Annotated in this window: 101 protein-coding genes and 1 riboswitch (2 of these 102 running past the window's edge); of the genes, 44 read left to right on the forward strand and 57 right to left on the reverse strand. The window is 72.4% G+C overall.

Features of this window, described 5'->3' with window-relative positions:
• The 3 genes from AB0B55_RS14820 to AB0B55_RS14830 all read left to right on the forward strand — a co-directional run.
• Positions 1–1,530, forward strand: the 3' portion of a protein-coding gene (locus AB0B55_RS14820; protein ID WP_357171933.1) for a hypothetical protein. 372 nt of this gene lie to the left of the window's left edge; the window shows 1,530 of its 1,902 coding nt (coding positions 373–1,902); the start codon falls outside the window, past its left edge; it ends in the stop codon at positions 1,528–1,530.
• A gap of 32 nt (positions 1,531–1,562) precedes the next feature.
• Positions 1,563–1,832 (forward strand): hypothetical protein, encoded by a 270-nt coding sequence (locus tag AB0B55_RS14825; RefSeq protein WP_357124207.1) that lies wholly within the window; start codon positions 1,563–1,565, stop codon positions 1,830–1,832.
• A 112-nt stretch (positions 1,833–1,944) separates the two neighbouring features.
• Complete coding sequence (locus AB0B55_RS14830) at positions 1,945–3,237, forward strand: GAF domain-containing protein (protein ID WP_357171934.1); 1,293 nt, start codon at positions 1,945–1,947, stop codon at positions 3,235–3,237.
• A gap of 21 nt (positions 3,238–3,258) precedes the next feature.
• Here AB0B55_RS14830 and murQ read toward each other — a convergent pair whose 3' ends face one another.
• Positions 3,259–4,152 (reverse strand): N-acetylmuramic acid 6-phosphate etherase, encoded by an 894-nt coding sequence (gene murQ, locus AB0B55_RS14835; protein WP_357124201.1) that lies wholly within the window; start codon positions 4,150–4,152, stop codon positions 3,259–3,261.
• A 243-nt stretch (positions 4,153–4,395) separates the two neighbouring features.
• Here murQ and AB0B55_RS14840 point away from each other — a divergent pair, with 243 nt between their 5' ends.
• From AB0B55_RS14840 to AB0B55_RS14850, 3 genes are read left to right on the forward strand one after another with little or no spacing between them, the layout of a single operon-like run.
• Positions 4,396–5,955, forward strand: a complete 1,560-nt coding sequence (locus AB0B55_RS14840) for a sodium:solute symporter (protein ID WP_357171935.1) — start codon at positions 4,396–4,398, stop codon at positions 5,953–5,955.
• Between the two features lie 11 nt (positions 5,956–5,966).
• On the forward strand, positions 5,967–7,142 hold the full coding sequence (locus AB0B55_RS14845) for an anhydro-N-acetylmuramic acid kinase (protein ID WP_357171936.1): 1,176 nt from the start codon (positions 5,967–5,969) through the stop codon (positions 7,140–7,142).
• Positions 7,143–7,168: 26 nt separating this feature from the next.
• Positions 7,169–10,036: an FAD-binding and (Fe-S)-binding domain-containing protein gene (locus AB0B55_RS14850; RefSeq protein WP_357171937.1), complete on the forward strand. Its 2,868-nt coding sequence runs from the start codon at positions 7,169–7,171 to the stop codon at positions 10,034–10,036.
• On the opposite strand, the gene AB0B55_RS14855 is transcribed toward AB0B55_RS14850, so the two are convergent.
• Genes AB0B55_RS14855 through AB0B55_RS14865 form a run of 3 tightly spaced genes read right to left on the reverse strand, consistent with a single transcriptional unit; the run spans position 10,033 to position 13,504 of the window.
• The gene (locus AB0B55_RS14855) at positions 10,033–11,544 is read right to left on the reverse strand and encodes an MFS transporter (RefSeq protein ID WP_357171938.1); all 1,512 of its coding nucleotides are present in this window, start codon (positions 11,542–11,544) and stop codon (positions 10,033–10,035) included. The two genes, AB0B55_RS14850 and AB0B55_RS14855, sit on opposite strands and share 4 nt — an antisense overlap.
• Positions 11,541–12,797 carry an MFS transporter gene (locus tag AB0B55_RS14860; protein ID WP_357171939.1) on the reverse strand — a complete coding sequence of 419 codons (1,257 nt, stop codon included), beginning with the start codon at positions 12,795–12,797 and terminating at the stop codon, positions 11,541–11,543. The genes AB0B55_RS14855 and AB0B55_RS14860 overlap by 4 nt, the downstream gene beginning before the upstream one ends.
• Complete coding sequence (locus tag AB0B55_RS14865; protein ID WP_357124183.1) at positions 12,794–13,504, reverse strand: siderophore-interacting protein; 711 nt, start codon at positions 13,502–13,504, stop codon at positions 12,794–12,796. The genes AB0B55_RS14860 and AB0B55_RS14865 overlap by 4 nt, the downstream gene beginning before the upstream one ends.
• A 114-nt stretch (positions 13,505–13,618) precedes the next feature.
• Here AB0B55_RS14865 and AB0B55_RS14870 point away from each other — a divergent pair, with 114 nt between their 5' ends.
• Positions 13,619–14,176: a GNAT family N-acetyltransferase gene (locus AB0B55_RS14870; protein ID WP_357171940.1), complete on the forward strand. Its 558-nt coding sequence runs from the start codon at positions 13,619–13,621 to the stop codon at positions 14,174–14,176.
• Between the two features lie 8 nt (positions 14,177–14,184).
• Here AB0B55_RS14870 and AB0B55_RS14875 read toward each other — a convergent pair whose 3' ends face one another.
• The 3 genes from AB0B55_RS14875 to AB0B55_RS14885 are packed head-to-tail and all read right to left on the reverse strand — an operon-like array spanning position 14,185 to position 17,331.
• Positions 14,185–14,880 (reverse strand): hypothetical protein, encoded by a 696-nt coding sequence (locus AB0B55_RS14875; protein WP_357171941.1) that lies wholly within the window; start codon positions 14,878–14,880, stop codon positions 14,185–14,187.
• Positions 14,867–15,499: a DUF305 domain-containing protein gene (locus AB0B55_RS14880; protein ID WP_357171942.1), complete on the reverse strand. Its 633-nt coding sequence runs from the start codon at positions 15,497–15,499 to the stop codon at positions 14,867–14,869. The genes AB0B55_RS14875 and AB0B55_RS14880 overlap by 14 nt, the downstream gene beginning before the upstream one ends.
• On the reverse strand, positions 15,499–17,331 hold the full coding sequence (locus AB0B55_RS14885) for a sigma-70 family RNA polymerase sigma factor (protein ID WP_357171943.1): 1,833 nt from the start codon (positions 17,329–17,331) through the stop codon (positions 15,499–15,501). Before AB0B55_RS14885 ends, AB0B55_RS14880 begins: the two co-directional genes overlap by 1 nt.
• Positions 17,332–17,556: 225 nt before the next feature.
• Here AB0B55_RS14885 and AB0B55_RS14890 point away from each other — a divergent pair, with 225 nt between their 5' ends.
• Entirely contained in the window at positions 17,557–18,357 is an 801-nt protein-coding gene (locus tag AB0B55_RS14890; protein WP_357171944.1) for an SDR family oxidoreductase, read from the forward strand.
• 5 nt (positions 18,358–18,362) lie between these two features.
• Here AB0B55_RS14890 and AB0B55_RS14895 read toward each other — a convergent pair whose 3' ends face one another.
• Together AB0B55_RS14895 and AB0B55_RS14900 are read right to left on the reverse strand one after the other, a co-directional pair.
• A complete protein-coding gene (locus tag AB0B55_RS14895; RefSeq protein ID WP_357171945.1) occupies positions 18,363–19,430 on the reverse strand; it encodes a DUF2855 family protein in 1,068 nt (355 codons plus the stop codon).
• 67 nt (positions 19,431–19,497) lie between these two features.
• The gene (locus tag AB0B55_RS14900) at positions 19,498–20,712 is read right to left on the reverse strand and encodes a PP2C family protein-serine/threonine phosphatase (protein WP_357171946.1); all 1,215 of its coding nucleotides are present in this window, start codon (positions 20,710–20,712) and stop codon (positions 19,498–19,500) included.
• Positions 20,713–20,997: 285 nt separating this feature from the next.
• Here AB0B55_RS14900 and AB0B55_RS14905 point away from each other — a divergent pair, with 285 nt between their 5' ends.
• Positions 20,998–21,798, forward strand: a complete 801-nt coding sequence (locus AB0B55_RS14905; RefSeq protein WP_357124158.1) for an RNA polymerase sigma factor SigF — start codon at positions 20,998–21,000, stop codon at positions 21,796–21,798.
• Between the two features lie 6 nt (positions 21,799–21,804).
• Here the strand turns inward: AB0B55_RS14905 and AB0B55_RS14910 are convergent, their stop codons facing one another.
• Positions 21,805–22,836, reverse strand: a complete 1,032-nt coding sequence (locus tag AB0B55_RS14910) for a medium chain dehydrogenase/reductase family protein (protein ID WP_357171947.1) — start codon at positions 22,834–22,836, stop codon at positions 21,805–21,807.
• A gap of 92 nt (positions 22,837–22,928) precedes the next feature.
• Positions 22,929–23,471: a TetR/AcrR family transcriptional regulator gene (locus AB0B55_RS14915; protein WP_357124152.1), complete on the reverse strand. Its 543-nt coding sequence runs from the start codon at positions 23,469–23,471 to the stop codon at positions 22,929–22,931.
• A gap of 149 nt (positions 23,472–23,620) precedes the next feature.
• Here AB0B55_RS14915 and AB0B55_RS14920 point away from each other — a divergent pair, with 149 nt between their 5' ends.
• Complete coding sequence (locus AB0B55_RS14920) at positions 23,621–24,487, forward strand: oxidoreductase (RefSeq protein WP_357124149.1); 867 nt, start codon at positions 23,621–23,623, stop codon at positions 24,485–24,487.
• 75 nt (positions 24,488–24,562) lie between these two features.
• On the opposite strand, the gene AB0B55_RS14925 is transcribed toward AB0B55_RS14920, so the two are convergent.
• A complete protein-coding gene (locus tag AB0B55_RS14925; RefSeq protein ID WP_357171948.1) occupies positions 24,563–26,104 on the reverse strand; it encodes an MFS transporter in 1,542 nt (513 codons plus the stop codon).
• A 107-nt stretch (positions 26,105–26,211) separates the two neighbouring features.
• Between AB0B55_RS14925 and AB0B55_RS14930 the strand changes: the two genes are divergently transcribed.
• From AB0B55_RS14930 to AB0B55_RS14955, 6 genes are all read left to right on the forward strand, one after another.
• Complete coding sequence (locus AB0B55_RS14930) at positions 26,212–26,691, forward strand: helix-turn-helix domain-containing protein (protein WP_357124143.1); 480 nt, start codon at positions 26,212–26,214, stop codon at positions 26,689–26,691.
• 380 nt (positions 26,692–27,071) lie between these two features.
• A complete protein-coding gene (locus AB0B55_RS14935) occupies positions 27,072–28,322 on the forward strand; it encodes a DUF222 domain-containing protein (protein WP_357172033.1) in 1,251 nt (416 codons plus the stop codon).
• Between the two features lie 518 nt (positions 28,323–28,840).
• A complete protein-coding gene (locus AB0B55_RS14940; RefSeq protein ID WP_357171949.1) occupies positions 28,841–31,918 on the forward strand; it encodes a S8 family serine peptidase in 3,078 nt (1,025 codons plus the stop codon).
• A 95-nt stretch (positions 31,919–32,013) separates the two neighbouring features.
• The gene (locus tag AB0B55_RS14945; protein WP_357171950.1) at positions 32,014–34,446 is read left to right on the forward strand and encodes an AAA family ATPase; all 2,433 of its coding nucleotides are present in this window, start codon (positions 32,014–32,016) and stop codon (positions 34,444–34,446) included.
• A 94-nt stretch (positions 34,447–34,540) separates the two neighbouring features.
• Positions 34,541–35,416 (forward strand): SMP-30/gluconolactonase/LRE family protein, encoded by an 876-nt coding sequence (locus tag AB0B55_RS14950; RefSeq protein WP_357171951.1) that lies wholly within the window; start codon positions 34,541–34,543, stop codon positions 35,414–35,416.
• 191 nt (positions 35,417–35,607) lie between these two features.
• Entirely contained in the window at positions 35,608–36,711 is a 1,104-nt protein-coding gene (locus AB0B55_RS14955) for an L-dopachrome tautomerase-related protein (RefSeq protein ID WP_357171952.1), read from the forward strand.
• Positions 36,712–36,846: 135 nt separating this feature from the next.
• Here the strand turns inward: AB0B55_RS14955 and AB0B55_RS14960 are convergent, their stop codons facing one another.
• Entirely contained in the window at positions 36,847–37,602 is a 756-nt protein-coding gene (locus AB0B55_RS14960) for a dienelactone hydrolase family protein (protein WP_357124127.1), read from the reverse strand.
• Between the two features lie 174 nt (positions 37,603–37,776).
• Here AB0B55_RS14960 and AB0B55_RS14965 point away from each other — a divergent pair, with 174 nt between their 5' ends.
• The gene (locus tag AB0B55_RS14965; protein WP_357171953.1) at positions 37,777–38,700 is read left to right on the forward strand and encodes an SDR family oxidoreductase; all 924 of its coding nucleotides are present in this window, start codon (positions 37,777–37,779) and stop codon (positions 38,698–38,700) included.
• A 16-nt stretch (positions 38,701–38,716) separates the two neighbouring features.
• Here the strand turns inward: AB0B55_RS14965 and AB0B55_RS14970 are convergent, their stop codons facing one another.
• From AB0B55_RS14970 to AB0B55_RS15005, 8 genes are all read right to left on the reverse strand, one after another.
• Positions 38,717–40,726, reverse strand: coding sequence for an FAD-dependent oxidoreductase (locus AB0B55_RS14970; protein WP_357171954.1), 2,010 nt, complete (start codon positions 40,724–40,726; stop codon positions 38,717–38,719).
• 97 nt (positions 40,727–40,823) lie between these two features.
• The gene (locus AB0B55_RS14975; RefSeq protein ID WP_234586659.1) at positions 40,824–41,504 is read right to left on the reverse strand and encodes a response regulator; all 681 of its coding nucleotides are present in this window, start codon (positions 41,502–41,504) and stop codon (positions 40,824–40,826) included.
• Entirely contained in the window at positions 41,501–44,053 is a 2,553-nt protein-coding gene (locus tag AB0B55_RS14980) for a DUF4118 domain-containing protein (protein ID WP_357171955.1), read from the reverse strand. Before AB0B55_RS14980 ends, AB0B55_RS14975 begins: the two co-directional genes overlap by 4 nt.
• A 77-nt stretch (positions 44,054–44,130) precedes the next feature.
• Positions 44,131–45,012 carry a potassium-transporting ATPase subunit C gene (locus tag AB0B55_RS14985; RefSeq protein WP_357171956.1) on the reverse strand — a complete coding sequence of 294 codons (882 nt, stop codon included), beginning with the start codon at positions 45,010–45,012 and terminating at the stop codon, positions 44,131–44,133.
• The gene (gene kdpB, locus AB0B55_RS14990; protein WP_357171957.1) at positions 45,012–47,207 is read right to left on the reverse strand and encodes a potassium-transporting ATPase subunit KdpB; all 2,196 of its coding nucleotides are present in this window, start codon (positions 47,205–47,207) and stop codon (positions 45,012–45,014) included. The genes AB0B55_RS14985 and kdpB overlap by 1 nt, the downstream gene beginning before the upstream one ends.
• Positions 47,208–47,227: 20 nt before the next feature.
• Positions 47,228–48,883 (reverse strand): potassium-transporting ATPase subunit KdpA, encoded by a 1,656-nt coding sequence (gene kdpA, locus AB0B55_RS14995; protein WP_357171958.1) that lies wholly within the window; start codon positions 48,881–48,883, stop codon positions 47,228–47,230.
• The gene (kdpF, locus tag AB0B55_RS15000) at positions 48,883–48,972 is read right to left on the reverse strand and encodes a K(+)-transporting ATPase subunit F (protein ID WP_355049123.1); all 90 of its coding nucleotides are present in this window, start codon (positions 48,970–48,972) and stop codon (positions 48,883–48,885) included. Before kdpF ends, kdpA begins: the two co-directional genes overlap by 1 nt.
• Before the next feature lie 291 nt (positions 48,973–49,263).
• Positions 49,264–50,304 (reverse strand): SAM-dependent methyltransferase, encoded by a 1,041-nt coding sequence (locus tag AB0B55_RS15005; protein WP_357124106.1) that lies wholly within the window; start codon positions 50,302–50,304, stop codon positions 49,264–49,266.
• Between the two features lie 72 nt (positions 50,305–50,376).
• Here AB0B55_RS15005 and AB0B55_RS15010 point away from each other — a divergent pair, with 72 nt between their 5' ends.
• The gene (locus AB0B55_RS15010) at positions 50,377–51,219 is read left to right on the forward strand and encodes a zf-HC2 domain-containing protein (RefSeq protein WP_357172034.1); all 843 of its coding nucleotides are present in this window, start codon (positions 50,377–50,379) and stop codon (positions 51,217–51,219) included.
• Between the two features lie 130 nt (positions 51,220–51,349).
• Here AB0B55_RS15010 and AB0B55_RS15015 read toward each other — a convergent pair whose 3' ends face one another.
• Complete coding sequence (locus tag AB0B55_RS15015) at positions 51,350–52,003, reverse strand: TetR/AcrR family transcriptional regulator (RefSeq protein WP_357124104.1); 654 nt, start codon at positions 52,001–52,003, stop codon at positions 51,350–51,352.
• A 234-nt stretch (positions 52,004–52,237) separates the two neighbouring features.
• Between AB0B55_RS15015 and AB0B55_RS15020 the strand changes: the two genes are divergently transcribed.
• A complete protein-coding gene (locus tag AB0B55_RS15020) occupies positions 52,238–53,392 on the forward strand; it encodes a peptidoglycan recognition family protein (RefSeq protein ID WP_357171959.1) in 1,155 nt (384 codons plus the stop codon).
• A gap of 146 nt (positions 53,393–53,538) precedes the next feature.
• Here AB0B55_RS15020 and AB0B55_RS15025 read toward each other — a convergent pair whose 3' ends face one another.
• A complete protein-coding gene (locus AB0B55_RS15025) occupies positions 53,539–53,793 on the reverse strand; it encodes a hypothetical protein (RefSeq protein ID WP_357124098.1) in 255 nt (84 codons plus the stop codon).
• Positions 53,794–53,927: 134 nt separating this feature from the next.
• On the opposite strand from AB0B55_RS15025, the gene AB0B55_RS15030 reads away from it, so the two are divergent.
• Positions 53,928–54,143: an AlpA family phage regulatory protein gene (locus AB0B55_RS15030; RefSeq protein WP_110564596.1), complete on the forward strand. Its 216-nt coding sequence runs from the start codon at positions 53,928–53,930 to the stop codon at positions 54,141–54,143.
• 125 nt (positions 54,144–54,268) lie between these two features.
• On the opposite strand, the gene AB0B55_RS15035 is transcribed toward AB0B55_RS15030, so the two are convergent.
• Positions 54,269–54,571 carry a hypothetical protein gene (locus AB0B55_RS15035; protein ID WP_357171960.1) on the reverse strand — a complete coding sequence of 101 codons (303 nt, stop codon included), beginning with the start codon at positions 54,569–54,571 and terminating at the stop codon, positions 54,269–54,271.
• Positions 54,572–54,727: 156 nt separating this feature from the next.
• Between AB0B55_RS15035 and AB0B55_RS15040 the strand changes: the two genes are divergently transcribed.
• From AB0B55_RS15040 to AB0B55_RS15065, 6 genes are all read left to right on the forward strand, one after another.
• Complete coding sequence (locus tag AB0B55_RS15040; protein ID WP_357124089.1) at positions 54,728–55,888, forward strand: acyl-CoA dehydrogenase family protein; 1,161 nt, start codon at positions 54,728–54,730, stop codon at positions 55,886–55,888.
• Positions 55,878–57,026 (forward strand): CaiB/BaiF CoA-transferase family protein, encoded by a 1,149-nt coding sequence (locus AB0B55_RS15045; RefSeq protein WP_357171961.1) that lies wholly within the window; start codon positions 55,878–55,880, stop codon positions 57,024–57,026. Before AB0B55_RS15040 ends, AB0B55_RS15045 begins: the two co-directional genes overlap by 11 nt.
• A 69-nt stretch (positions 57,027–57,095) precedes the next feature.
• Entirely contained in the window at positions 57,096–57,374 is a 279-nt protein-coding gene (locus AB0B55_RS15050) for a hypothetical protein (RefSeq protein WP_357171962.1), read from the forward strand.
• A 162-nt stretch (positions 57,375–57,536) separates the two neighbouring features.
• Positions 57,537–58,871: a DUF2786 domain-containing protein gene (locus AB0B55_RS15055; protein WP_357171963.1), complete on the forward strand. Its 1,335-nt coding sequence runs from the start codon at positions 57,537–57,539 to the stop codon at positions 58,869–58,871.
• 147 nt (positions 58,872–59,018) lie between these two features.
• The gene (locus AB0B55_RS15060) at positions 59,019–59,375 is read left to right on the forward strand and encodes a YciI family protein (RefSeq protein WP_357124669.1); all 357 of its coding nucleotides are present in this window, start codon (positions 59,019–59,021) and stop codon (positions 59,373–59,375) included.
• The gene (locus AB0B55_RS15065) at positions 59,372–60,625 is read left to right on the forward strand and encodes a DUF6596 domain-containing protein (protein WP_357124077.1); all 1,254 of its coding nucleotides are present in this window, start codon (positions 59,372–59,374) and stop codon (positions 60,623–60,625) included. The genes AB0B55_RS15060 and AB0B55_RS15065 overlap by 4 nt, the downstream gene beginning before the upstream one ends.
• Before the next feature lie 19 nt (positions 60,626–60,644).
• Here AB0B55_RS15065 and AB0B55_RS15070 read toward each other — a convergent pair whose 3' ends face one another.
• From AB0B55_RS15070 to AB0B55_RS15100, 7 genes are all read right to left on the reverse strand, one after another.
• A complete protein-coding gene (locus tag AB0B55_RS15070; protein ID WP_357124074.1) occupies positions 60,645–62,114 on the reverse strand; it encodes an alpha/beta hydrolase in 1,470 nt (489 codons plus the stop codon).
• Between the two features lie 121 nt (positions 62,115–62,235).
• Positions 62,236–62,505 carry a hypothetical protein gene (locus AB0B55_RS15075; protein ID WP_357124071.1) on the reverse strand — a complete coding sequence of 90 codons (270 nt, stop codon included), beginning with the start codon at positions 62,503–62,505 and terminating at the stop codon, positions 62,236–62,238.
• Positions 62,502–62,849 carry a helix-turn-helix domain-containing protein gene (locus AB0B55_RS15080; protein WP_357171964.1) on the reverse strand — a complete coding sequence of 116 codons (348 nt, stop codon included), beginning with the start codon at positions 62,847–62,849 and terminating at the stop codon, positions 62,502–62,504. Before AB0B55_RS15080 ends, AB0B55_RS15075 begins: the two co-directional genes overlap by 4 nt.
• A gap of 160 nt (positions 62,850–63,009) precedes the next feature.
• Entirely contained in the window at positions 63,010–63,183 is a 174-nt protein-coding gene (locus AB0B55_RS15085; protein WP_278150219.1) for a CsbD family protein, read from the reverse strand.
• A gap of 74 nt (positions 63,184–63,257) precedes the next feature.
• A complete protein-coding gene (locus tag AB0B55_RS15090; protein WP_357171965.1) occupies positions 63,258–65,510 on the reverse strand; it encodes a heavy metal translocating P-type ATPase in 2,253 nt (750 codons plus the stop codon).
• Between the two features lie 12 nt (positions 65,511–65,522).
• A complete protein-coding gene (locus tag AB0B55_RS15095) occupies positions 65,523–66,461 on the reverse strand; it encodes a hypothetical protein (protein WP_357171966.1) in 939 nt (312 codons plus the stop codon).
• A 13-nt stretch (positions 66,462–66,474) separates the two neighbouring features.
• The gene (locus AB0B55_RS15100) at positions 66,475–66,684 is read right to left on the reverse strand and encodes a copper ion binding protein (RefSeq protein ID WP_357124057.1); all 210 of its coding nucleotides are present in this window, start codon (positions 66,682–66,684) and stop codon (positions 66,475–66,477) included.
• A 95-nt stretch (positions 66,685–66,779) separates the two neighbouring features.
• Here AB0B55_RS15100 and AB0B55_RS15105 point away from each other — a divergent pair, with 95 nt between their 5' ends.
• Positions 66,780–67,076 carry a metal-sensitive transcriptional regulator gene (locus AB0B55_RS15105; RefSeq protein WP_355235159.1) on the forward strand — a complete coding sequence of 99 codons (297 nt, stop codon included), beginning with the start codon at positions 66,780–66,782 and terminating at the stop codon, positions 67,074–67,076.
• A gap of 5 nt (positions 67,077–67,081) precedes the next feature.
• Here the strand turns inward: AB0B55_RS15105 and AB0B55_RS15110 are convergent, their stop codons facing one another.
• Positions 67,082–69,139, reverse strand: coding sequence for a copper-translocating P-type ATPase (locus AB0B55_RS15110; RefSeq protein WP_357171967.1), 2,058 nt, complete (start codon positions 69,137–69,139; stop codon positions 67,082–67,084).
• 312 nt (positions 69,140–69,451) lie between these two features.
• On the opposite strand from AB0B55_RS15110, the gene AB0B55_RS15115 reads away from it, so the two are divergent.
• Positions 69,452–70,810, forward strand: a complete 1,359-nt coding sequence (locus tag AB0B55_RS15115; RefSeq protein ID WP_357124050.1) for a YibE/F family protein — start codon at positions 69,452–69,454, stop codon at positions 70,808–70,810.
• Positions 70,811–70,976: 166 nt separating this feature from the next.
• Positions 70,977–71,108: riboswitch (cyclic di-AMP (ydaO/yuaA leader) on the forward strand.
• A 3-nt stretch (positions 71,109–71,111) separates the two neighbouring features.
• Positions 71,112–72,134, forward strand: coding sequence for a hypothetical protein (locus tag AB0B55_RS15120; protein ID WP_357124047.1), 1,023 nt, complete (start codon positions 71,112–71,114; stop codon positions 72,132–72,134).
• 59 nt (positions 72,135–72,193) lie between these two features.
• Here AB0B55_RS15120 and AB0B55_RS15125 read toward each other — a convergent pair whose 3' ends face one another.
• Complete coding sequence (locus AB0B55_RS15125; RefSeq protein WP_357124043.1) at positions 72,194–72,901, reverse strand: carbonic anhydrase; 708 nt, start codon at positions 72,899–72,901, stop codon at positions 72,194–72,196.
• A gap of 160 nt (positions 72,902–73,061) precedes the next feature.
• Between AB0B55_RS15125 and AB0B55_RS15130 the strand changes: the two genes are divergently transcribed.
• The gene (locus AB0B55_RS15130) at positions 73,062–73,379 is read left to right on the forward strand and encodes a MarR family winged helix-turn-helix transcriptional regulator (protein ID WP_357124040.1); all 318 of its coding nucleotides are present in this window, start codon (positions 73,062–73,064) and stop codon (positions 73,377–73,379) included.
• 75 nt (positions 73,380–73,454) lie between these two features.
• Complete coding sequence (mycP, locus tag AB0B55_RS15135) at positions 73,455–74,693, forward strand: type VII secretion-associated serine protease mycosin (RefSeq protein WP_357124037.1); 1,239 nt, start codon at positions 73,455–73,457, stop codon at positions 74,691–74,693.
• A gap of 52 nt (positions 74,694–74,745) precedes the next feature.
• Here the strand turns inward: mycP and AB0B55_RS15140 are convergent, their stop codons facing one another.
• The 6 genes from AB0B55_RS15140 to eccCa form a co-directional block, all read right to left on the reverse strand.
• On the reverse strand, positions 74,746–76,074 hold the full coding sequence (locus tag AB0B55_RS15140) for a hypothetical protein (protein WP_357124034.1): 1,329 nt from the start codon (positions 76,072–76,074) through the stop codon (positions 74,746–74,748).
• 18 nt (positions 76,075–76,092) lie between these two features.
• A complete protein-coding gene (locus AB0B55_RS15145; protein ID WP_234590012.1) occupies positions 76,093–76,656 on the reverse strand; it encodes a hypothetical protein in 564 nt (187 codons plus the stop codon).
• 37 nt (positions 76,657–76,693) lie between these two features.
• Positions 76,694–78,127 (reverse strand): S8 family serine peptidase, encoded by a 1,434-nt coding sequence (locus tag AB0B55_RS15150; RefSeq protein WP_357124031.1) that lies wholly within the window; start codon positions 78,125–78,127, stop codon positions 76,694–76,696.
• Between the two features lie 117 nt (positions 78,128–78,244).
• Positions 78,245–78,523 (reverse strand): WXG100 family type VII secretion target, encoded by a 279-nt coding sequence (locus AB0B55_RS15155; protein WP_007454922.1) that lies wholly within the window; start codon positions 78,521–78,523, stop codon positions 78,245–78,247.
• Positions 78,524–78,548: 25 nt separating this feature from the next.
• Entirely contained in the window at positions 78,549–78,857 is a 309-nt protein-coding gene (locus tag AB0B55_RS15160; protein ID WP_357124028.1) for a WXG100 family type VII secretion target, read from the reverse strand.
• 206 nt (positions 78,858–79,063) lie between these two features.
• A complete protein-coding gene (gene eccCa / locus AB0B55_RS15165) occupies positions 79,064–83,026 on the reverse strand; it encodes a type VII secretion protein EccCa (RefSeq protein ID WP_357171968.1) in 3,963 nt (1,320 codons plus the stop codon).
• A gap of 166 nt (positions 83,027–83,192) precedes the next feature.
• Between eccCa and eccD the strand changes: the two genes are divergently transcribed.
• Entirely contained in the window at positions 83,193–84,593 is a 1,401-nt protein-coding gene (gene eccD, locus AB0B55_RS15170) for a type VII secretion integral membrane protein EccD (protein WP_357171969.1), read from the forward strand.
• Positions 84,594–84,704: 111 nt separating this feature from the next.
• Here the strand turns inward: eccD and AB0B55_RS15175 are convergent, their stop codons facing one another.
• Positions 84,705–85,025: a MerR family transcriptional regulator gene (locus AB0B55_RS15175; protein ID WP_357124019.1), complete on the reverse strand. Its 321-nt coding sequence runs from the start codon at positions 85,023–85,025 to the stop codon at positions 84,705–84,707.
• A 659-nt stretch (positions 85,026–85,684) separates the two neighbouring features.
• Positions 85,685–86,872: a type VII secretion protein EccE gene (locus AB0B55_RS15180; protein ID WP_357124016.1), complete on the reverse strand. Its 1,188-nt coding sequence runs from the start codon at positions 86,870–86,872 to the stop codon at positions 85,685–85,687.
• Between the two features lie 150 nt (positions 86,873–87,022).
• Between AB0B55_RS15180 and eccB the strand changes: the two genes are divergently transcribed.
• From eccB to AB0B55_RS15220, 8 genes are all read left to right on the forward strand, one after another.
• Complete coding sequence (eccB, locus tag AB0B55_RS15185; protein ID WP_357124013.1) at positions 87,023–88,561, forward strand: type VII secretion protein EccB; 1,539 nt, start codon at positions 87,023–87,025, stop codon at positions 88,559–88,561.
• A gap of 87 nt (positions 88,562–88,648) precedes the next feature.
• The gene (locus AB0B55_RS15190) at positions 88,649–89,017 is read left to right on the forward strand and encodes a hypothetical protein (protein WP_357124010.1); all 369 of its coding nucleotides are present in this window, start codon (positions 88,649–88,651) and stop codon (positions 89,015–89,017) included.
• Entirely contained in the window at positions 89,010–90,278 is a 1,269-nt protein-coding gene (locus tag AB0B55_RS15195) for a hypothetical protein (RefSeq protein WP_357124007.1), read from the forward strand. The genes AB0B55_RS15190 and AB0B55_RS15195 overlap by 8 nt, the downstream gene beginning before the upstream one ends.
• 182 nt (positions 90,279–90,460) lie before the next feature.
• Complete coding sequence (locus AB0B55_RS15200) at positions 90,461–90,814, forward strand: hypothetical protein (RefSeq protein ID WP_357124004.1); 354 nt, start codon at positions 90,461–90,463, stop codon at positions 90,812–90,814.
• 234 nt (positions 90,815–91,048) lie between these two features.
• Positions 91,049–91,852, forward strand: a complete 804-nt coding sequence (locus AB0B55_RS15205; protein WP_357124001.1) for a hypothetical protein — start codon at positions 91,049–91,051, stop codon at positions 91,850–91,852.
• A 78-nt stretch (positions 91,853–91,930) separates the two neighbouring features.
• On the forward strand, positions 91,931–92,269 hold the full coding sequence (locus AB0B55_RS15210; protein ID WP_357123998.1) for a YkvA family protein: 339 nt from the start codon (positions 91,931–91,933) through the stop codon (positions 92,267–92,269).
• 31 nt (positions 92,270–92,300) lie between these two features.
• Positions 92,301–92,708 (forward strand): pyridoxamine 5'-phosphate oxidase family protein, encoded by a 408-nt coding sequence (locus tag AB0B55_RS15215; protein WP_357123995.1) that lies wholly within the window; start codon positions 92,301–92,303, stop codon positions 92,706–92,708.
• A 223-nt stretch (positions 92,709–92,931) separates the two neighbouring features.
• Positions 92,932–93,576 (forward strand): C39 family peptidase, encoded by a 645-nt coding sequence (locus tag AB0B55_RS15220; RefSeq protein WP_357123992.1) that lies wholly within the window; start codon positions 92,932–92,934, stop codon positions 93,574–93,576.
• 8 nt (positions 93,577–93,584) lie between these two features.
• On the opposite strand, the gene AB0B55_RS15225 is transcribed toward AB0B55_RS15220, so the two are convergent.
• On the reverse strand, positions 93,585–94,907 hold the full coding sequence (locus tag AB0B55_RS15225; RefSeq protein WP_357123989.1) for an FUSC family protein: 1,323 nt from the start codon (positions 94,905–94,907) through the stop codon (positions 93,585–93,587).
• Positions 94,908–95,087: 180 nt separating this feature from the next.
• Between AB0B55_RS15225 and AB0B55_RS15230 the strand changes: the two genes are divergently transcribed.
• Positions 95,088–95,693, forward strand: coding sequence for a hemerythrin domain-containing protein (locus AB0B55_RS15230; protein ID WP_357123986.1), 606 nt, complete (start codon positions 95,088–95,090; stop codon positions 95,691–95,693).
• Between the two features lie 70 nt (positions 95,694–95,763).
• Here the strand turns inward: AB0B55_RS15230 and AB0B55_RS15235 are convergent, their stop codons facing one another.
• On the reverse strand, positions 95,764–95,946 hold the full coding sequence (locus AB0B55_RS15235) for an antitoxin (RefSeq protein WP_357123983.1): 183 nt from the start codon (positions 95,944–95,946) through the stop codon (positions 95,764–95,766).
• A 189-nt stretch (positions 95,947–96,135) separates the two neighbouring features.
• Here AB0B55_RS15235 and AB0B55_RS15240 point away from each other — a divergent pair, with 189 nt between their 5' ends.
• Complete coding sequence (locus AB0B55_RS15240) at positions 96,136–97,308, forward strand: AI-2E family transporter (RefSeq protein ID WP_357123980.1); 1,173 nt, start codon at positions 96,136–96,138, stop codon at positions 97,306–97,308.
• A 22-nt stretch (positions 97,309–97,330) separates the two neighbouring features.
• Here AB0B55_RS15240 and AB0B55_RS15245 read toward each other — a convergent pair whose 3' ends face one another.
• Positions 97,331–98,008, reverse strand: a complete 678-nt coding sequence (locus tag AB0B55_RS15245) for an alpha/beta fold hydrolase (RefSeq protein ID WP_357171970.1) — start codon at positions 98,006–98,008, stop codon at positions 97,331–97,333.
• A 207-nt stretch (positions 98,009–98,215) separates the two neighbouring features.
• Between AB0B55_RS15245 and AB0B55_RS15250 the strand changes: the two genes are divergently transcribed.
• A complete protein-coding gene (locus AB0B55_RS15250) occupies positions 98,216–98,410 on the forward strand; it encodes a hypothetical protein (protein ID WP_357123974.1) in 195 nt (64 codons plus the stop codon).
• Between the two features lie 45 nt (positions 98,411–98,455).
• On the opposite strand, the gene AB0B55_RS15255 is transcribed toward AB0B55_RS15250, so the two are convergent.
• The 10 genes from AB0B55_RS15255 to AB0B55_RS15300 all read right to left on the reverse strand — a co-directional run bounded on the left by AB0B55_RS15255 (position 98,456) and on the right by AB0B55_RS15300 (position 112,042).
• Positions 98,456–100,831 (reverse strand): glycoside hydrolase family 65 protein, encoded by a 2,376-nt coding sequence (locus tag AB0B55_RS15255; protein ID WP_357123971.1) that lies wholly within the window; start codon positions 100,829–100,831, stop codon positions 98,456–98,458.
• Positions 100,828–101,619 carry a beta-phosphoglucomutase family hydrolase gene (locus tag AB0B55_RS15260; RefSeq protein WP_357171971.1) on the reverse strand — a complete coding sequence of 264 codons (792 nt, stop codon included), beginning with the start codon at positions 101,617–101,619 and terminating at the stop codon, positions 100,828–100,830. Before AB0B55_RS15260 ends, AB0B55_RS15255 begins: the two co-directional genes overlap by 4 nt.
• Positions 101,620–101,679: 60 nt before the next feature.
• A complete protein-coding gene (locus AB0B55_RS15265) occupies positions 101,680–102,144 on the reverse strand; it encodes a DUF4442 domain-containing protein (RefSeq protein ID WP_357123965.1) in 465 nt (154 codons plus the stop codon).
• Between the two features lie 63 nt (positions 102,145–102,207).
• On the reverse strand, positions 102,208–103,230 hold the full coding sequence (locus AB0B55_RS15270) for a hypothetical protein (RefSeq protein WP_357123962.1): 1,023 nt from the start codon (positions 103,228–103,230) through the stop codon (positions 102,208–102,210).
• A 93-nt stretch (positions 103,231–103,323) separates the two neighbouring features.
• Entirely contained in the window at positions 103,324–104,625 is a 1,302-nt protein-coding gene (locus tag AB0B55_RS15275) for an ABC transporter ATP-binding protein (RefSeq protein WP_357123960.1), read from the reverse strand.
• A gap of 132 nt (positions 104,626–104,757) precedes the next feature.
• Complete coding sequence (locus AB0B55_RS15280; RefSeq protein ID WP_357171972.1) at positions 104,758–106,968, reverse strand: bifunctional glycosyltransferase family 2 protein/CDP-glycerol:glycerophosphate glycerophosphotransferase; 2,211 nt, start codon at positions 106,966–106,968, stop codon at positions 104,758–104,760.
• A 16-nt stretch (positions 106,969–106,984) separates the two neighbouring features.
• Positions 106,985–109,012, reverse strand: a complete 2,028-nt coding sequence (locus tag AB0B55_RS15285; protein WP_357172035.1) for a DUF5941 domain-containing protein — start codon at positions 109,010–109,012, stop codon at positions 106,985–106,987.
• Positions 109,013–109,023: 11 nt separating this feature from the next.
• Entirely contained in the window at positions 109,024–109,770 is a 747-nt protein-coding gene (locus AB0B55_RS15290) for an ABC transporter ATP-binding protein (RefSeq protein WP_357171973.1), read from the reverse strand.
• 1 nt (position 109,771) lies between these two features.
• The gene (locus AB0B55_RS15295; RefSeq protein WP_357123952.1) at positions 109,772–110,599 is read right to left on the reverse strand and encodes an ABC transporter permease; all 828 of its coding nucleotides are present in this window, start codon (positions 110,597–110,599) and stop codon (positions 109,772–109,774) included.
• A gap of 72 nt (positions 110,600–110,671) precedes the next feature.
• On the reverse strand, positions 110,672–112,042 hold the full coding sequence (locus AB0B55_RS15300) for an L-serine ammonia-lyase (protein WP_357123949.1): 1,371 nt from the start codon (positions 112,040–112,042) through the stop codon (positions 110,672–110,674).
• Between the two features lie 495 nt (positions 112,043–112,537).
• On the opposite strand from AB0B55_RS15300, the gene AB0B55_RS15305 reads away from it, so the two are divergent.
• On the forward strand, positions 112,538–112,747 hold the full coding sequence (locus AB0B55_RS15305) for a PspC domain-containing protein (RefSeq protein ID WP_234589045.1): 210 nt from the start codon (positions 112,538–112,540) through the stop codon (positions 112,745–112,747).
• Between the two features lie 391 nt (positions 112,748–113,138).
• On the opposite strand, the gene AB0B55_RS15310 is transcribed toward AB0B55_RS15305, so the two are convergent.
• The 3 genes from AB0B55_RS15310 to AB0B55_RS15320 form a co-directional block, all read right to left on the reverse strand.
• Positions 113,139–113,927: a DUF4230 domain-containing protein gene (locus tag AB0B55_RS15310; protein WP_357123945.1), complete on the reverse strand. Its 789-nt coding sequence runs from the start codon at positions 113,925–113,927 to the stop codon at positions 113,139–113,141.
• Positions 113,928–114,026: 99 nt separating this feature from the next.
• The gene (locus AB0B55_RS15315; protein ID WP_357171974.1) at positions 114,027–115,187 is read right to left on the reverse strand and encodes an acyl-CoA dehydrogenase family protein; all 1,161 of its coding nucleotides are present in this window, start codon (positions 115,185–115,187) and stop codon (positions 114,027–114,029) included.
• Positions 115,188–115,207: 20 nt separating this feature from the next.
• On the reverse strand, positions 115,208–115,343 hold the end of the coding sequence (locus AB0B55_RS15320) for a type II toxin-antitoxin system VapB family antitoxin (protein WP_357123939.1). 176 nt of this gene lie beyond the right edge of the window; the window shows 136 of its 312 coding nt (coding positions 177–312); its start codon lies beyond the right edge, outside the window; its stop codon occupies positions 115,208–115,210.

The raw sequence follows: 115,343 nt of genomic DNA on the forward strand, positions 1-115,343 counted from the left end.
GCCACCTGGACGGGCCCCGCGTCCGAGGCGTACCGCCGCTACAGCGACCAGCACCTGCGTCATCTCGCCGGCCTGGCGGACGCCACCGATCTGATCGGCACCGTCGTCGAGGGCGCGGGCCTGCTGGTGGCGCTGGTCCGGGAACTGGTCCGGGACCTCATCGCCGACTTCGTCTCGGTCCTCGCCGTCCGGCTGTGGGTGTGGCTCGCCGAGGCCGGCCTGACCCTGGGCGCGGCCACTCCCCTGGTCGCCGCGCAGGTCTCCTCGCTCGTCGCCAAGTGGGCCGCCAAGGTTTCCGGGCTCCTCACGGCGCTGGCCCGCAGCGTCAGCCGCCTGCGGCCAATCCTCTCCAAGCTCGGCGAACTGCTCGACGCCCTGCGCACGGCGTTGCGGGGCCTGCGGCGTACCCCGGGCGGGTCGCGCTCCACCGACATGCCGGCCCCCGGTCCGGGCGCGCGCGGCTACACCGACCCGGCGGGCGGCGGCCAGCCGCCGCCGTGGGCCCGGCAGGACGACTGGCCACCCGACGTCGACCGCGGACCGGGCGGCGGCGGACCGGGCGGCGGCGGGCCAAGCGGCGGCGGACCGGGCGGCGGCGGACCGGGCGGTGGCGGACCGGGCGGTGGCGGGCCGGGCGGTGGCGGGCCGGGCGGTGGCGGGCCGGGCGGTGGCGGTGGCACGTCGCACGACGGTGGCACGTCGCACGACGGTGGCACGTCGCACGACGGTGGCACGTCGCACGGTGGTGAAGAGCCGACGGACCCCGACGGGAATGCCGCGCCGGACTCCGGCTCCAACGCCGATCCGCTGACGCCTGATCACGCGAGCGAGGCCGAGTTGCGGCTGCTCGGCAGAGAGGTACACAGCATGACCGAACTCGACCCCGGCGGACACGTCAACGACGCGTACGAGGTCACGTTCACCGACGGTACGCACGGCGTCTACAAGCCGAACGTGCCGGAGAACGAGTTCGTCCAGGTTCGTTCGTCCATCCCGGAGAACGAGTTGGCCCCGCGTGAGGTCGCCGCCTCGCGCCTGGACGAGGATCTGGGCTTCGGCCTGGTGCCGACGACGGCGCGCTGGGACGGACCGCACGGGGCCGGGTCGATGCAGGAGTTCGTGGAGAACACGACCCCGGGCCGCCCGACCAACGCCTATTCGGCCGTCGAGGGCGAGCGGATGGCGGTCCTCGACTACATCAGCGGCAACACCGACCGGCACATGCTCAACTACCTGACCGGGCCCGACGGCCGGCTGGTCGCCATCGACCACGGTTACTCGTTCCCCGAGTCGAACGCCGAACCGTTGCGCTCGGACTTCGTGACGCAGCAGATGAACCGGCCGCTGAGCCCGGAGACGATGGCCCGGCTCCAGGACACCGACCCGGCGGCGCTGGCCGAGCGGCTGCGCGGCACCGGCCTGAGTGAGCAGGCGCTGTCCGGTGCGATGGACCGCTTCAACGAGATCCGTGCCCGCGGCACGATCACGGGCGAGGCGTGGAACGCCTTCCGCCCGCCGAGCCCGTGGTGAGTGAGCCGCACGCAGTGAACCAGGAGGCAGGAATGACCGAGCAGGCGGCGACCAGGGTGGCGCTGTACACGTTCGCCAAGCACACCAAACATCGGGTGGCCGAGTTCAATTGGCAGCCCGGCCAACCGGTGTCGCTGACCATTCTCGATCCGGAGTGGGGTGCAGTCGCACAGGACTTCTACGACAACGGCGTGCCGGCCGGCGCGCACCGGGTGTCGCCGGAGGCCGGCCCGGAGTTCATGCGCGCGCTGCTGCAACGATTCCGCGCGAGCTACTACAAGTTCGTGGACGAGAGCGACTGATCCGCGCCCTGCCCGGCGGCTTCGCGGCCCTCTTCGTATCCTGGCCGGGGTGAGTGGACCGCGATCCAGCGGTGCAGCGACGGAAGCCGTACCGGAGAGAGGCGACCACAGCATGACGGCGGTACCGAACCAGCGGGCGACCGCCGTACGGTCTTCGGACGCCGGACAGGCGGCGCAGGAGGATCTGCGGGCGCTGTTCGGGCAGTCCATCGCGGTGTTCGCGTCCCTCGGGGGGCCCACGCACGTGGTGGAGGCGGCGAACCCGGCGTTCTTCGCCGCCATCGGTTCCGAACGCGCCCGCACCGGGATCACGGTCGCCGAGCTGCTGCCCGAGTTGGCCGGTCAGGGCTTCCTCGACCTGCTGGACGAGGTCTACCGCACGGGCGAGCCGTACACCGGTCGGGACGCCCGGATCATGCTCGGCGTCGGCCCGTACGCGCGGGAGGCGTTCTTCGACTTCACCTACGAGCCGCGCCGCGACGCCGACGGCACGGTGACCGGGATCCGGGTGATCGGCGTGGAGATCACCCAGGTCAAGCACGCCCAGCGGTTGATGGTCGAGCACCGCGCCCTGCTGGAGCAGATCGCCCGTCAAGCGCCGCTGACCGAGGTGCTGGACGGGATGGCCCGCTGCATCGAGGATCTGACGCCCGAGCAGGTGCTCGTCTCCGTGCTGCTCGCCGACGAGGACGGCCGGCACCTGCGCCACGGCGCCGCGCCGAGCCTGCCCGAGTTCTACAACCAGGCCATCGACGGGATCGCCACCGGCGAGGGTGTCGGCTCGTGCGGCACCGCCGCCTACCGGCGGGAGCCGGTCATCGTCACCGACATCGCCACCGACCCCTTCTGGGCGGACTTCCGGGAGCTGGCGGAGCGGGCCGGTCTCGCCGCCTGCTGGTCGATGCCGATCCTGGCCCGCGACGGCGGCCTGTTGGGCACCTTCGCCATGTACCACCGCACGCCGCGCGTCCCGCAGGACACCGACCTGGCCCTGGCCCGGGTCTTCGCCGACACGGCGGCCCTGGCCATCGAGCGTCACCACGTCGAGCAGGCGAAGACGGCCGCCGAGGCCCGCGCCAGGGCGGCCCACGAGGAGCTGGCGAAGGCGGTGCGCGCGGAGCGGCAGTTGCGCGCCGAGGCGGAGCAGCGTGCGGCCGCCGCCGCGGAGCTCACCGAGCGGATGCGTAACGCCGCGGCCGCCCAGGCCGCCCGACCGCATCCGGAGCACTGCCAGCTCGGCGGGGTCCAGGGCTGCTCCGCACCCGCCAGGATCAAGATCGCCGATTCGTGGGGCGACTCGGCCTGGGGCTGCGACACGCACGTGGAGGAGGCCATCCTCAACGTGCGGTCGGTGTTCATCGCCAACGAGGAACTCGGCGGCCTCGCCGCGTACGTCAACCGCTGACCGCCCCGGCGCGACGGCCGGTCAGGCCGCGACGGCCGCCCGGACGTCGTCGTCGGCCTCGCGCAGCCGTGCCGCGGCCTCCTCAGCGGTGCAGTGCGCGAGCAGCAGCACGATGGCCGTCTTGGCATGGCCGTGCGCCGCGGCCAGCGCCTCCGCGGCCGTGTCGAGATCGGTGTCGGCGGCCTCGGCGACGATGCGACGCGCCCGGTCGACGAGCTTGGCGTTGGTGGCGTTCATGTCCACCATCAGGTTGCCGTAGACCTTGCCGAGCCGGGCCATCGTGGCGGTCGAGAGCATGTTGCAGACGAGCTTCTCGGCGGTGCCGGCCTTGAGCCGGGTCGAGCCGGTGAGCACCTCGGGGCCGGTGGGCACCTCGATGGCGACGTCGGCGTGCCGGCTGATCACCGCGTCGGTGTTGCAGGCGACGGAGACGGTGCTCGCCCCCCGCGCGCGGGCGTGCGCCAACCCACCCACCACATACGGGGTACGACCGCTGGCCGCGAGCCCCACCACCGTGTCGCGGTCGCTGACCCCGATCGCGTCGAGATCGGCGACGGCACGGTCCGGGTCGTCCTCCGCGCCCTCGACGGCGACGCCGAACGCTCCCGCCCCGCCGGCGAGCAGACCGACGACCCGCTCGGGCGACGTACCGAAGGTCGGTGGGCACTCGACGGCGTCGAGCATGCCGATCCGGCCGCTGGTGCCGGCGCCCAGGTAGATCAACCGACCGCCTCGGCGCAGCGAGGCCACGACGACGTCGACGGCGGCCGCGATGTCCGGCACGGCCCGGCGGACGGCGTCCGCGACCGTGTGGTCCTCGTCGTTCATGGCGAGGAGCATCTCGGTGGGCGACATGCGGTCGAGGTCGGTGGTGTTGTCGTTGCGGGTCTCGGTGCCGAGGGTGCTGAGGTCCACGGGGTGTTCGTTCCTCTCGCTGGTGACTCAGTCGCCGACCGGGCGAGTGCTCCCTGACCAGTTCGGCGACGCGCGCCAGATCGTTGAGAATCCGCCGGCAACGCACCGTTTGGGCCTCGCGTCCGCCCCGTATCGGCAGGCTGAGACCACAGCGTAACCAGACCGGACGGGCACTGGCAAAAAGTTTCGGGTTAGTGTGGGCCAACGTCACTTATTGACAACCCCGCTGGTTGGGAGTGAACCGTGCGTCAACTCGACCTTGTCGTGATCGTGCTGTACCTCGTGGTGATCGCCGCCGTCGGACTACGCCTGTCCGGTAAACAGAAGTCGTCCAAGGACTACTTCGTGGGCGAGGGAAAACTGCCCTGGTGGACCGTCTCGTTCTCCGTGGTCGCCACCGAGACCAGTGTCCTGACGGTGATCAGCGTGCCCGGCGGCGCGTACAGCAGTCAGGGCTTCGGCAACGTCGAACTGGCCCTCGGCTACGTGATCGGCCGCGTGATCGTGGCCGCGGTGCTCATCCCGCTCTACAAGCGGGGTGGCTTCGTCAGCGCCTACCAGTACCTCGGTGAGCGGTTCGGCCTGAAACTCCAGGGCCTGGCGTCGATCACCTTCGTCTTCACCCGCCTGCTCGCCGAGGGCGTACGACTGTTCGCCTCGGCCATCCCGATCAAGCTGCTCCTCGACGAGTTCGGGCTGAACGTCGGCTACCAGGCGATCATCATCGTGCTGACACTGATCACGGTGGTCTACACCTACCTCGGTGGCATCAAGGCGGTCATCTGGACCGACGCCATCCAGATGGGCCTCTACCTCGGCGGGGCGATCCTGGCCGTCGCGGTGCTCAGCCACGCCATCGGGTTCGACGGCTACTCGCAGGCGTTGGACGCCGGCAAGTTCCAGCTCTTCGACACCAACTTCGACCTCGCGCACGTGCTCACCAGCCCGTTCGCGCTGCCGACCGCGATCATCGGTGGCGCCATCTTCGCGATGGCCAGCCACGGGTCGGACCAGCTCATCGTCCAGCGCATCCTGTCGACCCGCACGCTGCGCGAGGGCCAGTTGGCGATGGTCTCCTCGGGCATCTTCGTGGTCATCCAGTTCGCGGCGTTCTCGCTGGTCGGCGCGCTGCTCTGGTCGTACAACAAGGGCCAGACCTTCAAGGAGCTGGGCCTGAACAGCACCGACAACCTGTACCCGAACTTCATCCTGCACGCCCTGCCGGTGGGCATCTCGGGCCTGCTGGTCGCCGGCATCCTCGGCGCGGCGATGGGGTCGCTGTCGTCGGCGCTGAACTCGATGTCGAACTCCACGGTCGCCGACTTCATCCACAGCTTCTTCAAGAAGGTCCCGTCGGACGACGCCATGCTCCGGCTCGCCCGGGTGATGACCCTGGTCTGGGCGGTGCTGATGGCGATCTTCGCCTGCGCGTTCAGCTCCAGCACCGGAAACGTCTACCTGACCGGTCTGACCATCGCCGGCTACACCTACGGAGCGCTGCTCGGCGCGTTCCTGCTCGGCCGCCTCGTGAAGCGGGCCAACCAGGTCGACGCGGTGATCGCGTTCCTCGTCACGATCGCGGTGATGACGTACATCGTCCGCTACGTCAAGATCGATGTGACGACGGCCGGCACCACCACCGCGACCGCCATCGCCGCCCAGTGGCTGGTGCCGATCGGCGTCCTGATCACCCTGGCCGTCGGCGTGGTGTCGAGCTGGTTCCACCCGGCCCCGACGCCGTACGACCACAGCCGCGTCGACGATGACGACGAGACGACGGCGGCACCCGTGGGCCGGGCATGAAGGAGACCGCCATGCGCGTGATCGGCCTGATGTCCGGCACCTCGTACGACGGCATCGAAGCCGCCGCCGCGGAGTTCGAGCTGACCGGCGACACCCTGCGGATGCGCCCGCTGGGCCGGCTCAGCCACCCGTACCCGGACGAGCTGCGGGCCCGGATCGCCGCCGCCCTGCCACCCGCGCCGACCACCACCGAGGCGATCTGCGTGCTGGACACCGGCATCGGCCAGGCGTTCGCCGCAGCCGGCACGCGAGCCCTCGCCGAGCTGTGCGAGGGGCGGGCCGACCTGGTCGTCTCACACGGCCAGACCATGCACCACTGGGTCGAGGACGGCACGGTCCGGGGCACCCTGCAACTGGGTCAGCCGGCCTGGATCGCCGAGGCCACCGGACTTCCGGTCGTGGCCGATCTGCGCAGCCGCGACGTCGCGGCCGGCGGCCAGGGCGCACCGCTCGTCGCCCTCTTCGACACGCTGCTGCTGCGCGGTCTGCCGGGCATCCCGGCCGCCCTCAACCTGGGCGGGATCGCCAACATCACGGTCGTCGCAGCGGACGCCGACCCTCTCGCGTTCGACACCGGACCGGCCAACGCGCTTCTCGACGCCGCCGTACGCCACTTCAGCGGCGGCGTCGAGGAGTACGACCGGGACGGGCGCGGGGCAGCCGCCGGGCAGGTGAGCCCGGCGCTGCTGCGGCGGCTGCTCGACGAGCCGTACTACCGGCTGCCCGGCCCGAAGAGCACCGGCAAGGAGCTGTTCCACCTGCCGTACCTGCTCGCCGCCCTGGCCGACGTGCCCACCCCGGATTCGCGGGACGTGCTGGCCACGCTCACCCGGCTGACGGCGGTCACGGTGGCCGACGCCTGCCGCGCGCACGGCGTCACCCGGCTCGTGGTCTCCGGCGGCGGGGCGCACAACCCCACGCTGATGGGCATGCTCGTCGACGAGCTGCCGGGCGTCGACCTGACGTCCAGCGACGAGGTGGGTGTCCCGTCGGACGCCAAGGAGGCGCTGGCGTTCGCGCTGCTGGGCTACCTGACCGTGCACGGGCTGCCGGGCACCCTGCCTTCGGGCACCGGCGCGCGGCACGCTTCGGTGCTCGGCAGCATCACCCCCGGCCGCGAGCCGCTGCGGCTACCCGCGCCGGGCGGCACCGCCCCGACCAGGCTGCTGATCGTCGCGTCCGACTGACCGCCCCCGCACGGGAGGATCCGCCCATGAGCACCGTCGTACCCGCGCCGACCGCCGCCGGCGTCCGCGCCCGCGAGGTCGCCGACCTGCTGCGCTCCCGCCTCGACGACCCGAGCCGGGCCAGCGCCGAGCTGCCCCGGCGGCTCGCGGCGGCGCACGACGCCTCGCCGTACCTGTTCGAGCCGCAGGCGGTGGTCCGCGCCGCCTCGGCGGCCGAGGTGGGCGCGCTGATGGCCGGCGCCCGCGAGGCCGGGGTGCCGCTGACCCTGCGCGGCGGCGGCACCAGCCTCGCCGGGCAGGCCGGCGGCGCGGGGGTCCTGGTCGACGTGCGCACCGACTGGCGCGACGCGGAGGTCCTCGACGACGGGCGGCGCATCCGGCTCCAGCCAGGGCTGACGATCCGGCAGGCCAACGCCCGGCTGGCCCGCTACGGCCGGCGGCTCGGCCCGGACCCGGCCAGCGAGGCCGCCTGCACGGTGGGCGGCATGGTGGCCAACAACTCCAGCGGGATGACCTGCGGTACCACCGACAACGCGTACCGCACGATGGAGTCGCTACGTTTCGTGCTGCCGTCCGGCACGGTCGTCGACTCCGCCGCCCGCGACGCCGACGAGCGGCTGCGGGCCGCCGAACCCGAGCTGCACGCCGGGCTGCTGCGGCTGCGCGACCGGGTGCGGTCCGACCCCGGCTCGCGGGCCACCGTCGAGCGGCTGTTCGCGATGAAGAACACCATGGGGTACGGACTGAACTCGCTGCTCGACCACAGCAGCCCGGTCGACATGCTCGCCCACCTGATGATCGGCAGCGAGGGCACCCTCGGCTTCGTGGCCGAGGCCGTCTTCCGCACCGTCGAGATCCACCCCCATGCCGCCACCGGGCTGCTCATCCTGCCCGGTCTCACCGACGCCACCGACGCGCTGCCCGCCCTGCTCGCCGCCGGCGCGCGTACCGCCGAGCTGCTGGACGCGGCCGCGCTGCGGGTCAGCCAGCGCGACCCCGGCGCGAGCGCGACCCTGCGCGGGATGACCGTCACCGGTCACGCGGCGCTGCTGGTGGAGTTCGCCGAGGACAGCGCGGAGCACCTGGCCGCGACGCTCGCCGACGCCCGGCGAGTGCTCGACCGGCTGCCGGCCGTCACCGGCACCGAGCTGACCCGTGACCCGCGCGAGCGGGCCAAGCTCTGGCACCTGCGCAAGGGCCTCTACACGGCGGTCGCCGGGGCCCGACCACCCGGCACCACGGCCCTGCTGGAGGACATCGCGGTGCCGATGCCCCGCCTGACCGGCACCTGCGACGGCCTGATCGACCTGTTCGAGCGGCACGGGTACGCCGACGCGGTGATCTTCGGACACGCGCGCGACGGCAACCTGCACTTCATGCTCACCCAGTCCTTCGACACGCCGGCCGAGATCGACCGCTACGCGCGGTTCACCGACGACATGGTCGACCTCGTGCTCGCCGAGGGCGGCACCCTCAAGGCCGAACACGGCACCGGCCGGGCCATGGCGCCCTTCGTCCGCCGGCAGTACGGCGACGAGCTGTACGACGTCATGCGCGAACTGAAGCGGCTGTGCGACCCGAGCGGCCTGCTCAACCCGGGCGTGCTGCTCAACGACGACCCGAGCGTGCACCTGCGGCAGCTCAAAGCCGTCCCGACGGTCGACGAGGAGTTGGACGCCTGCGTGGAGTGCGGCTACTGCGAGCCGGTCTGCCCCACCGCCGACGTCACCACCACGCCCCGGCAGCGCATCGTGCTGCAACGGCAGATCGCCCTCGCCACCGCCGCCGGTGACGAGGAGCGCCGCCGGGAGTTGACCGACGACTACGCGTACGCGGCGGTGGACACCTGCGCCGCCGACAGCCTCTGCGTCACCGCCTGCCCGGTCGGCATCGACACCGGAGCCGCGATGAAGCGGCTGCGCGCCGAGCGGCACAGCCCGCGCGCGCAGCGCACCGCAGCCGGTGTGGCGCGGCACTGGAAGGCCGCCGTGACCGGTGTCCGGGTCGGGCTGAACGCCGCGCACGTCACCCCGACGCCGGTGGTCCGCGCCGCTACCGGGGTGATCCGGTCCCTCGGTGGCACCGAACTCGTACCACAGTGGAGCGACGACATCCCCCGGGCCGGCGCGTCCCGTCCGACGCCGCGCAGCGCGCCGGACGCCCAGGCGGTGTTCTTCGCGGCCTGCATCGGCAGCGTCTTCGCGGCCCAGGACGGTCCGTCCGGCGGCTCGGCGGCGGCGTTCCTGCGCCTGTGTGACCTGGCCGGGGTGCCGGTGGTCGTACCGGCCGGCACGGCGGGTCTGTGCTGCGGGACGCCCTGGCAGTCCAAGGGCTACCCGGCCGGGCACCGCGAGATGGCCGAGCGCACCCTGGCCGTGCTCTGGGCCGCCAGCGACCACGGCCGGCTGCCCGTCGTGTGCGACGCGTCGTCCTGCACCCACGGTCTCGCCCAGTTGACCGCCGCGCTCGCCGAGGAAGACCGGGCGCGGTACGCCGGGCTGCGCTTCGTCGACAGCGTCACCTTCACCGCGCGGCACCTGCTGCCGGCGCTGCCCGAGGCCCGGCGACTCGGTTCGCTCGCGCTGCACCCCACCTGCTCCACAGTGCACCTCGACGGCGTCGACGACCTGCACACGGTGGCTCGGGCCGTCGCCGACACGGTGACCGTGCCGGACAGTTGGGGCTGCTGCGCCTTCGCGGGTGACCGGGGACTGCTGCACCCCGAGGTCACCGCCGGCGCGACCGCGGCCCAGGCCGCCGAGGTCAACGAGCGCCCGCACGACGCGTACGCCTCCTGCAACCGCACCTGCGAGATGGGCATGAGTCGGGCCACCGGACAGCCGTACCGGCACGTGCTGGAGGTGCTCGCCGAGGCGGTCGAGCCGCCGGCCTAGCCGCCGGCCGCCGACGTCCGGGCGGTGTCCGCGCGGCGCAGCAGTGCGGCGGCGAGCAGACCACCGGCCAGCACCGCGGCCGCGCCGACCAGTTGCCCGGTCTCCAGCGCGGAGGCGAAGGCGGTGGTCACGGCCGCCCGCTGCGGTCCCTCCCCCGCGGCGGCGAGCGCCGCCGGGAACGAGTCCGCGCCGGCCAGCGCGGCGGGCAGCAGCGCCGCGAACCGAGCGTTCAGGACCGCGCCGAGTACGGCGATGCCGAGGCTGCTGCCGACCTCGGTCATGGTCCCGTCCACTCCGGCGCCGGCGCCGGCCTTCTCGGCCGGGATCGCGCTCATCACCGCCTCCACGATCGCCGGGTTGGCCAGCGCGCAGCCGACGCCCATGACGAGCAGGCCAGCGAGCAGCACCCCGTACCCGTCGTCCGACCGGAGGGTCACCGCCGCGAGGCCGGCCGCGAGCAGGGTCATGCCGACGGCGATGGCGGCGGCCAGCCCGAGACGACGGATCACGGCGGCCGCCACCCCGCTGACGTTGAGCAGCACGATGGACAGCGCGAAGGGGGCCATGCGCAGGCCCGCCTCCCAGGCCGGATAGCCACGGACGAACTGGAGGTGCTGGGTCAGCAGGAACAGCGCGCCGGTCGCCCCGAAGGTGACCAGGACGACCCCGGACACCGCGCCGACGAACTGCCGGTTCCGGAAGAAGTGCAGGTCCAGCATGGGGTGGGCGATCCGCCGCTCCCAGCGGACGAACCAGCCGAGCAGGAGTACGCCGGCACCCGCCGTACCGACCACCTCGGTCGAGGCCCAACCCCGCTCCGGCCCGGCGATGATCGCGAAGACGACCGCGGTCAGCCCCGCGGTGGAGAGCGTCGCGCCCCACCCGTCGAGCCGGCCCCCGGTCGTGCCACGGGACTCGGGAACGAGCGCCCGCCCGACGAGCAGGCAGACCAGCACGATGGGGACGTTCAGCAGGAAGATGGCACCCCACGGCAGGTGGGCCAGGATGGTGCCACCGATCGGCGGCCCGACCGCGAAGCCGAACGCGCTGGTGGCGGCCCAGATGCCGATGGCGCGGGAGCGTTCGGGCCCGTCGAAGACCTGCATCGCCACCGCGAGCGTCGACGTGACCAGCAGCGCCCCGCCGACGCCCATCCCCGCCCGTGCGGCGATCAACTGACCGCTGCTGCTCGCGAGGCCCGCCGCCAGTGAGCCGAGTCCGAACAGGACGAGCCCGGCGAGCAGCATCCGGCGTCGGCCGTACCGGTCCGCGGCCGCGCCGGCCGTGAGCAGCAGCCCCGACAGGGCCAGGGCGTACGCGTTGATCATCCACTGCGCGTCGGCGGTGCTGGCGCCCAGCTCGCTGGTGAGCACCGGCACCGCCACGGTCAGCACCGTGTTGTCCAGCACCACGACGAGCTGGGCGACGCAGAGCACGGCCAGGACGAGCCAGCGGTGTGGTGGTCGGGCCGACGCCGTGGGAGCGGTGACCGGCTGGGTGAGCGTCACACCGCCGCCCGTACGCCGGTCGACCTGCGCTCGGTAGCCGGTTCGGAGGCGGCGTGGGGTGTGCGCGGGAACCGACGCTGGTGCGCCAGACCGAGGGCGACCCCGGCGGCCACCAGCACGACGGCGGCGACCGCCACCGGCGGGTAGCCGACCCGGTCCGCGGCCGCCAGGCCCAGCGAGGAGGCGACGAACGAGCACACCAGGCCGAACGACGACAGGACGGTGAAATCGGTGCCACCGGTTCCCGGCCGCGAATAGTCCATGTTGACCGTGTAGAGCACGACGTTGGCGATCGTGTAGGCCACCATGAAGCAGCAGAGGGCGATGACGGTCCCGCCCAGCGGGGCACGGCCGTTCAGCAACGGCAGCAGCATCGTCGTCGACACCACGAGGGCCACCCCGCCGGCCACGAGCATGGTGCCGCGACCGAACCGGCCGACGCCGACCCCGGCGACCAGCCCGGCCACGATGGCCGGCGCGCTGGTCACCACACCGGTCACCACCCCGATCCGGCCCAACGACCATCCCGCGTCCACCAGGGCGGGCGTGACCAGCGCGTACGCCATGCCCGCGCCGACGTAGACCAGTGGCACGACGCCGAAGGTCCACCGCCGGCAGCCGGGCTGGCCGAACACCGACAGCAGCGCCCGGTAGGCGGTACCGACGCGGTCGACCCGATCGGTACGGGCCGGCTCGGCGAACCGCCACACCACCAGCAGCCCGACCGCGGTCATCGCGGCCAGCAGGCCGACCGCCGGCACCCAGCCGAACCGGTCGTAGACCAGTACGCAGGCGCCGCCGCCGAGCAGGTTGCCGAGGTAGCTCGCCGCCACCTGGATGCCGTTGCCGGTCCCCCGGTCCGCCTCGTGGAGCATCCGCACGGCGACGGCGTCCACGGCGATGTCCTGGGTGGCGGAGAAGAAGACGTACGCGGCGCAGATCGCGATGACCGGACCGAGCGCGTCGGCCGGACGGGGAAACGGCAGCAGGGCCAGCAGGGCCAACACCAGGGCGCTCTGGAGGACGAGCAGCCAGGATCGGTAGTGGCCGTGCCGACGGGAGCCGTACCGGTCGAGGATCGGCGCCCAGAGGAACTTGACGGGCCAGATCACGCCGACGACCTGGAGCAGCGCGAGGGTGTCCAGCGAGGTGCCGCCGTCGCGCAGGATGGCGGTCAGTCCGACGGTGATGAAGCCGATGCCGAGGTACTGCGTGACGTACAGCGCGGTGAGGGTGCCGAGCCGGCCTCTCACGGGGCTCTCCAGTAGCCGAGCGAGGTCAGCCGGTCCTTGTCCACGCCCAGCGTCCGGCGGATGTGCCGGGTGATGCCCCGGGTGGTGGCCGCCTCGCAGGCGACCCAGTAGTGGGCCGCGTCGTTGGCCGGCAGATCGGAGCGGACGGTGTCGACGAGGTGCTGGCCGTCGGCGTCCCGGGGCACCCAGGTCACGTCGTGGTGCGCCCGGGCGCGCGGCGCGAGGGCCTTCTCGCCCTCGTGGGCGTACTCGAGCCAGATCGTCGCCGGGATGTCGGCGCCGGCGTCGAGCAGGCTGTTGACCGCCGGCAGGGAGGCCGCGTCGCCGACGAGGTAGAGGTGCTCCGGCGCGGGGTCGGGCAGTGCGAAGGCACTGCCCTGCACGGTGGCGACGATGGTGTCGCCCACCCGCGCCGAGGTCGCCCAGCGGGCGGCGCAGCCATCGTGGATGGCGAATTCGAGGCTGAACCGGCCGGTGGCCGGGTCGGGGTCGACGAGCGTGTACGCCCGCTGGTGCGCCCGCCCGTCGTTGTCGAACCACAGTCGGACCCACATCGTGGGGTGGACGCCGCACGCCGCCAGCAGGCCGCCGTCGTCCAGGAGCAGCCGCTGGTAGTGCCCGTCCACCGACTCGGTGGCCCGCACCGTCAACTGAAAGTCCCGGCCTCCCATGGCCTTGAGGACCAGGGCTTCCCAGTTCCGCTTCACGCACCCCTCCAGGTAAGGCGAGCCTTCGTTAGGGCAGGCTAACCTACCTTCGCCGCAGGCGGAACGCGCGTCCCCCTCGCGCCACCCCAGCCCGCAGCAGCAAAGGAGCACGACATGACATACCAGGAGAAGATCACCGGCCTCGGCGAGTTCACGCTGACACCCGTGGCGCCCGACCGGGACGCGGCACTCCTGCACCGCTGGGTCACGCTGCCCCGAAACTCGTTCTGGGGCATGGGGACACACACCCTCGACCAGGTCCGCGAGATCTACACCTTCGTCGACGGCCTGCCCACGCACCACGCGTACCTGATCCGCGTCGACGGGGAGCCGGTCGGCCTGTTCCAGACCTATCAGCCCGAGGCGGACCCGGTCGGCGAGCGGTACGCCGTACAGCCCGGCGACATCGGGATGCACCTGCTGCTCAGCCCGGCCCGGCACCTCGCCCGTGGTCTCACCGACGCGGTCGGTCCGGCCCTGGCGCGGTTCCTGTTCCGCGACCCGGCCGCGCGGCGGATCGTCGTCGAGCCGGACGTCCGCAACCACCTCGCGCTGCGCCGCCTGGAGATCGAGGGGTTCACCTTCGACGCCGAGATCGACATGCCGGACAAGCGCGCCCAGCTCGCGTTCCTCACCCGGTCCCGCTTCGAGGCCGACCACCCGGCCGGCTGACCACCGGATCAGCGATTCGCGCTGAGGAAGCCGATCAGCGTCGCGGCCCACCAGCCGAGCTGGAAGGTGAGGGCGGCGGCGACGCCGGGCAGCAGAGCGGACCAGCGCGGGCCGTCCTGGACCGCGACGAGTCGATCCCGTACCCGGCCGAGGAAGAGGCCGTTGAGGCCGACCACGAGCACCGCGACCAGCTTGACCCACACCAGCGCGGAGGACGTGTCCGGTCCCAACGCCGCGCCGCTGACCAGCAGACCGACGAGGCCCAGCCAGATGAGCGGGTGAGCCGCCCGTGCCGCGTTCAGCACGGCGTCGAGCGGTTCGCGACGCAACAGCCAGCGCAGGCTGAACCAGTCCACCGTCAACACCGCGCCGAAGCCCACCACCAGGCAGGTCAGGTGGCAGAAGAGGGCGAGCATCCGCCCGCCCGGGGAGAGGGTGACGTGCGGCGCGGCGAGAATCGCGAGCAGCCACCCCAGGCCCACCAGCGCGCTCGCCCGGACCAGGGTGGCGTGACCCGTGGCACGGCGGTGCCCACCGCGCCAACCCGCCGTCGGTGTGGTCGCGGCACCCCGGCGGGGTGACCCTGCCCCACCGGTACGACCTCGCCGGACGCTGTCCGCGTACCCGGTCGTCGCGGCACGATGGGCAGCCCGCGACACCCGCGCCGGACCGCCGACGGTGTCGTACAGGTCAGTGGTCCCCATCGCCGGTCGAGCCGGGACGACCCGCCAGAGCGCTCAGCTCGGCGGCCCGCGTCGTCTGGATCCGGCCGGCGAGCGCCCGCACCTCCGGGCTGCCCCCGGCGTTCTGCTCGCCCCGGCACAGCACCACCGTCTGCTCAAGATGCGCCCGGAGCAGACCCACGGCCCGGGACGGCACCTCGGCGTCGGGGGCGGCGCGTAGCTCGGTGAGGCGGTCGTCCGTCACCATGCCGGGCATCTGGTGCCCCTCGTGGATGTTCTGTTCGGGGACGTTGCCGGCGGCCAGCAGACGCCGCAGCTCCGACGCCTCGGCCCGGTGCGCCGTCCGGATGTCACCGAGGATGGCGCGCAACGCGGGGTCGGTCGCCGACGGACGGGTGTCGAGGTGGTCGATCAGCGCGAGGACACCCTCGTCCATCGGGAGCAGCAGTTGGATGAAGGCGTCGTCGGTGCCGTTGAGCAGCACCGACGCGGCCGGCGCGGGAGCTGACGACGCGGGCGCGGCGGGTTGGTCCGGGCGGCTCGCGTTCCAGGTCAGGCCGACGGCCAACGTCGTCGCGGCCAGGGTCACGGCGACGCCGGCGATCCGCCAGGCGGGGGTCTTGAGCGCGGAACCGGTCATCAGCGCGCGGCCTGGAACGCGCGGCCGACAGCCGTCGCCTTGGAACCGTCGCTGAACAACCCGGACTTGTCCTTGTCGGTCGCGGGCAGGCCGAACCAGGCGTACCGCTGCACGTAGGAGAGCTGGCCGAGCATGCTGGTCGCCGCGGTGAGGAAGGCGGCCTGCTGCTCCTGACTGGGGAACACCTGACGCCCGCCGTCGTACCGGATCAGCGCGAACTCGGTCAGCCAGATCGGCTTCTTGTACCGCTGGTAGACGGCTTGCAGGTACTGCCGGAGCTGGTCCACGGCCGCGGCCGTCGTGAAGTCGCCCCCGTACCAGTGCAGGGCGATGAAGTCGACGCGGTGGCCCCGGGCGTCGGCGCCGGCCATGAACCTGCCCAGCCAACCCTGCGGATCCGCCCCGCCCCAGGCGACCGCCGGACTGCTCAGTTTGCTGCCGGTCGCCATCAGTTGCGGCCACAGGTCCAGTGCCTGGTCGACGGTCATGTTGGCCTGCTCGGGCAGGTCCGGCTCGTTGAAGCCGAGCAGGTAGGGCCCGGCCGCCCGGGCCCGGGCCAGCTCTCCGGCGTTGACGTTCTCCGCGCTGCGGATCATGGGAACGAACGCCGCGCCCTTGGGAGTGGTGATGCCGGGATGCTGGGTGCCCCAGGTGTAGTACCAACCGGCCTTCGAGTTGGCCAACGCCTGACTCGCGCCCGCGAAGTTCCACACCCCCACGCCCTTGCGCGCGGAGCTGACCGCCGGCACGACCGGCGCCTTCGAGGGCGACGGACGGACGCTCGGTGACGGCGCCTTGCTCGGCGAGGCGACGACGGTGGGCGAGGCGGGCGGCGCCGCCGCCCAGGAGGGCGTGGCCTGCGGCGCGGCGGCCGGATCAGCCGGCAGGAGCACCACCAACGCGGTGACCGCGGTGACCGCCACCGCCACCGAAGCCGCGAGGGACGGCAGCAGGCCACTTGGCGCGTGCGCCGCCAGGCCGGCGACGTTCGACGACGGCCCGACGGTCGGTGCGACGGCCATGGGCGCGGTCGCCTGCGGGAGGTGGGCGCTGAGGCCGGCCGGCAGCGGCAGCAGCGACATCCCCGCGAGCAGCCGGTCGATCGGCAGGAAGGCGGCGCCCAGGTGACCGCAGAACGCACAGTCCCGGACGTGTCGGCCCAACCGCTTGCGCCACAGCGGGCTCGGGTTGCCGTCCCACTCGGCCGTCACGGCGTGCAGGTCCGGGCACCCGGGTCGTTCGTGCAGCGCGCGGACGACCCCGCGAGCGCTCTGGATCTGCTCCTTCATCCGGTGGATGCGGACCGCGACGTGCCCCGGCGACAGATTCGCCGCCTCGGCGATCTCGGTACGCGTCAGCTCGCCGGTCTCCTCCAACCACCACAGCGACAGCAGTTCCTGGTCGTCCGGATCGAGCCACCGGGTGGCCTCGGCGACCTCACGTCGCTGGTCGGTGAGGCCGAGCCGGAGGATCGTCATCCCGGCGAAGTCGGAGGCGGGGTCGGGCACGTTGTGGATCGCGTCCAGCCCGGCGTCCCGGTTGAGGGCGAGGCGTCGGCGCTGGTCCCAGTCGCGTACCTGCCGGATGGTGATCGCCACCAGCCAGGACCGGTACGCCTCCGGGTCGTTGAGGGTGGGCAGGTGCCGGATCACCCGTACCAGAGTCTCCTGGACGACGTCGTCGACGTCGGCGTGACCGCGCAGCGCGCGCCCGACGATGTTGTAGACCAGCGGAAGCGAGGCCGCCACGAGGTCGTCGAGAGCGCGCCGGTCGCCCTGTCGCGCCGCGACGACCAACCCGGGATCGGCAACTGCCCGACCGGCTGACGACATGGGTTCCACTCCTTGTGCGCTCGGTCCGAACAGCGCCTGTGCGCGCTGACCGCCTCCTGATCGGAGACGAGCGGTGGCAGGTCAGATTACGGTTTTCTGCTCGGACCGGACACCGGCCGCGGCCGTCGGGCGTGAGCTGTCCGACTCACCCTGCCGGGTCCGGCCGACACCGTTACGGTCGAGGCTGCGGTAAGCGGGTGCGGTGCGCAAGGACGGGGACGGGACATGACGGTTCAGATCGATCTCGCCGGTAGGACCGCGCTGGTCACCGGCTCGACCCAGGGCATCGGCGCGGCCATCACGGTCGGGCTCGCCCGGGCGGGGGCGCGGGTGGCCGTGAACGGCCGTACCGCCGCCAGCGTGCGGCGCGCGGCGAAGGCGCTACGCGACGAGGTCCCCGGCGCGGAGGTCGTCGAGGTGGACGCGGACGTGTCGACCGACGAGGGTGCGGCTCGTACGCTCGACCTGCTGCCCAGCGTCGACATCCTGGTCAACAACCTCGGCATCTTCGGACCGACCGAGCCGTTGGAGATCTCGGACGACGAGTGGCGTCGCTACTTCGAGGTGAACGTGCTGGCCGGTGTCCGGCTGACCCGCGCCTACCTGCCGGCGATGATGGACCGCGGTTGGGGACGGGTGCAGTACATCGCCAGTGACTCGGCCGTCGTCATCCCCGCCGAAATGATCCACTACGGCGTCTCGAAGACCGCCCTGCTCGGCGTCTCGCGCGGGTTCGCGAAGGCCGCGGCCGGCACCGGCGTGACCGTCAACTCGGTGCTCGCCGGGCCGACCCACACCGGCGGCGTGGAGGACCTCGTCGCCGATCTGGTGGGCGACAGCCTCCCGTGGGATGAGGCCCAGCGGGAGTTCATGCGGCTGCACCGGCCGCAGTCGCTGCTCCAGCGGCTCATCGAGCCGGAGGAGATCGCCAACATGGTCACGTACCTCGCCTCTCCGCTCGCCTCGGCGACGACGGGCGCTGCGGTCCGGGTCGACGGCGGCTACGTCGACGCCATCGTGCCGTAACGCGGCTAGAGCTGGATGACGTGGCCCACCCGTGGGGGCGTACGACCGGCGAGGACGTCGAGCCAGGCGTCCCGCAGCGCCTCCGGACCGTGGCCGACCCGCACGTCGAGCCATCCGCTCACCTTCGGGACGAACCGCTGCCAGGCGTCGGTGAACCGCGCGTCGAGGCCGTCGCGCCCCCAGTCCCTACCGCGCTTGCGCATCTGCACGGGCGCGAAGAAGACCTCTCCGGCGGCGTCGGCGTTGGGCGTCTGGGTGGTGAGCCCGACGGCGATGTCCCGGACGAGCCGGTCGCCGAGGTGTTCGCGGAGCGCGGCCCGGGTCGCGGGCCCGCCGGACAGGTCGAGGTACGCGGTGTCGACCACGTCGAGGGTGTCGATCGCGTCGTACGGGACGACGTCGTCGTAGCAGCCCAGTGACCGCGTGAACGCGACGTTGCCGGGCGAGGTGAGCCCGATCAGGCGCGCGCCGCGGCCGTGCAGTTCGCACGCGGCGGCGTACGCCGTCTTGCTCGACGCCGACGACAGCACCAGCGACCGCGCGCCGTAGAAGTCGTTGTCGACGACCTGGTCGGCCAGCATGAAGGAGGTGAAGAAGAGCGGCCGGAACAGGATCAGCAGATCCTCCTGCTCGGCCTGGTAGGCCGGGTCGCCGTTGGTCGCCCGGTACGCGTTGTACGGCGAGGGCAGCTCGGCGCGGTGCGGGCTCGCGTCGCGGAACCCGGACGCGTCCACCCGGTCCGGCCGGACCACCAGGTGGGCGGCGGACGGTAGATAGCCGTAGACCCGTTGGCCCACCTCGACGTCGGCGACCGTCGACGCGACCACCTCGGCGAATCCCCACAGCGGGACGAGCCCCCACTGCGCGTCGAGCCCGCGCGGGCCGGGCGGGAAGAACTCCCAGTAGCGCATCGCCTCGCCCAGCACCGCGTAGGTCACGTTGTTGGCGGTGAGGCCGACGCGGTCGACGCGCAGCAGCGCCGCACCATCGGGCAACTCGGGCACGTCGTCGTCGGTGAGCGTGGTCCGGGAGAGATCGTCACGGGCCACGGCGAAGGTCCACGAGTCAGCCATGGTGTGACGCTAGACAGCCTCCGAACCCCAGACAAGTGCACTGGGAGTGCAAAATCCCACTCGGCGGTCAGGGGTGGGGCACGGTGACGTGACGCAGGTGCCCCAGCGGCACGTGCGGCGGTTGCCACTCCAGGATCAGGGCGGTGGCGTCGTCGTCGAGCTGCTCGTCCTGGTACGCGAGGACGGCACGCACCAGGCGGCGCATCGTCTCCGGGCTGGGCAGCCGGTCATTGAGGGCACGGTTGACGAAGTCGACGAGCCGGTCCAGCCCGAACCGCTCCCCGTCGGCGCTGCGCGCATCAGTGATGCCGTCGGTGTAGGCGAGGATGCGGTCGCCCGGGTGCAGCTCCTCCTCGTACACCTCGGGTCTGGCCGCCGTCAGGTGACCCAGGCCGAGCGGCAGCGCGGTCGGCCCCGGCAGCTCCCGGATGGCCTTGCCGGCGCGCAGCAGCATGGCGCCGGGGTGGCCCGCGTTGATCATTTTGAGCCGACCGGTCCGCCGGTCCAGCTCGGCGAGCAGCGCGGTCGCGAAGTAGCTGGGGTGCTCGGAGCGCACCCACCGGTCGATACTGATCGCCGTGTCGACGAGGTCGAGGCCGGACCGGCGAGCGTTGCGGTACGCGCTGACCACCAGCGAGGCCAGGGTGCTCGCCTTGATGCCGTGCCCGCAGGTGTCGAAGAGTCCGACGCTGAGCACGTCGCCGTTGAGCGCGTAGTCGAAGATGTCCCCGCCGACGTCGTAGCACGGTTCGAGGATCGCGGTGATCACCAGTTCGTCGGTGGCAAAGGTCAGCGGCGGCAGCAGCCCCCACACGATCTCGGCAGCGACCTGCATCGGGAGGCGACGTCGCATCCGCTCGACGACATCGCCGTAGAGCCGGCGGTTCACCAGGACCTGGGAGACGTTGACCGCCAACTCCCAGGCGGGCCCGTCCAACGCCGGGTCACCGGCGGCCGGCGACACGACCTCCAGGACACCCAGCCGCTCGCAGCCGAGCAGCAGAGGCACCCAGAGTCGGTCCGGACTGTCCGCGGCTCGCTGCACGTCGAGGGTCGTGAACGCCCGTCCGGCCAGGGTCGTCTCGATCGTCAGCTCGTCCCGGGTCGGACCGGCGTCCGGCATGGGCACGAGGCACGACTGGGTGTAGTCCGCCAGGTAGATCACGATCTCGGTGGCGCCGATCGCCGGGGCCACCCGAGCGACGAGGAGCGACAGCTCGTCGGGGCCACCCCGGGGTGCGTTGAGCTGTAGCCAACGCGCCGCGTCGCCAGCGTCGACCACGCTCCACCTCCCCCGTGTCCTGACCACCCTAGAAGCCCGGAAGCGAACTGCCAATGTGCGCCTGACCTCGCCCTACCTTGACCCACTCATACTTTCGGCTAGTAATGGCTGGCACTTTCGGGTAGCGTCGGGGCCGGCACGTGAACGACATGACGCGGTGGCGAGGCCCGGGTTGTGGACCCTCCTCGACAGCGCAGCCGTCCGTCCATGCGCTCCGGCGGCAGCCGGTTCGGATCTCTCTCCGGTCGACCTCGCTGATGGGCACCCGTGGAGAGGACCAGTTTCATGGTCACCACTGTGGAGCACACGACCGGCACCGGCACCACCCGTCGGAGCACCGCCAGCACCGAACAACTCATCGTCGAACTGGTCACCACCCCGGCCGACGATCCGCGCCGACCGGCCCTGCGGGACCGTGCCATCGAGGCGTGGATGCCGCTCGCCCGCCACCTGGCCCGCCGTTACTCCGGGCGCGGCGTGCCCGACGAGGACCTGACGCAGACCGCCATGGTCGGTCTCGTCAAGGCCGTCGACCACTTCGACGCCGCCCGCGGCGTCGACTTCAGTGGGTACGCCATCCCCACCATCGTCGGCGAGATCAAGCGATACTTCCGGGACCGCACCTGGGCCGTACGGGTCCCTCGCCGCCTCCAGGAACTCCGGCTGTCGATCAGCGCCGCCAACAGCACGTTGACGCACACCCTGGGCCGCTCGCCGACGGTCGCCGACATCGCCACCCACCTCGACGTCTCTGAGGAGGCCGTGCTGGAAGGGCTGGAGGGGGCCCGGGCGTACCGGACGACGTCCCTGTCCGCGCCCATGGGCGCCGACGGCACTTTGGAACTCGGCGACACCCTCGGGGTGGACGACCACGAACTGGACCTCGTCGACCTCCGCGTCGCCCTCGGCCCGGCGCTCGCCACGCTGCCCGAACGCGAGCGCCGGATCATCAGCCTGCGGTTCCACGGCAACCTGACCCAGGTCCAGATCGCCGAGCGGATCGGCGTCTCCCAGATGCACGTCTCCCGGCTGCTCACCCGGGCGCTGGTCAGCCTGCGCGGGCATCTCGGCGAGGAGGCCGGCTGAGCCGGCTCAGGGCTCCAGCACCACCTTGCCCGGCCGGGTGCGGGCCTCGGCGAAGGCCAGCGCCTCGGAGACCTCGGTCAGGGGGTAGCGGGCGGCGATCTGCGGCACGAGCACGCCCTGCCGGAGCAGGTCGAGCACGCTGCCGAGGTCGGCGCGCAGCCGCCGCCGGAACGCCGCGCCGCGCGTGCGGCTGCCGGCCCAGAAGTTGTAGAAGCCGACCCGGTGGCCGTTCGGCAGGGCGTTCCAGGTGTAGAGGCGGGCCAGCAGCTTCACGAAGACCCAGACGATCGACCGTGCGGCACCGTTGGCCGAGGCGTTGCCGTAGACGACGAGCGTGCCACCGGGGGCGAGCAGTCGGTACGAGGTGCGTACGCCCGGTCCGGCCACCGGATCGAAGACGGCGTCGACACCGTCGGGAGACAACTGCCGGACACGTGCGGCCAGGTCCGGGGCGCGGTAGTCGAGCGGTTCGACGCCGAGCGCCCGCAGCGCCTCGTGGTGTCGCGGGGCCGCGGTGCCGATGACCCGCAACCCGAGGTGGCGTCCGAGTTGGACGAGGACCGTCCCCACACCGCCGTTCGCGCCGTGCACGAGGATGGTCTGCCCGGACCGCAGCCGGGCACGGTCCAGCATCTGCCAGGCGGTCACCCCGTTCACGACGACGGTCTCGACCGCGGCCGGATCCAGGCCGGACGGTACGGGCGTGAGGTCGTGGACGTCCACGACGGCGTGCGTGGTCCAGGCGCCGGTCTTGGTGACCACCGCGACCCGGGTGCCGACCAGCGAGGCGTCCCCTCCCGGTCCCACCGCGCGAACGGTGCCGACGAGGTCGTAGCCGGGTACGAACGGAAACGCCGGCTGACCGGGGTAGAGGTCCCGGCGCATGCTCTGCTCGGCGTACGAGATGCCGGTGGCCTCGACCTCGACGAGCGCCTGTCCGGCGGCCGGTACGGGCATGGAGCGTCGGTTGATCTGGAGCCCATCCGGCTCGACCACGCCGGGCAGCACCACTTCGGTGATCATCTCGCTGCTGGTCATCGCTACTCTCCTTTGGTTTGTGAGTGTTCACTCACTCACGTGTCGGGTGGAAAAAGTGGGCCGCCGCAGCGGCCCGTGGTGGGACGTCGAAATCAGGGGTGCTGGATGCCGGCGGTCAGCGCCCGGGCCCACGGCTCGGGCACCTGCTCCAGGCCGGCCGTCACGATCAGGTGGCAGAGCTGGCCGTACGCGAAGAACTGCTGCACCTGGGCATCGCCCGCGCCGGACCGGTTCTGCACGAAGGTGGCGACGCGCTTGTAGCCGGCCCGCACCGCCGCGGCGATCTCGGGGACGTCCGTGACGGCCTGCGCCTGCACCTGGAGCAGCAGGAGATCGCGGTCGGCGATCAACTCGGCGTAGGCGCGGCCCATCGCGTCCAGGATCTCGTCCGGGCCGGCGTCCCCGGCGCGCTCCGCGCCCATCTCCAGCGCCGCGACGATCCGCTCGAAGCACGCCTCGGCCGCCGCCACGAACAACCCGAGCTTTCCGGCGAAGAGCCGGAAGACGTACGCCTCGGAGATGCCGGCGGCGGCCGCGACCGCGGTGACCGGCGTGGCGTGGAAGCCGGTACGCGCGAAGGCCGACACGGCGGCGTTCAGAACGACGGCCCGACGGGCCTCGGCGGTGGATCGCATGTTTGTAAGTGTGCACTCACAAACAAAGCCGCGTCAAGCCCCTGTCCCGGGCCGCGTCACGCTGAGGAAGACCTCGCCCCGCCGGTCGGGCGGAGACGAAGGAGAGTTGTCGTGCGCATAACCGCTACGACAACGGATAGAGGGACCACATGAGCGACAATCTTCCTGGCGGCGCACTGACTCCCGCCGACGGCCTCACCCTGAGCCGGATGGGCTACGGCGCGATGCAGCTCGCCGGCCCGCACGTCTTCGGCCCCCCGCGCGACCACGCGCAGGCTCTCGCCGTTCTCCGCGAGGCGGTCGACCGGGGCGTACGCCACATCGACACCAGCGACTTCTACGGTCCGGTGGTGGTCAACGAGCTGATCCGCGAGGCGCTGCATCCGTACCCCGAGGATCTGCACCTGGTCACCAAGGTCGGCGCGCGGCGCGGCGACGACGCCTCCTGGCTCCCCGCGCTCCGACCGGACGAGCTGAAGGCCCAGGTCCACGACAACCTCCGGCACCTCGGCCTGGACGTCCTCGACGTGGTCAACCTGCGGGTCGGCGTGGCCGAGGGCACCGGCGACGATCCCCTCTCCGAGCAGTTCGGCGCCTTGGCCGAGCTGCGACAGGAGGGCCTGATCCGACACCTGGGGCTCAGCAACGTCACGCTCGCCCAGCTCGACGAGGCCCAGGCCATCGCCCCGGTGGTCACCGTGCAGAACCTCTACAACCTCGCCAACCGACAGGACGACCCGCTCGTCGACCGGTGCGCGGCGGAGAACATCGCCTTCGCCGCGTTCTTCCCGCTCGGCGGGTTCACGCCGTTGCAGTCCGACACGCTCAACGCCGTGGCCGACCGGGTGGGCGCCTCAGCGCAGCAGGTCGCGCTGGCCTGGCTGCTGCAGCGTTCCCCCGCCATGGCGCTGATCCCCGGCACGTCGACGCTGGCGCACCTCCGGGAGAACCTCGCCGCGGCCGACCTGACGCTGCCGGCCGACGCGATCGAGGACCTCGACACGATCGGCGGCTGATCGCGGAACCGGGCGCTGACGCGTACCCCCGGCTCGTGCTTGCCGGGCGGCGGCCCGGCGCTGGCGGGGCTCGCGTCAGCGCTGGTGGGGGCGGTTGCGGATGAGGGTGAGCGCGAGGACGGCGGTGACGAGGAAGACGATGCCGGTGACCCGCAGACCGGCCTGGACTCCGGAGGTCATGGCCTCCGCGAGCGCCGACCGGACCGGTTCGGGCAGCGGCTGGTCGCCGGTCGCGCCGGCGGCGACCGCCGCCCGCACGGCGCTGCGGGTGGGTTCGCCCACCTGGTGGGCGGCGAGGCGGTCCGGCAGGTCGGCCGCCATCGTGGTGGTGAGCAGCGTGCCCAGCAGGGACGAGCCGAGCACCGAGCCGACCTGCCGGGAGGCGTTGACCGCGCCGGAGGCCATGCCGGCCTGGGCGGGAGCCACGCTGGCCAGCGCCGCCGCCGTCGCCGGCGCCACCACCAGACCGCTGGCCGCGCCGAACAGCACGAACAGCGCCCAGCGGTGGTCGAACGTCGTGGTCGGGCCCTGCGCCGCCAGCCCGAAGGCGGCCACCGCGCCGAGCACCAGGCCGAGGGTGAGCGGCGCCTTGAATCCGGTACGCCGGATGGCCCGCCCGGCGGCGAAGGCCACGAGGACGTACGCGCCGAAGAGCACCAGCATCCGCCAACCGGTATCCAGCGGACTGAGCGCCTGGGCACGTTCGTGGAAGAGGACGAGCAGGATCGCCACACCGGTGAAGCCGAACAGCGACACCGCGGCGACGACCATGACGGCGCTGAACGACGCCGAGCGGAACAGCCGTACGTCGAGCATCGGCGCGCTGGTGCGCAACTCGATCAGCACGAACGCGACGAGCGCGACGGCCGAGACGATCCATGCGGTCGACACGACTCCGCTGGTGTAGCCGTCCCGTCCGCCCTGGATCATGGCGTAGACGGCGGCGGCGATGGCGACGGTGCCCAGCAGCAGTCCGGGCAGGTCGAGTCGGCCCGCGCTGGGCCGCGACTCGGCCACCCCGATCGCGGTGACGACAAGGGTGACCACGCCGAGCACGATCGTCGACACGTAGACGCTGTGCCAGGAGTGCTGACGCAGCAGCGCACCGGCGATGAGCGGGCCGATCGCCAGGCCGATGCCGGAGGCGGCCGACCAGGCGGTGATGACCTCGGTACGGCGGTGCGGGTCGGTGAACGTCGCGCCGAGGATAGCCAGGCTGTTCGGCAGGATCAGGGCACCACCGAGGCCGGCGACCAACTGCCCGACGATCACCCAGGCCACGGTGGGCGCGCTGGCCACGGCGACGCCGCCGGCGATCATCGCGAGAATGCCGACGCCGAACATGCGCCGGCGTCCATAGCGGTTACCCAGGGTGGCGGCGGACAGCACCAGGCTCGCCACGACCAGGGTGTAGGCGCTGGGGATCCAGATCACGGTGGTCGGATCGACCTCGAGGTCGGCCTGGATCGTGGTCAGGGCGGAGACCGTGGCGGTGATCTGCAGGAACGTGATCATCGCGCCCAGGCACATGGCGATCAGCGTCACCGGGCGGGAACCGCGAACGGCGGCTCGGGTGCTGACGGCGGTTCCGCTCGGGACCGTGCTGCTGGTGGTCACTGGACGTCCTCGGGTCGGAGTTCAGGCTGGCTTACATGTGAGCAAGTCAGGCGACTCCCAGTGAATCACCTGGCTAGCGTCAACGCAAGTCAGGTAAGCTGGATGACATGGAGGACCTACGGGACGACCGCGAATCCTGGTCGATGGAGAACTGCTCCGTCGCACGGGCGATGGACATCGTGGGCAGCCGCTCGACCATCCTGATCATGCGGGAGGCACTGCTCGGCACGCGACGGTTCGACGACTTCGTCCGCCGCGTCGGAGTCGGCGAGCCCGCCATGGCGGCCCGACTCAAGGAGATGGTCGCCGCCGGCCTCCTCGAACGAATCCCCTACCGGGAGCCGGGCCAGCGCACCCGCCACGAGTACCAACTCACCCGCAAGGGCCACGACCTGCTGCCCGTCATCACCGCGCTGCGCAACTGGGGCGACACCTGGAGCGCCGACGAGGCCGGCCCCGGCATCCGCGCCACCCACCACGACTGCGGCGAGCCGGTCCGCGCGGTGCTCCGCTGCGCCGCCGGACACGACGTCGAGGACGGCGAGATCGACATCACCGCGGGACCGGGCCTGATCCGCCGACAGTGACGCAGCCAGGCCTGCCGCCGCCGCTCGGGGCGCTCGGGGCGCTCCGGGCGCTCGGGGCGCTCGGGGCCACTTGGGGCGCTCGGGGCCGCTCGGGGCGGTCAGGCCGCTCGGCGCGGTCAGGGCCAGTCGGGGCGGTTCGGGACCGAGCCCGTCGGTGCGGCGGTCAGGCGGTCGGCGCGGCCAGGCGGTCGGTGCGGTCAGGCGGTCGGTGCGGTCAGGTTGTCGTTCGGTGTGGTCGGGGGCAATCAGGCAGCCGTTCGGTGCGGCCAGGGCGGTCGGGCACCGCGCACCGGGCCGGGCACCGCGCACCAGGCACCAGGCACCAGGCACCGATCGATCTTGGTCGTAGAATTGTCGTACAGGTGTTCTATTCTCAAGTCATGCTGGAGGGGTTGACGCAGGCAGAGGCTGCGGTCGTGGCCTGCGCCGAAACGGCGGTTTGGGCCCTTCCCGCGGACGATCTCATCGCCGCCCTCGACGCCGCACACCGCACCGAGCAGCGCCTCGCCGCCGTCAAACTGGCCCTGATTCGAGAGTTGGACGGCAGGGGAACGGCGATCGCTCAAGGCGCGTCGTCCACGGCGATATGGCTGCGCGAACGCCTCCACCTCACCAACCCGACGGCCCGCCGCCTCGTCGACCTCGCCAGCACCCTCGACGCCGGCCACCCCGCGATACGACAGGCGCTGGCCGACGCCGACATCACGCTCGACCAGGCTCGGGTCATCATCGACACCGTCACCGCCGTTCACGCTACCGCCGGCCCGGAAGCCGCCGACAAGGCCGTCACGGTGCTCGTCGACTGGGCCGGGCAATTCGAGCCCACCCTGCTGCGCAAACTCGGCACCCGCATCCTCGACCACGTCGCGCCCGAGACCGCCGACGCCACCGCCAAGGCAGCCCTCGACGCCGAAGCCCGGCGCGCCGCCCGCGAGCGCCACGTCAGTCTCTCCACCCTCACCGACGGCCGCCTCCGCCTCACCGGCACCCTCGACGCCGAAACCGCCGGCCTGCTCCGCGCCGCCATCGATCCACTGACCGCACCAACCGGCCTCGACGACACACGCAGTCCCGGCCAGCGCCGCCATGACGCGCTCGCCGACATCTGTCGACTCGCCCTGCGCACCGGGGAGCTGCCCACCAGGGGCGGCGACTCCGCTCAGCTCGTCGTCACCACCGCCTACGACACGCTGACCCGGCAGCTCAGCGGCGGCCTTCTCGACACCGGCCCCACGCTGACCCCGAATACAGTGCGCCGCCTCGCCTGCGACGCCGCCATCCTGCCCACCGTCCTCGACAGCGCCGGACAGGTCCTCGACGTCGGTCGACAACGTCGCCTGATCAACGGGCCGCTGCGCCGCGCGCTCGTCCTACGTGACCGTGGATGCGCATTCCCCGGCTGCGACCGCCCACCCCGCTGGTGCGAAGCCCACCACATCAGACACTGGGCAAATGGCGGCGAGACCAGCCTCGACAATGCCGTCCTCCTCTGTGGCCACCACCACCGCCACATCCATCACGGCGACTGGCACGTCCGACTCGGCGGTGACGGCCACCCGGTGTTCGTCCCACCGGCATGGCTCGATCCCGAACAAGTCCCACGCCGCAACCACTACCACCGACGCAGATAAGCCAACCCGTCCGACGAGCAAGACCTTCAGTAGGCGAACCATGCCCGCGACCAGGAGCGTCCGTGCGCAGAAGAGGAAACAGGCACGCCACGGACAGGTTGCGAGATGGGCGGCACGGGCACGGGCACGCACGGGCACGGACCGCACGAGCACGACGGCCTGCTGCTCTCTCGACAGCGTCGGGCCGCACAGGCACAGGCGGGCCGGCACGAACACAGACACCGGCAGGCACGAGCACAGACACCGGCACGAACACAGACACCGGCACGAGCACCGGCATCCCGGCGCGAGCACGAACACAGGCACCGCCTGGCACGCGCACTAGCACGACCAGTGGCGGCGGCAGCAGCAGCAGCGGAATCGCCGTTGGAAATGACGCGCAAAGTACCCGTTGCGTTACGAGCTTGTTTCCAAGATGACGGGAAGGTTACGAGTGCTTCTGGAAGATCGGCGCCGATCCTACGTTTCGGCCACCGTCATCAGTCGTGACGGCCGGCACCGAACGTGGAGGCAACGACGTGCCAGAACCGATCACACATCGGCCCGGACGGACCAGACGCGGCGTCGGCATGCTGGCCGCCGTGGCGCTGACCGCGGCCGGCCTGACCAGCCTGCCGGGTAGCGCCACCGCCGCCCCGACCAGCAGTGGCCCGACGGCCCGTTACCTGGTCCAGCTCGCCGAGGAGCCGCTGGCGACGTACACCGGTGGGGTCCCTGGGATCGCGGCGACGAAGCCGGCGCCCGGCGGCAAGCTGAACCGCACCTCCGGCACCGCCAACGCCTACCGCGAGCACCTACGGCAGAAGCGCTCGGCTGTCCTGGCCAGCGTCGGCGTACCGGCCGACCGCACCCGGGTCACCCTGGAGACCGCGTTCAACGGCTTCGCCGCGGACCTGACCGGGCCGCAGGCGGCCCGGTTGCGCGCGACGCGCGGTGTGCGGGCGGTGTACGAGAGCCGCACGGTGCACGCGGCCACCTCGCACACGCCCGACTACCTCGGCCTCACCGGAAAGGGTGGGGTGTGGAAGCAGGAGTTCGGTGGTGAGTCCCGCGCCGGTGAGGGCGTCATCGTCGGCGTCATCGACAGCGGGTACTGGCCGGAGAGCGCGAGCTTCGCGGCGTTGCCCACGCCCCGGCCGGACCAGGCGATCATCGACGCCAAGTGGAAGGGCACCTGCGATGTCGGCGTCGAGGCGCCGGTCACCTGCAACAACAAGGTGATCGGTGCGCGCTGGTACAACGACAGCGGCATCGCCGACGCGTTCCCGGACGACTACGCCTCGCCCCGGGACCGCAACGGTCACGGCACCCACACCGCCAGCACCGCCGCCGGTAACCACGGCGTACGGGCGACGCAGGGCGGCCGTGACCTCGGCATGATCTCCGGTATGGCGCCGGCCGCCCGGCTGGCGATCTACAAGGCGCTGTACGACAACGGCGCCGGCTCGGCGTCCGGTACGGACATCGACATCGTGCACGCTATCGACGACGCGGTCGCCGACGGCGTGGACGTGATCAACTACTCGATCGGTGACGACAGCGAGCAGTTCGGCGCGGTCGACGCGGCGTTCTTCAACGCGGCGGCGGCCGGGGTGTTCGTGGCGGCGGCCGCCGGCAACTCCGGCCCGTACCCCAACACGGTCGACAACTCGACGCCGTGGGTGACCACGGTGGCCGCGAGCACCACCGACCGGCAGAACAACCGGACGCTGACCCTCGGTGACGGCACCCGGATCACCGGGGCGGGCCTGGGCGAGACCGGTGTCGGGCCGGCGCGGCTGGTCTTCGCGCGGGACAGCGCGCTCGACCCGGACGGCGCGTACGGCGCGGGCCTCTGCGCCGACGACACGCTGGACCCGGCCAAGGTCAAGGGCGCGATCGTGCTCTGCCTACGCGGCGAGATCCCGCGTACCGACAAGAGCGTCGAGGTGGCGCGGGCCGGCGGCATCGGGATGGTGCTCTACAACGACGAGCTGAACTCCCTCAACGCCGACGTCCAGACGGTCCCGACCGTGCACATCAACGAGGTGGACCTGGCTACGGTCACCGCGTACGTCGCCAAGGGCAACCCCACGGCGACCATCTCGCCGGCCAAGCTGGAGATCGTCGAAGCGCCGTCGGTCGCCGCGTTCTCGTCGGCGGGACCGTCGAACCTGAACGCCGGTGAGCTGCTCAAGCCGGACATCAGCGCTCCCGGGCAGGACATCGTGGCGGCGTTCTCGCCGTCCATCGGCGGCGAGGACTTCGCGCTGGAGTCCGGCACCTCGATGGCGGCACCGCACATCGCCGGTATCGCCGCTCTGCTGCTGGCCAAGCACCCCGACTGGTCGCCGGCCGCGGTCCGGTCGGCGCTGATGACCAGCGCCACCGACAAGACCGACAAGGGCAACCCGATCAAGATCGGCACCCGGGACGCCACCCCGCTCAACTACGGGGCCGGTCAGGTCAAGCCGGGCGGTGCCTTCGACCCGGGCCTGGTGTACGACTCCGACCAGCGGGACTGGATCAGGTACCTCTGCGGGGTCTCCGCCGACCGTGGCGGCGACTTCGGCCTCGGCGACCTGGAGGGCTGCGACACCACGGGCGCCATCGACACCGCACAGCTCAACTACCCGTCGATCGCGTTCGGCCGGATGGTGGGCAAGCAGACGGTCACCCGGACCGTCACCAACGTCGGCGACAAGACCAGCACCTACTCCTCCTCGGTGCAGGCCCCACCGGGCTACAAGGTCAAGGTCACCCCGGCGAAGATGCAGATCCGTCCCGGTAAGTCCGCCCGCTTCAGCGTGGAGGTCACCAACACGGGCGGCGCGTTCGACACCTGGGCCGACGGCTCGCTCACCTGGAGCGACCAGTTCAAGCACCGCGTACGCACCCCGCTGATCGTGCACAACTCGGGGCTGGTCGCCCCCGACGCCGTCGTCGGCAAGGGGATCTCCGGCAGCGTCTCGATCGCCGCCGAGGTCGGCTACCGGGGCAAGCTGATCTCCCAGCTCGCCGGCCTGACCTCGGGCACCAGCACCGCGGTGACCCTCAAGGGCGACGGGCCGAGCTGGGACTGGAGCACGTCGGACAACCTTCCGGTCCCGCTGCCCGCCTCGATCAGCAGGACCACCCTGCACGTGCCGTCCGGCACCCGCAGCCCACTCGTGCAGGTGACCTCGGCGCGGCCCACCTGCTCCCACATCGACTGGGACGACGAGGAGGGGGTGATGGAGTGCACGGAGTTCAGCCTCAACGTCTACGACCGGAACGGGAAGTTCGTCACCGCCACGGCCAGCGGCCGTGACGGTGCCAAGGTGACGCTCCCGGACGGTCCCGGCGACTACATCGTGGTCGTGGAGCAGGAGTTCACCGAGAACATCGCGGACGAGACCAACGCGTACACCATCACCAGCTACCTGCCGGGCGCGCCGGGCACCTCGACCGGCCGGTCCACCATCGACCCGGCGCAGCGCAGTGTGCAGCCGGGCGCGACGGCGAAGCTCACCCTGCGCTGGTCGGGGCTCATGCCGGGGCGGCGTTACCTCGGGGTACTGGAGTTCCGCAACGGCGACGGGTCGCTCAAGACCGTGCCGGTCACCGTCCAGTCCTGACATCGGCAACGCCCGGCGGACGGTGTGTGACCTGAGTCACCACCGGACCGCCGGGCGGCCGACCGCCCGCGCACGGGTGATCTGCTCGCCCCACGGTGAGCGGCGACGACGACAACACGACGCGGGGCGGCGGGGGTTCCACCTCCGTTCGCCCCGCACGCCTGCGCGGACCCGTCGAGTTCGTCGGACGCAGAGCCGAACTGGCCCAGCTACGCCGCCTCGTCGAGGCCCCGCCCTGCCTGGTCCTGCTCGAAGGCGAGCCCGGCATCGGCAAGAGCCGACTGGTCACCGAACTGCTCGCCACACTTGACGGACCGCACCTGGTCGGCGAGTGCGACGACGTGCCGGAGCCGTTTCCCTTCGGCGTCCTGCTGGATGCCATCCGAGCGGGCGCGGACCGGCTCGGACCGGTCGACACCCTCAACCCGGTAGCGGGCGCCCTGGCGCCGCTCCTGCCCGAACTGGCCGACGCGCTGCCCGCCGCGCCGCCACCGTTGGCCGACCCGGCGGCCGAACGGCACCGCCTGCTGCGGGCCGCCGCCGCGGTGCTGGCCGCGCTGAGCCCGGCCACGCTGCTGCTCGAGGACCTGCACTGGGCCGACCCGGCGACCTGCGAATTCCTCGGCTACCTCAGCGCCCGCCCGGTGGACGGTCTGGCCGTGCTGCTCACGGCCCGCACGCCGCCGCCGGGTGGCAGCACACCGATCCACGACGTGCTCTCGCGTACGCCCCGGGCGGTCACCCGCGTTCCGTTGGGTCCTCTCGACGCGGACGACGTGCGTCGACTGGCCGCCCGGACCCTGCGGTTGGACGAGCCGTCGCCCCGGCTCACCGCCGCCCTGCTCGACCGCACCGCCGGCATCCCGTTCGTGGTGGAGGAGGTGCTGCGGACGCTCGCCGAGCGCGGCGGCGACCCCCTGGCCGACGACAGCGTGCCGTTCGTCCTACAGGATGTGCTGCTCTGGCGACTACGCCCGCTCGACGACGCCACCCGCGAGGTGCTCGGCGCCGCCGCCGTGCTCGGTCGGGCGCCCGATCAGCGTGTCCTCGCCTCGGCGCTCGCCGAGGACCGGACGACCGTGGGCGCGGCGCTGGCCGCCGCGCACCGGGCCGGCGTGCTGCACGACGACGGCGAGGGGTTGCGGTTCCGTCATGACCTGGCCCGCCAGATCGTGTACCACCTGATGCCCCGGGAGACCCGGGAGTGGTTGCACCTGCGCGTCGCCCGGGTGCTGGAGCAGGAGTTGCCCCGCCCGGTCGCCCAGCTCGCCCACCACTACCGGCTGGCGGGTAGCGGCGCCGACTTCGTCCGTAACGCCGAAGCCGCCGCCGACCTGGCCACCGAGCGCGGCGACGACGCGACCGCCGCCGACTTCCTGCTCCAGACGATGGACGTCGCGGAGCTGCCCCGACCGGTACGGGCACGGCTGGCCGGCAAACTCGGCCGGTCGGCCATCGACGGGCTCAGCCAGGCAACCGCGATCCCGGTCCTGGAACGGCTGTTGGCCGACCGCCGGCTGCCGCCCGGCACCCGGGGCGAACTGGGTCTGGTGCTCGGCCGGATGCTGCGTCAGCAGGGCGAGGCCCTGCGCGGGTACACCGAAATCGAACGAGCCGTGCCGTACCTGCGGGCACCGCGCCGCCGGGCCCCGGCCCTCGCGGTGCTGGCGGCCCCCGACACGGTGGTCGGCCGGCACGTCGACGACCACCTGGCGCGGTGCACGGAGGCGGAGGCCGCCGCGGTCGCCAGCCGGGACCCGGCGGCGCACCTCGCGGTACGCATCGCGCGCGCCTCGCTGCTGCTGGAGCTGGGCGACCCGGGCGCGTGGGCGATCGTCGAGGAGCTGCGCGGCTCCGCCGACCTGGTCGACCGACCCCGCGAACACGCGCGGGCCTGCCTGAACTGGGCGCAGGGCGCGCTGCACGCCGGGCACCTGTCCCGGGCCACGGCGCTTCTCGCGGACGGCCGCGAGCTGGTCGAGGAGACCGGTTACCAGCGGCTCGCCTCCCTCGTGGAGGCGACCGAGCTGTCGCTGGACCGGGCCGCCGGGCGGTTCGACGGGTTGGCCGAACGGCTGTCCCGGCTGGTGGTCAGCGCCGAGCGGATGCCGGTGACCCTGCTCGACGCGCGGGCCGACCTGGCCACCGTGCTGGCCCGCACGGCCACCGGCGACGACGAGGTACGGGCGGCCGACGGCGCGCTGCGTCTGGTGGTGACGGACGCGCGGCGGGTCGGCGCGATCTGGCCGCTGGTGCAGGCGCTCTCGGCGCTGGCTCGGCTGGTCCTGCGCGGGCTGCCGGACGAGGCAGTGCGGCACGCGACCGAGGCGCTGACGCTGGTGCGGGCCAAGGGCATCCTGGCGTGGGCCGCCGATGCCGTACTGGTGCTGGCCGAGGCGGCCGTGACGGCGGCTGATCCGGCCCGCGCGGCTGGGGCGGTCGCCGAACTGGAGGCCGGGATCGCGGGCCGGGACGCGCCGCTCGCTCTCGCCGCGCTGCGTCGCTGCCGGGAGCTGGTCCCGGCCTGAGCCGGCGCGGGAGCGTGGATGGGGTGGGCGCGCGGTACGGTCCGCGCAACGGCACGGACCCCTGCCACCGCCGGGAAACCGCAGGAGGAACGAGATGGAGCTGACCGAACCGACCGTCTGGAACACGGAGCGGTTGGAGCTGGGCGAGGGGTTGCGCTGGGTCGACGACCGGCTGGTCCTGGTCGACCTGCTGGCCGGGCGTCTGCTGGAGACCGACGGCGACCGGCCCGCCCCGCTGAAGGAGCTACGCCGGCTCGACGTCCCGCTCGGCGCGGTCGCCCCGGTGGCCGACCGACCCGGCGAGTGGCTCGCCGCCGCCGGCACCGGCGTCGCCGTGCTGCCCGCTGCCGGCGCTCCCCGGCCGATCGCCGAACTGGTCGCCGACGCGCCCGAGCCCACCCGGATGAACGATGCGGTCGCCGACCCGCACGGCCGCTTCTGGACCGGCAGCATGACGTACGCGCAGACCCCCGGCGGCGGCACGCTGTTCCGGCTGACCCCGGGCGCCGCGCCGGTGTCCGCCGTGACCGGCATGTCCATCCCGAACGGGCCGGCGTTCGACGCCACCGGCACCACCATGTACCTCGCGGACACGCCGCGTGGCGAGATCGACCGGTTCGCCGTCGACCCGGCCACCGGTGACCTGCACGGGCGGACGCCGTTCGTGCGGCTGTCCCCGGACGAGGGCAGCCCGGACGGGATGACGGTCGACGCGGCGGAGCACCTCTGGGTCGCGTTGTGGGGCGGCTCCGCCGTCCGCCGCTACCGGCCGGACGGCAGCCTGGACCGGGAGATCCAGCTACCGGCGGCCCAGCCGGCCGGCATCTGCCTCGGCGGCGCCGACCTGCGGCGTCTCTTCATCGGCACCGCCTCGGTCGGCCTCACGTCGCCCGGTCCGCTCGACGGCGCGCTGCTCGCGGTCGACGTCGGTGTCCCCGGCCTGCCCATCTCCCCCGCCCACGCCGTCTGACCCGACGTCGGACGGCCACCGACGACCCACGCCGAACCGGTCCGACCCGACGTCGGGCGGCCGCTGACGACCCGCGCCGGACCGCAGAGCGGCAGAGGCATATCGGACGCCGGGGCGGGAATAGCCACGCCGGAAGCGGCAGTGGGTCGACCGACAGGGAGCTGGACGATGAGCACCGTGGAGCGTTCGTCATGAACGGGCCGGTCGGCGACGAGCCGGTTGGCGAGTTGGAATTGGTGCACACCTTCACCGGCCCGATGCCGACCGGGGTGAGCGTCTCGCACCAGGGGCGAATCTTCGTCAACTTCCCGCAGTGGGGTGACGACCCGCCGGCCGGCGTGGTCGAACTGCGCGACGGCCGGGAGGTGCCCTTCCCCGACCAGGCGTGGAACAGCCCGTCCGGCATCGACGACGCGGGCGCGTTCGTGTCGGTGCAGAGCATCGTGGTGGACCCGGCGGACCGGCTCTGGGTGGTGGACACCGGCAGCCCGAAGCTCCAGCCCACGAAGCCGGGTGGGCCGAAGCTGGTGCGGATCGACCTGGACAGCGACACCGTGGCCCAGGTGATCACCTTTCCGCAGGACGTGGCGCCGCCGACGACGTACCTCAACGACGTCCGCTTCGACCTGCGTCGGGGCGAGGCCGGGGTCGCCTACCTCACCGACTCGACGGACTCCGGGCCGAACGGGATCATCGTGGTGGACCTGGCCAGCGGCGCCTCCTGGCGGCGGCTGCACGATCACCCGTCCACGAAGGCGGACCCGGTGACGACCTTCCGCCCCTTCGTCGAGGGTCGTCCGCTCATGAACCGCCCGCCGGACGGCCCGCCGAAGCCGCTGGCGATGGGCTCCGACGGCATCGCCATCTCGGCCGACGGCGAGCGGCTGTACTACTCCCCGCTGCTGTCCCGGCACCTGCACAGCGTCTCGGCCGAGGCGTTGGCCGACCCGTCGGTGACGCAGGAGGCGGTCGCGGCGACCGTCGTCGACGAGGGGGACAAGGGCACCGGGTCGGACGGCCTGGAGTCCGACGACAAGGGGCGGCTCTACTTCACCTCCTACGAGCACAACGCCGTGCTGCGGCGACTGCCGGACGGCGAGTACGAGACCTTCGTACACGACCCGCGCCTGCTGTGGCCGGACACCATGTCGGTGGCCGTCGACGGGCACCTCTACGTGACCGCGAACCAGCTGCACCGGCAGCCGCAGTACCAGCGGGGCCGGGACCTGCGACGCAAGCCGTACGCGCTGTTCCGGGTGAGGATCGACGCCGGCCCGGTGCTGCTGCGCCCCTGACCGGGTAGGCATGGCCGTGCGGGCGGCGGGTAGCCCGTCGGGTGGCCGACTGACATGAGCTGTTCGTCCCGGACACCCCGTTGGTGGAGATCGTGGTTCGGGGCAGCGTCATGCACCTCGCGCTGTTCGCCCGCGTCAGCGCACCGGCAGGACACGGTCCAGCAGGTCGAACAGGGCCGCCCAGTGCCGCTCGGTGGCCTGCTCGTGGTACATCGGGGTGTCGGCCATCGTGAAGCCGTGGTGCGCGCCCTCGTACACCTCGGAGCGGTAGCGCACCCCGGCGGCGTCGAGCGCCTGCTCCAGGGTGGCGATCTGCTCGGGCGTCATGGACTGGTCCGCGTCGGCGTGCCCGAAGTACAGCTCGCCGCTGATCGAGCCGACGCCCAGGTGCGGGCTGTCCGGCGCGTCGGTGACGACCCGCCCGGCGTGGAAGCTGGCGACGGCCGCGACGCGGTCCGGGTACGCCTCGATGGCCCGCAGCGCGTTCGTACCGCCCATGCAGTAGCCGGTGATCACGACCGGGCCCGGCCGGACGTCGTCGCGGGCGGCCAGGAAGTCCAGGTACGCGGCGGTGTCCCGGCTGATCACGTCGGGGGTCAGCGCCCCGATCAGCGGCACGATCTTCTCGAAGAGGGCCCCTCGCTGGTCGGCCTCGCCGAGCCGGGACAGGTCGAACAGGGGCGCCCGGCCGGCCCGGTAGAACAGGTGGGGCGTGAGCACCAGGTAACCGCGTTCGGCGATCCGCTCGGCCATCTCCACCAGTCGGGGCCGGGGGCCGAAGGCGTCCATGAAGAGGAGCACGGCGGGGAACGGGCCGTCACCGTCGGGCCGGGTCAGGCTCGCGTCCGCCGTTCCGTCGCTGGTCGGGATGTCCACCGTCGTCGTCTGCACCGAGCCTCCTCGTACGCCGATCTTGGTCCGTTCGGAACGTTACTCGCCCTGTCTGAGCAGCGGTCCGCCAGCCAGGGATCGGCGATCCCTGGACGAGGTCACCCTGAATACCGGGCGCGAACCGACCCAGTGTTGTCGGCGACCGATGAAGGACGCCGCGACGTGGAGGTTGTCGTGCTCGATGAGACCGTTGGGGACCTGACCGGAAAGCTCGCCGTGGTGACCGGCGGCAGTGACGGGCTGGGGCTCGCCCTGGCCAAGCGGCTGGCCCGCGCCGGAGCGGAGGTGGTGCTGCCGGTCCGCAACCCAACCAAGGGTGACGCCGCGCTGGACGCCGTCCGGGCCGCCGCGCCGGGCGCCACCGTGTCGACCCGGCAGCTCGACCTCGCCTCGCTGGACTCGGTGGCCGCACTGGCCGACACACTGCTCGGCGAGGGGCGACCGATCCACCTCCTGATCAACAACGCCGGTGTGATGACGCCACCCACCCGACACACCACCGCCGACGGCTTCGAGCTGCAGTTCGGCACCAACCACCTCGGCCACTTCGCGCTGACCGGACGGTTGCTGCCGCTGCTGCGGGCCGGACGAGCCCGGGTCACGTCCATGTCGAGCAGCGCCGCACGCTCCGGCAGGCTGGACTGGGACGACCTGCAGAGCACCCGACGGTACGGGGCGGTCCGCGCGTACAACGCCTCCAAGCTGGCCACGCTGCACTTCGGGCTGGAGTTCGACAGGCGCAGTCGGGCCGGCGGTTGGGGCGTCACCAGCAACGTGGCGCACCCCGGCACCACCATGACCAACCTGTACGCGTCCGGGCCCAACCTGGGCCGAAGCCGGCCCTCGCCACACCACGCCCTGATGAGCCGGCTGGCCCGCTGGGGCATCCTGGTCCAGTCGGTGGATGCCGGCCTGCGGCCCGCCCTCTACGCGGCCAGCAGCGAGCGGGCGCAGGGCGGCCGGTTCTACGGGCCGGACGGTCTGGGGCAGTTCACCGGCGCGCCGACCGAGTTGACCGTTTACCGTGCGGCCCGCAGTACGGACGACGCGGCCCGGCTGTGGACCGTCTCCGAAGGGCTGGTCGGCGTCGAGTACTGAGCGGAGACGCGCCCGTTCAGGCCGGTACGAAGCGCACGGCGTCGGCGACCACGTAGCCGTCGGTGTCCTCCGTGCGGATCAGCACGCTCCCGTCGCTGCCCGCGGTGAACGGGTAGGTGCCCATCGACACCCACTGGCCGCCGGACTGCCGCTGGTCGACGGTCCGGGTGGTCACCCCACCGGAGTACGCGATGTCCACCGGCACGTTCGTCGCCCGGTTCGGGTCGGCGGTCCAGCGCAGGTGCACGGTCCACGAGCCGGCGGTGGGCAGCGTCGGGCGGAACCGCAGCCGGTTGACGCCCTTGGCGGTGTTGCCGTCGTGCTCGTAGTCCGCGCCGTAGTAGCCGCCGATGCTGGTGCTGCGCAGCCACGTCCCGGCCCGGGTAACCCCGCTGGTCGAGGCGTTGTCCACGATCACCTCGCCGGGCGTTCCCCAGTCGAGCACCGCGCCGTCCTGGCGCAGCCGGGCCTGCAGGGCGGGTACGGAGACGGCCTGCACGGCGAGGTCGCCGGTGAGCGCCAGCGACGCCGCGGTGGCCGCCGCCTGCCCGAGGATCATGAACACGGGCTCCATCCGGATCGAGCCGTACGCGATGTGGCTGGCCGACAGGCAGACGGGCACGAGCAGGTTGGCGCACTGGTTCTGGTGCGGGACGATCGCGCGGTAGCTCACCGGGTACGGCTGCGGGACGCTGATCTGCACGTCCCCCTCGTTGCGGACCCGCCCGTCGACCACCACCCGCTGGCAGTTGTGTGAGTCCATCGTGTAGCTGGCCAGGCCCACCGAGTCGGTGACCCGCGTCCGACCCCGGCAGTCGGCCTCGGTCATCACGTACGCGGAGACCATCCGGCGGGCCTCGCGGATGTAGAGCAGCGGTGGCCAGCCACCCGTGCCGGTGAACTCGTCGACGGGCAGCCCCCACCGGGCGGTCGAGTCGCGCACGGTCGCCGGCAGCCGGGGGTCGTTGGCCAGGAACCACATCAGTCCCTGCTGGTATGTGCGGTGCTCGGCGATGATGCTCTCGCGGACGGCCCAGCTCGCCGTCGGGTACGCGTAGTTGAAGCCGATGTCGTCGGTGGAGACCGCGCCGTTGTTGTTGGAGTCGGTCTTGCCGCCGCCGATGGATGCGGTGGTGAAGTACGGCCCGGTGTAGCCGGCCTGGATGTGGCGCAACAGCAGCTCGTACCGGATCGGGTCGTAGCCGGACGGCCTGGCGAACGGGATGCGGTTCGCCGCCTGGGTGAGGCACATCCGGAAGCAGTACGCCTGGATCCGGTCGTCACCGCTGCCCTGCGGGGCGAGCGGGGTGGTGGAGATGCCCGGCAGCAGGCCGCTGGCCGGCGAGCCGGCCGTCACGTACGGGTCGACGGGGTAGACGAACTGGTGGGTGTTGCGGGACTGCACCCCGTTGATCGTCTCGCCGTACGTGTCGTTGGACTCCCTCCCCACGGTGAAGCTCACCCCCGCCATGGCGAGCAGGTCACCCTCGTAGGTGGCGTCGACGAACACGCCACCTGCGTAGACCGAGCCGTCCTCGGTGCGCAGCTCGGTGATCCGGTTGCCGGCGCGGCCGAGGCTGGACAGTCGGGCTCCGACGACCACCGGGACGCCCGCCTCGGCCAGCATCTCGGCGAAGATCTCGGTGGCGACGTGCGGTTCGAAGGTCATCCGCAGCGGGGAGGTCGGCGTGAGCGTCCCGCCGTGGTACTTGACGTACACCCGGCGGTAGAACTCGGCGGCCAGCCCGCCGATGGACGCCTGGACGCCGGTGTCGGTGGCCCCGAGCCCGGCGGTGCTCAGCCCGCCGACGTGGCTGGTGGGTTCGACCACCACGGCGGTGCGGCCGAGTCGGCGCATGGTTATCGCGGCGGCCAACCCGCCGGCGGTGGCGCCGTAGACGACCAGGTCGGCGGTGGTGACGGCGGCTCTGACGGGGCCGGCGCGGAACGGGTCGGCCAGGCCGGCCAGGACGAGGCCGGCGCCCCCGGCGGTCAACAGCCGGCGACGGGACAGGGGCAGGGACACGGCGCACTCCAAGGGGTAACCGGAGGGGACGGTTACAGAAGCACGCCGCTGCCACTGCTAGCGAAATTCTTCAATCTCGGCGGGCGGGTGTCAACGGTCAGGGACGGTAGCGGTAGCCCATGCCCGGCTCGGTGATGAGGTGGCGGGGGCGGGCCGGATCGTCCTCCAACTTGCGCCGGAGCTGGGCCAGGTACTGCCGCAGGTAGTTGGTCTCGTTCTGGTACTCCGGCCCCCACACCTCCTGCAGGAGCTGGCGTTGGCTGACCAGCTTGCCGGGGTGGCGCAGCAGCTTCTCCAGCACGCTCCACTGCGTGGGGGTCAGCTTGACCTCGGTGTCGTCGTCGCGCCAGACGCGGTGGTCGGCCAGGTCGACGGTGTGCCGGCCGATCCGCAGCGCCGGCACGGCCTCGGTGGGGCCGCCGAGCCGCCGGGTCACCGCGCGGATGCGGGCCAGCAGCTCCTCCACCCCGAACGGCTTGGTGACGTAGTCGTCCGCGCCCGCGTCCAGCGCGGCGACCTTGTCCTCGCTGCCGGCCCGACCGGAGAGCACGATGATCGGCACGGCCGTCCAGCCGCGCAGGCCACGGATCACCTCGACGCCGTCGATGTCGGGCAGGCCGAGGTCCAGGACCACCAGGTCGGGCGGGTGGCTGGCGGCGGCCTTCAACGCGGCGGCCCCGGTCGCGGCGACGTCCACGTCGTACCGGCGGGCGCGCAGGTTGATCCGCAGGGCCCGCAGGATCTGCGGTTCGTCGTCGACGACCAGGATGCGCGTCATTCCTGCGGCTCCTCCGGGCTGGTCTGGGCGGCGGCGGGCAGCCGCAGCACCATGGTGAGACCCCCGCCGGGGGTGGTCTCGGGGGTGATGCTGCCACCCATCGCCTCGGCCAACCCCCGGGACAGGGCGAGCCCGAGGCCGACGCCGGTCTGGTTGTCCCGGTCACCGAGGCGCTGGAACGGCAGGAAGACGTGCTCCCACTTGTCCTCCGGGATGCCGGGCCCACGATCGATGATCCGCAGCTCGACCTCACCGGCGTGCGCGCTGGCGGTGATCGTGGGCGGCTGGTCGGGCGGGCTGTAGCGCAGCGCGTTGGCGATGACGTTGACCAGCACCCGTTCCAGCAGGCCGGGGTCGGCGGTGGCCGCCGGCAGGTCGGCCGGGATGTCCGTGGCGACGGTCGCGGCCGCCGGGCCAAGTTCGTCCAGGGCCAGGGGTACGGCGTCCTCCAGACCGATGGTCGTCGACGTGATGCCCAGCGCGCCGGCCTGAAGGCGACTCATGTCGAGCAGGTTCGCGACCAGTCGGGCGAGGCGGTCGAGCGACTCCTCGGCGGTCTCCAGCAACTCCTCGCGGTCCGCCTCGTCGAACTCGATGTCGTGGCTGCGCAGGCTGGTCACCGCCGCCTTAGCCGACGCCAGGGGCGTACGCAGGTCGTGGCTGACCGCCGCGAGCAGCGCGGTGCGCATCCGGTCGGCTTCGGCGAGGGGCCGGGCGGTGGCGGCCTCCTCGGCGAGCCGTTCCTGGCGTAGCGCGACGGCGGCCTGGGCGGCGAACGCCTCGACGATCCGCCGGTCGGCGGCCTCCAACCGCCGGCCGCTGAGCACCACGGTGATGCGCTCGTCGACGGGTACCGCGGTCTCGCCGTCGTCCGGCGTGCAGGCCGGCTGCTCACCGACGCTGGCCACGACGCACCAGGCGTGTTCCTCGCGGGCCCGCTCGGGGCGACCGCTCGCCTCCTCGGCCAGCTCCAGCAGACTCACCGCGCGCAGCCCGAACGTCTCGCGGAGCTGGTCGAGCAGGGCGGCCAGCGGACGTTCGCCGCGCAGCACCCCACCGGCGACGGCGGCGAGGGTCTGCGCGTCGGCGGCGGCGCGCGCGGCCTCGCGGGTCCGCCGGGCGGCCACGTCGACGATCCAGCTCACCGCGAGGGCCACCCCGACGAAGACGGCGAGCGCGAGCAGGTTGTCGGCCTCGGCGATGGTGAGCGTCCGGTACGGCGGGGTGAAGAACCAGTTGAGCAGCAGCGACCCGCCGAGCGCGGCCACCAGCGCCGGCCACACCCCGCCGACCAGCGCGACCCCGACCACTCCGGCGAGGAACAGCAGGATGTCGTTGGTCAGCGTCAGGTCGGGCAGCGCCTTGAGCAGCAGGGTGAGCAGCGGCATGCCGAGCACCGCCAGGCCGAAGCCGAGCAGCCGGCGACGTCGGGACAGCGCCGCGGGCACGGCCGACGCCCGCCGGCCCTTGCCGGCCTGCTTGTGGGTGACCAGGTGTACGTCGATCGAGCCGGAGAGCGCGGTGGTGGTCACCCCGACGCCCCGGGCGAAGATCTGCGCGAGGCGACCCCGCCGACTCGCGCCGAGCACGAGCTGGGTGGCGTTCACGCCCTGGGCGAAGTCGAGCAGCGCGGCCGGCACGTCGGTGCCGAGCACCTGGTGGTATGTGCCGCCCAGGCTCTCCACGAGCACCCGTTGGCGGGCGAGTTGGGCCGGGTCGGCGCCGGCCAGACCGTCGCTGCGGGCCACGTGCACGGCGAGCAGGTCGGCGCCCTTGCTGCGGGCCGCGATCCGGGCGGCCCGGCGGATCAGCGTCTCACCCTCCGGGCCGCCGGTCAGCGCCACCACGACCCGTTCCCGGGCCTCCCAGGTGGCGGCGATGCCCTGCTGGCTGCGGTACCTGTCGAGCTGCTCGTCGACCTTGTCGGCCAGCCAGAGCAGCGCCAGTTCGCGCAGCGCGGTGAGGTTGCCGACCCGGAAGTAGTTGCCCAGCGCGGCGTCGATCTTGTCGGGGCGGTAGATGTTGCCGTGCGCCATCCGCCGGCGCAGCGCCTCGGGGGTCATGTCGACCAGCTCGACCTGCTCGGCGGCGCGGACGATCTCGTCCGGCACGGTCTCCCGCTGGGTGGTGCCGGTGATCTGCGCGACGACGTCGTTCACCGATTCCAGGTGCTGCACGTTGACCGTGGACAGCACGTCGATCCCCGCGTCCAGCAGTTCCTGGACGTCCTGCCAGCGTTTGTCGTGCCGCGAGCCGGGCACGTTGCTGTGGGCCAGCTCGTCGACGACCGCGATCTCCGGCCGGCGGGCCAGCACCGCGTCCACGTCCATCTCGGTGAACTCGGCGCCCCGGTAGGTCATCGTGCGGCGGGGCACCTGCTCCAGGTCGCCGATCATCGCGGCGGTGTGCTGCCGGCCGTGCGTCTCCACGAAGCCGATCACCACGTCGGTGCCGCGCGCGGCCCGCCGCTGGGCCTCCTCCAACATCGCGTACGTCTTGCCGACGCCGGGAGCGGCCCCGAGATAGATGCGTAGTTCTCCGCGTGGCACGGGAACCATCCTCTCAATGTCGAAGGAAGGGCCCCTTACTAACGCTATGCGTTAGTAAGGGGCCCTTCCTTTCACGCTCAGCGCGCCGGGAACTGCTTGTCGAGGGCGATGTTGAGTTCCAGCACGTTGACGCCGGGCGCACCCATGAAGCCGAGCCCCCGCCCGTCGGTGTGCTCCTCGACGAGCTTGCGGACCACCGCCGGGTCCGCGCCGCGCTCCCGCGCGACCCGGTTCACCTGCAACTCGGCGTACGCCGGGCTGATCTGCGGGTCGAGACCGCTGGCGCTGGCGGTGACCGCGTCGGCGGGCACCGCCGGGTCGGCCGGCGCGTCGCCCCGGATCGGGGTGACCACTCCGCCCGCGGCCACGTAGTCCTCGCCGGGCTTGGCCAGCTCCACGGTGACCCCCTGGTACGAGGGAACGAACGGCGTCGCCGGGGCGACCTGGTTGACGCTGACCACCCGGGTGACCGGGCCGGTCAGGCCGTCGGCGCGGAACACCGCGAGTACGGCGCCCACCCCGTCGTCGGTGCAGAACGGACGCCGACCGTCGACGCCGTTCAGCTTCCCGACCGCCTTGCTGCGCCCGCAGACCTGGGTGAGCAGGCTCTCGCTGGACTCCTCCGGGTCGCTGGCGATGGTGTCGACGACGCTCTCCGGGCCGAGGTTGCTGGCCGAGGTGGACGTCGGGTCGTAGCCGTCGCCGGCGGCCGACGGGCGGGACTGGAAGTAGCGGGCGACGGGGTTGCCGTCCGCGTCGGTGAAGGACTGGCCGATCAGCGAACTGCCAACGGTGGCGCCGCCCGAGGTGATCAGCGAACCGTCGGCCTTGTGGTTGAGGCCGGGCAGTTGGCCGAGCGCGACCAGGGCCAGCGGGTAGACCAGGCCGAGCAGCACCGTGAAGACGAGCAGGGCGCGCAGGGCGGCGAGGTGTTGGGCGATCCAGGTGGGTAGACGCATCACGAAATCCCCGGGATGAACTGGATGAGCAGGTCGATGATCTTGATCCCGATGAACGGCACGATGATGCCGCCCAGCCCGTAGACCAGCAGGTTGCGGCTGAGCAGCTTCGACGCGGCGGCCGGCCGGTACCGCACGCCGCGCAGGGCGAGCGGGATCAGCGCGATGATCACCAGGGCGTTGAAGATGACGGCGGACAGGATCGCCGACTCCGGGCTGGCCAGCCGCATGATGTTCAGCGCGTCCAGGCTCGGGTAGAGGCCGGCGAACATGGCCGGGATGATCGCGAAGTACTTCGCGATGTCGTTCGAGATGCTGAACGTGGTCAGTGCACCGCGGGTGATCAGCAACTGCTTGCCGATCTCCACGATCTCGATCAGCTTGGTCGGGTCGGAGTCGAGGTCGACCATGTTGCCGGCCTCCTTGGCGGCCGACGTGCCGGTGTTCATCGCCACCCCGACGTCCGCCTGGGCGAGCGCCGGGGCGTCGTTGGTGCCGTCGCCGGTCATCGCGACCAGCCGACCACCCTCCTGCTCCCGCTTGATCAGCGCGAGCTTGTCCTCCGGCGTCGCCTCGGCCAGGAAGTCGTCCACTCCGGCCTCGTCGGCGATGGCCTTCGCGGTACGGGGGTTGTCACCGGTGATCATCACGGTCCGGATGCCCATCCGGCGCATCTCGTCGAACCGCTCGCGCATGCCGGACTTGACCACGTCCTTGAGGTGGATGACGCCGAGCGCGCGGGCGGGCTGACCGTCGACGTGTTCGGCGACGACGAGCGGGGTGCCGCCGGTGCCGCTGATCGCGTCCACGATCTCGCCGACCTGCTCGGTCGGGTGACCGCCGTTCTCCCGTACCCACTTCATGACCGCTGCGGCGGCGCCCTTGCGGACCCGACGGGCGGTGCCCGACGCGCCACCGTCGACGCTGGCGTCCGGGGTCAGGTCGACGCCGCTCATCCGGGTCTGCGCGGTGAACGGTACGAAGGTGGCGTGCGGCATGACGCCGGGCTCGCGTTCGCGGAGCCCGAACTCGTTCTTCGCCAGCACGACCACCGAGCGCCCCTCCGGGGTCTCGTCGGCCAGGCTGGAGAGCTGGGCGGCGTCGGCCACGGTCGCGGCGTCGACGCCCTCGACCGGGACGAACTCGGCGGCCTGCCGGTTGCCCAGCGTGATGGTGCCGGTCTTGTCCAGCAGCAGGGTGTTGACGTCGCCGGCCGCCTCGACGGCCCGACCGCTCATGGCCAGCACGTTGCGCTGGACGAGGCGGTCCATGCCGGCGATGCCGATGGCCGACAGCAGCGCGCCGATGGTGGTGGGGATCAGGCAGACCAGCAGCGAGACCAGCACGACGCCGGTCACACCGGAGCCGTTGATCGCCCCGCTGTCCGGTGCGGCGGCCTGGTACGCCTTGGAGAAGATCGCCAGCGGCTGGAGGGTGACCACGGCCAGCAGGAAGATGACCGTGAGCGCGGCGAGCAGGATGTTCAGCGCGATCTCGTTCGGCGTCTTCTGCCGGTTGGCGCCCTCGACCAGGGCGATCATCCGATCGATGAAGCTCTCGCCGGGCTTCTGGGTGATCTTCACGATGATCCGGTCGGAGAGCACCTTGGTGCCGCCGGTGACCGCGCTGCGGTCGCCGCCGGACTCGCGGATGACCGGGGCCGACTCACCGGTGATGGCCGACTCGTCGACGCTGGCGATGCCCTCGACGATGTCGCCGTCGCCGGGGATGATCCCGCCGGCCTCGATCAGGACGATGTCGCCCTGGCGCAGCTCCGGCGCGGGCACGGCCTCGTCGCGGTAGGTGTTGGCCCGCGCGCCGGGCTTCCAGTCGACCAGCCGGGTGGCGATGGTGTCCTGCTTGGCCTGCCGCAGGGCGGCTGCCTGGGCCTTGCCCCGACCCTCGGCGACCGCCTCGGCCAGGTTGGCGAAGATCACGGTCAGCCACAGCCAGGCGGTGATCGCCCAGGCGAACACCGACGGGTCGGTCACCGCCAGGACGGTGGTGAAGGCCGCGCCGACCTCGACGATCAGCATCACCGGGTTGCGCCACAGGGTGGCCGGGTTGAGCTTGCGTACGGCGTCCGGCAGGGACCGGACGAGCTGCTTGGGGTCGAGCAGGCCTCCACCGATCCGGTTGCCCTGCGTCGCCGGGCTGCCGGGAAGCTGCTCTGTCGGGGCGGACGTGACGGACATGTCCTCGTTCCTCATGATGGTCAGAGCCCTTCTGCCAGCGGGCCGAGCGCGAGCGCGGGCAGGAAGGTCAGCGCGACGAGGACCACCGTGACGCCGACGACCATCCCGATGAACAGCGGTCGGTGGGTCGGCAGGGTGCCCTCGGACGCGGGGGTGGGTGCCTGGCGGGCCAGCGAGCCGGCCAACGCGAGCACGAAGATGATCGGCAGGAACCGGCCGAGCAGCATGCACAACCCGAGTGCGGTGTTCCACCAGGCCGTGTTGACCGTGATGCCCGCGAAGGCGGAGCCGTTGTTGTTGCTGGCCGAGGTGAACGCGTACAGCACCTCGGAGAGGCCGTGCGGCCCGACGTTGAGCGCCGTGGAGTTGTTTCCGGTGGCGAACGCCGCAGCCGTGCCGACGAGCACCAGGATCGGCGTGATCAGGAAGTAGAGCGAGGCGAACTTGATCTCCCGCGACCCGATCTTCTTGCCCAGGTACTCGGGGGTGCGACCGACCATCAGCCCGGCCACGAAGACCGTGATCACCGCGAGGATGAGCAGGCCGTACAGGCCCGAGCCGGTGCCGCCGGGCGCGACCTCGCCGAGCATCATGTTGCCCAGCAGCATCCCGCCACCGAGCGAGGTGAACGAGTCGTGGAACGAGTTCACCGCACCGGTCGAGGTGAGCGTGGTGGCGGCGGCGAAGGTGGCCGAGTTGGAGACGTCGAACCGCACCTCCTTGCCCTCCATCGCCGCGCCGACCGCCTGCGGGACCGTGCCGTGGCCGGCCAGCTCGAAGATGTTGGTGATGGCGACGCTGAGGAAGGCGAGGATGCCCATCACCGCGGCGATGGCGTAGCCCTGTCGGTTCTGCCCGACCATCCGGCCGAAGACCCGGGGCAGGCTGAACGGGATCAGCAGGATCAGGAAGATCTCCAGCCAGTTCGTCCAGTTGGTGGGGTTCTCGAACGGGTGGGCGCTGTTGACGTTGTAGAAGCCGCCACCGTTGGTGCCCAGCTCCTTGATCACTTCCTGGCCGGCGACCGGGCCACCGGTGATCGTCTGGGTGCCGCCGGTCAGCGTGCTCACATCGGTGCCGGCGGACAGGTTCTGCACCACCCCGCCGATCATCAGCACGACTGCGCCGAGGACCGCGATCGGCACCAGGATCCGCAGCACGATCCGGGTCAGGTCGACCCAGAAGTTGCCGAGCTGCCCGGTGCGGCTGCGGGCGAAGCCGCGGACCAACGCGACCGCCACCGCGATGCCGACCGCCGCCGAGACGAAGTTCTGCACGGCCAGACCGGCCATCTGCACCAGGTGGCCCATGGTCGACTCACCCGAGTACCACTGCCAGTTCGTGTTGGTCACGAACGAGACGGCGGTGTTCCACGCGCCGTGGGTCATCACCGGGTCGAAGCCCAGCGACAGCCACAGGTGGTTCTGCACCCGCTGAAACAGGTACAGGAACAGGATCGAGACGGCCGAGAACGCGAGCACGCTGCGGGCGTACACGCCCCAGGTCTGCTCGGCGGCCGGGTCGACGCCGACCAGGCGGTAGATCCCCCGCTCGACGCGCGACTGCTTCGTCCCGGAGACGACCCGGAACATGTAGTCGCCGAACGGCTTGTAGACGGCGACGAGCGCCGCCACCAGCGTCAGCACGAAGATGACGCCCGCTGTTGTCATGGTCATCAGAAGCGCTCCGGGAACAGCAGGGCGAACACCAGGAACGCGCCCAGGACTATCGCGAGCACCAGACCGACCGCGTTTGCCGCGTTCACAGCTTCTCCACCGCCCGGACCACCAGGGCGAGCACTGCGAACAGCGCCACCGTGAGGACCACGAACACCACGTCAGACACGCTGACTCCTCTTACCGGAAAGGTTCGTCGCGACCGCCTTCCGGTCGCGCCGGGCAAGCAAAGCCCACGTGCGCCTCAGACGGCACGGGCCATAACGCGACCATGACGGCGGCGAACCTTTTCTTCACGCGGTTTTCACGCACGCACCTGATCAGGTGAAATGCGGCACAAACCCGACGGTCCGAGACCGGGAGGAGAGGAGCCGGGCCGGTCAGGCCGGGCGGCGGGCCACCAGCACGTCGCGCATGATCGACTGGTCCACCCGGTGCCGCAACGCGCGGTAGGGCTCGTCATCGACCACGGTCAGGCCGGCGTCGGCCAGCGCCGCCGCCGCGTCGTCCCGGCTCGCGACGTGGGTGTTCCACGAGATGCCGAGCGCGCCGCCGGGCCGTAGCAACCGCGCCCAGACCGGCGCGGCGTCCGCGAGCAGCGCCAGCGGGTCGCGCGACAGACCCTGATCGGCGGTACGACTGCCGTGCTGTACGCCGTACGGGGCGTCGGCTACCACCACGTCGACGGTCTCCGGCCGGAAGAACTCGCCCGCCCGGGTGGTGTCGGCGTTGACCACGTCCAGCAACTGCGTGCGGCCCGCCTTGTGCTCCTCGCGGGTCGGGGCCAGCTCGATGCGTACCCGCCGGCCGACCACCTTGCGCTCGCGCCGCACCGGCCCCGATTCCAGCACCCGGTGCTTCACGCGCTTCTGCTTCAGCCAGGTGGTGACGAAGGCCCGGTACGCCTCGACGTCCTTCTGGTCGCGCTCGATCCCCGCCGCGTCGAAGCCGTACATCAGCGCCTGGTTGAGGGTGGTGCCCCGACCGCAGAGCGGGTCGAGCACCCGGAACCGACGGTCGGTCAGCTCGCCGGCCCAGTCCGACGCGAGCAGGGTGACGTTGAGCAGCAGCTTGGTGAACTGCTCGTTGGTCTTGCCCACGTACTTCTGGATGGTGAGCAGGTCGTCGTCGTACCGGTCCAGCCGGCTCCACTCGACCGGGCGCAGCAGGTCACCGACGATCTCGAACAGCGCGTACCCGGCGGAGAGGTTGCCCAGGACGGCCAGGTCCCGCTCGGTCAGCCCGTCACCCGCGAACGTGACGTACGTCGCGCCGCCGACGACCTCGGTGTCCAGCTCGCCGATCCGGCCGTCGAGCGCCGAGCGGCCGAAGATCTCCAGCTCGGCCCGGGTGAGGTCGATGGCGGATCGGGCGTACACCCGGTTGGTGGCGGGCAGGATCAGCAGGCCGTAGCGCGTCATGATCGGGCGAGTATTCCACAACGGGTGACGACCGCCGGGAACCGGAGCGACGCGCGGACCGACTACCCACACATGGGGTGTGAGCAGTGGCGGGAGATCCTGTCCGCGCAGATGGACGGGGAGGAGACCGCCGACGAACGGGCGGCGGCGCAGGGGCACCTGGACGAGTGCGCCACGTGCCGGGCCTGGTTCGCGACGGCGGCGGCGGTGACGCGCCGCGTTCGTACCCGATTGGTCACTGATGTCCCCGACCGGACCGACGCGATCATGGCCGCCATCGGCGGCGCTGCCGGGGCCGGGGCGGACGACGCGCCGGCGGCCCGCCGGTCGCGGTGGCGGCTCCACCTGCCCGGACGCGGCACCCTGGTCGTCGGGCTGCGCGCGGCGCTCGGGCTGCTCGGCGCGGTCCAACTGGTGCTCGGCCTCGCCCAGGTGGGCCGGGGAGCGGCCGCGGAGCACCTGCACGCCTCCGGCCAGCACCTGTGGCACGAGTCGGCCGCCTGGAACGTGGCGGTCGGGGCCGGCTTCCTCTTCGTGGCGGTACGCCGCAGCCCACCGGCGGGTCTGCTGCCGATGCTCAGCGCGTTCGTCGGCACCCTGCTGCTGCTCTCGGTCAACGACCTGGCCACCGGGTCGGTGAGCGGGGAGCGGCTGGTCAGCCACGGCTTCCTGGTGGTCGGCTACCTGATCACCGTGCTGCTGTCCCGCCCCGGGCTGCGTCCCGGCGGGCCCGCGCCGCAGCGGCAGCCCACGCCGTCGCGCTGGCGCTTCGGCACCGAGGAGGGCGAACGGCCGCTGCGGGTGGTCAACGCGGGGGCGTACCCCGCGCAGGCCGCCGACCGGCACGCTGCCCCGGCGGCGCGGACCGGTCGGGCCACGCGCGCCGACCGGACGGGCGACCGCCAGGCGGCCTGAGCCGGGCAGGGTCGCCGCCCGGGAGGCGGAGCGTCGCCCGGGAGGCCTGCCGTCCGTCGGGCGTTGCCCGCGGGGCCTGCTCCACTGTCGGGCGTCGTCCCCAAGGACCTGCCCGCTGTGGGGCGGGTGACTAGGCGCGGGGGTCGACCGGGCCCAGCGGCTCGTCGGCGGCGATGACCTGCGGGATGACCTGTTCGACGATGGCCAGCAGCGTGGTGGTGAGCAGCAGGTGGACCTGGGCGCGGGTCAACGCGCCGCGCTGGAGCCACTCCCGGGCGGTGGACGTCGCCAGCCCGCAGTACGCCCGGACCATTCCCCGCAACTCCTCGTGGTCCTCGGCCTCGTCGGCCAGCCCGACGGCGACCAGCATCCGGTCCGCGGCGACCTCCTCGGCCTCGGCGAGCACCCGCTCCACGTCGGCGTCGCCGCCCATCCCCCGGGCGGTGACCGCCGCGAGCCACGACGTGCTGTGCCGGGACACCACGTCGAGGAACCACGAGACGCTGGCGTCAACCCGGTTCCGCAGATCACCCTTGGGCAGTCGTTCGAGGGCGACCTCCGGAATGGTCACCATGACCCGGACGACCTCCAGGTAGAGGTCCTTCTTGGTGCCGAAGTAGTGGTTGACCAGCCCTCGGGCGACGCCCGCCTCCCGGGCCACGTCGGTGGTCGACACATCGGCGTACGGCTGCTCGCCGAACAGGCGGACCGCGCAGGCCAGGATCTGGCCGCGCCGGGCGTCCGGCTCCAGCCGGCGGCGGCGGGGAGCGGTCTCGACACTCATCTGCCCGACCCTAGCGGCAGCGCCCGGCCGGCCACGCCCTCGCCATGATCACGCTAGGTAACGAGTTCGTGCGGCTCTCCAGTGGCAATAAACCAAAAGTCCAGAGTGCCGTTTTAGCCTCTGTAGTGCCCCATCCTGGCGATGTATCCGCAGGGCTCGCCAGGGCACCACGGCCCCGGGCCGTCGGCCGGCATGCCGGCTGACGCCTGGCGCACCAAGCAAGGGAGCACAACTGTGGTTTCTCGACGTCGAGTCCTCTCCGGCGCGGCCGGCGCGGCGGTGGGCCTGTCGGCCGCCGGCACGTTCGCCGGCTCCGCGACGGCAGCACCGGCCACCTCCGCCGAAGTGACATCTCCGCTGGCCGCTCGGCGCGGTCGCCTGATGAGCAGGACGGTGGTGACCTCGCCCGCCATCCCGCTGACCCACCTGTCCATCCGGCACGGCGGCCCCTCGGCGGCGGTACGCCTGCGCACCGGCAAGGGGTGGAGCGACTGGCTGGAGCTGAACGCGTGCCAGAACGGCCGGGACGGCGGCCGGCCAGCGGCCCGCTCGAACGTCGTGGTCGCCAACGGCGCGACCGCGTACGAGGTGCAGACCGCCGACGGCTCCGACGCCACCGTCGCCGAGCTGAACACGGTCGACGGGCCCCGGCGGACGATCGCCAACCCGCGAACGAACAACCTTCCGGTTCCGCGAGGTGGCCGGAAGCCGACGTACCTGCCCCGATCCCGCTGGGGCGCGGACGAGTCGCTGCGCCTCGCCGACGACGGCAGCGAACTGTGGCCGGCCGAGTTCTTTCCGGTGCAGACGCTGACCGTCCACCACAGCGGCGTGTACGAGCACAACGAGGACCCGGACCCGGCCGCGACGGTCCGTGCCATCTACTACGACCAGTGCGTCCTTCAGGAGTTCGGCGACATCGGCTATCACCTGCTGATCGACGAGGCCGGGCGGATCTACGAGGGCCGCTACTCCGATCCGGGACCCCTCCCGGTGTACGGACCGGGCCTCGGCAGCGACCGCCGGCCGCTCATGGTCAACGCGGCGCACGTCGGCGGCTACAACGCCGGCAACATCGGCGTCTGCCTGCTGGGCCGGTTCACGTCCCGCCAGCCCAGCGCCGCCGCGCACCGGTCATTGGTGTTCGTCCTGGCGGGCCTCGCCGCCGCGGGTCGACTCGCCCCCGCCGGCCGGACCGACTACGTCAACCCGGTCAGCGGAGCGAGTGGCACGGTCGACGTCATCTCCGGGCACCGGGACTGGGCAACCATCGGGGCCGACCCGACCGAGTGCCCCGGCGACGCCTTCCACCCGTACCTCGGCACTCTGCGCCAGGAGGTGGCGGTGCTGCTGAGGCAGTTCCCGGCCCCGCCGAAGCACCCGCGCTAGGAGACCCGCGCCCCACCGTCTCCGTCTCGATTCCGTCTCCCCCGACGCCCGGCGGAGGCGGTGGGGCGTGCGCACCTTCCGGGCAGTGATCACTTGATGCTCACCAGTTCGGCGGGCGTTCCTGGCAACTGGTGAGCATCAAGTGATCACCGGAGCCGGTGACGGCGGACCAGGTGTCGGCCGAGGTGCCGCAGGTTTGACGGCTCGGAGTAGAGCGCCGCGTTGATCGCACCGACCGCCACTCCCGGCGCGCGCTGCACCCGGTCGACGTCCCGCACCACCCGGCCGATCAACGTCAGCCGACACCGCAGGTCGAACAGCTCCCGCCGTGCGCAGTGCAACGCAGTCTCCAGTCCCCCGACCCGCTCCCGCAACCACGCCAACTCCGTCGCCTGATCCATCGCGCCCACCTCTCGCCGCACCGCGCCACCACCCGATCGCTTCTCGGACCGTCACGTTCACCCTCACCCATCCGGAAGGGCTGCGCAAGTAGGTAGACCTAATTCGGCATGCCTGATCGCCCTACCGTCAGGTAATGGGTGAAGTCCCGGGTCCACTGGTCGGTCCGCACGAGGTGCAAGACCTGCTCGGCGTGAGCCGGACCCGCATGCGCCAGCTCATCCGCTACCCGACTTTCCCCGCCCCGTTCCAGAGACTGCACGGCACCACGGTCTGGCTGCGTGCTGACGTGGAGGCGTGGATCGCCGAGCACCGCCCGCCACGCCCCACCGACGGCGACGAGGCCGAGTAGCACCCATCTGGCGGCTGATCCACACGAGATCGCCGACCTGGGCGTATCCGATCGCCTGAATACCGCCACATCGCCAATCTGGAGTGGATCACCCCGTGCGGGGGGCATGAGGGTCGCATGCGGGCTTAGCAGCCCTCCCTCACCGACCGCGTGAACGTCACGTCTCCGAACTCGAGCACCGCTTGAGCGACCGCCTTTGCCTCTGTCGAATGGCACGTGTCCGTCAAGACCTGCCAGTCGCCCGTGCAGTAGAAGAGGTAGAAGTCCGCGTCGGCCTCGTCGTAGCGAGCGATCGCCAGATGGGCGACAACCTCCGCGAAGTTGCTGACGGAGTGCCGTGTCGCCCCGGTCGCCAAATGCCCCGGCGCGAGGCTGGCGACCAGCGTGACCCGGGCTCCGTCGAGCCGGGCCGGCGGCATTGCTCTCATGGCACGATCCTCACCCGGGCAGGCCGCTTGATCGACTCGATTTCCTGCAAGGCGGGGTGTCCTGCTCGGGCGGATGGCCCGACTTCATGGAAGCGGAGTCGATCAAGGCGTTGAGGGCTTATTGACATGCTGCCAACAGGGCGCGAGGGTGGTGCCATGCCCACGCCCGACGGCTCCCCCGCGCCCTGGCGGCGGCCCGAACACGACGACCTCGCCGAGCTGGCCCGCGCCTTCTTCACCAAGGAGGTGCTGCCGCACTCCGAACGGCTGCTGGCGCAGGGGCACCCGGACCGCGAGCACTACCGCCGCGCGGGTGAGCTGGGACTGCTCGGCCCGTCGGTGCCCGAGGAGTACGGCGGCGGGGGCGGCGACTTCACCCACGAGGCCGTGGTGCTGCACGAGCAGGCGTACGCCGGGGAGGGCAGCCTCGGGTTGGCCGTACACAGTGGCATCGTCACCGGCTACCTCGTGGCGTACGGCAGCGAGGAGCAGAAGCGGCGGTGGCTGCCCGGCCTGTGCGGCGGTGAACTGGTGGGCGCGATCGCGATGACCGAGCCGGACGGCGGCTCGGACCTTCAGGCGATGCGGACGCGGGCGGTCCGTGACGGCGACGACTACCTGGTCAGCGGCGCGAAGACGTTCATCACCAACGGCGGTCTGGCCGACCTGGTCATCGTGGCGGTCAAGACCGACCCCGAGCAACGGGCGGCCGGCATCTCACTGCTGGTCTGCGAGGTGGGTGGGGACCCGGAGGGGTTCCGTCGCGGCCGGCTGCTGTCCAAGATCGGGCTGCACGCCAACGACACGGCCGAGCTGTTCTTCGACGAGTTCCGGGTGCCGGCGGCCAACCTGCTCGGCGGCGTCGAGGGGCTGGGCTTCGTCCAGATGATGCAGCAGCTTCCGCAGGAGCGCCTGGTCATCGGCGTCGGCGCGGTGGCGGCCATGGAACGGGCGGTGGCGCTGACCGTCGCGTACGCCAAGGAGCGCACCGCCTTCGGCAAGCCGCTGATGGGCCACCAGAACACCCGGATGGTGCTCGCGGAGTGTGCGACGCGTACCCGGGTCAGTCGGGTCTTCCTGGACGACTGCGTCGTCCGGCACACGCGCGGCGACCTGGACGTCGCCACGGCCGCGATGGCCAAGTCGTGGCTCACCGACGGGCAGTGCGAGGTCGTCGACCGGTGCCTCCAGGTCTTCGGCGGGTACGGCTACACGACGGAGTACCCGATCGCCCGCATGTACGCCGACGCCCGGGTACAGAAGATCTACGGCGGCACCAACGAGATCATGAAGGAGCTGATCGCCCGTGCCCTCTGAGGCGTCCACGCGCGGCACGGACGGATCGTCGCGGGGCGGACCGCTGGCCGGCGTACGGGTGGTCGAGCTGGCCAGTCTCGCGCCGGCGCCGTTCGGCTGCATGGTGCTCGCCGACCTCGGAGCGGACGTGGTGCGCGTCGACCGGCCGGGTGGCCCGGGGGCCGGTCGGCTGGCCGCGCCGAGCGGAGGACCGTTGCAGCGCGGCCGGCGGCTGACCGCGCTGGACCTGAAGTCCCCGACCGGTGTGGCGGACCTGCTGCGTCTCGTCGAGCGGGCGGACGTGCTGGTCGAGGCGTACCGGCCGGGGGTCGCCGAGCGCCTCGGCTTCGGCCCGGACGTCTGCCGGGACCGCAACCCCCGCCTGGTGTACGCGCGAATGACCGGCTGGGGTCAGGACGGCCCGCTGGCCGCCCGCGCTGGCCACGACATCGACTACATCGCGGTCGCCGGAGCGCTGGAACCGTTGGGCCGGGCCGGTGAGCGCCCGCACGCGCCGTTGAACCTGATCGGCGACTTCGCCGGTGGCGGCATGCTGCTGGCCGTGGGCGTGTTGGCCGCGCTGCTCGAACGGGAGCGCTCGGGCCTCGGCCAGGTCGTCGACGCGGCCATGGTCGACGGTTCGGCGCTGCTCACCTCGTTCCTGCACGGGCTGCTCGGCACCGGCCGGTGGGCGGCCCCGCGGGGGCGGAACCTGCTCGACGGAGGAGCGCCCTTCTACGACACGTACGCCACGGCCGACGGTGGCTTCGTGGCCGTCGGGGCGCTGGAACCGGCCTTCTACGGCGAACTGCTGGCCGGTCTCGGCCTCGCCGACGCGGACCTGCCCCACCAGTACGACCCGCGCGGCTGGGACGAGCTGCGCAGGCGGCTCACCGAACGGTTCGCCGAGCGGACGCGGGACGAGTGGACGGCGATCTTCGCCGACCGGGATGCCTGTGTCGCCCCGGTGCTCGCCCCCGGCGACGCGCACCGGCACCCGCACAACGCGGCCCGGGGGACGTTCGTCGAGGTGGACGGCGAGGTCCAACCGGCACCGGCGCCGCGCTTCGACCGTACGCCGACGGGGCCGCCCGTCCCGGCGCCCGATCCGGAGCGGGACGCGTCGCCGGTCGAGGAGATCCTGACCACCTGGCCGTAGCCGGCGGGACAGCCGTGCCGGTGTCGCGTTGATACGGTCGTGCACCGACGGTCCGGGGGGAGTCAGTGCATGGGTACGGACAGTTGGAAGGGCCACGTCAACGGGATCCTGTACGGGGTCCAGTTCGACAGCGCGCTCGACGACGCGGTGGTGACCCGGGTCGCCGAAGGGGTGGACGCCGGGCTCTACCCGGGCGACCGGGCCGAGACGCGGGACGCGATCGATCAGGCGCTGCGCTACCCGGACCCGCTCAACGACCAGGCCGGGACGCCCCACAGCGAGGACGACATCCGCGCGTTCCTCCGCCGGCTGTCGGCCGCCCTGGCCGCCAGCCCTTCCCAGAGTTGATCAAGAGGTTGGCGTCAGAAAACGGCTGCACCCTGACGCAAACCTCTTGATCACCGCCTAACGGGCGGGGTCGACCTTCCTGTTTTGGGTGTCCGGGGTGGGGGACGGCATGATCATGGTGGGGGCGGGTCGCTGTGGGCCGCCTGGGCCGAGGGGGTGCCGGTGCCGGACGCGGAGGACCTCGTCGCCGACGCGCTGGCGGCGGTGCGCGGCACCGACGTACGACAGACCGAACGGCAGCTCGACCGGCTGATGGTCGGCACCGGAACGGCGGACGGCGCGACGGCGGTGGACGCCGCCCTGGCGCGACGACTGATTCGCGGCCTCGGGCGGCTCTGGCCGCGCGGTTGGCAGCCGGTCGACGTACACCGGATCGTCAGGCGTCGGCTCGACGCCGGCGCGGCCCGACTGGTCCGCGACGCGCTGGCCGCGCAGCGACGCGAGCAGGCCGAGCCGGTCCCCGCCTGGTGGGACGACCAGCTCCGCGTGCTCGCCGCCCAGGACCGGGACGCCGCAGGCCAGGGCTCAAGCGCCGGCCAGGGCTCGAAGGCCAGCCGGGGCCGGGACGCCGGCCAGGGCTCGAAGGCCGGCCGGGACGTCGGCCCGGAGGACCTGGTGGCCGACTGGACCCGCGCGGAAGGGCTGGACCGGGTCGACGCGCTGCGCGCGGCGGTCGACGTACTCGCGCTGGTGGAGAGCCTGCCGCCGATCGCGGTGCTGCGCCCGCCGCCGGGCTCGACCGGAGCGGCGCTCCCCCGCGCCGCCGGTACGGCCCGCAGCGGGTCGCCGATGCTGGACCGGGTACGCGCGCTGCTGGCGAAGGCGGAGTCGACCACCTTCCCGGCCGAGGCGGAGGCGTTGACCGGCAAGGCGCAGGAGCTGATCGCCCGGCACAGCATCGACGAGGCGCTGCTGGCCGCCGGCACCGAGCGGGGCGAGCTGCCGAGCGGGGTGCGCCTGGGCGTCGAGACCCCGTACGCCGGGGCGAAGGCGCTGCTCGTGCAGGAGGTGGCGGCGGCGAACCGGTGTGAGGCGATCTGGTCCGACGACCTCGGCTTCACCACCGTGCTGGGGTGGCCGGCGGACCTCGTGGCGGTGGAGCTGCTCTACACGTCGCTGCTGGTGCAGGCGACGGCCGCGATGCTGCGCGGGCGGGCCGAGCGTCGACCGGGGTCGGGCCGCCGGACGAAGGTGTGGGACGAGTCCTTCCTCAACGCGTTCGCGCTGCGGATCGGTGAGCGGCTGCGCACGGCCACGGACGCGGCGACCGAGGCGGCGGGGCAGACGGAAGCCGGGGCGGATCGGTTGTTGCCGGTGCTCGCCGCGCGGGGCGAGGCGGTCCGGGAGCGGCTGGAGACGCTGTTCCCCGGCGTGACCCGGCACCGGCTCAGCGTGCGCGACGCCGAGGGCTGGTCGTCGGGCACCTCGGCCGCCGACCGGGCGTCCCTGGACGTCGGCGGCGGCTCCACGCCTCGGCAGGTGCCGGGCCGACCCTGATCCGCCCGGCGTGGGAGCGCCACGGCCGGACGTTTCTGCGATTTTCTTCGGTAGGCGGTAGGGAACGGGGTGACGGCTCCGACCCTCCGGTGAGCCGCACCCCAGCCGGGGCGCGACCAGGAACCGAGGAGCATCCCCGTGAAGTACATGTTGCTGATCTGGAACCGGCCCGGCTTCACCGAAGGGCTGACCGAGGAGGACCGCACCGCCCTGTTCGGCGAGGTGGACGAGATCATGAAGGAGCTGGCCGAGACCGGTGAGCTGATCGGCGGCCAGGCGCTGGCCGACCCGTCGCAGACGCAGACGGTCCGGCTGGCCGGCGGTCAACCCGAGATCGTCGACGGGCCGTTCATGGAGAGCAAGGAGCAGTTCGCCGGCTACCTGGCCGTGGACTGCGACAGCCCGCAACGGGCCGCCGAGATCGCCGCCCGCTGGCCGGACGTGCGCTACGGCGGCGCGATGGAGGTCCGCCCGATCATGGACGAGGCCGGGACGGAGATGTGACCGACGACCGGACGGTCGAGGATCTGCTGCGCACACTCGCGCCGCAGGTCCTCGGCCTGCTGGTCCGTCGGCACGGCCAGTTCGACAGGTGCGAGGACGCGGTCCAGGAGGCGCTGCTGGCCGCCGCGACGCAGTGGCCCGGGCAGGGCGTACCGGACAACCCGCGCGCCTGGCTGCTCACCGTGGCGACCCGCCGGCTCACCGACGAGTGGCGCAGCGAGAGCGCCCGCCGGCAGCGCGAGGTCGCGGTGGCGCTGCGCGAGCCGGCGTACGCCCAGGTGGCGCCTCCGGCGGACGCGCAGCCGGCGGTGCCGGACGCGGACGACACGCTGACCCTGCTGTTCCTCTGCTGTCATCCGGCGCTGGCCCCCTCGGCGCAGGTGGCGCTCACGCTGCGCGCGGTGGGCGGCCTCAGCACGGCCCAGATCGCCCGGGCGCACCTGGTGCCGGAGGCGACCATGAGCCAGCGCATCCGGCGGGCCAAGCAGCGGATCGAGGCGGCTGGCGCACGGTTCGCCATGCCCGGACCGGCCGAGCGGGAGGAGCGGCTGCGGACGGTGCTGCGGGTGCTCTACCTGATCTTCAACGAGGGGTACACGGCGTCGAGCGGGCCGGACCTGCGCCGGGCCGAGCTGACGGCCGAGGCGATCCGACTCGGCCGCGTCCTGCACGGGCTGCTGCCCGACGACGGCGAGGTCACCGGGCTGCTGGCGCTCATGCTGCTCACCGACGCGCACCGGGCGGCACGGGTGGGCGCGGACGGGGAGTTGGTGCCGCTGACGGAACAGGACCGTTCCCGCTGGGACGCCGCCGCCATCGCGGAGGGGGTCGCGCTGATCACCGAGGCGTTGACCTGGTCGCCGCCCGGCCCGTACCAGCTGCAGGCCGCCATCGCCGCCGTGCACGCGGAGGCGGCGACGGCGGCGGAGACGGACTGGCGGCAGATCGTCGCGCTCTACCGGCTGCTGGGCCGAATCGCCCCGAACCCGCTGGTCACGCTCAACCAGGCGGTCGCGGTGGCGATGGTGGACGGGCCCCGGGCGGGGCTCGACCTGCTCGGCCCGTTGGACGCCGACGAGCGCACCGCCGGGCACCACCGCCTCGCGGCCGTGCGGGCGCACCTGCTGGAGCTGGCCGGCGAGCCGGCGGCGGCGCGGGAGGCGTACCTGGCGGCGGCGCGCGGCACCACGAGCCTGCCCGAGCAGCGCTACCTGGAGCTGCGCGCCACCCGACTGGCGGCGCGGCGGTGACCACCGCGCCGCCCGCCCGTCACACGCCGACCGCCGGGCAGCTCGCCTGCCGCGCCGGCACGACCTGATCGATCAGGTACGAGTCGACGGCTCGCCCCACGCACGGGCTCGTGGTGTAGCTGCCGTGCCCCCAGCCCTGGTAGGTGAGGAGCACCCCGTGCCGACCCAACTGCCGGGCCACCGCGCGGGCCCAGGCGTAGCCGCTCGCCGGATCGTGCACGGTGGCGGCGATCAGCAGCGGCACGTCGGTGCGTACCCGCAGCCGGTGCTGAGGGTTGGCGACCGTGGGCGTACCCAGGCACGTGACCAGGGCGAACAGCGCCGGCGGGTAGCGCAGGTCGGGCGCGAGCCGGGCGCTGCGGCGCAGCAGCGCGTCGTACTCGCGGTAGTCGCGGACCGGCAGGCTCCAGTCCTGGCAGAAGACCGCGAAGGGGTACGGGACCACGGCGTCGTCCGCCAGCGTGGTGACGCCCGGCGTCGGGGGACCCGCCAGCTTGTCGATCCACTGCCCGAGCCCCGGCCACCGGTCGGTCTCGTAGAGCCGCTTGTGGGCGAGGCGGCTCAGCTCGAAGGGGGCCAGCGGGGCACCGGCCCGGTCCGGGTCGGTCAGCGTGCCGGCCTCGGCCCGGTCGTGCAGCCCGGCCCAGATGGCCCGCACGTCCCGACCGTGCAGGACGCAGTCGGCGGACCGGGCACACCAGTCGAGGAACTCGTCGAACGCGTCCTCGGCGGCGACGGCCTGGGTGTCGAGGAAGGCGCGGGTCTCCAGGCTGTGGTCCATCGCGGCCTCCAGCACCATGGCCCGCACCCGGTCGGGGTACAACTCGGCGTACCGCTCGCCCAGCAGGGTGCCGTACGAGCTGCCGTGGAAGGTGAGCTGCCGTTCGCCGAGCGCGGCACGGACCGCGTCCAGGTCACGGGCGGCGCTCGTCGTGTCCACGTGGTCGTAGAGCGCGCCGGTACGGGCCCGGCAGTCGGCGCGCAGCAGCGCGTTGTTGGTCAGGGTGGCGTCGAACTGGGCCTGGTCGGCGATCACCTGGGGCTGCCTGGCGAGCAGGTCGCGGGAGCAGCGCACCGGGTGACTGCCGCCGGTGCCGCGCGGGTCGAAGCTGACGATGTCGAACCGGCGGCGCAGGTCGGCGCTGAACCGGGAACTGCCGTTCACCACCCGGTCGACCCCGCTGTCGCCGGGCCCGCCCGGGCCGAAGACCAGGGTGCCCTGTCGGGCGGCCGGGTCGGTGGCGACCCGGCGGGCCAACGCCAGTTCGAAACGCTCCCCCCGTGGCCGGTTCCAGTCGACCGGCAGCGACAGGCTGCCGCACTCGGGCGGGGCCTCCGCGACGGGCGGCTCCTCCTCGGGGGTGTCCTCGGCGCAGGGGTGCCAGTCGATGGCGGGTCGGGCGACGGCCGGGCTCGCCGGGGTCAGGCCGGCGGCCGTGAGGGCCAGGGCCACCGCCCAGCCGACTCCGGATTTGCGTACGCGCAGCATGGGGTGCTGTCCTCTCCTGGAAGGAGCGTTGCTGGTGAAACTCGCCCAGCGGGCGAGGTGGTGCTTCTTCCACCCGGGCCGTCGAGTGGCCGCTCGACGGCCCGGGGCCTCGACACGCGGGTCAGTCGACCTCGCGCAGGACACGTTCGAGCGTGGTCATCCGGGTCTCCATTCCGCCCAGCCGACTGTCCATCGCGGCGAGCAGTCGGGCGTTCTCCGCCTGCGCCTGCGCGGCGGTCTCGGCGAGCTTGCGGTAGTCGTCCGCGCGGTTCGCCTCGTACCGGGCCCGCCGGGTCTTGGCGAGCTGTACGACGGTCACGGTGAACACGCTGATCAACAGGGCGAACACCCCGAACGCGCCGACCACCTCGGTCCAGTCGTGCTCGCTCATGACCGCGCCTCCGGCTGCTCGCCCGAGTCGGGCACGGTGAGCGTCTCGATCGCCGCCGCGATGACCTGGGGGGTGAGTGTGAGCACGAACGGCTCCACCTCGTAGTAGTTCATGGCCTTCCCGTCCTCCGACAACTCCATGCGGGCGGTGACCAGTCCGGCCGCCGCCAGCTTCCGTAGGTGGACCTGCAACAGCGCGCGGCTGATGCCCAGTTGCCGGGCCAGCCCACTGACGTACGCGCGCTCGCGGGCCAACGCGGCGACGACCCGCAGCCGGTGCGGGTTGGCCAGCGTGGCCAGCACCCGGACCAGGTCGTCGCCGGTCGGCGGCGAAGCCGCGCTCATAACCAGCCCTTGCACATGCCAATAGAAGTTAGCAGGTGCGGCGACACGGCGGCGCGGCACGAAGACGGAATCAGGGGGATCTCAGGGTTCGGCGCCCCGGACACGACAGCACGCCGGGCCGGTGATGATCACCGGCCCGGCGTGCGGATTACGTCGTACGTCAGCTCTTGAAGGCGTCCTTGATCTTCTCGCCGGCCTGCTTGAGCTTGGCCGTGGACTGGTCGGCGCGACCCTCGGCCTCGAGCTGCTCGTTGTCGGTGGCCCGACCGGCGCCTTCCTTCAGCTTGCCGGCCGCGTCCTCGGTGGCGTTATTGACCTTGTCGTCGAATCCCATTGCCAACCTCCATCGCAAGCGTCGCTACGAACTCAGAGGTACCCCCGTCGTCACCGGTCCAACCATCGCGGTCGTCACAGTTCGCCAGCGGCCGAACGGAAGCGGCGCAGCCGCAGGCTGTTGGCCACCACGAAGACCGACGAGAACGCCATGGTGGCGCCGGCGATCATCGGATTGAGCAACCCGGCGGCGGCCAGCGGCAGGGCCGCCACGTTGTAGCCGAACGCCCAGAACAGGTTGCCCCGGATGATGCCGAGCGTGCGCCGGGACAGCCGGATGGCGTCCACCGCGGCGTCCAGGTCGCCCCGGACGAGGGTCAGGTCGGACGCCTCGATCGCCACGTCGGTGCCGGTGCCCATGGCGAGCCCCAGGTCGGCCTGGGCCAGCGCCGGCGCGTCGTTGACGCCGTCACCGACCATCGCCACCGAGCGCCCCTGCGCCTGGAGCCGCTTGACCACGTCCACCTTGCCGGCCGGCAGCACCTCGGCGATCACCTCGTCCACGCCCACCTCGGCGGCGACCGCCCGGGCCACGGTGGTGTTGTCGCCGGTCAACAGGACCGGAGTGAGCCCCAGGGCGCGCAGCCGCGCCACAGCCGCCCGGCTCGTGGGCCGGACCACGTCGGCGACCGCGAGCACGCCCCGGGCCCGCCCGTCCCAGCCCGCGACGATCGCCGTACGACCGGCGGCCTCGGCGTCCCGCACGGCCCACTCGACCTCCGGCGGCACCTCGACACCGCGTTCGCGCAGCAGCCGGACCCGGCCGAGCAGCACGACCCGCTCGTCGACCGTGCCGGTCACGCCCAGCCCTTCGAGGTTGGCGAAGCCGGTCACCCGGGGCAGCTCGCCCGCTTCGGCGGCGGCCACCGCGACGGCACGGGCGATCGGATGCTCGGAGGCGGCCTCCACCGCACCGGCGAGCCGGAGCAGCTCCGCGCGGTCCTCGCCACTGGCCGGCACCACGCCCACCAGGGTCATCCGACCGGTCGTCACGGTGCCGGTCTTGTCCAGCACGACGGTGTCGACCCGGCGGGTCGACTCCAGCACCTCCGGTCCCTTGATCAACACACCGAGCTGGGCCCCGCGACCGGTGCCGACCAGCAGCGCGGTCGGCGTGGCCAGACCCAGGGCGCACGGGCAGGCGATGATCAGCACGGCCACGGCGGCGGTGAACGCGGCGGTCGGACCGGCCCCGGTGCCGAGCCACCAGCCGAGGGTGCCCACGGCCAGGGCGATGACGATCGGCACGAACACCCCGGAGATCCGGTCGGCCAACCGCTGCACCGCCGCCTTGCCGCTCTGCGCCTGCTCGACCAGGTCGGCCATCCGGGCGAGCTGCGTGTCCGCGCCGACCCGGGTGGCGGTGACGATCAGCCGGCCGCCCGCGTTGATCGTCGCGCCGACCACGGCGTCGCCCGGACCGACCTCGACCGGCACCGACTCACCGGTCAGCATGCTGGCGTCCACGGCGGACGTGCCCTCGTCGACGACACCGTCGGTGGCGATCTTCTCGCCGGGACGGACCACGAACCGGTCACCGACGGCGAGCCGGTCCACCGGGACCAGGGTCTCGACCCCGTCCCGCAGCACCGCCACCTCCTTCGCGCCGAGGTCGAGAAGGGCGCGCAGGGCCGCGCCGGCGGTCCGCTTGGACCGGGCCTCGAAGTAGCGACCGGCCAGGATGAACACCGTGACCCCGGCGGCGGCCTCCAGGTAGATGTTGCCGGCGCCGTCGCCGCGGGTGATGGCGAAACGGAACGGGTGCGTCATCCCGGGCATACCGGCGTCACCGAGGAACAGCGCCCACAGCGACCACCCGAACGCGGCGAGCGTGCCGATCGAGACCAGCGTGTCCATGGTGGCCGCGCCGTGCCGCAGGTTGGTCCAGGCCGCGCGGTGGAACGGCAGCCCACCCCAGACGACCACCGGGGCGGCCAGCGTCAGCGAGAGCCACTGCCAGTAGTCGAACTGCCAGGGCGGCACCATGGCCAGCAGGACCACCGGCACGCTCAGGACCGCCGAGACCCACAGCCGGGTACGCGGACCGCGCAGCGGGTCCTGCGGCGGCGGCTCGGCGGTCGGCGGCGTCGGCAGGGCCGCCGTGTAGCCGGTCTTCTGGACGGTCTCGATCAGGTCGTCCGGGGTGACGTCGTCGGCGTACCGGACGGTCGCCTTCTCGGTGGCGTAGTTGACGGTGGCGCTCACCCCGTCCATCCGGTTGAGCTTCTTCTCGACCCGCGCCGCGCACGCGGCGCAGGTCATCCCCCCGATCGCCAGTTCGATCCGGTTCGGCGCCTCGGGCAGCGGTCTGCTGCTGGTGGTGGTCATCGTCCAGTCCCGTCAGTCGTGCCCGTGCCCGGGGGTGCCGTGGTCGGTCCCGCCGGTCGGTGTCGGCTCGCCCGTCGCGGCCGAGGCAGCGCCCGCCAGGATGGTGAACTCGGCGGTGTGCACCTGCCCACCGTGCTGGAAGTCGAGGTAGAGCCGGTAGGCGCCGGCCGAGGGCACCGCAGCGTGGAAGGTGACGGCAGGGCCGGGCGGGGTGCGTCCATCGCCGGGCGTCCCGTCCGGGTGCACGTGCAGGTACGCCAGATCGCCCCGACGCAGCGCCACCAGGTGCCCGTACGCACCCAGGTAGGGCTCCAGGTCGGTGACCGGCTGCCCGGCACGGCTCACCGTCAGGGTGAGCGCCGAGGTCCGGCCGGGCTCCGGCGTGCCGGCCAGGGTGACGGTGTAACCGTCGACGGTGGCGCTGGTCGCCGGGGCGGGCAGCGTCCGCTCGGTCAGCTCGCCGGGGACGGCCACGTCCACGCCGAGGGTCAACGGCTCGCCCCCGGTCGGGGTGAAGTCGGCGAACGCCCGCCACTGCCCGGCGCCGGCCAGCGGGGTGGCGACCCGCCAGGTGCCGTCCGGGGCGAGATCGGGGTGGACGTGCCGGAAGCCGGACAGGTCCCGGCGGGCGACGATCAGGTGCATCCGTCTGTCGTGCGCGACGTCGTACCTGGTGACCGGCTGACCGTCCGGCCCGTCGATCCGGAACGCGAACTGGCCGGCGGGCGCGGTCACCGGTTGGAGCGTGTAGCCCCGGTCGGAGACGAGCAACCCGCCGGGAACGAGGTCGGCCGCCTCGCCGCTCGTGGTGAGGCCCGAGGTGTGGGCGACGTCGGGCCGGTTCTGGGTTACCGGGTCGACCGGGTCGACCACCCGACCGACCCCGTACGCCGCGCCGAAGACCGCCGTGAGACCGAGGGCGAACGCGCCCAGCCTGGTCACCGTGGTCATCGCGGACCTCCGCTCACGCCTCGACGAGGTCGTAGCCGGCCTCGTCGACAGCGGCCCGGACGGCCCCGGTGTCCACGGGCTGCTCGCTGCTGACGGTGACCTGGCCGGTGGCGAGGTCGACCCGCACGTCGCGTACGCCCTCGATCGCGCCCACCTCGGCGCTGACCGCGCTGACGCAGTGCCCGCAGGTCATGCCCTTGACCTGGTACGTCGTGTCGACCATCGGACGTCTCCTCTCGTAGTACCGGTACCCGGTGGGGGTATGCCGGCAGGAACGGACGCTACCATACCCCCCAGGGGTACGCTATCCTCGTCGCCATGACCGCACCCACACCGATCCGCGGGTACACCGCCAGCAAGGACCAACTGCTCGCGCGCCTGCGCCGGGTGGAGGGGCAGGTCCGGGGCATCGAAAAGATGGTCGACGAGGACCGCTACTGCATCGACGTGCTCACCCAGATCTCCGCGATCCAGGCCGCGCTCGACAAGGTGGCCCTGGGCCTGCTCGACGGGCATGCTCGGCACTGCATGCACGAGGGGGCGGCCGAGGGTCGGGCCGACGAGATGGCCAGCGAGATGATGGCGGCCGTCGGCCGACTCATGAAGCGCGGCTGAGCGCCTCACTCCCGCCCGGAATCGAGACGTACCCGGCGCAGCAACTGCGCGTTGAGCGCCACCACGATGGTGGACGCGGACATCAGCACGGCCGCCACCGCCGGGCTCAGCGCCACCCCGGCCCCGGCGAGCACCCCCGCCGCCAGCGGCAGCGCCACCACGTTGTAGCCCGCAGCCCAGGCCAGGTTCTGCCGCATCTTGCGGTACGACGCCCGGGAGAGCCGGACCACGGCCCCGACGCCACGCGGGTCGGACGACGCCAGCACGACCCCGGCGGACTCGATCGCGACGTCGGTGCCCGCCCCGATCGCGATGCCCACGTCGGCGCGGGCCAGCGCCGGCGCGTCGTTCACCCCGTCACCGACCATCGCCACGGTCAGCCCGCGCCGCTGGAGTTCCGCCACCCGGCTGTCCTTGTCGGCCGGCAGCACCTCGGCGAAGACCTCGTCCACCCCGGCCCGGAAGCCCAGGTCGGCGGCGACCGACTCGGCCACCGACCGCGCGTCCCCGGTGATCATGGCAATGGTGCGGACGCCATCGGCCCGCAGCTCGGCGATGGCCTTGCGGGCCTCCGGCCGCACCGCGTCGGTGAGCGCGAACGCCCCGAGCACCGTGTCCGGCAACCGCAGGAGATACAGCACCACGGCACCGCGTGACGACCAGCGGCCGGTCGCCTCCCGCAGCTCGTCCGACAGCGGTCCACCCCGCTCACGCAGCAGGGTCGGCCCGCCCACCGCGTACTCCGTACCGTCGACGATGGCCCGCACCCCGCGACCCGGCAGCGAGCGGAAGCCGCCGGCACGGGCCGGCCCACCGGGTCCGGCCGCCGCCACGATCGCGCGGGCCAGCGGATGTTCGCTGTCGGACTCGACACCGGCGGCGATCCGCAGCGCCTCGTCCCGGCCCACGCCGGGGGCCGTCACCAGGTCGGTGACCTCGTGCGCGCCCCGGGTCAGCGTGCCGGTCTTGTCGAACAGCACCGCGTCGACGGTCCGCATCCGCTCCAACGCGAGCCGGTCCTTGACCAGGATCCCGCTTCGCGCCGCCAGCGCCGTGGAGAGCGCGACGACGAGTGGGATGGCCAGGCCGAGCGCGTGCGGGCAGGCGATCACCAGAACGGTGACGGTACGCACCACCGCCTCGTCGGGCTCACCGAGCGCGGTCCAGACCACCAGGGTGAGCACGGCGGTACCGGCGGCCACGTAGAAGAGCGCGGCGGCGAACCGGTCGGCGAGCAGTTGAGCCTGCCCGCCCGAGCGCTGCGCCTGCGCGACCATGCGTTGGATGCCCGCGAGCGCGGTCTCGTCGCCCAGCGCCTCGACCCGGACCCGGATCGCCGAATCGGTGGCGACCGTGCCGGCCACCACCCGATCGCCCGCCGACCGGGCAACCGGGCGCGACTCGCCCGTGATCATCGATTCGTCCAACTCCGCGTCGCCGTCGACGACCCGGCCGTCGGCCGGCACCCGACCCCCGGGTCGGACCAGCACCACGTCGTCGACCCGCAGCCCGTCGACAGGTACGCGCTCGACCCGCCCGTCCGCCGCCACCCGCTCGGCCTCGTCGGGCAGCAGCGCCGCCAGTGCCGCGAGCGCCCCACGGGCCTGCCCGATGGCCTTCATCTCCTGCCAGTGCCCGAGCAGCATGATGGTGACCAGCGCGGCCAGCTCCCACCAGAAGTCCAGGTCGAAGGCGCCCAGGCTGGTCGCCAGCGACGCGGTGTACGCCACGGTGATCGCCATCGCGACCAGCAGCATCATGCCCGGCGCGCGGTCCCGGATCTCACGTACCGCGCCGACCAGGAACGGCCAGCCACCCCAGAGGAACACCACCGAACCGAGCACCGGCCCCACCCAGGAGCGACCCGGCGCGTCCAGCCGGAGCCCGAGCCGGTCCACCACCAGGTCACTGGTCAGCACCACCGGCACGGTGAGCACCAGACAGACCCAGAACCGCCGACGGAACAGGGCCGGGTCGTGCCCGGCGTGCTTGTCGTGCCCGGCGTGCTTGTCGTGCCCGGCGTGCTTGTCGTGCTGTCGGTGCTCGGTGGGTGGCTCAGGCATGACTCCACCATCCGCCGCGCCCGGGGCGGTGTCAGCGGTTCGACTCCCCCGACACGTCCGCACGACCTGCGACCCCCCGCCGCGCTGGTTAGCATCGTCCAGCGATGACCCACCGGATCCCGCCGCCGAGACGGGCGACGGCGCCGCCACGGCGCGGCCCCGTACGGCGCCGACCCGACCACTTCATCACTCTCCGTGATTGCCGGGTCGTCAGGCGGCGAACCGACGCGCTCGTGCCCGCGTTCGTCCGGCGGAACTGAACCGCAGAGGCCGCCGGCACGTACCCCGCACCGGATCGTTGGGAGTCTCGCATTGGGTTCCGACCACAGCCATTCCGCTCGACCCGCCCCGCCCCGGGTACGACGGATCCTCATCGCGACGGTGGTGCCGCTCTTCGTGGCCACCGTCGTCGCCGCCGTGGTGCTGTGGCCACGGGACGGCGCACCGAAGAGCGGCGGTGGGGCGGATCTGCCGCGCCACCACGGCACGGTGACCCGGGTGGTGACCGAACCGTGCCCACCCTCGACGAGCCCGGAGGGCACGCCGAGCGGCGGGCCGTGCGGCACGGTGGACGTACTCCTCGAAGACGGGCCGCGCGCCGACCGGCAGGTGAGCACGCCCGTCCCCGCCGGCCCCGGAGCGCCTCGGGTCGAGGTGGGCGACGACGTCGTCCTGGTCGAGCTGACCGATCCGACCGATCCCACCCTCAGCACTTGGAACATCGCCGAGCACCAGCGCGGGACGCCACTGGTGTGGCTCGTGGGGGTCTTCGCCGCCGCCATCGTCGCGTTCGGCCGGTGGCGGGGTCTGGCCGCGCTCGCCGGCCTGGCCGCCAGCTTCGCCATCCTGCTCACCTTCGTGTTGCCGGCCATCGGCGCGGGCCGGTCACCGCTGCTGGTGGCGGTGGTCGGCGCGGCCCTGATCATGTTCGTGGTGCTCTACCTGACACACGGGGTGACCGCGCAGACCTCCGTCGCGGTCCTCGGCACCCTGGGCAGCCTGGTGCTCACCGGCGTCCTCGCGACCATCGCCACGGCCGCCACCCAGCTCACCGGCTTCGGCAGCGAGGACGCCACCACGCTCTCGATGTTCCAGGCGGAGGTGGACCTGCGCGGCCTGCTGCTCGCCGGGATCATCATCGGCTCACTCGGGGTACTCGACGACGTGACCGTCACCCAGGCCGCCACCGTCACCGAGCTGGCGAACGCCAACCCCGGGCTGGGTCGACGACAGCTCTACCGGGCCGCCACCCGGGTCGGCCGGGCGCACATCGCCTCCACGGTCAACACCATCGTGCTGGCGTACGCGGGCGCGTCACTGCCGCTGCTGCTTCTGCTCACCGCCGACTCGCGCCCCATCGGGCAGATTCTGACCAGCGAGTTCCTCGCACAGGAAATCGTCCGCAGCGCGGTCGCCACCCTCGGCCTGATCGCCGCCGTACCCCTCACCACCGGGCTGGCCGCGGTGGTGACCGCGGCCGGGTCGACGGCCACGCCCGACGCGGACGCCCCGCCACCGCGCCCCCGCGCGGACCGCGCGGAGGCGCTCGCCGCTCTCAGTTCCCCGCCGACGGATCGGGCCGACCGGCCCGATCCACAGCGGAACACACCCCCATCCACCGCCACCACCGGGTGGCCAGAGCCGAACAGGAGCACGGATACGGCATGGTGACACTCCTCAGCGTGACCGGATCGGGCACCCGCCCTGAGAACCGCGTCACTGGTCACTCAACGCCATGGCGAAATGACGCTTTTAGTCGGCATCAGGACGTAGCTCAGGCGGTGGACTCTCGGGTAACCTCGCTGCCGGTCACCGACGAAGGCGCGCAGCGGCGCCTGCGGTGCCACCGCCCAATCGCCAACCGGCGAGCCGGGGACCCAGGTACCTGGGGTGAATCCGCGACAGCGGTAGGGGCCACTTCCGCCCCGAACCCGTCAGCTAACCCGGTCGGCGGTCGACGGAAGGGAAGATTGTGACGGCACCCCTACGCCGCTGGTTGACGCCCGTGGTGGCCGTGTTCGCCGCGCTGACCGTGCTCGCCGGACCCCTCCCGGCCCACGCCGCCCCGACGACCCCCACACCGTCCGGGCACGAGGAGGACGGCGACGAGCCCAAGCTGCTCACCGACGTCATCGAGCAGACCAACCGGGACTACGTGGCGGCCAAGTCCAAACTGGACAAGTCCAAGAAGCGGCAGGTCGAACTCGCGGCAGAGGTCGACCGGGCGAAGGCCGACCTGGCCGCGCTGGCCCCGCAGGTCGCGCAGATCGCCGCTCAGTCGTACCGGACCGGACGGGTCGGCGCGATCGCGATGCTGCTGGAGGCCGACGCCCCGGACTCGTTCGTCCAGCGGGCCGCGGCGCTCGACGAGATGAACATGGTCAACGAAAAGAAGCTCGCCGAGGTCAACGCGGTGAAGTCCCGCGCCGAGGAGGCCAAGCTGGCCCTCGACACCGAGGTCCGGGAGCAGCAGAAGCAGACCGCGCTGATGGCGAAGGACAAGCGCGACGCGGACAAGGCGCTCGCGCTGGTCGGCGGCAAGGGCTTCACCGGCGGTCTGGTGGACGCCACCTCCCCGGTCGCCCGGATCGGCCCGGGTCGCACCGCCGACGGCGACTGGAAGCCCCAGTCGTGCAGCGAGAAGGACCCGACCACCTCCGGCTGCGTCACGCCGCGCACGCTGCACGCGTACAAGGAGGTCAAGCGGGCCGGGTTCAACCGGTTCGTGGGCTGCCACCGCAACGGTGGACCGTACGAGCACCCGAAGGGTCGCGCCTGTGACTGGTCGTTGCAGAAGAGCGGCTTCAGCCCGTGGCACAACGACGACACCCGGATGTACGGCAACAACGTGGCCGCGTTCCTCATCCGCAACGCCGACCGGCTCGGCATCTACTACGTGATCTGGAACCGGCAGATCTGGTTCCCGGCGACCGGCTGGAAGTCGTACAGCGGGCCATCGAACCACACCGACCACGTACACATGTCGCTGCTCTGATCCGACGCTCAACAGTTCGAGGGCCGTCCCGCGTCGAGCGGGGCGGCCCTCGTCGCGTGTCAGGCGGCGGCGGTCGCGGCCGGGTCGTCCGAGGCGTCGCCGGCCGGTACGGGGGTCACGGGTCGCACCGCCCCGGCGGCGAGCCGGTACGACATCCCCACCACCGCGCACCGCCCCCGCGCCACCTCGTCGGCCAGCACGGGCGACTGCCCGAGCAGCGTCTCGACCGTCTGCGCGATGTGGATGTCGACGATGCCGTCGATGTCGTGCACGCCCTCGGCCGTGGCTCGTCGCAGGCTGGGCAGCACCGCGTCGACCACCGCTGGGAGATGTCCCGGGGGCGCGATGCCGGTGGCCGCCGATTCGCGGGCCGCCTGCACGGCGCCGCAGGAGTCGTGCCCGAGCACCACCACCAGCGGAGCACCGAGGACGGCCACCGCGTACTCGACGCTGCCCAGCACCTCTGGCCCGGTGGTGTGCCCGGCGGTCCGGACGACGAAGAGGTCACCCAGCCCCCGGTCGAAGATGATCTCGGCGGCCAGCCGCGAGTCGGAGCAGCCGACGATCACCGCGAAGGGGTGCTGCCCGTCCGCCACGGCGGCCCGGTGCCCGGCATCCTGGTTGGGGTGGCGCGGCTCTCCGGCGACGAAGCGACGGTTGCCAGAGACCAGCTCGGCGTACGCTCGGGCCGGCTCGGTGGCGACCGGCGCCTGCTCGACGGTCCGCTGCGTGCCCGGCTGCCCGCCGGGCGTACCGGAACGGCTCATCCCCGCACCTCGTCTCACGCGTTTGACCTGCTCAACGGTCTTTTCAACCGGGCCGGCGGCGGGCGCTGGCTCGCGCTCAACGGTCACACGCACGGCAAGATGCGTCAAGATATGCGTGATTTAGATTTCATACGTTGACCCGGAAAGGCGGCCCCCCACGATGGCGAGCACGACGGCCGGAGGCGGCCGGAACTGGACATTTCTTACCAACCACGGCCATGTGCTGCTCGCCATCGCCCGCGACCCCACCGCCCGGCTCCGTGATGTGGCGGCGGAGGTGGGCGTCACCGAGCGGGCCGCCCAGGCCATCGTCGCCGACCTGGAGGCCGAGGGTTACCTGCACCGCACCCGGGTGGGGCGGCGCAACGAGTACACCCTCAACCCCGCCGGCCGGTTCCGGCACCCCGCCGAGGCCGAAGTGCAGGTCGGTGACCTCCTCGCGCTGTTCACCCCCACCCCCGGCGACGACACTCCCTGACGACCGTCGTGCGCCCCGATGTCGGCCGGCGTCGCCGGGCCGCTGCGCGACGCGGCGCAGCGGTAATCTCTGCGGGTGCGCGAATGCCTGCCGCCGAGCGCGACCGAACCACCCCGCCGTACCGTCCGCGCTGTCCTCAATGGAACGATCGCGACCCTGCTCGGGATCACCCTGGTAGTGGCCCCATGCGTCTCAGCGGCAGCGGCGGCACCCGTCTGCGGCCCGCCCGGTGAGGACGGCCTGGTGGAGATGCCGTGGGCGCTACATCGGCTCGATCCGGTCTCGGCCTGGCCGATCTCGCGAGGCGCCGGGGTGACGGTGGCGGTCATCGACTCCGGGGTCTCGGCCATCCACCCCGCCCTGAAGAACCAGGTTCTCCCCGGGCGCGACTTCAACAACCTGACCGACAACCGAGGCCAGTGCGACCTGGCGGGCCACGGCACGATGGTCGCCGGCATCATCGCCGGCCAGGACGGCACCGGAGCGCCGTTCAGCGGTATCGCCCCGGCGGCCCGCATCCTGCCCATCCGGGTGCTGCCCAACGCCAAGGGCACCAACGACGAGGCGCTGCCCGGGCAGATCGCCGCGGCCATCGACTGGGCGGTCGACAACGGCGCCGACGTGATCAACCTGTCCCTGGTGACCCTGCCCCGACCCGAACTGGCCCGGGCCGTCGAACGCGCCCTCGCCAAGCGGGTGATCCTGGTCGCTGCCGCCGGCAACCGGCAGGAGACACAGGAGGACAAGCCGGCGTACCCGGCCGCCTACCCGGGCGTCATCGCCGTCGCCGGCGTGGACGAGCAGGACGGGCACGTCGGCACCTCGGTCAGTGGCAGCTACGTCGACGTCGCCGCGCCGGGCCTCAACATCGTCGGCCCCGCGCCCGGTGGGGCCGGCTACCTCCCCGAGCCGGCGGGTGGCACCAGCTTCGCCGCCGCGTACGTCTCGGGGACGGCGGCGCTCGTCCGGGCCGCCTACCCGGACCTCACTCCGGAGCAGGTCGCCGACCGGCTGGAACGTACGGCGGACAACCCGCCGCAGGGCCGCAACGCCGAGGTCGGGTACGGGGTGGTCAACCCGTACCGGGCGGTGTCGAGCCTGCTGGGCACCCGCACCAACCCGCCGGTCGGCGCGCTCGCCCCGCCCGCCTCCGCAGCCGATCCGCTGAGTTGGCAGCGCACCGCGGCGATCTGGGCGGCCGTGGTCGGCGCCCTGCTCACCGTACTGCTGCTGATCACTCGGCCGATCGTGGCGCGGGGCCGCCAACGCGGCTGGCGTGCCGGCCGCCGCACCGACCAGCCGGTCGCCGGCTGAGCCCGGTCACGGCGCTGATGCGGTCTACCTCACCAGCGCCGTGCCGCAGCGCTCAGCGCAGGATGCCGGAGGTGCCGCCGCCGTCCGCGCCCCACACGTCCTCGTCCTCTTCCAGCCAGGTGTTGCGGGCGCCGTCCTCCTCGCCGTAACCGGCACCGGTACCCGCGCCGGCCAGGCCACCGGCGCCGCGCGCGCCCGCACCACGCCCCCCTGCGCCCGTCGCGCCGCGACCGGCGCCGCCGCGGCCCGCACCGCCGCCGCCACCGGCGACGCCACCCATACCGGGCGCCATGCCACCGGCCAGCTTGCCGCCCGCGCCGAGCCGACCACCGGCACCCCGGCCGCCACCGCGACCGGCACCCGCCGCGCCGCCACCCATCATCGGGCCCACGCCCGGGGAGACCGCCCGACCGAGCGCGCCGCCACCCGCGAGAGCGCCGACGCCTCCCCCGGCGCTACCCAGGCCGCCACCGCCGCCGAGCCCGGCGGAGGAGCCCAGGCCACCGGAGCCGAGGCCGGAGCCGAGCCCGGGGGAACCGCCACCGCCCGCGCCCGCGAGGCCGCTGCTGAACTCGTCGTCCACGCCGGGTACACCGCCGGTGCCCGGGTAGTCACCCGTGCCGGGGGTGTCGTACCCGCCGGAGAGGTCGGGGTGGGTGCCGGACCCGCTGGGCAGGTCGCCGGTGCCCGGCAGGTCGCTGGTACCGATCGAGGGGGTGGCACCGAGGCCACCACCGCCGCCACCGCCGCCGAGCTTCGGCACGCCACCGCCACCGCCACCGCCGCCACCACCGGTGTCCAGGTCGGGAATCTCGGGCTGCGTCGCCTTCTCTGCAGGGTTGTAAGCGTCGCCGGGGGTGCCGGGGGCTTTGGCCTGGTAGTCACCGCGCACCTGCTCGTAGACCCGGGCAGCGTCCTCCGACTGGTCGTTGATCCAGTCGGCGATGGCGGTCACCGGGTCGAACCAGCCCAGGAAGTCCGGCGAGACCTTCGCCTCGAAGAAGCCCACCCCGAGGGTCAGCTTGGCGTTGCGCGCCTCCAGCACGTCGTTGACGCAGGTCGCCGGGATCGGGAACTCCCGCTGGGCCTTGGTGAGATCGTCGGCGGCGGACTTGAGCGACTGGACGATGCCGTTGCCCTTCTCGGCGTCCGCCACGATGTGCCCGGTGTCCTTGGCGATCTGCTCGACGTGACCCTTGAACGCCTCGTACGCCGGGCCCTTCCAGGTCGTACCCAGATCCTTGATGTTGGACTCGAGGCTCTGCTTGACGTTGTTGAGATTCTTGAGCAGTTGCTCCCAACCGAGTGCGGCGCTCTCCACGTCACCCGGCCGGCCGTCGATGACGACCTTCTGGCACATCTCTTCCCAGCTCAGGCCCATCTGCTGTCCTCCCCCGTCCTAGCGTCCGTCGCCGTTGCCGGCCACGTCGCCGAAGACACGCTGCATCTCGGCGGCGGACATCCTGTTCTGCTCCTCCGCCGTCTCGTAGTTCTGCTTGACCTGGCGCAGCGCCTCCGCCGCGTCGTACAGGCTCTGCGAGAGCTTGCGGACACCGGACTCGGTGCCCTGGTAGAGCCCCTGGTGCTTGGCGGCCAGCCGGGCCGCCCAGTCGAACCCCCCGAGCGGGCTCGGCTGGCCACCGGCTCCGCCCGCCACGCCGCTGGCCGCCCCACCCATCAGGTCCTGGATGTCGACCATGTCGTAGGAGAGCTTGTTCAGGTACGCGGCGTGGGTCTCCAGCCAGGTGATGGCCGAGTCCAGGCTGGTCGCGTCCCACTCGGTCTTGACGCCGGCCTCACCGGGCGCGGCGATCAGGCCCTCCGGCGTCGCGGCGTGGTTGACGTTGTCGAGTTCCAGGCCGGTCACGGCGAGGCCCGACGTCGGTATCCCGCCCACCGGAACCGGGATGTAGAGGTCGTCGTTCACGTACCGTTCCGGCTGGGTGGTCCTGTCGTCCGTCATCGGTCCCCTCCCCGAAACCCTGACTGGTGGTGTGCGCTCACTGCTGCTGGTGTGGGCCCGGCGACGGCGGGCCCGAGCCCGGCCAGCCGGACCCGGCCGGCGGTGTCGCCGGAGCGGTCGGCGCCGGCGGATAACCCTGGGTGGGATGGCCGGGCGGCGGGTACCCCGGGCCGGGCTGGCCCGGTGCCGGGCCGTACCCCGGGCCGGGCTGCTGCGGCGGGCCGTAGCCGGCCGGTGCCGACTGGGTGGCGGGCCAGCCGGGTGGCGGCATGCCGGGTGCGCCCGGGTACGGGCCGACGGCCGCCGGCGGCGTGCGCCGCTTGCGGCGTCGCAGCACCACGAACAGCACGATCAACCCGATGATCGGTACGCCGAGGCAGAGTCCCAGTTGGACGATCGCACCGGCCTTGTTCGATACGCCGAACTCGACCGCCGGGCCGTCGTCCTCACCCGGTCGGGTCGCGCGGCCGGGGCCGGTCGGGCCGGCCGCCTCGCCCTTCAACAGGGGGTTCGCCGTCACGGTGGGTACCGAGCGGGTCAGGGCGGCGACCGGGTCGACCCGGCCGAAGCCGAACTGCGGGTCCCGGCCGGCCGGACCGGCGTCGCGAGCGGTCTCGATCAAGCGGCTGATGACATTGGGCGCGTCGAGCTTCGGGTACTTCGCGCGGATCAGCGCCACCACCCCGGAGATGATGGCCGCCGCCGGACTGGTGCCGCTGGCTACCGTATATCCGTTCGGCGAGACCGCCTTGGGCGCCGGGGCGATGATGCTCTCCATCGGACTCGCGAGGACGGTCTCCGGGCCCTGCACCGAGCCGGAAGAGAAGCCGCCCCGCTTGTCGAATCCGCTGACGGCGACGACGCCGGGGATGTTGGCCGGCGCGATGACCTGGCGGTCGCCCTGCTCGGTGTTGCCGGCGGACGCCACCACCACGACATCCTTGCTCAGCGCGTAGTTGATGGCGTCCACCAGCTCCGGCGGAGCCGCCCCCTCGTCGCCGAGCGAGAGGTTGATGATGTCGGCACCATTGTCCGCGGCCCACCGGACGCCCAGGACCACGTCCTGGCCGTCGGAGTCGGCACCAGTCGAGACCGGGAGGATCTTCGCGGCCGGGGCGATGCCCAACTCGTGCATCGCGCCACCGCCGCGCCCGGCGATGATGCCGGCCATCGAGGTGCCGTGCCCCTTGACCTTGTCGTCGTCACGCCGGCCGTCCGAGGCCGCAAGGGGGTTGGTGCCGTGCCCCGCGAGCACCTGACCGCGCAGGTCAGGATGACTTGCCTCGACTCCGGTGTCGACGACGGCGACCACGACACCCGCACCCTTGGTGATCTGGTGCGCGGCGGGGATCTTGAGATAGTCCAGGTACCACTGAAGGCCACGGACCGTGTCAGCGGCCCGGGCCGGCGTCGGCGCGACGGTCACCGCAGGGGCCAGCGCGGCGCACAGCGCCAGCGCGGCCGCGCCCACGGCCCGTGTCGATCGGAAAGGCTTCCCCGTACGCATCGCTCTCCCGTATCTCGCCGACGCCAACACGATGCGGCTCCGGCCCGGTCGAGCCGGACCGGAGCCGCATCGGTGATTGTGTCAGCCCCACACCTTGGAGTTGCTCATCTCGGTGGAGACGTAGTTTTCGCGGGCGATGCCGACGGCACCACCGATCTCGTTCAGGATCCGGTTGATGTCCCGGACCGACGAGTCCCACTTCGCCTGGTGCTGCTCGTAGGCGGTGCGGTCCTCGCCCTCCCACTCGAGCTTGGACAGCATCGACCGCAGCGTGTCCAGCTTCTCGTCGATGGTCTTCGAGATGGCCTGCATCTGCTGGTTGCTGCTCTCGAGGACCGCGTAGTCAACCTTGATCGTCACGTTTTCCTCCTCTGCTGGCTACGGATCACGGGTTGAGAGCAGAGTGGAACTTGTCCAGCATCTGCTGCTGCTCCTCGTCGTTGACCTGGTGCGTCGTACCCGACTTGTCGAGCAGGTCCGCGATGTTGTCCATCGCGGTCAGCAGACTCACGGTGTCCTCGTTCCAGCGAGCCATGAGCGACTGGAACCCCGTGGACGCCTGACCCTTCCACGCCATGGCCAGGTCGTCGACCACGTTCCACAGCTTCTTCAGCTCACCGTCGACCTCGCTGCGCGTGGACCGCACGTCACTCGCGGCAGTATGCAGACTCGCAGCTGAGACCTCGAACGCCATGCTTCACACCCTTCCGTCATGTTGTGTGGCTGCGGCTTTGCCGCGCCTCTCCCCCGCGGCAAGGCAGCAACACCCCACCGACGGACACTCCACCAGAGACGGTAGCGGAATCCGTCCAGCCACCGCAGCCCTGACCGGGACGGTTCGATGGATGATGGTGGATCGGACCGGTGGGACGACCCGTACGGACCACCCGGACGGCTCGATCAGGCCGGCTCGGACCAGGCGGTCTGAATGAGCTGCTGACCGTCGCGCCGCCGCACGAGGGTGCCCCGACCGGGTGGCTGCGGGCTCGGACGCAGCGTGCCGAACACGGCGCCCTCCTCCCGGTTGCCGGACATCAGCAAACCGGGCGAATCCAGCTCACGCAGGCGTTGCAGCACCGGCTCGTAGAGCGCCCGCGCCACGCCGCCGACCCGGCGGGTGATGATCAGATGCAGGCCGATGTCCCGGGCCTGCGGCAGCAGCTCGTGCAGGGCGCTCAGCGGGTTGCTGCCACCGGAGGCGACCAGGTCGTAGTCGTCGACCAGGATGTACAGGTCCGGACCCTTCCACCAGCTGCGGTCCCGCAACTGGGCGGTGGTCACGTCCGGGCCCGGCAGACGGTTGGACAGCGCGCTGCGGATCGAGGCGAGCCCCTGCGCGAACGCCTGGTTGGACGGCGCGTAGTCGAGCAGGTGATCGCCCTCGACCGCGCCCAGCAGGCCCCGCCGGTAGTCGGCGATCACCAGCCGGGCCTGGGCGGGCGTGTACCGCTCGGTGATGCCCCGGGCGATGAGCCGCAGCAGGTTGGTCTTGCCGCACTCGGCGTCGCCGAAGACGGTCAGGTGCGGCTCGTTCGCCAGGTCCAGGTAGACCGGCGCGAGCGCCGACTCGTTGACACCGATCGGCAGGCCGGGCGCCGACCGGTCGATGATGCGCGCCAGCTCGGGCACCGGCAGCCGGCGCGGCAGCAGCCGTACCTTCGGCGCGGGACGCCCCGGCCAGTTCGCCGCCACGTGTCCGGCGAGCGCGATCGACGCCTCGCTCAGGTCCTCGATGTCGCGCCGACCGTCGATCCGCGAGATGGCCGTCAGGAAGTGCAGCTTGTCCCGGGTCAGGCCGCGACCGGGCGACTTCTCCGGCACGTTCATCGCCGAGCGCCGGTCGATCTCGGACTCGGCGGCGTCGCCGAGGCGCAGCTCCAGCTTGGTGCCGAGCAGGTCCCGCATGTTGATCCGGATCTCCGCCCACCGCACCGCCGTGAGCACGACGTGCACCCCGAAGCCGAGGCCCCGGTTGGCGAGCGTGGTGATGGTCTGCTCCAGCTCCTCGTAGTCCTGGCGCAGCGTGTTCCAGCCGTCCACCACCAGGAACACGTCGCCGAACGGGTCGTCGGCGAACTCGCCGGCCGCCCGCCGACGTCGGTAGCTCGCCACCGAGTCGATGCCGTGCTGGGCGAAGCGTGTCTCCCGGTCGTCCAGCACCGCGACCACCTCGGCCACCGTGCGGCGCACCGCCTCGACGTCCCGTCGCCCGGCCACCCCGGCCATGTGCGGCAGCCGTTCGAGGCTGCGCAGCGCGCCACCGCCGAAGTCCAGACAGAAGAACTGCACCTCGCGGGACGTGTGGGTGAGCGCCAACGAGGCCAGCAGCGACCGCAGCATGGTGCTCTTGCCGCTGAGCGACCCGCCCACGATGACCACGTTGCCGCCCGCGCCGGCCAGCTCGACCATCATCGGATCGCGGCGCTGCTCGTACGGGCGGTCCACCACGCCGACCGGCACCGTCAGGCGTCCCCGGCCCGGCCAGGACGCCGTGCACAACCCGTAGGTCGGGTCGACGGCCAGCGGGCCGAGCAGCTCGCCCAGGCCCGGTGGGTCGGCCAGCGGCGGCAGCCACACCTGGTGAGCCGGTCGGCCCCGCCCCTTGAGCTGCTCGATCAGCACGTCCAACATCGCCACGGCCTTGCCGTCGGTCGGCTGCTCCGGCTCCGGCGCGGTGTCCACCGACACCTGCGGAACCTGCGCGGGGATGAAGTTGACGCCGTACGGCACGATCCGGCGCTGCACGAGGGCCTGTGACGTGGAGGCCTGCTGGCCGGGCGCCCGGTACGGCCCCGAGACGTACGCGGCCCGGAACCGCAGCATGGTGTTGGTGTCCGTCTTCAGGTAACCGTGCCCCGGCGCGCTCGGCAGCTCGTACGCGTCGGGTACGCCGAGCACGATCCGGCTCTCCACGGCCGAGAAGGTCCGCAACCCGATCCGGTACGACAGGTGGGTGTCCAGACCCCGCAGCTTGCCCTCCTCCAGCCGCTGCGAGGCCAGCAACAGGTGCACGCCCAACGACCGACCCAATCGGCCGATCATCACGAACAGGTCGATGAAGTCCGGCTTCGCGGCCAACAACTCGCTGAACTCGTCACAGATGATCAACAAGCTCGGCATGGGCGCCAACGGTTCCCCCGCCGCACGCGCCTTCTCGTACTCGAACCGCGAGACGTAGTTGCCCGCCGCCCGCAGCAACTCCTGCCGCCGTACCATCTCGCCGGCGAGCGCGTCACGCATCCGGTCGACCAACGGCAGCTCGTCCGCCAGGTTGGTGATCACCGCGCTGGTGTGCGGCAACGCCTCCAACGAGGCGAACGTCGCGCCGCCCTTGAAGTCCACCAGGACGAAGTTCAGCTCCTCCGACGAGTGGGTCACCGCGAGCGCGGCCACCACCGTACGGAGCAGTTCGCTCTTGCCGGAACCGGTCGCGCCGATGACCAGGCCGTGCGGGCCCATGCCCTCGTGCGCGGACTCCTTGAAGTCCAGCTCGACCACGTTGCCGTCCGGGCCGACACCCAGCGGGATGCGCAGCCGGTCGCGGTGACCGCGCGGCCGCCACGTCTGGTGTACGTCCACCGCCGCGGCGTCGCCGACGCCGAGCAGGTCCGGAAGCTCCATGCTGCGGGCCAGCGGCTCCTCGTTGCTGGTCTGCTGCTGCGACAGCCGGTACGGCGCGATCTGCCGGGCCAGCCCTTCGGCCGCCTCGGCGGAGAGCCGGTCGGGCCGGCCGAGACGCGAGGTCGAATTGCCCCGGATGAGGTCGAGCGCGTTGCCGTCGCCCGCGTCCAGGCAGAGCAACCAGCGGCCGGCGTCGCGCGGCACCGTCCCGGACAGGTCGATCAGGGTGACGCCGAGCAGACCCTGACCCACCAGTTGGCAGGTCGGGGAGATCTCGCCACCGTCGACCACCACGACGAGGTGCGGCGCGGTGGTCAGCGGCTTCGCCTCGGCCGCGAAGCGGGGTCGCCCGGCCAGTTCGGCGGCGAGGGACTCCTCGGCCTCGGCCAGGCTGGCGAAGACCAGACGACGCGCTCCGGCGGCGTCCGTCCGGCCACTGTGGTGGGCGTGCGGCAACCACTTCACCCATTCCCAGATCGGCTGCCGGTCGGGCGCGGCGACCACCGCGACCACCAGGTCGTCGGGGGCGTGGAAGGTCACGAGCTGGCCCAGGGCCGCCCGCGTCAGGTCGAGCACCGGGTCCCGGTCACCGCGCAGCACCACCCGGCTGAACGCGCGGACCGACAGCGCGGTCGGCAGTTCGGGCACCGTGGTGTGCGCGCGGACGAACCGGCGCAGCGCGATGGCGCTCATCGGCTCCAGGTCCTCGACCGGCTTGGTCTCCGGGGGGACGATCTCCACGGCGAGCCGCTGCGGGCCCATCGCGATCCGCGTCTCGCCGAAGTCCGGCTCGGTGATCCGACGCTCCCACAGCCGACGGGACGCCGCGATCGACCAGAGCGCGTCGGGCTCGGGGTGCCGCCAGTCCATCGCGTCCCGCTGCTGGGCAGCCGCACGACGGGTGCGCTTGCGCATCTGCGCCAGGTAACGCATGTAGTCGCGGCGGTCGGCGTTCAGCTCGGCCTTGTCGTTGCCGCCGTTGCCGAGCGAGCCGATGGCCATGCCGAGCATCGACACTCCGAACAGGCCACCGGCGACGTACGTCATCATGCCGCTGCCCCGACCGGCGTAGAGGAACGCCATCGCGCCGACGCCGCAGACCATCGGCAGGATCATGAGCAGCTGCCCCATCCCGCGCGGTGTCGGCTCGGGCAGCTCGGGCGGGGACTCCAGCACCACCTCGCCACGCGGCAATGCCGGCCCCGGTTGACGCGGAGGTCGGCGGAACACCACCGTGCTCACGGCTGTCTCCTCCCCAGAAGCGGCCCTGCCGTCGTGCCGACGCGACGCGAAGCTCGCGGGTGGGCACTGTACGTGCCCGTCATCGTAGGTAATCTCCCGTGGGCGCGGTGCACCCGCACCGTGGCGCCGCGGCCCGCTGATCATAGATGGACACCAGGAGGCCACTGTGGCTACGAAGTCGGCGACCGGCGGTCTGAGCCGGATCACCATTGTGGCCCCCCGTACCCGGATGGACCTGGCGCTGCCCTCGGACGTACCGATGGCCGACCTGCTGCCCACCCTGCTGCGCTACGCGGGGGAGGACCTGGCCGACGACGGGGTGCGGCACGGCGGCTGGGCGTTGTCCCGGCTGGGCTCGGCGCCGCTGGACGGTGGTCGTACCGCCGCGCAGCTCGGTGTCCGCGACGGCGAGGTGCTGTACTTCAACCCGCGCTCCGCAGCCGCCCCGGAGATCGTCTTCGACGACGTGGTGGACGCGGTCGCCACCGCCACCACGCAACGGCCAGGCTCCTGGCAGGTCGACGCGACCCGGTCGTTCGCCGTGCTGTTCGCCGCGGCGGCGTTCGGCGCGGGCGCGGTGGCGGCCCTGTTCACCGGCCCTCCGCACCTGCCCGCCGCGCTGGCCGCCCTGTTGGTCGCGGTGGCGCTGCTGGTCGGCGCGGCGGTGCTCGCCCGGGCCATGGGCGACAGCCGGACGGGCTCGGTGCTGGCGATGGCCGGGCTGCTCTACGCGGGTACCGGTGGCCTGCTGCTGCTCGCCGGGGACCGGAAGCTGACCGAGTTGGCCAGCCCACACGTCCTGCTCGCGGCCACCGCCGTGGTGGTCGCCGGGGCGGTGGCCGTGCTGGCGGTCGGTGACGACCGGTACCCCCTCTTCTTCGCCGCGATCGGTCTCGGCGCGGGGGCCGGCGTGGGCGCGCTGCTCTGCCTGCTCCTCAGCATCGACGCCGCAGCCGGCGCCGCGGTGGTGGCGGCCGTCGCCTTCGGCCTGGTGCCGGCGCTGCCGATGGTGGCCTACCGGCTGGCCCGCCTGCCGGTGCCGTCGATCCCCACCGGTCCGGACGACCTGAAGACCGACAGCGAGACGGTGGACGGGCGGCGGGTGCTTGAGCGCAGCGACCGCGCCGACGCGTTCCTCACCGCTCTGTTGTGGACGTTGTCGTTGCTGGTCCTCGGCGCGGAGGTGGTGCTGGCCCTGGACGGCAGGCTGGCGGCCGTGCTGCTGTGTCTGGTGCTGGCCCTGCTGTCGTTGCTGCGGGCGCGTCCGCTACTGGGCCGGGCGCAGCGCGTTCCGGTGCTGCTCGCCGGCACCGTCGGGCTGGGCCTGGCGGCCGCCGCGACCTTCGCGGGCGGCGCACTGGCGGTCCGGCTCGGCCTGATCCTCGGTGGGCTGCTGCTGGCGGCCGTGGTCAGCCTGATCTACGGCCTGTCCGTCGCCGGCAAGCGGATCTCACCGGTGTGGGGTCGGCTGCTCGACATCGTCGAGATCCTGCTGATCATCGCGTTGGTGCCGCTCGCCGTCTGGGTCTGCGGCATGTACGACTGGATCGTCAACCTGCGCCCCTGACGGGACGGCCGTAGTTTTCAGCGAAGACCGCGACCGCCCGTTGATCTCGTTCTGCCGCCTTGGCGGCAGACGGTCCTTCTCCACCCCGAGAAGGACCGTGCAGCGTGCGGGTCAGGCGGCGCCGCCCTGCTGGCGGCATACGTGGTCGCGGTGGTGCTGAAGGGCCTCTTCCAGCTGGTCTTCGAGGATGATGATCCGGCAGGCGGCTTCCAGAGCGGTGCCGTGGTCGACCATCTCCCGGGCTCGTACGGCCAGGCGCAGCTGGTATCGGGAGTAGCGGCGGTGGCCGCCGGCGGAGCGGAACGGGACGATCAGTTTCGCCTCGTCGAGGCGGCGCAGGAAATCCTGCGAGGCGCCGACGATCTCGGCGGCCCGGCCCATGGTGTAGGCGGGGTAGTCGTCATCGTTGAGCATGTCGTCGGGTTGGGCCATACATTCCTTCTTCGTGAACGAGGGCCCCGGCGCATGTCGCGCCGGGGCCCAGGGTTACGGGTTGAATACACCATCTACCGACAGGTTCGTCGGGTTCTCGTTTCCGCACCATGCCGTCATCAGCAGGCGGTGCGAGGATCGCATAAGCGTGACCGGAGACCACCTCGCGTTCAAAGTGATTACGGTGTCCACCGCAGAACTGGAACTACGTCCCGACGGCGGGCGATCCAACGGCGTCAAACCCTCCCTTTCCTCTGCTTTAACCGACCTACTGTGCTGTCCGTCGATGCCGGAGCCCCACGCGACTTCCTGGCCCCGAGCATGTGCGGCGGATCCCTGCCGCGTCAGGCGGAGCCCCGAACATTGCATCGGCCCTGCCTGCGGTTGCCCTGACCTGGAGTTACGTCAAGGTCTTGTCGTGCACGTGCCATGTTGCACGCGGTGATGTGGTTCCACCGCGGTTACCGAGCGGGCCCCGAGAACTTCCGGGCCCTGCTTCGACGCTCGGCCTGTTACGTCGGCGTCTTCAACCGATCTTCCTCGTCAACGGGGACAACACTAACTGGCCCGGCCCAGGAAATCTAGTCTTTCGAGACTAGATTTCCTGGGCGACTGACTGCAGGTTGATGCGCCTGCCGGGCTGGGCCCGGAAGGAACGGTCAGCGGGGCTGTCGGCGGCCGACTCCGCCGAGCGCCGAGGCGACCGGCGCGCTGGCGTAGACGCCCGGCCCGTGCTGGCCGTCCATCGGCCGGGCCGGCGTGCCGGCCCGTTGCGCCATGTCCCCGACGACCTTGACCAGCGCCTCGACGTGGTTGTCCATGGCCGCGACCCGCAGCAGCGGGGCCGCCACGCGCCCGTCGGGCGACACCGTGGCCGCCACCGTGTGCGAGGGCGCGGACGTGGCGGTGATCGCGTCCACCAGCGGGCCGAGTGGCGCGCCCGGCCGGGCGCGCAGGGTCAGGCAGCGGTGCGTCCAACCACCGCCACGCAGCCCCGACCAGGTCTCCGTCGGTGGCTCGGGCACCAGGTCCAGTCCGGCAGCCGAGACCACCGCGGCGCGCAGCTCGTCGCGGCCCAGCGGCCGGTGGGCCAGCCCGGCCGCCGTCAACGCCTTGCCCAACCGGCCGATCCCGGCGGCCAGCGTGCGGTGGACGCCCGGCAGACCGCCGCCCCGGCTGACCGTCTCCACCCGTGCGTCGCGGACCGTGAGCCGCAGCGCCACCCAGACGGTCCGGTGTGCGGCCGGTGGCGCGCCCGCAGCCGGATACCAGACCAGGGTGTGCGCGACCACCTGGGCTCGGGAGACCGGCGCCGAGAAGTCCCCGAGCACCCGCAACGCCCGGTCGACGGTCGACGCCTCCACCGAGCCGACCGCGGCGCCGGTGGCCGGCTGCAACGCGACCGCCGCGAACCAACCCTGGTCATCCTGCCCGATGCCCAGCCGGGTGCCCCGGTCGGTCAGCTCGATCACACCCAGCTCGGGCGCCAGCGCGGCCAGCCGGGGGTCTGCGGCCGTCCCGCCGGCCAGGGCCGCGGCGGCCCGTTCACGTCGGCGACGCATCCGGCGGCGCAGCAACACGTCCTCGAACCACCAGCGACCACCACGTCGGGCGAACGCGGACAGCACGACCACCGCCGCCACGACAGCCACCGTCGCGAGCAGCCAGGTCGGACCGGCCGTCGCGGCCCAGACGGCGACGGCACAGACCTCGAGTACGACGAGCTGGCCGACCAGCAGCGGACCGATGCGCCCCCGGCCCGGCCGGTCGGCCGCGGCGGTGACCCGCGCCGGAACGCCGGACGGCCGCACGGCGGCATCCGCGGGTGGCGCCTGAACCTGCGTCATCGCTGACTGTCCCTCCTGGACGGTATGGCCCTGAGCCGCGGGGTGGCCCGGCGGTGGCCCCGAGGACCGGCCGTCGGCCCCTTATCGTAGGGAAGCCCGCGACGGCACCCCGAGGACATCGTCGCGGATCCACCCCGCCGGAGGTAAGTCATGCGGACCCGCCGTGATCAGGTGCAGGCGTACCGCTTCGTCACCCGCCGGATCGTCTCCGCGCTGCTGTCGGGTGATCCGGAGACCACCAACCTGCCGATGCGACGGCTCGGCATGGCGGTCTTCGGCAGCGTGATCGCCGCCGCGGTGGTCCTCGGTGGCGTGGGCGCGTACGGCCAGTTGACCGGGAACACCGCACCGCTGGACGAGAACACGTTGGTCATCGAGCGGGAGACCGGCGCCACCTACGTGTACGCCCAGGGGCAGCTGCACCCGACGCTCAACTACACCTCCGCGCGGCTAATCCTGAACGAGCCGGACCCCACGGTGCGCACCATGTCGCAGGCGTCGCTGCGGGACCGGCCACGCGGCCGTACCGTCGGCATCGTCGGAGCCCCGGACGCGCTGCCGGACCGCAAGTCGTTGACGGGTCTGCCGTGGTCGGTCTGCGACGTGCCCGACCCGGTCGACCCGCGCCACTCCACCACCCGCGTCGTGATCAATCGGGCGCTGCCCGGCGGTACGCCGCTCGGTGACCGCGCGGTGCTGGTCACCGTGGACGGGCAGCGGCACCTGCTCGCCGCCGACTCCCGACTGGAGGTGCGGGGCGGTGACCAGGCCGTCGCGGCGCTGCGGATGACGGGTACGGCTCCGCTGCCGGTCGGGCAGCAGCTCCTCAACGCCGTACCGGCCGGACCGCCGCTGCGCAAGCCGTCGCTGCCCGGTCTGGGTGAGCGCAGCGGGTTGAGCGTGGCCGGCCGGCCCGCCACCATCGGCCAGGTCTTCCAGGCGGCCGGGCAGCACTACGTGCTGGCGCGCGAGGGTCTCGTCTCGATCAGTGAGATCACCGCGCTGCTGCTCATCAGTGGCGGCGGTCGGATCACCGACATCACGCCCGATCAGGCCGGGCGTCTCCTGACGGAGCAGCGGGTGGACGCGGACGGGATGCCGAGGACGCTGCCCACCCTGTATCCGGCCCGGGCCGGACAGACGCTGCTCTGCGCGACGTACCGGGAGGGCACCGCCGGTGGCCCGCCGACCACCACGCTGGAGGTCTTCGACCGGGTGCCGGCGGAGCTGGCGGACACCGAGCCGGGTTCGGTACCGGTACGCCAGGGCGCCCGGGACGCGGTGCGCACGGCCGAGTCGGTGCTGCTGCCCGGCGGCAAGGGCGTACTGGCCCAGGCTGCGCCCGGTGCCGGCACCAGCGGCTCCGGTGCCGCCGGCACGACGGTCTACCTGATCAGCCCTCAGGGTGTCCGGTACCCGCTCGGCTCGCCCGAGGCGCGGTCCGCCCTCGGCTACGACGGGGTCACCCCGCTGGCGGTGCCCGGCTCGCTGCTCGCGTTGATCCCGACCGGGCCGACCCTGGACCAGGAGTCCGCGCTCGCGCAGTTCGCGCCGGGTGACGCGGGGGCGACCACGCCGCCGTCGCAGCCGCCCTCGCAGTCCAGCTCGCCGACGCCCGACACGAGCGCCCCGGCGAGTGGCGGCACCGGTGGCTGGGTTCCCGAGGTATCGACCGGCACCGACGACTGAGCGGTTCATACGGGTCGCCCCGGCTCGCGGAGGTGGACTAACCTGGATCCGCTGACGGTTGTCAACCAGAACGACGGGGATGTTGCCATGACCGGGCGTACGGAAGTCGACCTGCTGTCCCTTGAGGACTTCCACCAGCACCTCGCGATGCGGCTCAGTCAGGCCGAGTCGGTGCTACGCAAGCTCAACACCGAGATGCAGTGCACTCCGCCGGCCCTGGGCTCGTTCACCGACGCAACCCAGAATTCGCGCCGCTACAGCGAGGTCCACCAGTCCTACGTGGAGCAGGCCGAACGGCTCCGGCAGGCCGTGCAGGCGGCGCAGCAGGCCACCGGCACCATCCTCGCCAACTACCGCACCGCCGAGGCGCGGAACGCGGCCAACGCCACCGACATCACCGCGGCGCTGACCGGGGTCGACCGGGCGTTGCAGCCGAAGGGGGACGGGCGTGTCTGAGTACACCCAGCGTTACCAGGGTCGGAGCCACCAGGAGCTGTACGACGCGGTGATGGTCGGCAAGCCGGAGCAGATCGAAGGGGTCGCCGCCCAGTGGGCCGCCCTCAAGGGCATCCTGGACGGTCTCGGCCGTGAGTTGAGCGGCGACCTCGAGAAGCTCGGCAACACCTGGACGGGCCCGGCGGGCCGGGAGTTCCAGCGGCGGCTGACGCTGATCGTCGACCACTCCGATGCCCTGGGCGAGGGCATGTCCGGCGTCAAGCAGGGTCTGACCATGATGGCCGGCCAACTGCGCACCGCGCACAAGAAGGCGGAGAGCCCCGAGGAGACCGACGACAACGACCAGGCCATCTCGGGCGTGCTCAAGGGCTCCGCCTTCGGCCTGCCCGGCGCGGTGGTCGGCGGCATCATGGGCCACCAGCAGGACAAGGAAGAGCAGGAGAAGGCCCACCAGCGGATGGTGAACCTGGTGGCCGAGCTGGCCGCCGGTTACGACCTCTCCGCCTACGACCGGGTGGTGGACCCGCCTCCGCCGCATCCGGAGACGCCGCGCACGGTCAACGACGACCGGCCGACGCCACGCAGCGGCCCGTCCAGCACGACGCCGTCCCGCGCTCCGATCGCCACCGGTCTCACCGCGCACCGGGGCGACGCGACGATCGCGACACCCGAGGGCGTGGCTCCTGGGCCGACCGCCGGGGGTGACTCGGTTCCCGGCCACGACGGTGGCACGTCGGTCGTCGTCATCGGGCCGGAGGGCGCCGCCAGCGACCCGGCGGGCACCTCCCTCGCCGGCGCGGACCCGCTGGTCAGCGGGGCCCTGCTCGCCGGCGGGGCGGCCGGACTGGCCGGCCTGTCCGGGCCGACCACCCTGCCCGCGAGCGCCGGGGGCGGCCCGGGCCTGCTCTTCGGGGCACCGGGCGGCGCACCGGCCGGCGGGGTGCTGCGCACCTCCGCGCTCGCCGGTTCCGGCAGCACTCCCACCACGTCGGCCCGGCCGACCGGCGGCACCGCCGGGGCGGAGAGCCGTTCGGCAAGCGGCGTGGGGCGGAGCATCGACGGCCGGCGCGGTGAGCCCGGTCGGGCCGCCGCGGCCGGCCGGCAGGGCCTGACGGGCAACGGCCGTCCCGGAGTGCTCGGCGGTCGGGGCCGTGCCGAGGATGACGAGTCCGACGACCGGCTGACCTGGCTCACCGAGGACGAGATGGTGTGGGGCGACGGCGGGGACGCCGCGCCGCCGGTGCTCGGCACCGGGGGCTGATCGCCGGCCACCGCACACGACCCCACGTGACCCCGCCGGACCCACTCCGGCGGGGTCACGTGCTTCGGCCCGCCGCCCGACCGCTGGTCGGCACCGTCCACTGTGCTCACGGTGGTCGTGGTCACTCCCGTTGTGCCCACCGTCGTGCTGCGCCGCGCCCCGCCGGGCGATAGGTTGGTCGGGTGTCGTCCGTAGCTCTGGTCCGCCCGGCCCGCTGGGCCGTGCTGCGGTCGCTACGGGAGCTGACCCGGCTGGCGGTCACCGCGCTGGTGCTCGCGGTCGGTCTCGGCGGCGCCCTCGCCGCCACCCCGCCGCCCGCGGAGGCGCAACTGCGCCCGACCGCCGTGAGCAGCCGGGTGGACACCGTCCGGCCCGACACCGCACCGACCACCGAGCGTACGAGCCGGCCGGCCCCTGCCACGCCGGCCGACGCGGTCGCCGCGCCCGCCGGTCCGGTCCTCGTGGGCACGGAGCACGCTCCGGCCGGCGTGCCCGGTCGCGGCATCCCGCCCCGACGCGGCCCTCCCGCGCGCTGACCCCGGTCCGCCAGGTCACCCGCCGCTTCGTCTGACCCACCTCCGGGTCGTCGTCCGGGTGCCCGACGCGCAGCCGCGCCCGTTCGGGCACGCCAGCCCAGCGACGGCTCTGCGCCCCGGCCCGCCATCGGAACAGCTCACCCCGACCACCCCGAGCCCGACGCGTCGAAGCGACGGGCGGTTCCGGTCGGGACCCATCCCTCGACACCGTCATTCGACCGCGAGGTGCTGATCATGCAGACCGTCCTCTCCGCCGTCCTGCCCGACGTACCCCGGGCCGCCGCCATCTGGCTGAGCCTGCTCGGGGTGGTCGTGTTCGCCGTCGCCGCGCTCCTGGTACGGCCCGGCCGCCTCCGCCTCCGCCTCGACCCGGCCGCCCGCATCCGCGACGCGGCCATGCCCAGCCACCTCGAACAGGTGCAGGAGCAGCGGGAACAGCGCCGCTACGCGCAGGAGATCGCGGTGGCCGCCGAACGCGCCGCCGCCACCGCCCAGCGCCGACGGGCCGAGTGGGTGGCCGCGCAGGAGACCGTCGAGGCGGCCTGGCAGGCGTTGGAGACGGCCGAGGCGGGCGTACGGCGGCTCGGCGCGGCAGCCGCGATGCCGTTGCCGCAGACCGCCCGGACTCCCGCCGAGTACGCCGACCGCGAGCGCTACCTGCACCGGGCCGCGCTGGACGCGTACTGGCGGCGGGAACTGTCGGTGGAGCAACTCAGTGACGTCTTCGCCCACCGGGACGGCTGGGATCCGCGGCTGCACCCCGTCGAGCAGGAGCTCGTGCTGCAACGGGCCGTCCGCGACAACCTGGCGGCCAAGCACGCCGCCGCCGTGGAGACCGAGCAGGCAGCGTGGCGGGCCGCGGAGCTGGCCGTGGCGGCGGCGCGCAGTCTCCGTGCGGAGGTCCACGCGGCCACCGGACGGCGCACGGCGGAGTCGGCCTCGGTGCTGCCGCTCAGCGAGGTCCTCCGGCCGGCCGCCGAGCAGACCCGGGAGAACGCGGTGGTCGCCCGTGGTCGGGCGGCGGTGCCGGTGTTCTGACCCGGAGGAGCGGCTCGCACGAGTCGCGCGGGACGGGCGTTCCGGGCCGGTTCGGCGTCGGTGGGTTAGCGTGACGGCATGTCCCGACAGTCGTGGGTCCTCGTGGTGATCGCCGGCATCCTGGCGCTCGCCACACTTGTCGGCGCGGTGGTGCTGGCGGTGCGTGTGGTGCGTACGAGGCGGCTGCTCACCGGGCTCGGCGCGGGCGGCAAGGTGGCCTTCTACGGGGCGTTGATCTACACGATCTTCCCGGTGGACATCCTCCCGGACCCGATCTACCTGGACGACATGGGCGTCCTGGCCGGCGCGTTGATCTACCTCACGCGGCTCGTCCACAAGCGCCGGGCGGCGGGCCGTCGTCTGCCCGGGCAGCCGGACGGCCCGTCGGCCCCGGACCGCACCCGCTCCGTACGATGATCAGCTTTGGCGCACACGACGGAGGACGCACGTGGCCGGTGATCATCGACTGGACATCCACGACGACCGGGTGGCGGCGTTCTGCGCGGAGCGGCACCTCGCGACGCTGACCACCCTGCGCGCCGACGGCACCCCGCACGTGGTACCCGTCGGGGTCACCCTCGATCCGGTGGCCGGGCTGGCCCGCGTGATCACCTCCGGCACGTCCCGCAAGGCTCGGCAGGTGGCCGCCGCCGGGCCGGAGGGCACTCCGGTGGCCGTCTGCCAGGTGGACGGCCGTCGCTGGCTGACGATCGAGGGCCGGGCGGTGCTCCGATCGGACCGGGCCTGCGTGGCGGAGGCGGAGCGCCGGTACGCCGAGCGCTATCGGACCCCGCGTCCGAATCCGGAGCGCGTCGTCATCGAGATCACTGTGACGGGACTACTCGGCAGCCTCTGACGTCCGTTACGTCGCCTGTGTCGTATTCGCGCCCCGCTGCCGGTCAGTGAACGTGAGCCACCCTGCGCGCGGAATCCCCCACCGTCGGCGGTCGTTACGCCAGGTCGCGACGCCCGCACCGGCAGCCGGCGGCGGAATGCCGCCCGGAGCAGGGCCGTTACGTCCCCGGTAACCACGGCCGAGACCGCCACGGAGGCGGCTACCCCCGAACGGAGACTCGACCATGAACCCGATCGTGCAGAAGAGCGGCCTGTCCGTCGTCGGCCTGCTGGTCGCCGGCGGTTGCGCCCTCGGCCCCGCCGTCGCCGCGCAGGCAGCCCCCGCGCCGGCGGCCCCATCCTCGTCGAGCCAGACCAGCCGCAGCGCCGAGCGGGTCCTCGACGTCGACTACCAGGCACAGCCGAACTTCTTCTACTGCGGCCCCGCCGCCACCCGCATCGCGCTCTCGGCCCAGGGCAAGGCGCTCTCCCAGGACGACGTGGCCAAGCTGCTCGGCACCACCGAGGCGGGCACCCCGTCCGCCCTCGACACCACCCGCGTGCTCAACGAGTTGACCGGAGGTCACTACCGGACCACCGAGATCCGTGACTCGGTGGCCCGCCCTGACCAGGTCGAGCAGCTACGCCGGGATGTCCTGGCCGCGATCGACGCCGGCCGCCCGGTGGTGGCCAACATCAAGGGCACGACCGTGGACACCGACGGCAACCCGCACTCGTACGAGGGTGGCCACTACCTGACGCTTGTCGGCTACCGCGACGGCGGGGACCTCATCCGGGTCGCCGACCCGGCCGACCCGGCGCTGGGCGAGTACTGGATGAGCCTGCCGAAGGTCGCCAACTGGATCGCCGAGCGCGGTTACTCCTCCTGACCCGATGCTCACCGGGCCGGCCTCTCCCGCGCGGAGGGGCCGGCCCGGTCGTTCCGTCTGCGGTTGGCCAGATGCGCCCGGCGACGCGCGCGGATAGCCCGTGTCGGCGGGGCGCGGTGCAGCTCACGCCGGGCCGGCGGGGCGATGGCCGACTCGCCGGCGCCGGCCGCCCGGCGCACGATCCGGTTGGCGTCGTCCGGGTCGTAGCCACAGGCCCGGAGCAGGTCGCTCGACGCGGTACGCAGGCCGGTGACGATCGCGTCGCCGAACGACCGGACTCCACTCGCGGCGGCCTGGCCGGCCAACTCGGCGCACTCCTCGACCAGCTTCCGGGTCCGCCGTGGATCGCCGCCGGTACGGCACTCCGCCCGCATCTTCGTCACCGCCTGTCCCAACCGCCCGATGGCGTTCGGCAGCTCCGGCGGGATCGGCTCGTCGTACTGCAGAGCGGTCGTCGACCAGCGGGCGAGGGCATGGCTGTCCAGCAGTAACCGTTCGAGGTGCTCCGAGCTGCGCGCGTACCTGTGGAACTGCTGGCGGCGGTGCCAACGGGCCGGCGCGATCGTCACCACCTCCTCCGCGCCGCTCAGCGCGTCGTGCAATCGACTCAGATCCCCCTCGGTGCCGCGCAGCGTTTCCAGGACGTGTCTCGTCCCATCGCTGTCGCGCTGCCGGAGCACCTGCCCCAGCTTCTCGAGTTGTTCTGCGAGGACCGTGAAGATCGGCGCCGCCGCCCGGTCCAGCACCCGCATGGGGTTGACCGGCAGCAACAGCGCGACCACCACCAGACCGACCACCCCACCGACGAGCGCGTCGAAGATCCGGGGCACCTCCAGGCCCCGGTCCATCGGAGCGAGCGTGGCGATCAGTACGGCGGTACCGCCGGCCTGACCGACCAGCGGGCCGCCCTTCCCGGCCACCAGCAGGGCGGTGGCGATGGCCAGGCCGACGACCACCCCGGTCTGCCACGGTCCCGAACCGAGGAAGAAGCGCAGCGTGTCGCCGATGACGATGCCCAGTCCGACGCCGAACAGCAGCTCGAAAGTGCGTCGGGCCCGCTGCCCGATGGCGGTGGCGATCGTACCGACGGCGGCGGCCGGAGCGAAGACGTGCGAACCCGGGCCGAGGAAGTGCTTGGCGATCAGGGCCGCGAGCGCCGCCGCCAGCCCGGCCTGGGCGGCGATCACCACAGTGACCTCCCACTGCCGGGCACGGACCCGGCCCGCCTGGCCGCTGCGGTGCCGCACCCGTTCGACCGCCCGGCCGCTGCGCTCGGCGGCCTCGTCGAGCCGCGACTGGTCGCGGTCGGCGGCTGGACGGTCGTCGGTCATGGCGGCGGTTACCCCCGGGAAGCGCGGTCAATCGTGCCGTCGTGCCCCGCGCTTCCCAGCGGCCCCGGCGGCACCAGCCGTCACCGGGGGGCGGATTCATCGGCGATCGTAGGTTTGCTCGATCGCTGGGGGGTACCAGGGGCCGCACACCCACCGATCCGCAACCGGTAAGGGGCCCAGATGAGCAGTCCACACAGCACCGGGGAGCAGGATGTCGTCGACCTCCTCGTCGCCGACCACCGTGCGGTCGAGACCCTCTTCGTCGAGCTGGAAACACGACAGGGTACGCCCGAGTACCGCCGTCAGCTCGCCGACGTGGTGATCGCCGAACTGGTCCGGCACGCCGTGGCCGAGGAGGCGTACGTCTACCCGACGGCCCGCAAGGCGCTGCCCGACGGCGACCAGATCGCCGACCACGAGATCACCGAGCACGCCGACGCCGAGCGCACGATGAAGGACCTGGAGTCGGTCGACCCGTCCGACCCTCGCTTCGACGAGTTGCTGGCCCAGCTGACCAGCACCATCCGTCACCACGTGCAGGACGAGGAGAAGGACCTCTTCCCCCGGCTGCGCGCCGCCACCGCCCGGGAGGAGATGGTCGAGCTGGCCGGCAAGGTGACGGCGTTCAAGAAGATCGCGCCGACCCGCCCGCACCCGAGCGCACCGGACCACCCACCGGCGAACAAGCTGCTCGCCCCCGGCACGGGGATGATCGACCGGATGCGTGACGCGCTGAGTGACCGGCCGACCTCGATGGACGAGCTACGCGAGCAGCAGCAGCGCTGATCGGCGTACGCTCCGCACACGACAGTCCCGGGCCGCCGAACGCTCGGCGGCCCGGGACACGTCCACTACGTCAGCGGACCTGATCACCCTCGCCGGTACGCGCCTGGGCCTGGTCGACGCCCTTGTCGATCTGGTCGCCGTACTTGCCGCCGGTGCGCTTGTCGGCCATGTCGCCGGCCTTCTCCATGCCCTGATCGACCTGCTTGTCGTGCTTGTCCGCGAAATCCTTGGCCTTGTCCATGAAGTCACCCACGGCGCTCCTCCTCCTCGGGTAGTTCCTCCCGGGTTCCCTCGTCCCGAGAGCGCAAACGCCTTCCGTTCGGGCGTACTCCGCGAAGGCCTGACCAGCGCTCCCCCGGCCGGCGTACGATCCGCGCGGACGACCGGGTGTCGGCGCACGGCCGGCCGGGTACCGACCTCGCCGAGATCGAGGAGGGCCGACATGACGGCAGACCAACCCGGGGCGGACGTCGCGCCGACAACCGGCGGAACTCAGGAGACCGGTACCACGGCGGCGACGGCCGGGGGCACCGCGGCACCCGGTGACGCCGGGGCGCGGCACGCGTGGGCGGGGCTGCCCTGGCTGGTACGGACTGCGGTGCTCTGGAGCGCCTGCCTGGTGGTGATCGTCGCCGGGCTCTACCTGCTGGGCCGGATCGCCGTCCTGCTGGCCCCGCTCGCCATCGCCCTGGCGGCCACCATCTTCCTCACCGCGCTGTTGGACCCGGTGCTGCTCCGGCTGCGTCGCCTGCGCCTCCCAGCGGCGCTGGCCGCGCTGCTCACCGTCCTGCTGCTGCTCGGCATCCTCGTGGGCGTCGGAGCGCTGGTGTGGAACCTGACCGCCAGCCAGTTCGACCAGCTCAGTCAGCAACTGACCCAGGGGCTCGACCGGAGCCGCGACTTCGTCACGTCCACCCTGCCGGTCAGCGAGGCCCAACTCGACAAACTGATCGACCAGGCCCGGGAGGGGCTCAGCGGCAGCTCGCCGGACCCGGTGTCCGGCGCCCGGACGGCCAGCGAGGTCGTCGGTTCCGCGCTGCTCGCCCTGGTGCTGCTCTTCTTCCTGCTGAAGGACGGCCGGTCGATGTGGCACTGGACGCTGTCCCGGATGGCCGGCCCGAACCGACCCCTGGTGGCCGAGGCCGGCCGGAACGGCTGGCAGACCCTCGGCGCGTACAGCCGGGGGACCATGATCATCGCGGCCATCGACGCGATCGGCATCGGCCTGGCCCTGGTCGTGCTACGGGTGCCGCTGGCCCTGCCCCTGGCGCTGATCACGTTCCTCGGCGGCTTCGTGCCGATCATCGGGGCGACGGTCGCGGGCGCGGTCGCGGTTCTGGTGGCCCTGGCGGCCAACGGGCCGACGACCGCTCTGCTCACCCTCGCCGCCGTGGTCGCGGTGCAGCAGATCGAGGGCAACCTGCTGGAGCCGCTGGTCATGAAGCGCCAGGTCCGCCTGCACCCCGCCGTGATCCTGGTGGCGGTCACCGCCGGCACCCTCATCGCGGGCATCGCCGGCGCCTTCGTCAGCGTTCCGATCACCGCCGTCCTGTGGCGCGTCGTCGACACCGTCCAACGCCGCCGGTCCACCTCACACCTGCCGGCGGCGGGGTAGAGCCGACGCCGGGCCAGGGCCCTCACCCGCGGCGGGGCGCAGTTGTCGTCCGGGTCAGCCGGGTGGTGAACCAGGTGCCGGCGTGCTCGGCGACCTGGTCGAGCGTGCCGGGCTCCTCGAAGAGGTGGGTGGCGCCCGGCACCACCCACAGCTCGCCCACGTCCCCCAGTTCGGCGAGCGCCCGCTCGTTGAGCGCGAGCACCTCCTCGTCCAGGCCGCCGACCAGCAGCAGGGTGGGAGACCGCACCTGACCCAGCGCGGTGCCCGCCAGGTCGGCCCGGCCGCCCCGGGAGACCACCGCGCCCACCCGGTCGGCGCGGGACGCCGCCGCCACCAGCGCGGCGGCGGCACCCGTGCTCGCACCGAAGAGACCGATCGGTACGTCACCCGCCGGACGCTCGGCCACCAACCAGTCGACGATCCCGGCCAGCCGGCTGGCCAACATCCCGATGTCGAACCGGAGTTCGGCCGTCCGCGTGTCCACCTCCTCCTCGTCCGGAGTGAGCAGGTCGACCAGGACGCACGCGAGGCCACGGGAGTTCAGCGCCCGCGCCACCGCGACGTTGCGCGGACTGTGCCGGGAGCTACCGCTGCCGTGCGCGAACAGCACCACGCCCACCGGTTGGGCGGGTAGCAGCAGATCGGCGGGGAGCTGGGCGTCCCGAACCGGAATGATCACCGTGTCGTGCTGCTCGTCCATGCCGCACCTCCGTGCTCGCCTACGGTCGGGTTACCCCGCCCGACGCGTCGCACGCGCCCGGTGCAGGCGGCCGGTGCAGGCGCCGGTGCAGGCGACCGGTGCAGGCGACCGGAGCGCGGCGTTTGCCGGGTGGGTCGCCGGGTACGCGACGAGGAGACCGCAGACCGTGTAGGCGCAGCCGCGCCCCGACGGATCGCGAGGATCATGATGGCCAAGCAGCAGATCTCCCGGCAGCAGCAGATGACCGAACGCGCCCAGCGTGAACAGGACGCCGCGCGCAACCAGGACGTCAGTGACCAGGACTTCGGTGACCAGGCAGCCTCGGCCCGCCTCCCCGACGATCCCAAGGCGGCTGCGCCGCGGGACGCGATCGGACGCCCCTCGACCGGCGAGCCGGTCTGACGTACGCGCGCGACGGCCGGGGCGGGAACACTCCCGCCCCGGCCGTCACTGCTGCTTGGCCTCGGGGAGCCGGAGCAGGGGCGAGCGCCCCGGCGGCTGCTCCGGCGGCGGCCCCGAGGGCTCGGCCGGCGGCACCGGCACCGTCACCGGTTCGTCGCAGGTGACCCGCACCATCTGGTCGTGGTGGCGCAACTCGACGACGTCGTCCGGGCCACCGTGGCGCAGCGCGTACGTCGTCTGGTGCGGGCGGACGTCGACCCGCAGCGCCAGACCCCGCCACTGAAGGGAGAACTCCAGGCGGCTCAGCCGGCTGGAGAGCCGGGGCGCGAACGACAGCTCGCCGTCGTGGTCACGCAGCCCGCCCAGCCCGCTGACCAGGGCGAGCCACGCGCCGGCCAGCGAGGCCATGTGCACGCCGTCGCGGGTGTTCTCGTTGAGGTCGTGCAGGTCCATCAGCGCGGCCTCGCGGAGATAGATGTGCGCCAGGTCGGGATGGCCGACCTCGGCGGCGAGCACCGACTGGGTGCAGGCCGACAGCGACGAGTCGCGCACCGTCCGACGCTCGTAGTAGAGGAAGTTGCGAACCTTCTGCTCGGGGGTGAACGCGTCCCCCCGCCAGTGCATCGCCAGGACCAGGTCGGCCTGCTTAACGACCTGTTTGCGGTACAGGTCGAAGTACGGATAGTGCAGCAGCAGCGGGTACTTCTCGGCGGGCGTGTGCGCGAAGTCCCACTCCTGCAACCGGGTGAACCCCTCCACCTGCTGGTGCACGTCCAGCTCGTCGTCGTACGGCACGTGCATCGACGTGGCGGCGTCCCGCCAGCTCGCCGCCTCCTCGTCGGTGACGCCGAGGTGGAACGCGTCGTCCCGGTAGCGCATGACGACGTCAGCGGCGGTGAGCAGGTTCCGCTGGGCCATCAGGTTGGTGTAGATGTTGTCGTTCTTCACCGCCGTGTACTCGTCCGGACCGGTCACCCCGTCGATGTGGAACCGGCCGTGCCGGTCGTGGTGCCCGATCGAGCGCCACAGCCGGGCGGTCTCCACCAACAGCTCCAGCCCGATCTCCCGCTCGGTGGCGGTGTCCCCGGTGACCAGCACGTACCGTCGGACCGCGTCGGCGATGTCGGCGGCGATGTGGAACGCCGCCGTACCCGCCGGCCAGTACCCGGACGACTCCGGCCCCTCGATGGTCCGCCAGGGGAAGGCGGCGCCCTTGAAGTTGAGCGTCGCCGCCCGTTCCCGGGCCTGTTCCAGCGTGCTGTGCCGCCACTGCAGGGCGCTGCGCACCGCGCTGGGCTGGGTGTACGTGAGGACCGGCAGGACGAACATCTCGGTGTCCCAGAAGGCGTGCCCGTCGTAGCCGGGGCCGGTCAGCCCCTTCGCCGAGATCGGCCGCTGCTCGGCACGGGCCCCCGCCTGGAGCACGTGGAACAGCCCGAAGCGGACGGCCTGCTGGATCTCCGGATCACCCTCGACCAGCACGTCGGCCGCGTCCCAGAACTCGTCCAGGTAGGCGCGCTGCTCTCGGTGCAACCCGTCCCAACCGTCCAACCGGGCGCCGGCAAGCGCCGCGCCGACCTGGTCGCGCAGCGCGGGCAACGAACGTCGACTCGACCAGCCGTACGTCAGATACTTGACCACCCGCAGCTTCTCGCCGGGCTTGAGCACGCAGCCGATGGTGGTGCGCACCCAGTCCTCGTACCCCTCGGACTCGATGGTGGTGTGGTCCGGGCCGTGCACCTCGTGCTCCATGGCGGCGGCGACGCGCAGCCCGGACACCTTCGTGCGGTGGATGAGCTGGCCGCCGTCCGGGGTGGTCAGCTCCTCCTCGGCCAGCAACGGCGATTCCAGCACGGCCGCGACCCGGGGGTCCTTGCTCTGCGCGGGCAGCGACTCGTTGGCCACCAGCTCGGACTGCACGATCAAGCGCAGCGGGCCGTCGACGGCCTCCACCTCGTAGCTGATCGCGGCGACCGACCGCTGGGTGAACGACACGAGCCGGGTGCTGCGGACCTTGACCTCGCGGCCGGCCGGGGAGCGCCAGTGCAGCTCCCGGTGCAGGGTGCCGGCCCGCAGGTCGAGGATCCGCTCGTGGGACAGCAGCTCGCCGTAGCGCACGTCGAGCGGTTCGTCGTCGACGAGCAGGCGGATCAGCTTGCCGTTGGTGACGTTGACGATGGTCTGCCCCGACTCGGGGAAACCGTAGCCGGCCTCCGCGTACGGCAGCGGACGTAGCTCGTAGAACGAGTTGAGGTAGGTGCCGGGCAGCCCGTGCGGCTCGCCCTCGTCGAGGTTGCCGCGCAGACCGACGTGCCCGTTGGAGAGCGCGAAGACCGATTCCGACTGGGCCAGCACGTCCATGTCCAGGCGGGTCTCCCGGATGTGCCAGGGCTCGACGGGATAGGCCCGTTCCCGGATCACGTGCGGTCCCGTTCGCCGGCGGGGCGGGGTGCCGGCGGGGCGGCGTCGCCCGCGTCGAGCAGGTCCGCGAGGTCCTTGACCACCACGTCCGCGCCGTGCGCGAGCAGTTCGTCGGCCTGTCCCACCCGGTCGACGCCGATCACGTACCCGAATCCGCCCGCCCGGCCGGCGGCCACCCCGGAGAGCGCGTCCTCGAAGACGGCGGCCTGCGCCGGGTCGACGCCCAGGACCTTGGCGCCGGCCAGGAAGGTGTCGGGGTGGGGTTTGCCGCGCAGCTTCTGTTCCCGGGCCACGAGCCCGTCGATTCGGGCCTCCAGCAGGTCCGCCAGGCCGGCGGCGGCGACCACCTCGCGCCCGTTGGCGCTCGCGGTGACCACCGCTCGGCGCAGCCCGGCGTCGGTCGCCGCCCGCAGATAGCGCACCGAGCCCGGATAGACCTCGACGCCGGAGGTGCGCAGACGATCCAGCAGCAGGACGTTCTTGCGGTTGCCGATGCCGTTGACCGTGTCGGCGTCCGGCGGATCGTCCGGGCTGCCCTCGGCAAGCACGATTCCCCGGGACTCGAGGAACGACCGGACGCCGTCGGCACGCGGTCGGCCGTCGACGTAGCGGTTGTAGTCGGGGCCAGGGTCGAACGGTTGGAAGGGCTGCCCGGTCGCTGCGGCGCGCTTACGCAGGAACTCGTCGAACGTCTCGGTCCAGGCGGCGTTGTGCACCCGGGCGGTCTGCGTCAGCACACCGTCCAGATCGAAGAGACAGGCGGTCACATGAGCAGGTAGGCCCAGCACGGTACGAATCTAACCACCCGGCTGGGTGCGCAAACCCGTTTTGAGCCGCCGCCGGGCCGCTCAGTTCGGCCGCAGGGTCCAGATCACCGTCATGGTCGACGTGGGCGTGCCGTCCTCGGTGGCGATCTCCACCTCGATGTCGAACTCGGGCCGCTGACCGGCCTCCAGCTCCGCGACCACCTCCGACGCCGGACGCCCCAGCCGCGCGGTCGCCAGCACCGACCCCAGGGCCAGCTTGCGGTAGGCGATCTCGGCTCGGACGGCGAGCGGCACGGCCCGGTCGAGGAGCTGCCCGAAGGCGGCCAGCACGACCGCGCCGGAGGCCGTCTCGCCGAGCGTGAACATCGCCCCGGCGTGCGGGCCGCCGACGTGGTTGTGGGTGGCCGGCGTGTCGGGGAGCCGGACGACGGCCCGCACCCCGCCGTCCGCCTCGGGCGCCACCTCGACGAATTCGATGCCGAGCGTGCGGGCGAACGGCACCGATTGCAGGATGCCGGCCGCCACCTGGCGTGAGTCGATGGTCATGACCCGACGCTACTTCTCGGTAACCAGGGCGGCAACCAGGGTTTTCCCCGACTACGACAACCGTCAGAGGTTGGCGATCGTGCGCAGGATCTCGGCGTAGAAGTTGCCGTCGATGCTCCGGAAGAGGGAGAAATCCTGACCCGGATCGCCGAAGAACGGGCGCAGCGTCCACGCCAACTGGGTGCCCACGAAGCCGAAGAGCAGGATCCAGATGTAGAGCAGCGTCATGCTGGCCGGGCGCTGTGTGGGCTCGCCCCGCCGCACCGGCGGGTTGCCCCAGTGGCGCTGCTGCGCCGGGTAACCCGGCGGCACCATGCCGGGCGGGAACGCGGTGCCGGGCTGCCCACCCCACTGCGTCGGAACAGCCGCCGGGGCCGGCGTGGTGGTCGTGGCGCTCGCGCCCTCGGGCGCGGCACCGTTCGCCGCCGACGCGACGGCCGCGCCGGCCGGAACCGCTACCGGCTCAGCGGCGCCCGGCGTGCCGCCCACCGGCACCGCGACCGGAGCGTCGACCTGGGCCGGAGCATTGGCCGCCGCCGGCACGCTGACCTGAGCCGGAACGGTGGCCGTGGTCGTCGCCGGGGCGAGCAGGCCGTGGTCGTTGAGCACCTGCATGCCACCGGTCAGGAAGCGCAGCCCGACCAGCGCCGACAGCGTCAGGATCGCGACGTTGAGCAGCTTGAAGAAGCCGTAGTCGGGCGCGGTGATCAGGAAGAAGAGGCTGATCGGCGCGAACGCCACCGCGAGCATCGAGGTGACGGTGATCGCCACCATCACCAGCGCCAACGACTGACGCACCGAGAGCCGGGCGCCGAACACCAGGTTGAACAGGTACAGCGTGGGCAGGCAGATGGCCAGCGTCACCAGGAACAGCAGGGGCAGCTTCAGCGCGGACGTCAGGGCCATCAGCGGGCTGTGGAACGCGCCGAGCACCGCCCCGTAACAGGCGAGGGCGATGGCGGAGCTGGCCAACATCCGCCCGGTCAGCGCGTTGAGGTCGCCCTCGGCCACGATCTGCTGCCAGATGCCCTGGCGGTCGCGCAGGATGCGCTCGATGACGAGCGGACTGGGACGGTCACCCGACACGGGCGCACCCCTCTCGGTCAGGCACGAAATGGACTAGGTGGGCAGACGGTAGGGCACCGGACAGGCGGGCCGCCACCCCGCTCCGGCGTGGCGTCACCGCCACCCCACGTCGATACGCGCACCGCGCTCGTCGAAGAAGTGCAGCGCGTCCATCCGGACCGACACGGCGAGCGGATGCCCGGCCGTGACGGCCGGGTACGGCGCGAGTCGCACCGCCAGCTCCGCCGGGCGGCGGTGGTGCCGACCCGGGTCGGGCAGGACGCTGGTCGTGCGCGACGCTCCGCTCGGCTCCTCCTCGGACTCCACCGGCTTGCCGGTGAGCCGCTGCATCACCGCGCCGAACCGGCGCAGGCCACGCTGGCCCACCGGCGGCGGGTCGAGCGGCGCGCCCATCTCGTCCACCATGATCGCGGTCGCCCCGATGTCGAGGAACGCCAGCGACTCGTGCCCGTGGTGCTCCAGGTAACGGATCCGCCCGCGCAGCACGTCACCGGGGCTGTCCGGGGCGACCGGGGTGAGCGCCTCGGCCCGCATCCCGACCACGATCCGCTCACCGTGGTAATGCGCCACCGCCCGGCTGCGGATGTCGTTCCACGGCAGGTAGAGCGACTGCTCACCGAGGTTGAGCGCGATGTACCGGTCGAGGTGGACGTAGACCGACGCCTCCAGCAGGTTCATCCGGGGGCTACCCAGGAACGCCGCCACATAGAGCGTCGCCGGACGGCCGTACACCTGGGTGGGCGTGCCCACGTCCTGGAGCACGCCCCGGCGCATGATGGCCACCCGGTCGGCCATGGTCAGCGCCTCGGCCTGGTCGTGGGTCACGTAGACGGTGGTGACGCCCAGCTCCCGGGTCAGCCCGGAGATCTCCGCCCGCAGCTCGGCGCGCAGCCCGCTGTCCAGGTTCGACAGCGGCTCGTCCATCAGGAAGAGCCCCGGCCGCCGGACGATCGCGCGGCCCATGGCGACCCGCTGGCGCTGGCCGCCGGAGAGCTGGCCCGGCTTGCGGCCGAGCACGTCACTGATGCCGAGCGCGCTCGCCACGTCGGTTACCCGCTCGCCGCGCGGTTCCGGTTCCACCCCGGCCAGCCGCAGCGGGAACGCGATATTGTCGCCGACGGTCATGTGCGGGTAGAGCGCGAAGTCCTGGAAGACCATGGCGATCTTGCGGTCGCGTGGCGGCAGGTCGTTCGCGAGCTCCCCGTCGAGCAGCACCGCTCCCTGCGTCGGGTCCTCCAGACCGGCGATCATGCGCAGCACTGTGGACTTGCCGCAGCCGGACGGGCCCAGCAACACCATGAACTCGCCGTCGTTCACGTCCAGATTTATGCTGTCGACGGCGAGTGTGCCGTCCTTGAAAACCTTGGTCACATCTTTGAGTGCGACGGTACTCACCGTCAGGTCCCCCACGTCTCTCGGCCGAACTCCTGATGACTGTGACCAGGATCATTGGTCCCGCACATCGGGTAAACGTCTCATGTTCGGCTTATGACGCCACCATTACACGGCGTACGGGAGTGCGCGCGGTCAGCAGCCCTGCGGCTGGTCAGGCAGCTCGCCGAGGAAAACCCGGCGCACCACCCGCTCGGCAGCCCGCCCGTCGTCCAGCCCGCAGAACCGGCTGCGGAAACGCTCGCGGGCCTTGTTCGCCGCGTCCGAGCGCACCGCGTCGGTCCGGAACAGATCGAGCAGGTCGGTGAACGTGGCGGCCACCGCGCCCGGCGGCTCCGCCGTGACGTCGAAGTAGACCCCCCGGGCCAGGCGGTACGCCTCCCAGTCCGGGGTGTAGAGCACGATGGGCCGGTCCAGCACCGCGTAGTCGAACATCGCCGAGGAGTAGTCGGTGACCAGCACGTCGGCGATCAGGTACAGGTCCTCCACCCGCTGGTAGCCGCTGACGTCGCGGACCCGTTGGAACTCCGCCGGACGACCTGGCCGGCGCTCCCGGTCGTGGAAGTAATGGCTGCGCATCAGCAGCCGGCCCGAGTCACCCAGCGCGTCGACGAGCCGGTCCGGGTCGAACGGCGGCCGGTAACCGGGCAGGTGCTCGCGATGCGTCGGGGCGTACAGCACCACCTGCTCGTCGGGGGCGAGGCCGAACTCGGCGCGCAGCCGGCGCACCTCGTCGGGACCGGCGGCGACCAGCCGATCGTTGCGCGGATAACCCACCTCCAGCGTGGCGTACGTGGCCGGGTAGGCCCGATCCCACATCTGGGTGGAGAAGCTGTTGGAGCTGACGCTGTAGTCCCAGCGGTCCACCCGGCGCAGCAGGCCGGCGAAGTCCATCCGGCCCGCGCCGATCGGATAGCGCTGCTGGTCCAACCCCATCACCTTGACCGGCGTGCCGTGGTGGGTCTGCACGTGTACCTGCTCCGGCCGCTTACGGACGAAGTCCGGGTAGTTCACGTTGTTGACCAGCCAGCGGGCGCGGGCCAGCACGCGGTAGTAGGCCGGCGTGCCGGCGACCACGTACTCCACTCCGTCCGGCACGGCGTCCACCCGGTCGCGGCGCACGATCCACACCCCGCGCACCTCGGGGGCCAGCCGACGGGCGGCCTCGTAGATCGCCGCCGGGTTGCAGGAGTATCCCCGGAACCAGTAGGCGGCGTACACCGCGAGCGTGGGGTCCACGGGCCGGCGCAGCTCCGCCCGGTAGTACTCGCGCAGCAGGCCGTCGCGGGTGAGCCGGGCGCCGCGCCGGGCCACCGGGGCGACCCGACGCCGGGCGGTACGCGCCTGCCGGCGGGCCGTGTCCCGGGCCCGGCTGGCGGCCCGCAGGGCACTGAACGTCCGCCACCGGCCACTCGCGACCAGCCGGTGCTTCACCCCTTCGACGCCCTCCGGCACGGGGTACCCCCCGACCGGCAGCCACCGCGCGTAGTCCGCGGTGATCTGCGCGAAGAACACCGGCCGCAGCTCGGGGGCGATGCGCTGACCATTGCCGAGCACGGTGAGGTAGTGCCAGATCATCCGCTCGAAGACCGCCGGCCGTAGCGCGTCCACGGCCGGCGACCAGGCATCCATCAGGAGGAAGACCCGGTGCCACTGGGCGAAGACCTCGAAGTGCCGGTCCCCCCGGGTCTTCGTGATCGCGCCGGAGCGGCGCTGCCGGTAGTTCACGCACACCCGATCGAGGACGGCGATCCGACGCGCCCCCATCAGCACCGGGTAGCTGAACGAGACGTCCTCGTACCAACCGGCCGCGAAGCGCAGACCCAGGTTGACCAGGAACTCCCGGCGGACCAACCGGTTCCAGGCGGTGTGCAGCAGCCGCATGGCCGCCGGCCGTTCCCGCAGCGCGAACGTCTCCGGACCGGGCGACTCGGGGAACACCTCGGCCATCGCGCTGCGGGTGGCGGTGTCGTTCCAGTGTGTCCGGACGTGGTCCACCAGCAGCACGTCCGGCCGGGTCGCCCGCAGGCGGGCGGCCACCTCCGACAGGCAGTCCGGCGCCAGCCAGTCGTCCCCGTCGAGGAACCACACGTACTCGCCGACGGCCCGGTCCAACCCGATGTTGCGGGCTGGACCGAGACCGACGTTCTCCGACAGCCGGACGGCCCGGACCCGCTGGTCACGGGCCGCGTACTCGTCGATGATCTCGCCGCTGGCGTCCGGCGAGCAGTCGTCGACCGCGACCAGCTCGAGGTCGGTCTCCGACTGGCCCAGGATCGAGTCCAGGCACTCGCGCAGATAACCCTGCACCCGGAAGGCCGGCACCACGAAACTGATCAGGGTCATCCGGCCGCCCCTTTCGTCAGCGCGGCGCGACACCTCCCGCGCCCACCGGCGCGGCCGACGCCCGCGCGCCACGGGCCGGCCGGACGAACCAGGCCAGGACGACGCTCACCACGAAAACCACGAGAAGGTACGCACCGAGTGTAGCCATGCCGATACTCACGACGCCGGCAATCGCCAGGAGGGCGAGCAGCACCGACCGTCCGTCCCAGCCGAGCGTGGCGGCGTGCAGCGGGGGCGCCGCCTGCCGCTTCTCCAACCGGGCGGTCAGGTCGTAGTGGTGCACGGTGAGCACGAAGACGTACCCGAAGATCAGCCATCCGGGCGCGCCACCGACCACACCGACCGCGATGGCGAACAGGTACTCGGCGGCCCGCAACGCGGCCGGCACCAGCCAGTCCAGCGGCCCGTTGTGCGCGGCCCCCGCGCCGAGGCCGCCGGCCAGCAGCACCAGCAACGCCACCGGCACCGCCCAGCGCAGCCCGTCCGGCGCGTCGCCCAGTCCGGCGGCGACCAGCAGCGCCGCCGGGCCGAGCGCGGCGATCACCGCCAGGGTCAGCGGCCCCATCGGACGGACCACCGGCAGTCGACGGGCCAACGGACCGTCGTCGCGGTGCAGGGTGGCGTCGACCGTGTCCAGCACCGGCACCCACATCCAGCGGGCCCGCAGCGTCCGCAGGGCACCGGTGTACGCGAACGCCAGTCCACCCCACACCAGCACCGCGATCAGGCTGACCAGCGGGTTGAACAGCGCCACGGTCAGCGCGATCAACGCCCACCGCTCCCCGATCGGGAAGACGACGGTCCGCTTCAGCCAGTACGACAGCGAGCCGGTGTCCGCCTGCACCCGGGTGGACGCGGCGTTCAGCCGGTCACCGATCCCGCCGCTGACGCCCGTCGTCGTCCGCGGTCGGCGGGCCGCCTCGTCGTGCAGCGCCCCGTACCAGGTGTCGGTCATGTGTCGGACGGTCTGCAACGTCATCGCGGCGATGGCGAGGGCCCAGCCGTTGCCCAGCCCGGCGTGGCTCACGCCGAAGCCCAGCCCGGCGTAGACCAGGTACTCCTTGGCCCGGTCGGCCATCGTGTCCAGCCAGCCGCCCCAGGCGCTGAAGTGCCGGGTGTAGCGGGCCAACTGGCCGTCCACGCAGTCCAACACGAAGCCCAGGTAGAGCAGCACCGCGCCGCTGACGAGCGCGAGCCGCCCACCGACCCCGAACAGCACCGCGGCACCCAACGCGAAGAGCACCGAGATCACCGTCACCCCGGTCGGGGTGAGCCGCAGCCGGGCCGCCAACCGCACCACGTACGGCGACCAGGTGCTGACGAAGTACGTCGAGAAGAAGTCGTCCCGCTCCTTCACCGACAGCCGCAGCTCGGCCCGGTCCTCGTCGACCGACGTCACCGCCGCCTCGGCGGCGACCAGGGCGGCACCGTCCTCGACCCGGTGCGCCACGAGCAGACGTACCCGCTGGGCGAAGATCAGGGTGCCGAGGGCCGCGAGACCCGCGACGAGCCGGTCCACGGCGGACCCGGGGTCCTCGTGGCCGGCGCCCCCGGTCGCCGGCAGCGGCGACACGTCGCCCGCCGGGCCGACCGGGGCGGCGACCGGCCGCGCGCCGACGGCGGCGGCCCGGGCGGCGGCGGCGAGGGTCGGCAGGTCGTCCACGCCGACCCGGAGCGCGCCACCGAACACGCCGGTCGCGTCGCCGTCGAGTTCGCCCAGCGGGCCCGCGTCGACCACCTGGCCGCGCTCCTCGCGCACGGCCGTCCGGCCCGGGACCGGCGGGTCACCCAGCACCAGAGCCACGGTCGGTCCCACCGGGCTGGTGGCGAGGTGCCGCAGCACGGCGGTGTGCGCCACCAGGTCGGTGCCGGTGACCAGCAGCGGACCGGTGGCGGTGTCGGCCAGCGCGGCCAGCTCGTCCAGGGTGGCGGCGAAGCGCACCTCGGCCGCACCGGCCCGGCGCAGCTGGTCGGCGAGCCGGTCGGCCAGCGGCTCGCCGCTGGAGGTGGTGAGGCCCGCCGCGGAACTCCCGGCGGCGAGCACGATCGCGAGCGTCACCGCGGGACCGCGGCGTGGTACGCGCCGAGCGCCTCGGCGATCGTGCCGTCGAGCGTCAACCGGCCCGCGTCGAGGTACAACCCCCGACGGCAGAACCGGGTCAGGTCCTTTTCGTTGTGTGACACCAGCACGAGCGTGCGCCCCTCCCCGAGCAGACGGTCAATCGTCGCGTAACACTTCTTGCGGAACTCCGCGTCCCCGACCGCGGTCACCTCGTCCATCAGCAGGATCGGGTGCGGCAGGTGCGAGATGATCGCGAAGCCCAGCCGCACCTTCATCCCCGACGAGTAGTGCCGGACCGACGTGTCGATGGCCCGTTCCACCTGCTCGCCGGCGAACTCGACGATCTCGTCGAAGTGCCGCTTCAGGTAGCTCGTCGACAGTCCGTGCAGCCCACCGACCAGGTGCAGGTTCTCCCGGCCGGTCAGATCGTTAGAGAAACCGGCGGACAACTCCAGCAGCGGCGCCACCGCGCCGTGCACCCGGATGTCGCCCTCGTCCGGAATGAGCACCCCGGCGATCAGCCGCAGCAGCGTGCTCTTGCCGGTGCCGTTGCGGCCGATCACGCCGACGGTCTCGCCCGGCTCGACGGTGAACGACACGTCGCGCAACGGCCAGAACTGGCCGGGCAGGGCACCGCGCCCACCCCGATGGATGAACAGCTCCCGCAGCCGCAGCTGGCGGCGACGGTTGCGGACGAACCGGATGCCCAGACCGTCCGCCTCGATGATCGGCGCGGCCACGTCAGAGTTCCTTGAGCACGGCGGGCTCCAGCCGGCGGAACGACCACCAGCCGGCGGCCAGCACCAGCAGGCTGCCGGCGATCGTGGTGGCGAGCAGCCGGGCGTCGGGAAACTCGTCCGGGTACCAGATCGCGTGGTGCAGCTGGAAGATCCCGACCAGCGGGTTCAGCTCGTACACCACCTTCAGCCAGTGCGGCAGGCCGGACTCCCGGACCAGGCTGAGCGGATAGATGATCGGCGTGGCGTAGAAGAGCACCCGGATGATCAGCCGCATCAGCCGTTCCACGTCGCGCATCAGCACGTTCCAGGCCGACAGCAACAGGGCCAGCCCAACCAGCAGCACGGCCTGCACGGCCACCGCCAGCGGCAGGGCGAGCAGCGACCAGCCGGGGTGGATCCGCCCGTGCGCCGCGTAGATCACCGCGATGGCGGCCAGGATCGGCAGGCCGGCCGCGTACTCGGCGAACCGTCCGCTGACCCGGCCGATCGGGAAGACCTGCCGGGGCACGTTCATCGTGGTGATCAGCCGGGACTGGCCGGTCAGCGCGTTGGTCGCCTCGCTCAGCGCCGAACTGGTCCACATCCAGGCGAAGATGCCGGTGATCAGGAACAGCGGGTACGAACCGGCGGCCTCGCCGAGGTGCCGGCCGGTGTCGCGGGAGTAGAGCACGCCGAAGACGAACCAGTAGATCGCGCCCATGCCCAGCGGCTCGATCAGCGACCAGAAGTAGCCCAGCACCGACTGCTGGTACTTGACCGCCAGGTCCCGCCGGACCAGGATGCGCAGCGAGTTGCGGTGCGACCACAGGGCCGCGACGCCAGAGGTCACCGCCGCCTCCCGCCTCCCGCAAACGGACGCCAGGTTAGCAGTCGGTGAACGAATGCCCTGAATCGACCAGCTTCAGCACTCGATCACGTTGACGGCCAGACCGCCACGCGCCGTCTCCTTGTACTTGACCTTCATGTCGGCGCCCGTCTCCCGCATGGTCTTGATGACCTTGTCCAGCGACACCTTGTGCACACCGTCGCCGCGCAGCGCCAACCGGGCGGCCGTGATCGCCTTGATGCTAGCCACGGCGTTGCGCTCGATGCAGGGGATCTGCACCAGGCCACCCACCGGGTCACAGGTCAACCCGAGGTTGTGCTCCATCCCGATCTCGGCCGCGTTCTCCACCTGCTCCGGCGTGCCGCCGAGCACCTCGGCCAGGCCCGCCGCCGCCATCGAACACGCCGAGCCGACCTCACCCTGGCAGCCGACCTCCGCGCCGGAGATCGACGCGTTCTCCTTGAACAGCACCCCGATCGCGCCGGCCGCGAGCAGGAACCGCACCACCCCGTCGTCGTCGGCGCCCTCGACGAACCGGCTGTAGTAGTGCAGCACCGCCGGGATGATCCCCGCCGCGCCGTTCGTCGGGGCGGTCACCACCCGACCTCCGGCCGCGTTCTCCTCGTTCACCGCCAGGGCGAACAGCGTCACCCAGTCCATCGCGTGCAACGGGTCGGCCGTCCCGGCGTCCGCCTCCAGGCCGCGCCGCAGCTCCGCCGCGCGCCGCCGGACCTTCAAACCCCCAGGGAGTACGCCGTCCCGCTCGCAACCGCGCTGCACGCACTCCCGCATCACCCGCCAGATCTCCAGCAGGCCCGCCCGGATCTCCGCCTCGCTGCGCCACGAACGCTCGTTGGCCAGCATCACCTCGCTGATCGACAGCCCGGTACGGGTGGTGACGTCGAGGAGCTGCGCCCCGGTCAGGAACGGGTACCGCACCCGCGTCGTGTCCGGCTTGATCTTGTCCGCGCCCGCCGCCGCCTCGTCCACCACGAAACCGCCACCGACGGAGTAGTAGGTGCGGGTCCTGACCTGCTCCCCGGCCGCGTTGAAGGCCGCGAAGGTCATCCCGTTCGGGTGGTACGGCAACGACCGGCGACGGTGCAACGTCAGGTCCCGATCGGGGTCGAAGTCGATCTCGTGCGCGTCGAGGAGGCTGATCCGCCGCTCAGCGCGGATGCGCTCGACGCGAGGACCGACGGTGTCCGTGTCAACCGTCTCCGGGGACTCGCCGGCAAGCCCCAGCAGCACCGCCGGCCCGCTGCCGTGCCCGTGCCCGGTCGCGCCCAGCGACCCGAACAGCTCCGCCTGCACCCGCGCGGTGTCGGTGAGCAGCCCGTCGGCCTTGAGCCCGGCGACGAACGTACGCGCCGCCCGCATCGGCCCCACCGTGTGCGAGCTGGACGGCCCGATGCCGACGCTGAAGAGGTCGAAAACACTGATCATGGCTGCGCTTCCTCGGCGTGCTCCCGTGGTCGGGTTTCCGCCCGGTCGTGGCCGCCGATCGGCAGCCCCGCTCGTGACCGCCCGGTCGGGTGGCCGCCGGTCACCCGGGGTGCGGGTGCCCGACCTGTCAGCCTACCTGCCCTGCTCACCCCTTACCCGAGCGCCGCAGCCCGCCGCTCCTCCACCCGCGGGCAGCGTGCGTGATCGCCCGGCCCGCGTGAACACCCGGCGACATGATCGCGCTCGCCCGCATGATCGCGCTCGATCCTGGATGTAGTGGCCTCACGCTCGGCCGGAGGCCACTACATCCAGGATCGAGCACGACCTTGGCGCGGGGGCGGGGGCGCGGGCGCGGGGCGTCGGGCGGGGGCCGCACGGGTAAGTACCTACGGGTCCACGGGTCGCCGATCCTCCTCGGGACCGAGGGCGGAGCGGCCGCCCCTTTCTACCGTGGATTGCAGACGCGGCACACCGCCGCAGAGTGGGAGTACGACGATGAGTCGCAAACTGGTCCGACCCCGCCAGGGGCGCATGCTCGCCGGTGTCTGCGCCGGCCTCGGTCAGCGGTTCGGCATGTCCGCCGGGATGGTCCGGCTGCTGTTCCTGCTGTCCCTGCTGCTGCCCGGCACCCAGGTGATCGTCTACCTGATCCTCTGGGTCCTCATGCCCAACGAGGACCGCTACCTGGCCTCCACCGGCCACTGACCCCACCCCCGGCCTCGGTGCAGACCGGCCGCAGCCGGTCACAACTTCGGGGATACTGCTGCTTCCCGATCGTCGGAGGCAGCAGGATCCTCGAAGTTGCGCGGATCTTGGCGGCCCATCGCTCTATCGGTCCTTGATCCACTCCACATCGCCGATGTGGGGCTTTCCGAGGGCGGTGATACCCCGAGATCAGCGATGTGGAGTGGATCAACCCGCTCGACGGCGCGCGGCAGACCGGGCAGCGGCGGCGGACGGGCGACGGCGCGGCAGCGGAGGCGGACCGGGCGACGGCGCGGCGGACGGGGCAGCGCCCGCCTCGACCATCGTCGGGGCGGGCGCTGCGTAAGCCAGAACGCCGGGGCGCTGAAGACCGAAGCGCCGAGGCGCTGGGTCAGGGGGCCGTGTACGTGACCGTGACCTGCTGGTAGCCCAGTGAGCGCAGCAGCCCCTCCAGCATCTTGCGGGTGTTCTCCTCGGCGCGGGCGGAGAGCCCGCTGTCCCGGGCGGCGGCGGTGATCCGCTCCTCGGCCAGCTGGTAGATCTGCTGCTGCCGGTTGGGGTCGTTGCCGACCAGGTCACCGAGCCGGTTGAGCAGGCCACGCTGCTCGGCGAAGACGTAGCTCTTCTCCATGTCGAGGTTGGTCTCGCCGAGCTGCGGCGCGGGCAGCTTGATCTCGACGGACTTGCCGTCGGCGGACTGCACCACGGCACCCTCACCGATCTTGGTGAAGTCGACGTACGCCTCGATGCTGCCGGCTCCGACGAACAGCGTGCGCTCGTTGAGCAGGAAGTCCGGGACGTTGCGCCGGTCGTTCTGGGTGTCGACCACGACCTGGAAGTTGCCTTCGGCCGCCACGTAGCGGCTCAGATCCTGGATCGACTTCAGCAGCGGCGGCTGGCTGCGGTCGGTCTGCTCCTTGGCGAACGGGTTACGGAAGTCCGGCAGAAAGCCGGTCGCCTGCACGCCGAGCAGCACCACCACGGCCAGCGCGGCGGCGCCGAGCAGCAGGAGCAACCCGCGGGCCGCACCCCCACCCCCGCCGGTGCCGGGACCATCGGTGCCCTCCGGCCCGCCCGGAGTCGGGTCGGGTGTCGCGGCCGAGCGCTCCCTGAGGTCGTCGCCGGTCGGGTAACCGGGGAACTCCCTCGTGGGCTCGTTGATGTCAGCGTCGCGAGCCATCACACTCACCGTCCTCGTCAGACACGTCGTCTGTCAATGACGGTACGGCCCCCGTACGACAGCCGCGCGGCGAGCGGCCGGAAAGCGTAAACGGGCAGGTCAGGCGAAGGCGGAAAGCCCGGTGAGCCGCTGGCCGACGATCAGCTGGTGGATCTCCGAGGTGCCCTCGTACGTCAACACGCTCTCCAGGTTGTTCGCGTGCCGCAGCACCGGGTACTCGCCGGAGACGCCGTTGGCACCGAGGATGGTGCGGCACTGTCGGGCGATGGCCAGCGCCTCCCGCACGTTGTTCAGCTTGCCCACGCTCACCTGGTCGGGGCGCAGCCGGCCGGCGTCGGCGAGCCGGCCGAGGTGCAGCGCGAGCAGTTGCGCCTTCACCAGCTCGACGGCCATGTCGGCGAGCTTGGCCTGGGTGAGTTGGAACCCGGCGAGCGGTCGGCCGAACTGGGTGCGCGTGGTGGCGTACGCCAGGGTGGTTTCCAGGCAGTCGCGCGCCGCGCCGACGGCGCCCCAGACGATGCCGTGGCGGGCCTCGGTAAGGCAGCTCAGCGGGGCCTTGAGCCCGACGGCCCCGGGCAGTTGCGCGTCGGCCGGAAGCCGGACGTCGTCGAGCACGATCTCGCCGGTCAGCGACGCGCGCAGCGACATCTTGCGGCTGATCTCGCGCGCCGTGACACCGGGCGTGTCCATGGGTACGGCGAAACCGCGTACCCCGTCGTCGGTTCGCGCCCAGATCACGGCGACGTCGGCGATCGGCGCGTTGGTGATCCACATCTTGCCGCCGGTGAGCACCCAGTCGTCGCCGTCGCGGCGGGCCCGGGTGGCCATGGACCCCGGGTCGGAGCCGTGGTCGGGCTCGGTGAGGCCGAAGCAGCCGATCGCCTCGCCGGTCGCCATCGGGGGCAGCCAGCGTTGCTTCTGCTCCTCGCTGCCGAAGCGCCAGATGGCGTACATCGCCAGCGAGCCCTGCACCGAGACCAGCGAACGGACACCCGAGTCGGCGGCCTCCAACTCCTGACACGCCAGCCCGTACGCGACGGCGGACGCGCCCGCGCAGCCGTACCCGCTCAGGTGCATGCCGAGCAGCCCGAGCTTGCCGAACTCCCGGGCCAGCTCGCGGGCCGGCACGCGACCCTCCTCGTACCAGTCGGCGACGTGCGGGCGGACCCGGTCGTCGACCAGCCGGCGGACGACATCGCGGATCTGCCGCTCCTCCTCGCTGAGCGACGGGTCCAGGTCGAGCAGATCGAGGGCAGTCATGCCGCCACCTTAACGAAGCCTCAGGCGGGATCGCCCGTACCGGAGAGCACCAGGACCCGGGCGTGGATCTGGTTGCGCTGTTGCAGCGCGGCGCGCAGCGCGCGGTGCAGCCCGTCCTCCAGATAGAGGCCACCGCTCCACTGCACGACGTGCGGG

The sequence above is a fragment of the Micromonospora sp. NPDC049107 genome (assembly GCF_040648595.1).
Taxonomy (GTDB): domain Bacteria; phylum Actinomycetota; class Actinomycetes; order Mycobacteriales; family Micromonosporaceae; genus Micromonospora.

Excerpts from the sequence above, each read along its gene's own strand:
- AB0B55_RS14850 (WP_357171937.1), top strand. The coding sequence starts at position 7,169 with ATGAGCACCGTCGTACCCGCGCCGACCGCCGCCGGCGTCCGCGCCCGC.
- AB0B55_RS15205 (WP_357124001.1), top strand. The coding sequence starts at position 91,049 with ATGCAGACCGTCCTCTCCGCCGTCCTGCCCGACGTACCCCGGGCCGCC.
- AB0B55_RS15250 (WP_357123974.1), top strand. The coding sequence starts at position 98,216 with ATGGCCAAGCAGCAGATCTCCCGGCAGCAGCAGATGACCGAACGCGCC.
- AB0B55_RS15040 (WP_357124089.1), top strand. The coding sequence starts at position 54,728 with ATGCCCACGCCCGACGGCTCCCCCGCGCCCTGGCGGCGGCCCGAACAC.
- AB0B55_RS14885 (WP_357171943.1), bottom strand. The coding sequence starts at position 17,331 with ATGTCGTCAGCCGGTCGGGCAGTTGCCGATCCCGGGTTGGTCGTCGCG.
- AB0B55_RS15305 (WP_234589045.1), top strand. The coding sequence starts at position 112,538 with ATGAGTCGCAAACTGGTCCGACCCCGCCAGGGGCGCATGCTCGCCGGT.
- AB0B55_RS14985 (WP_357171956.1), bottom strand. The coding sequence starts at position 45,012 with ATGCGTCTACCCACCTGGATCGCCCAACACCTCGCCGCCCTGCGCGCC.
- AB0B55_RS14845 (WP_357171936.1), top strand. The coding sequence starts at position 5,967 with ATGCGCGTGATCGGCCTGATGTCCGGCACCTCGTACGACGGCATCGAA.
- AB0B55_RS15075 (WP_357124071.1), bottom strand. The coding sequence starts at position 62,505 with ATGAGCGAGCACGACTGGACCGAGGTGGTCGGCGCGTTCGGGGTGTTC.
- AB0B55_RS14915 (WP_357124152.1), bottom strand. The coding sequence starts at position 23,471 with ATGCGATCCACCGCCGAGGCCCGTCGGGCCGTCGTTCTGAACGCCGCC.
- AB0B55_RS15145 (WP_234590012.1), bottom strand. The coding sequence starts at position 76,656 with ATGACGGACGACAGGACCACCCAGCCGGAACGGTACGTGAACGACGAC.
- AB0B55_RS15280 (WP_357171972.1), bottom strand. The coding sequence starts at position 106,968 with ATGACCCTGATCAGTTTCGTGGTGCCGGCCTTCCGGGTGCAGGGTTAT.
- AB0B55_RS15160 (WP_357124028.1), bottom strand. The coding sequence starts at position 78,857 with ATGGCGTTCGAGGTCTCAGCTGCGAGTCTGCATACTGCCGCGAGTGAC.
- AB0B55_RS15210 (WP_357123998.1), top strand. The coding sequence starts at position 91,931 with ATGTCCCGACAGTCGTGGGTCCTCGTGGTGATCGCCGGCATCCTGGCG.
- AB0B55_RS14935 (WP_357172033.1), top strand. The coding sequence starts at position 27,072 with ATGCTGGAGGGGTTGACGCAGGCAGAGGCTGCGGTCGTGGCCTGCGCC.
- AB0B55_RS15005 (WP_357124106.1), bottom strand. The coding sequence starts at position 50,304 with ATGACGCGCTACGGCCTGCTGATCCTGCCCGCCACCAACCGGGTGTAC.
- AB0B55_RS15085 (WP_278150219.1), bottom strand. The coding sequence starts at position 63,183 with ATGGGATTCGACGACAAGGTCAATAACGCCACCGAGGACGCGGCCGGC.
- AB0B55_RS14920 (WP_357124149.1), top strand. The coding sequence starts at position 23,621 with ATGAGCGACAATCTTCCTGGCGGCGCACTGACTCCCGCCGACGGCCTC.
- AB0B55_RS15140 (WP_357124034.1), bottom strand. The coding sequence starts at position 76,074 with ATGGGCCTGAGCTGGGAAGAGATGTGCCAGAAGGTCGTCATCGACGGC.
- AB0B55_RS15090 (WP_357171965.1), bottom strand. The coding sequence starts at position 65,510 with ATGACCACCACCAGCAGCAGACCGCTGCCCGAGGCGCCGAACCGGATC.
- AB0B55_RS14830 (WP_357171934.1), top strand. The coding sequence starts at position 1,945 with ATGACGGCGGTACCGAACCAGCGGGCGACCGCCGTACGGTCTTCGGAC.
- AB0B55_RS14880 (WP_357171942.1), bottom strand. The coding sequence starts at position 15,499 with ATGACCGGTTCCGCGCTCAAGACCCCCGCCTGGCGGATCGCCGGCGTC.
- AB0B55_RS15230 (WP_357123986.1), top strand. The coding sequence starts at position 95,088 with ATGAGCAGTCCACACAGCACCGGGGAGCAGGATGTCGTCGACCTCCTC.
- AB0B55_RS14975 (WP_234586659.1), bottom strand. The coding sequence starts at position 41,504 with ATGACGCGCATCCTGGTCGTCGACGACGAACCGCAGATCCTGCGGGCC.
- AB0B55_RS14910 (WP_357171947.1), bottom strand. The coding sequence starts at position 22,836 with ATGACCAGCAGCGAGATGATCACCGAAGTGGTGCTGCCCGGCGTGGTC.
- kdpA (WP_357171958.1), bottom strand. The coding sequence starts at position 48,883 with ATGACCATGACAACAGCGGGCGTCATCTTCGTGCTGACGCTGGTGGCG.
- AB0B55_RS15265 (WP_357123965.1), bottom strand. The coding sequence starts at position 102,144 with ATGACCATCGACTCACGCCAGGTGGCGGCCGGCATCCTGCAATCGGTG.
- AB0B55_RS15130 (WP_357124040.1), top strand. The coding sequence starts at position 73,062 with ATGGCGAGCACGACGGCCGGAGGCGGCCGGAACTGGACATTTCTTACC.
- AB0B55_RS15025 (WP_357124098.1), bottom strand. The coding sequence starts at position 53,793 with ATGGATCAGGCGACGGAGTTGGCGTGGTTGCGGGAGCGGGTCGGGGGA.
- AB0B55_RS15030 (WP_110564596.1), top strand. The coding sequence starts at position 53,928 with ATGGGTGAAGTCCCGGGTCCACTGGTCGGTCCGCACGAGGTGCAAGAC.
- AB0B55_RS14930 (WP_357124143.1), top strand. The coding sequence starts at position 26,212 with ATGGAGGACCTACGGGACGACCGCGAATCCTGGTCGATGGAGAACTGC.
- kdpB (WP_357171957.1), bottom strand. The coding sequence starts at position 47,207 with ATGTCCGTCACGTCCGCCCCGACAGAGCAGCTTCCCGGCAGCCCGGCG.
- AB0B55_RS14955 (WP_357171952.1), top strand. The coding sequence starts at position 35,608 with ATGAACGGGCCGGTCGGCGACGAGCCGGTTGGCGAGTTGGAATTGGTG.
- AB0B55_RS14905 (WP_357124158.1), top strand. The coding sequence starts at position 20,998 with ATGGTCACCACTGTGGAGCACACGACCGGCACCGGCACCACCCGTCGG.
- AB0B55_RS15245 (WP_357171970.1), bottom strand. The coding sequence starts at position 98,008 with ATGGACGAGCAGCACGACACGGTGATCATTCCGGTTCGGGACGCCCAG.
- AB0B55_RS15110 (WP_357171967.1), bottom strand. The coding sequence starts at position 69,139 with ATGCCTGAGCCACCCACCGAGCACCGACAGCACGACAAGCACGCCGGG.
- AB0B55_RS15080 (WP_357171964.1), bottom strand. The coding sequence starts at position 62,849 with ATGAGCGCGGCTTCGCCGCCGACCGGCGACGACCTGGTCCGGGTGCTG.
- AB0B55_RS15035 (WP_357171960.1), bottom strand. The coding sequence starts at position 54,571 with ATGAGAGCAATGCCGCCGGCCCGGCTCGACGGAGCCCGGGTCACGCTG.
- AB0B55_RS15220 (WP_357123992.1), top strand. The coding sequence starts at position 92,932 with ATGAACCCGATCGTGCAGAAGAGCGGCCTGTCCGTCGTCGGCCTGCTG.
- AB0B55_RS15010 (WP_357172034.1), top strand. The coding sequence starts at position 50,377 with ATGGGGTGTGAGCAGTGGCGGGAGATCCTGTCCGCGCAGATGGACGGG.
- AB0B55_RS15015 (WP_357124104.1), bottom strand. The coding sequence starts at position 52,003 with ATGAGTGTCGAGACCGCTCCCCGCCGCCGCCGGCTGGAGCCGGACGCC.
- AB0B55_RS15225 (WP_357123989.1), bottom strand. The coding sequence starts at position 94,907 with ATGACCGACGACCGTCCAGCCGCCGACCGCGACCAGTCGCGGCTCGAC.
- AB0B55_RS15180 (WP_357124016.1), bottom strand. The coding sequence starts at position 86,872 with ATGACGCAGGTTCAGGCGCCACCCGCGGATGCCGCCGTGCGGCCGTCC.
- AB0B55_RS14890 (WP_357171944.1), top strand. The coding sequence starts at position 17,557 with ATGACGGTTCAGATCGATCTCGCCGGTAGGACCGCGCTGGTCACCGGC.
- AB0B55_RS15095 (WP_357171966.1), bottom strand. The coding sequence starts at position 66,461 with ATGACCACGGTGACCAGGCTGGGCGCGTTCGCCCTCGGTCTCACGGCG.
- eccB (WP_357124013.1), top strand. The coding sequence starts at position 87,023 with ATGCGGACCCGCCGTGATCAGGTGCAGGCGTACCGCTTCGTCACCCGC.
- AB0B55_RS14870 (WP_357171940.1), top strand. The coding sequence starts at position 13,619 with ATGACATACCAGGAGAAGATCACCGGCCTCGGCGAGTTCACGCTGACA.
- AB0B55_RS15315 (WP_357171974.1), bottom strand. The coding sequence starts at position 115,187 with ATGACTGCCCTCGATCTGCTCGACCTGGACCCGTCGCTCAGCGAGGAG.
- AB0B55_RS14950 (WP_357171951.1), top strand. The coding sequence starts at position 34,541 with ATGGAGCTGACCGAACCGACCGTCTGGAACACGGAGCGGTTGGAGCTG.
- AB0B55_RS15190 (WP_357124010.1), top strand. The coding sequence starts at position 88,649 with ATGACCGGGCGTACGGAAGTCGACCTGCTGTCCCTTGAGGACTTCCAC.
- AB0B55_RS15300 (WP_357123949.1), bottom strand. The coding sequence starts at position 112,042 with ATGATCAGTGTTTTCGACCTCTTCAGCGTCGGCATCGGGCCGTCCAGC.
- AB0B55_RS15175 (WP_357124019.1), bottom strand. The coding sequence starts at position 85,025 with ATGGCCCAACCCGACGACATGCTCAACGATGACGACTACCCCGCCTAC.
- AB0B55_RS14825 (WP_357124207.1), top strand. The coding sequence starts at position 1,563 with ATGACCGAGCAGGCGGCGACCAGGGTGGCGCTGTACACGTTCGCCAAG.
- AB0B55_RS15070 (WP_357124074.1), bottom strand. The coding sequence starts at position 62,114 with ATGCTGCGCGTACGCAAATCCGGAGTCGGCTGGGCGGTGGCCCTGGCC.
- AB0B55_RS15240 (WP_357123980.1), top strand. The coding sequence starts at position 96,136 with ATGACGGCAGACCAACCCGGGGCGGACGTCGCGCCGACAACCGGCGGA.
- AB0B55_RS15050 (WP_357171962.1), top strand. The coding sequence starts at position 57,096 with ATGGGTACGGACAGTTGGAAGGGCCACGTCAACGGGATCCTGTACGGG.
- AB0B55_RS15060 (WP_357124669.1), top strand. The coding sequence starts at position 59,019 with ATGTTGCTGATCTGGAACCGGCCCGGCTTCACCGAAGGGCTGACCGAG.
- AB0B55_RS15310 (WP_357123945.1), bottom strand. The coding sequence starts at position 113,927 with ATGGCTCGCGACGCTGACATCAACGAGCCCACGAGGGAGTTCCCCGGT.
- AB0B55_RS15125 (WP_357124043.1), bottom strand. The coding sequence starts at position 72,901 with ATGAGCCGTTCCGGTACGCCCGGCGGGCAGCCGGGCACGCAGCGGACC.
- AB0B55_RS14895 (WP_357171945.1), bottom strand. The coding sequence starts at position 19,430 with ATGGCTGACTCGTGGACCTTCGCCGTGGCCCGTGACGATCTCTCCCGG.
- AB0B55_RS15100 (WP_357124057.1), bottom strand. The coding sequence starts at position 66,684 with ATGGTCGACACGACGTACCAGGTCAAGGGCATGACCTGCGGGCACTGC.
- AB0B55_RS14875 (WP_357171941.1), bottom strand. The coding sequence starts at position 14,880 with ATGGGGACCACTGACCTGTACGACACCGTCGGCGGTCCGGCGCGGGTG.
- AB0B55_RS15105 (WP_355235159.1), top strand. The coding sequence starts at position 66,780 with ATGACCGCACCCACACCGATCCGCGGGTACACCGCCAGCAAGGACCAA.